Below are 115,343 nucleotides of genomic sequence, written 5' to 3'. Positions count from 1 at the left end.
AGAATTATTTTACCGGAAGTTTCTACTGCTTTAAAAAAGGAAGTTAAGGTTGGTGCGGTTATGATGGCTATTAATAGACTTTCACCTGCAAGTGAATTACGTATTAGAAAGAATATAAAAAAATTAGCTTTAGATTTAGGAGATGTAATTGTACGATCTGATTTGTGTGATTTTACTTTTAAAAATACAACTTCATTATTAAAAGAGATTGCAAAAATTTTAATGAAATCATCAGAAAGTTCTGATTATTTTTTAACCGTTTCTCAAGGTATTTTTGAAACTAATATTGTTACTAGTAAAAATTTAGAGCCTTTTGTAAATGAGATTTTTGAAAAAGAAGCCCTTATTTCTAGTGTATTAGATTTGGCTTCTATTACTATTAAACTTCCAAAAGAAAACCAAGAACAATCTGGTATTTATTATTTTATTTTAAAACAATTGGCTTGGGCAGATATACCGCTACAAGAAATTATTTCTACTACAAATGAAATGACGATTGTTGTAAAAGAAGAAGATATTAATCAAACTTTTGCCATTTTAATGGATATGAAATTGAGTTAAATAGAACCTTAGTTACTTATTTTAAATTAACAGATCATCCTACAAGGCTTCTAAAACCTTGTAGGTATATTATAAAAACAACCAACTATCTATTTTTTATAATGACAAAGCAAGATCCTTATGCAGCATTAAAAATTAAGGAATTCAATATTTTTTTATTTGTTAGATTCTTGCTCGTTTTTGGTTGGTCTATGCAATTTATTGTCATAGAATGGCAAGTATATTCTATTACAAAAGATCCTTTATCTTTAGGCGTTATTGGTTTAATGGAAATTATTCCGGCGTTTACAATGGCTTTATTTGCGGGTCATATTGTAGATCAAAATGAAAAAAGAAACTTACTAGCTATTTGTACAGCAGCATTTTCATTGATTAGTTTGGGGCTGTTTTTATTAACATCAGATGTTGTTGTTGGTCATTGGTCTACTAATAAAATTCTATATTCAATTTACGCTTTGGTTTTCTTTGGCGGATTTTTACGTTCATTTTTCGGACCTACAATTTTCTCTTTAGTGGCATTATTAGTTCCTAAAAAGATATATCATAATGCGGCAACATGGAGTACAAGTACCTGGAAAACGGCTTCGGTTTCTGGAGCCTTATTTGGTGGTTTTTTAATCAGTTGGATTGGTGTTGATAAAACACTTTGTTTGGTTTTTATCTTGGTCATTCTATCCTTAATTTTTACTTTTTTAATAGAAAAGAAACCTATTTTAAATAAAAAAATTGGAGAACCAATGAAAGAAAGTTTAAAAGCTGGTGTAAGGTTCGTGTTTCATAATAAAGCTATTTTAGGTGTTTTAACATTAGATATGATTGCAGTTTTATTTGGTGGAACCGTAGCTATTTTATCTGTTTTTGCACAAGATGTTTTAAAAGTTGGGCCAGAAGGTTTCGGTATTTTAAATGCTTCTATTTCTATGGGAAGTATTGTTACCATGTTTTTAACAACATACATTCCTATCAACAGAAAAACAGGTAAAAAAATGTTGGTTTCTGTCTTTATTTTTGGGTTGAGCATTATCGCTTTTGGATTATCATCTATTTTTTGGGTAAGTGTTTTAGCATTGTTTATAAGTGGTGCTGCAGACGGAATTTCGATGGTAATTCGCCAAACAATTTTACAATTAAAAACACCCGATGATATGCGAGGTAGAGTTTCTTCTGTAAACTCTATGTTTGTTGGTTCTTCTAACGAGTTAGGTGCTTTTGAAAGTGGTTTAGCCGCAAAGTTTTTAGGAGCTTCTATGGCGGTTGTTTTTGGAGGAACGATGACGTTGCTTACTGTTGTAGGTATTGGTGCTTTAAACCCAACGTTAAGAGAATTAGATTTAACAGAAGAGATAGAAGCAAACCAGAAAGAAGCGTAATTTTAAGGCATAAAAAAACCGTTTATCAGTATTTGTGATAAACGGTTGTAGAATTATTATTTTTCTTCTTTTATGGCTGAAATAGATTTAACAGTTTGTGTCTCTCCAGTAAAATTACCTTCTTCATCAATCAGGTCTATTTCTTTATTTATCCAAGTAATATTGAATTTTTTATCAATCATTTCATCTTCATATAAAGAAAGTTCTATATTTTCATCTAAATCGTAGAATAAAATAGTTACATCTTTATCGTCTACAAATCTAAAATATTCCATTTCAGTTAATCCTTTAAAAGTAGCAACAATTTTGTTTTCTTTTTCTTGTGCAGAAATAGAATTTACAGAAAAAGTAAGGGTAATAAACAGCACTAATGCTGATGCATATAATGTTTTCATGATTTTTAAATTTTAAGGTTATTTTTTAATAAATATAGTAGCTGTTCTTTTTCTTAAAAGAACCTGCTTTTTGTTAGAAGTACTAGAAACTATATTTTCATAAGCCTTAAAAATTACTGATAGTATATATCAAATGTACATTTTTTTTTAATTGAAAATTAAATTTTTTGTTAATTTTTAAATTAACAAATAAATATTTTTAAGTGTTCTTTTTTAAAACTATAATAATGATATTCAGTATGTTAAATTATATGTGTTTTTTTTAAAAAACACATTACACAATTTTTAGCTGTGCTAAATAGGGTAAGAATACAATAAATATCACTTTCTAAAATTAAATTTAAAGTAATTTTATCATTCGAAAAGGCAAACTATATTTTAGTTAAAATAGGTCTATAAAAAAGGTAATAAATCAGTATTTACAGCGCATATAAAAACTAGTTGTAAAAATTTATAAATTGTTTTAATTACTATTTATTTAACTTAATAGATAATATAGTTTTTACAGTAATTTTTTCACCTGTTTGTTGCCCTACGGAATCATATTCATCTACAAGTTTATTTTTCCAGGTAAGTATAAATTTTTTATTTATTTTACTATCATCTTCTTTCTCAAAATCTATATTTTTTGATTTATCATAAAATAAATACTCTATATTATTATCATCTACAAATTTATAATCTTGATTTTCTGTAGGGCCAATATAAGTAGCAACTAATGTATGTACTGTTTCTTGAAATGTTATTTTTTTTGCAGAGAAAGAGCATGCAATAAACAAGATAACAATTGAGGTATATAACGTTTTCATAATTTTTAAATTTAAGGTTATTGTAAATATTATAAATACTTTGTGACAAAGAAGTTATTTAAATTAATAGGGTAAATTCATCAGCATTAAAATTAAGAATGACATACTCAAATATAATATTTTTTTTTATTGATAACGAGTATTAATCTCAATTTTTTAAAAGTACTATATTTTAATTAACTTGATTTTCAGTAGTTTGAATATTAATAATTGTATTTAAAAGGTAGCTTTAATATAAAACCTCACAGATTTTTACAATCTGTGAGGTTTTATATTTGTGTTTTACAACGAGATTTTAATTAAAAGTAGTAGCCAATTGTATTTTTTCTTCTAATTCTAGTTGATATTTTTCAGTTGCTTTTTCATCCCAAGAAAAATGAGTTTTAAATAAGTCTAAAACATATTCTTTATACAGAAACACGCTGTGTGTGTCAAAAAATAAACGTCCGGTTCTTCGCATAAAAAAGTCGGTAGGCGTGCAAGTCATTTCATAGTTTATGGTAAACCAAACTTCTGCAATGATCATTTTTTCTTGCATATTATCATGCATTAAATCATCAAATTTTTGCAAAATAATATCTGTTTGTTTTCCGTAATTATGTACTAAATATTCTGCATCTTTTCTATCGAAGTCTACTTCTGCAATTCTATTCTGAATAGCATCTGTATAAATTAATACTTCTTGATAGTTATCAAAAGTACCGCCAGAAAGTGCTATTTCCTTTGTTTTTATTTCTTCAAATTTTGTATCGAATCTGCGTTCATATTTCTTGGCAACTAAATCTACAATTCGTTCTGCCATTTTTCTATAACCGGTTAATTTACCACCAGCAATAGAAATCAATTCTGTATCAGAAACAAAAATTTCATCTTTTCTAGATAACTCAGAAGAAGACTTTCCTTCTTCATGAATTAAAGGTCGCAAACCTGCCCAAGAAGATTGAATGTCATCCAACGTAAGTTGTATATTTGGAAACATATTATTCACCGCAGAAATAAGATACGTAGCATCTACCAAATTGGTTTCTACATTATTTTTATCTAGTTGATAATTGGTATCTGTAGTACCAAAATAGGTAACTTTTCCACGCGGAATAGCAAACATCATACGTCCGTCTGGTACATCAAAGTAAACAGATTGTTTTACAGGTAATTTTTCATGAGCAACTACTAAATGAACTCCTTTTGTAAGGTGTAATCTTTTACCAGTTTTAGAGTGATTAATTTGCCGTAATTCATCTACCCAAGGTCCGCAAGCATTTACTACATATTTAGCTTTAACTTTATATTCTTCATCAGAAAAAGTATCTATTACTTTTGCGCCAACAACCCTATCATCTTCATAAATAAAGGCTTTAGCTGCGGTGTAGTTTATAATTTTTGCATCGTAATTTAAAGCTGTTTTTAAAACTTCAATAGTTAAACGAGCGTCATCTGTTCTATATTCTGCATAATACCCAGCACCATTTAAAATGTCTTTTGGTAACAAAGGTTCTTTTTCTAAAGCTTCGGCTTTGTCTAACATTTTTCGTTTGTCTTCTCCTTCTACAGAAGCTAAAATATCGTATACTTTTAGTCCGATGGATGTTAGCCAAGAACCATAGGTTCCTTCTTCTATTAAAGGCAAAATCATTTTTTCTGGAACCACTAAATGAGGGGCTAAATCATGCACAATAGCACGTTCTGTACCTACTTCTTTTACCAACCAAAAATCGAATTGTTTTAAGTAACGTAAACCCCCATGAATTAGTTTTGTAGATTTACTAGACGTACCAGAAGCAAAGTCATTCTTTTCTATCAAAGCAACCTTCATTCCTCTAGAAGCTGCGTCTAGAGCAATACCTGCGCCTGTAATTCCACCACCAATAATTAGTACATCAAATTCTGTTGCTTGCAATTCTTTGGTAATATTTTCTCTATTGAAATAAGAAAAGTGACTCATATTTTAAGTTGAATTTATAAACGAATATTTAAGTAAAAATAATCTTTAGCAAAGTACAAAAAAGCAAAACATTCAATTTGTCTTTTTAGAAAACTTTTCAGAAAGATGTTTTTTAACTTTTTTTTTAGACCATTTTCACTATTTTTATCAAAAAAACTAAAATGGCAATATCAGATTTATATACTAGTGGAAAACACAAACAAGAAATAGGGCATTTTGCAAATATTGTAAAAATTGCAAAAGCAGACGGAGAAATTTCTGAAGGTGAAAAAGAATTATTAATTAGAGCTGGCAAAAATTTACATATTTCGTTAGAAGAATCTATTCTTATATTAACAAACCCAGAAAAGTACCCAACAAATGCACCTGCAAATTATGAAGATAGAATAGAACGTTTGTATCGTTTGGCTAAAATGATTTTGGTGGACGGAGAAGCAAAATTAGTTGAAATTCAATTGATGAGAAAAATAGCAATTCGCTTACATTTTTCACATGATAATGTAGAAAAAATATGTGATGAAGCAATTCATTTAGTGATAAATAACAACGATTTAGAAGATTTTACTAAGGCAATAAAATTAGTGAACAAGGATTAATTTTTAATTGCAAACAATTCACAACCTAGAGCTGTGGTTGTCCTGGATGGACGATCTTGCAGAGCAAGATTATGTAATTATTGATGATTTTATAGACAACAACCTTTATAAAGAAATTAAAAACTTCCTTTTTAAAAAAATAGATGTTTTTGATAAAGCAGGTATTGGTTCTCTTAACCAACACACAATAAAAAAAACCATTCGTGGCGATAAAACCTACTGGTTAAATAAAGACAGAGATACGGTTCTTAGTGGTTTTTGGAACTTATTAGAAGAAACTAAAAGCATCTTAAATAGGTATTGTTATCTAAGTTTATCTGGCCAAGAATTTCATTTAGCTCATTATCCTTCTGGAGGTTATTATAAAAGACATTTAGATCAATTTGAAGGTAGAAATAATAGAATGATTTCTATGATTATTTACCTTAATGATAATTGGGAAACAGAAAATGGTGGACAATTAGAAATTTTAGATAAAAATAAAAAATTACAATTAGTAGCACCTATTGCAAAAAGATGTGTTTTATTTAAAAGTGATAAAGTACCACATGCTGTTTTAAAATCTTTTAAAGACAGGTATAGTTTAACGGGTTGGTTGCTTTACCAACCAACAAGTTTAGGCCCGTTATTAGGGTAATTATATTTTTCTTTTTTATAAGTTACCCAAAACATTATTCTAATATTTGGGTAGGTAAACCATCAATACTGGTTTGGTTTTTATCTTTCCAGTATTGTGTAATACCTTCTTTTCCTTGTTCTGCGGCCCAATCATTTAATTGATTTCTCTCGCTTTTAAACTCGAAAAAAGGAATTGACATTCCGCAAGAAGTTTGTGCAGATGCTATAGTAATATCAAATATCTGACGCGTTCCTGGTGTTTCTGGAAACAGTGTAATTAAAGCATTCCAAGAAGCATCTCCCTCTTTAATTTCTTTTCCTTTACCATATAACCTAAGAATGTTTGGTGCACCATCAAAAGCACAAAACATAATGGTAATTCTATCATTTTCTAACAAATGTGCCGCAGTTTCGTTTCCGCTTCCGGTAACGTTTAACCATAAAACTCGGTTTTCATTCATCACTCTAAAAGAATCCATTCCTTTAGGTGATAAATTAATTCGTCCAGAATTTGGCGCAGTAGCCACAAAAAATATTTTCTGAGCTTCAATAAATTTTTGAAGTCTTGAGGTAATTTTGGTGTAAAATTTAGACATGTTGTAAATGGTTATAAGGTTGCTAATTTACAAATTATCGTTTTAATTGTTTATTTTAGGCAAAAAAATACTTTTTTTATGGAATATGGATTTCTTTCAGTAATACCACCAATTGTTGCCATCATTTTAGCCTTAAAAACCAAACAAGTATACATTGCTTTGTTATTTGGTATTTGGTTTTCTTGGTTAATTATAGAAGGCTTTAATCCGCTTGCGGGAACTTTAGCAATGATAGAAGGAATGGTAAACGTTTTTCAATCTAAAGGAAATACAAGAACCATAATGTTTAGTGCGTTGGTGGGTGCGTTGTTAATTTTTATTCAATATTCTAGAGGAGTAGAAGGTTTTATCAATATTATCAACAGAAAATTAGTAAAATTAGAAAATAAAAAATCGGGTTACAGTAGAGTAGTGGTTCAAGTTTTGGCAACTTTTACCGGTTTATTATTGTTTGTAGAAACCAGTATTAGCTCACTAACAGTAGGTACTTTATACAGACCAATTTTCGATAAATTAGGCATTCCTAGAGAAAAACTAGCCTATATAGCCGATTCTAGTTCTGCGCCATCATCCATATTAATTCCCTTTAATGCTTGGGGAGCCTTTATAATGGGCCTTTTATTAACGCAAGGAATAGACAAACCTTTTCCTATGATGATGGCATCTATAAAATATAATTTCTACCCTTTATTAGCCATCGCAATTGTGTTTATTGTTATCCTTACAAAGAAAGATTTTGGCCCAATGAAAAAAGCCGAAAAGAGAACCAAAGAAACAGGCGAATTAATGGACAAAGGTTCTAAACCAATGGTTTCAGATGAAATTACGTCATTTCCCCCAAAAGAAGGCATTCAAGCAAAAGCCTATAATATGATTGTACCGCTTTTGGTAATGGTTTGTATGATGCCCATAAACTTAATTTATACAGGTTGGAGTGCCGTAGAAAAATCTACCTCATTTTTTAATCATGTCTCAGAAGCAATTGGTAAAGGTTCTGGATCTTCCTCTGTGTTATATGCTGTAATTACGGCATTATTGGTTGCCATGGCAATGTATTTTATACAAGGAATTATGAAGCCAAAAGAAGCCGTTAATTTAACATTAAAAGGAATTAGTGAACTTATGCCATTAGCCTTGTTAATGTTGCTAGCATTTGCTATTGGAGACGCTTGTAAAGAATTAGAAACCGGAATTTATGTTGCCAATGTTACCAAAGAATGGTTGTCGCCAGAATTGTTGCCAGCAGTAGTTTTTATAATCAGTTCTTTTATCGCTTTTTCTACCGGAACCTCTTGGGGAACGTTTGCAATAATGTTGGCAATTTCAATTCCAATGGCAAATATTCATGGAGCAGATGTAACTATTGTAGTTGCAGCAACTTTAGGTGGCGGAATTTTTGGAGACCATTGTTCGCCAATTTCCGATACTTCTATTATTTCTTCCATGGCATCCGCAAGTGACCATATAGACCATGTAAAAACACAATTACCATACGCCTTAGTGGGTGGTGCAATTACAGTAATTATGTATTTGTTTATCGGGTTTTTTGGGTAATATTATTAAGAATGAGTAACGAATAAAGTAATCTGTTTGTTATAACAATTTGGGCGTTACCACAAGGGTCGCGCTTTCCACTATATCTTTTTGTAAAAAACAAAAAGGATGCCGTTGCAATCGCTAACGCGGGCATATTTATAAACAAGTTGCAATTTCGTTTAGTCTGTCATTTCTAAATAAGTTTTTTTTAAGCGATTGAGAAACCTCGCTTTCAATTTGTCGTTTCGACCTTTTTGGAAAAATCACATTATGTTTGTTAATTTTTAGGATCACTGTTATGAGAGTTCTCTTAAGATTGAAGTGACAATTTTGGAGTTTATTTTGTTTTTTGGCGAACCTTTATAGAAAACATAATTCTATTAGAAAAGAACTAAAGGTTGAAAACCGCATCATTTAAGACAGAAATTTTTAAAATAACACTAACTATTTTTAATCAAAAAAATATAAATTTACAATATTATTTAATCAACCTAAATTAATAACGTTCTGAAACTCGACAATTATGAATAGAAAAAAATTTATACACTTATTGGGGTTAACTCCATTGATATTTCCTGTTTCAAAATTATTTACCAATAATGATAATGATAATGATAATGAAAAACAGTATGAGAAGTTTTATTTTAAAGATGATGGAGTAATACCTAATAATAAATTACCATTACTACTTATTAAAGATGCTTTACCAAAAAACGAAAGGAACCCTAGTAAATGGTTTATAAAAACTTTTGAATCTAATAACTGGACAAATTCTTGGACAAACGGTATCTATTCTTTTCACCACTACCATAGTACCTCACATGAAGTTTTAGGAATATATTCTGGTGAAGCGATCATTCATTTAGGTGGAGAACAAGGAGAAAAAGTTAAAGTTACCAAAGGAGATGTAATTATTATACCTGCTGGTGTTGGTCACAAAAAAATTGAAAGTTCAAATCTTGGTGTAGTAGGTGCATACCCTGATGGTCGTGACTGGGATTTAATGAGAGGCTCTAAAGGAGAGCGACCAACTGCAGATAATAATATATTGTCACTTCCCATACCTAATGAAGATCCGCTTTTGGGTAAACTTGGTGGATTACTCAATATTTGGGTTTAAAGCAAAGAGTTAAAAGTTAATTATAATTAAGGTTTTATATTATACAATTCTATTAATAGCAATTGAGAAACCTCACACCCAGTTTGTCATTTAGACTTTTTAGGAGAAATCACATAAGGCTTTTTCATTTTTGTGTTATACCAAATGAATTTAATCGGTCATTTTAATGTTTATTTGGTATTATCACTGTAATGCGACTTCTCATAACGTAGAAGTGACAATTTTGGAGCTTTTTGAATCCTGCATTAAAATAAAAAACCTCTTTAAGTTTTAAAACTTAAAGAGGTTGATAAACTATATATTAAATATTTTTTTATTCAGCTAAAATACCACGCTTTTTAATTTCATCAATCATACGTAAAGCACCTTCTTTAATAGTGTTTTCTTTAAAGATAAAGGTTTTTTCGTATAAAGTGTTTCCTTCAAAAAAAGTAACCTGAAAACGGTTGTTTAATTTGAATAACTCAGGTTGAATAAACTCAATCTTAGCAAAAGAATTTGCTGGAAGTTTGTCTAATTTTTTACGAAATAAAGAGGTTATTTTAGTTTCAGAAAAACCTTGCGTAACAACCACCATCATTTCTAAATCTACATTTTTATTATTGATAATGTAAACATTCCAATCGTTGGTGTTATAAATATCGTTAAATTCATAAACGATTGCCATTTCTACATCTGTAACTTCTGGTATATGTATGTCTTTTTTCATAGAGAATAATCAAGAAAATAATTTGTTTATGTCTTTGTAATTTGATGTAATTACCCCTTTTAAATTATTGATTATAAGGTGTTCAAAAACAGTATCAACACCGTATTTATCAAAAAGATTTATGGGCTCAAAAACTAAGTGAGTTAGTTTTGTAAAATACAAATCGCAAAACAAATTGATGTTTAATTTTTTGTAAATATACTCTTTTTCTATAGCCTCTTCTAACAAAGGTTTTAAGTTGTTTTTTATAAAATTATCTTTAAATTCTATAAAAGCGGCATCTGCATTGTGATAATATTTTTTAATTCCGTATAAAAAAGCAGGTTGAACGTAGTTTAAATATTGAAAACTATTTTTCTGAATTAAGATTATTTTTTCAATAGGATCTTTTGTGGTTTTCAGAATTTTATCTACTTCATGTAGGTGTTTTTCAATAATAAGACGAACCCCTTTAGAAATGAGTTCGTCTTTAGTTTTAAAGTGTTTGTAAATGGTTTTTTTAGAAATACCAAGTTCAGAAGCGAGCTCGTTCATAGAAAAACGCTTGCTTCCAAACTTGATAAAGTTTGTAATAGAACATTCTATAAGTTCTTGTTTACTAACCATTTTAAGTTATTATTTTAAACCTCCACCCAAAGCTTCGTATAAGTTAACAACAGATTGTAATTGTTGTAATCTACTACCAATTACTTTAATTTCTGAGCTTAATGCACTTTGTCTTGCTGTTAATAAGTCTAAATAAGTTGCATAACCATTCTTTAATAATTCTTCAGAATTTGTTTCTGCTTTACGTAAAGCTTCTACTTCATTCTTTAAGAATTCGTACTTTTTGTTTTCAGAATTAAAAGAATACAATGCATTAGAAACTTCGTTACCGGCAACTAATAAGGTCTTTTTAAACCTTAAAAGCGCTTGTTCTTGTTGTGCAATAGCAACTTCTTTTTGTGTTTTTAGCTTTCGCTGATTAAAAAGAGGTTGTGTTAAACCACCAACAATGTTAGCAAATATTGAGTTTGCATTAAATAATTTATCTAATTCTAAACTTTGCAATCCACCAGCAGCGGTTAATCTAAATGATGGGTATAAGCTACTTCTAGCAACATTTGTTAATTCGAAAGCACTAATTAAACCATATTCTGCAGCCATAACATCTGGTCTATTGCTTAATAATTGCGATGCAACACCTATTTTCATATCAGCATTTATAGTTTGATTCTCTAAACTACTTCTTTTAACTTCTTGCGGAGTTTTACCTAATAAAATACTTAGTGTATTTTCTGCTCTAAATAATGCCACTTCTAAATCTACTTCTAATGCTTTGGCATTGTTGTATTGTGCAATATTTTGATCTACTGCAATCTGGTTTGTTAAACCTGCCTCTTTTAAAGCTTTAATAGTTTCTACCCCTTTTTCTCTTGTTTTAATAGATGTTTTGGTAACTTCTAATTGTGCATCTAGAGCTAAAATATTATAATAAGTAGCAGCAATGCTAGAAATTAATTGAGTTTTTACAGCTTGATGACCGGCAACACTTTGTAAAAAAGCAGCTTGTGTTGCACGTTTATTGCTACGTATTTTTCCCCAAATATCAGCTTCCCAAGAAAGGTTTGCAGTAATATCCCATTGATCCGTAGAAGTGTTTGTTAAAAACGACCCAAATTGTGTGTTTTTAGACAATTCTTGATGTGTAAGATTTGTACCAACACTTAAAGTAGGTAAATAACCTGCTTTACCTTGTTTAACATATGCCTCGGCTGCAACTATTTGTTGAATTGCAATTCGAATGTCCATATTGTTTTGCAATCCTTCTTCTATATATTGCTGTAAATAAGTATCGGTAAACAACGTTTTCCAAGATACATCTGCCATAGATATACTATCTGATGGCAAATTATCTGTTCTGTACAAGTTTTCTGTTTCTTCTACTGTAGGTCTTGTGTACTCTTTAGCAACAAAACAACTTTGTAACGTAAAAGCCATTACAGCTACAACGACTCCTTTTTGAAGGTTTTTATTTTTTATAATTGATATCATCTTATGCTTCTTCATTTTGTTCAGAAATAACTGCTGGTTTACTAGAAACTTTTTCTTGTAACCATTGAAATAATATAAATAATATTGGAATTACAAAGACTCCTAATATCGTTCCTATCAACATTCCTCCAACGGCACCTGTACCAATAGAGTTGTTTCCTTCAGATCCAACTCCTTTTGCTAATACTAATGGCATTAAACCAAGTATAAAGGCAAATGAGGTCATTAAAATAGGACGTAAACGAGATTTTGCTCCATGTATAGCTGCATCAGAAATACTTTCTCCATTTTTTCGTCTTTGTAGCGCAAACTCCACAATTAAAATGGCGTTCTTGGCGAGCAGACCAATTAACATGATTAAAGCAATTTGGAAATAAATATTGTTTTCTAATCCGAAAAAATAGGTACTTATATAGGCTCCAAATACACCAAAAGGAAGTGATAATACTACTGCAAATGGTAATAAATAACTTTCGTATTGTGCACTTAATAAGAAGTATACAAAAAGAATACTTAAAGCAAAAATAAATATAGTTTGGTTACCCGCACTTACTTCTTCTCTTGTTAAACCAGAATAGGCAATAGTATAGTTACTTGGTAATTTTGCAACTTCTTCTTCTATAACTCTAATAGCATCTCCAGTACTAAAACCTTCGTTTGTAGCACCTGTTATGGTGGTAGAATTAAATAAATTGAAACGCGTTACCGATTGTGGCCCATATACACGTTCTAGTTTTACAAATTGTGTAATTGGTGTCATTTCACCAGAATTTGTTCTTACATACATGCTATTTAAATCATCTACCGTTGCTCTATCATCTGGTAATGCTTGAATATACACTCTAAATTGTTTTCCGAATTTAGAAAAATCGGATGCGTAAACTCCACCAATATAACCTTGTAATGTAGAGAAAATACTATTAATAGGCACTCCTTTTTCTTTTGCTAATGGTACATTAATATCCATTTCATATTGTGGATAACTAGTGTTAAAAGAAGATTGTGCATATTTTACTTCTGGGTGTTTCATTAAAGCCATTGCAAATTCTTTATTTGCTTTGTCTAAGTCTTTAAATTCTCCTCCAAATTTATCTAGTAAATTTACTTCAAAACCGGCAGAGTTACCAAAACCACGAATACTTGGTGGCGAGAAGAAAATTATATTTGCTTCTGGTATTCCTGCTACAACTCCAAATAATTTACCTGTAATTGCTTGTACAGAAGTAGATGGATCTTCACGATCACCCCAATCTGCTAATTTTATAATACCAAATCCGTAATTACTACCCGCTCCACTAATTAAACTTCTACCTTTAATAAAGTTGACGGCAACAATACCTTCAATACCATTTATTTTATTGTACAAATCTTTAGAAACTGCATTTGTTCTATCTAAAGAAGAACCTGCTGGTAACTCTATATTTGCAAAAATAATACCTCTATCTTCATTAGGTACAAAACCTGTTGGTGTTTGTTCTGATGCCCAAAAAATACCTACAATAGCTAACACTAATAATAAACCAGATATCCATTTTCTTTTGTATAAGAAATGTAACGATTTTCCATATCTTTCTACAGTAGCGTTAAAACCACGATTAAACAGTGTGTAAAAACGTTTTAAAGGGCTTTTACCTTTTAATTCTTTATCTTCTTTATGTGGTTTTAATAATAAAGCACATAATGCCGGACTTAAAGTTAAGGCGTTTACTGCAGAAATAAGGATTGCAATAATTAAGGTAACTCCAAATTGCTCATAAAAAACTCCTGTTGGACCAGAGATAAAAGTTACCGGAATAAATACAGCTGCCATTACTAAAGTAATAGATATAATAGCTCCAGAAATTTCGTTCATGGCAGTTAAGGTTGCTTTTTTAGCACTCTTTTCTCCTTCATCTAACTTGGCATGTACGGCTTCTACAACCACAATGGCATCATCTACCACAATACCAATAGCAAGTACTAATGCAAATAGCGTTAATAAGTTAATTGAATACCCAAAAACATTTAAGAAAAAGAAAGTACCAATAATAGAAACGGGTACAGCTATCGCTGGAATTAAGGTAGATCTAAAATCTTGTAAGAAGATAAATACCACTAAGAACACCAATAAAAAGGCTTCTAATAAGGTATGAATTACTTTTTCTATAGAGGCGTTTAAAAATAAACTAGTATCATAAGGAACAAATACATCTAAGCCTTCTGGTAAGTCTTTTTTAACAGCTTCTAAAGTTACTTTAATGTTTTCTATAATTTCTCTTGCATTAGATCCTTTAGTTTGAAAAATACCCATAAAAACGGCAGGATGTCCTTTACTCATAGCATTAGACGCATAAGATTGCGCATCTAATTCTATTTTAGCAACATCATTTAAACGCAAAAATTGTCCGTTACCTAATGCTTTTATAATAATATCTCCATATTGTTTTTCTTCTTTAAAACGACCACTATAGGTTAATGTATATGAAAATGATTCTCCACTATTTTGTCCCAAAGATCCAGCTGCTGCTTCTAAATTTTGTTCTTTTAAAGCTGCTGTTATATCCGAAGGGATTAAATTATAGGCTGCTAATTTTTCTGGCTTTAACCAAATTCTCATAGCATAATCTTGTTGAGAGAATACACTAACATCTCCAACACCACTAATACGCTGTATAGCAGGAATTACATTTATCTTTAAATAATTCTGAATAAAAGTAGCGTCGTAGTTGTCGCTTTCAGAATACATAGAAATAAACATTAATGCACTTGTTTCTTGCTTTTGCGTGGTTACACCTGTTTGTACAACCTCTGCAGGTAATAAAGGCGTTGCTCTAGCTACACGGTTTTGAACGTTTACTGCAGCAATATCTGCATCTATTTCTTGGTTAAAATAAACAGTGATTTCTGCGGTACCTGTATTAGATGCCGTAGAAGTAATGTACGTCATACCTTCTACACCATTAATTTGTTCTTCAATAGGTACAATTACACTTTCTAAAACAGTTTCTGCGTTGGCTCCGGCATAAGAGGCAATTACCTTTATGGTTGGTGGAGCAATATCTGGGTACTCTTCTATAGGTAAGCTTGTAATACTTATAACTCCAAGCAAAACAATGATAATAGAAATTACGGTTGAAAGAACGGGTCTTTCAATAAATGTTTTTAACATAACTAAATAAGTTTATGGTTTGCTAGTTTTTAAATAAAGTTTCAATAGGTTTAATTGCATCATCAAAAGAGATTTCTTGTGGTGTAATAGCGGCACCATTTCTTAATTTACCAACACCAGTTGTTACAATTTTATCTTTTAAATCTACACCAGATGCTACAACATATAAATTGTCTACTATTGCTTTCACTTTAATAATAGAAGTTTCTACGGTGTTACCTTCAGCTACTTTAAACAACATAATATTTCCTTGTTGTTCATAAGTTGCTTGTTGTGGAATAACAATTGCATCTTCATAAATTGTTGGAATTTGAATTTTACCACTATTTCCATTAGATAATAGTTGGTTAGGGTTGTTAAAAACAGCTCTTAAACTAACAGTACCTGTACTTTTATTTACTTGTCCTGTGCTTGTTTCTATTTTACCTTTTTCTGCATACGTGCTTCCGTTTGCTAATACTAGATTTATTGCAGCATAATTTGCTAATTTTTCTTCTAAGTTTTTGCCTTCAGCATTTTGTAAAAAGTCTAAATACTCACTTTCGTTTAAACTAAAAAAAGCATATACTTTACTAATATCACTAACGGTTGTTAATGGAGTTGGATCTGCAGGACTTACCAATGCACCTTCTCTATAATTAATAGCACCTACATAACCATCTACTTGACTTCTAATAGTTCCGTAAGCAATACTTGCAGAAACACTACTATAGTTTGCTTTAGCTTGTGCTAAATTTGCTTTTGCAGTTTCTAATTGAACCGAACTAATAATGTTTTTTTCTACTAACGGTATTAATTTATTTACTTCTACTTGTGCAACATTAATACGTGCTTTTGCTGCACCTGCATCTTGACTTAAAGACTGTGTTTCTAATCTAAATAATACTTGCCCTTTACGTACTTTCTGACCTTCGTCTACCATTACTTTTTGTATGTATCCAGAAACTTTTGCTCTTACAGCACTGTTTACAACTCCCTCTAAACTTGTTGGGTATTCTTTAAAACCTGTAACTGTTTTAGGCTGCATGGTAACTACAGGAAAAGAAGGTGCAGGACCTTGCGCTACAGCTGCTTTTGGTTGCTCTTTGCTTGTACAACTTGCAATTACTAAAAATACACTTAGTGATAGTAATGGTAATAATTTATAATGTTTCATTTTAATCTTGGTTTAAATATCGAATTTATTATTGGCTAGTTTTAATCTTAATTCTTCTACAGAAGCTGTCGCTCCGTCTATAAATTTTATGTAATCGTCATGAAAACTTAGATCGAATTTTTCACTTTCATTTTCAATTTTTTTAGTGTTAATAGTTTCTTTATAGTTCTTTAATTCTAAATGTATTTCTCTTTCTTCTCCCCATTTATTTATCATATTATCTATATGTTGTAAGACCATACCTTTATTAATGATAAAATATTTTTTTCGATCACCTGTTTTGGTGAAATACACAATCTTATTTAAGTCTTGTAAATGATTTAGATGTGTAGAAATGGTACTTTTGCTTGCACAAAGTATGGTTACCATGTCTTCAAAAGTGGTTCCTTTTTTACCTGTTAAGATGATGTAAGATAAAATACGAGCGGCAACAGGTGCTAAATGTTCTCTGTCTTCTAAATGGACACCTAGTTTTTCTACCAAGCCCATTTTTACTTTGCAAATTTTTTCTTTCATTTTCTTTGCTTTAACACTGTTTTTGAACATTAATTATCCATGTACAGTAAAATTCGGTGCAAATATATATTTTTAGTTCGGAACAAACCGAACTTATCGAAGTTATTTTTTTGTTCAAGAAAAAAGCCGATAGAAATATCGGCTTTAAGTTTTGTAATATGTAAGTCTAAAATGTGTTTATTAACCGCTAAAAGCGGATAAAGATCTAGATAATAAGCTTTTTAAAAATGTTTCTTTTGTAACTATAGAATTACCAAAGTTTATAAAACTCTTCTTTAGAGATAACGTCTCCGTCACATTCATCTATCGTTAAAGTTCCTTCACACAAACCACCAAACTCATCTTCTAGATGATCTTCGTTATATTTAGTCACTTTTTCGTTTTTATAAACAGTAATTTGTTTTAAAACTTCGTCTGCATCATTGGTTTCAAAATACCAAGTTGAGGTTCCCCAATCTGCATATTCATCATCTCTTTCTTCATCCCAAAATTGTGAAAAGTATTTCATTATATAAATTATTTTTTATTATTAAAATTTACAATACCTATTATACAAACATCTTAACTCTTTCCTTACTTAAAAGGTTAGAAATTTTATAAAACAGATTTAAATTGTTCTAAGAAACGTTTATCGTTTTCATAAAACATTCTAATATCTGGTATTTGGTATAACAACATGGCAATACGTTCTATTCCCATTCCAAAAGCATAACCAGAGTATTTTGTTGGATCTATATTTGCATTTTTTAATACATTAGGGTCTACCATTCCGCATCCCATAATCTCTAACCAACCGGTACCTTTTGTAATTTTATAATCTGTTTCTGTTTCTAATCCCCAATAAATATCTACTTCTGCACTTGGCTCTGTAAACGGAAAATAAGAAGGACGTAAACGTATTTTAGATTTACCAAACATCTCTTTAGTAAAGTATAAAAGTGTTTGTTTTAAATCGGCAAAAGAAACATCTGTATCAATATACAAACCTTCTACTTGATGAAAAATACAATGTGCTCTTGCAGAAATATCTTCATTTCTAAAAACTCTACCTGGAGAAATTGTTCTTATCGGTGGTTTATTTTCTTCCATATATCTTACTTGTACAGAAGATGTGTGTGTACGTAATAAAATATCTGGATCTTGTTCTATAAAAAACGTGTCTTGCATGTCTCTTGCCGGGTGATATTCTGGCAAGTTTAAGGCAGTAAAGTTATGCCAATCATCTTCTATCTCTGGACCTTCTGAAACCGTAAAACCAATTCTGTTAAAAACATCAATAATTTGGTTTTTTACCAATGAAATTGGATGACGAGAACCTAAGTTAATAGGCTCTGATGGGCGAGATAAGTCTCCATAAAAAGATTTATGACTTGTAGTACTGTCTAAAGACTCGCTTAACTCGGCAACTTTTCCTTCTGCAGATTTTTTTAAATTATTTAATGCTTGTCCAAAATCTTTACGCAACTCTGCGTCTACATTTTTAAATTCAGCAAATAAATCCTTAAGTAAGCCTTTGCTACCTAGGTATTTAATTCTAAAAGTTTCAACTTCTTCTTTTGTGCTTGCATTAAATGATTTTACATCACCAATCAGTTCTTTTACTTTATCTAACATTACATACTAAATTAGATGGCGAATTTACACATTTTTATTTTTGTTGAATCTAATTTTGAGCTGAATACTTACAAATTATTAATGTTCTAAACTAGAAAATTAATATATTGTAAGTTATATAAAACAGTATAATAATGAAAGAAAATATCTTATCTAATTTAAAAACGTATGCTTTTAAGGAGGTAACTTTTGATAAATTAATGCAAAATAGAATTAATAAGGTATTAATAGTTTGTTCTAACTACGATTTTTATATGCTTGAAGAAGATGGTAGAATTGAAGAACGAATTTTTAATGAATACACTTCTTTAAACCTAAGGCATCCACCAAACTTTATTCATGCAAATTCTGCTAAGAGAGCAATTAAAATGATGGAGACTCACCAAATAGACATTGTTATTACTTGGTTAGATATTGGTAATTACAATGCTTTTGAAACTTCAAAAAAAATTAAAGAAGCATACCCAAATGTTCCAATAGCAGCTTTAAGTCATCATTCTTCTCAATTAAGAAGTAAATTACAAAAAGAAAATACAGATAGTATAGATTTTGTTTTTCATTGGAATGGTAATGCAGATATATTTTTGGCAATTATTAAATTAACTGAAGATAGAATGAATGCTGAAGTTGATATTAATACGATTGGTGTTAAAGCCATTTTATTGGTAGAAGATTCACTGAAGTTTTATTCTAGATATATTCCGCTTATCTATAAAGTGATTCTTAAACAAACACAAGGATTAATGTCTGAAGGATTAAACGAGCATAGAAAAATGCTGTTAATGCGAGGGAGACCAAAAATTTTACTAGCCACTACTTTTGAAGAAGGTATTGAATTATTTGATACGTACAAAGAAAATTTACTAGGTGTAATTTCTGATGTTAATTACTTTAAAGACGGAGTTAGAAACAAAGAAGCAGGTTTTTTATTATTAGATTATGTAAGAAAATATAAACGTTATTTTCCTTTTTTAATGCAATCATCTAATGAAAATAATGAGAGGCGAACGTTAGAATTGAAAGGTAAATTTTTATATAAACACTCAGAAACTTTAGGAGTTGATATTAAAAATTACATTATAAAATACTTTGCTTTTGGAGATTTCGAGTTTTGGGATCCTACTCAAATGAAAGTTTTAGCAACAGCTAAAGATTTAGGAGAATTTCAAAGAGCTATAAAGAAAGTTACTGAAGATTGTTTGATGTATCACGCAAAAAGAAGTGAGTTTTCTAAATGGTTAAAATCTAGAGCGCTGTTTCCTTTAGCAGATTTATTGAGCGTTATAGAATATGATGAATTTGAAAACAATGGTCAAATAAGAGATTTCTTACTTAATTCTATTAAGTCATATTTAGTTTATAGATCTAGAGGTGTAATTGTAAAGTTTAACAAAGATAAATACGATGAGTTTGTTGGTTATGCACGAATTGGTGAAGGTGCTTTAGGAGGTAAAGCAAGAGGTTTAGCTTTTATAGATTCCTTTTTAAAACGCAATAATTTATATAACAAATATAAAAACGTAAGTATTACTATACCAAGAACTGTTGTAATAAGTACAGAAGTTTTTGATCAGTTTATAGAAACCCATAAACTAATAAAATTTGCAGCAAAATGTACAGATGATGATAAAATATTAAACGAATTTATTTCTAAAGATTTACCAGAATGGGCTTTAGAAGATATTAGAGCATTTTTAAAAACCACTACTTGTCCTATTGCAGTACGATCATCTAGTATGTTAGAAGACTCAAATTATCAGCCTTTTGCAGGTGTTTTTGCAACCTACATGATTCCAAATTCTGAAATAAACAAAAAAGTTGAAATGGTTTCTAATGCAATTAAATCTGTTATTGCATCTGCTTTTTTTGAAAACAGTAAAGCATATTTAAAAGCAATATCACATACTATAGAAGAAGATAAAATGGCTGTAATTTTACAAGAAGTTATCGGTAAGCCATATCAAGATGTATATTATCCAAACATTTCTGGGGTAGCACGTTCTATTAATTTTTATCCCATTGGAGATGAAAAGGCAAGTGAAGGAATTGCCAATATTGCTTTAGGTTTAGGGGAAATAATAGTGGGTGGCGGACAAACATTACGTTTTTCACCTTCTTATCCTAAAAAAATATTACAACTATCTTCTCCAGGTTCTACGCAAAGAGAAACGCAACAGTATTTTTATGGTTTAGATTTAAACCCAGATAGTTATAAGGTTTCAACTTGTGAAGCTATCAATAAAAAGAAGGTAACGATTAGAAAAGCAGAAAATCATGGGTCTTTAAAGTTTGTAGCATCTACCTATGATTTACAAAATAATATGATTAGACCTGGTGTAATGCATGATGGTATTCGTGTAATTACGTTCGATAATATTTTAAAATACAATACGTTTCCATTGCCAGAAATTTTACAAGAACTCTTACGTGTTGGGCAACGAGAAATGAGAAACCCAATAGAAATAGAATTTGCAGTAAAATTAGATGTTCCTACAGGTAAACCAAAAGAATTTAGCTTTTTGCAGATAAGACCCATCATAGAAAGTGTGGAAACCGTAAGTAAATTGCCTGAAAATTTAGATATTTCTGAAACCATCATTTATTCTGAATCCGCTTTAGGAAATGGTAAATATGAAAACATCTGTGATGTAGTTTATGTAAAACCAGAAACGTTTAATTCTGCAAATACAAGAGATATTGCAAGTGCAGTAGAAGAAATTAATAAAAAATTTGTGGCACTAGACAAACCCTATATTTTAGTGGGGCCCGGGCGTTGGGGATCTAGCGATTCTTGGTTAGGCATTCCGGTGCTTTGGTCTCAAATATCAGCAGCAAAAATAATTGTAGAATCTGGTTTAAATGATTTTAGAATAGACCCAAGTCAGGGAACCCATTTTTTTCAAAATTTAACCTCTTTTAAAGTGGGCTATTTAACTATAAACCCGTTTATAAAAGATGGCTTTTTTGATGTAGATTATTTAAATAATCAAGAAGCTGTTTTTGAAGATTCTTATTTAAGGCATATTTCTTTTAAAAAGGACCTTACTGTTATTATTGATGGTAAAAATAATAAAGCAGTTATTTTTAAAGAAGGTATTTCCTTGGAAAACAGTACTTCAAATAAAGAAGAATCATTTGAGGAATTACCTCCAGAAGGGTTTATGTAAAATGTATATATTATAAAAAAACACCTTAAATAAATGAATTAATATTCAGATTCTTAGAAAAAGGATAAAATATTGTTAATTGTCAAAAAACATGCTGACTATTTTATTTTAAAATCAATTTTAAAATGTATTTTTGAAGTACAAGTTATTCAATAAAAAATTACTAATTATACCATTATGAATGTAAAAGAAATTTTAACAAATTTGGAAACAAAACACCCTGGTGAAAAAGAATATTTACAGGCTGTTAAAGAGGTTTTAGAGTCTATTGAGACAATTTATAATGAAAATCCACAATACGAAGCGGCTAAAATTATTGAGCGTTTAGTAGAACCAGATAGAATTTTAACCTTTAGAATTTCTTGGATTGATGATGCAGGACAGGTTCAAGTAAATATTGGTCATAGAGTACAGTTTAATAATGCAATAGGACCATATAAAGGAGGTATTCGCTTACACCCAAGTGTAAACTTAAGTATCTTAAAATTTTTAGGATTCGAGCAAATATTTAAAAACGCCTTAACAACACTACCAATGGGAGGTGGAAAAGGTGGTTCTGACTTTAATCCAAAAGGAAAATCGGACACTGAGATTATGCGTTTTTGCCAAGCATTTATGTTAGAGTTATGGAGAATGATTGGACCTAGTACAGATGTACCAGCTGGAGATATTGGAACTGGTGGTAGAGAAATTGGGTTTATGTACGGTATGTACAAAAAATTACAACAAGAACATACAGGCGTTTTTACAGGAAAAGGTTTAAATTGGGGAGGAAGCTTAATAAGACCAGAAGCAACAGGTTTTGGTGGTGTTTACTTTACAAAAGAAATATTAGAAACTAAAAATGATAATTTTAAAGGTAAAATAGTAGCACTTTCTGGTTTTGGAAACGTAACGTGGGGTGTGGCTTTAAAAATTACAGAATTAGGCGGAAAAGTAGTTACAATTTCTGGTCCTGACGGATATATTTACGATGAAAAAGGTTTAGATGATGATAAAATTAGTTACTTATTACAGTTAAGAGCATCTAATAACGATATTGTTTCGCCGTATGTAGATGAATTTCCTGAAGCAAAATTTTATCCTAATGAAAAACCATGGAGTGTAAAATGTGATATTGCAATGCCTTGTGCTACTCAAAATGAATTAAATGGAGAAGATGCCTTAAAATTAATTGCAAATGGCGTACAGTATATTGCAGAAGTTTCTAATATGGGTTGTACTCCAGAAGCTGTTCATGCATTTCATGATGCTAAAATTTTATACGCACCTGGTAAAGCAGTAAATGCGGGTGGAGTTGGAGTTTCTGGTTTAGAAATGTCGCAAAATGCAATGAAACTAAACTGGACGAAAGAAGAAGTCGATGAAAAATTACATCAAATAATGCATTCAATTCATACAGCTTGTTTAGTATACGGAACAGAAGAAGATGGCTATGTAAATTATGTAAAGGGGGCAAATATTGCTGGTTTTATTAAAGTTGCAGATTCTATGTTAGACTTAGGAGTTATATAAAAAAATAAATTAAAGACTAAAACGCATCAATCCTTTTGATGCGTTTTTTTTTGATTTTTATATAAATATCTGGTAATCTCATTTATTTTATGAGTTATAACTGTATTTAAATAAATAAGTGCATGTTTTATAGACCTACTAAAAATCTTATATAAATGTTAGTTACCGTGATTAAAATAAAAATAGAACAGTAGTAAAATATAGTGATAATAAGAGCAGTTCTAAATAATAAAATTTAGTTTTTGCAAAGACTTATAGGTCTAATTTTAACGGATATGAATACATAATTTTGATTATTTTAAGATTACTAATATTGAAAATAACTTATATTTGTTTTCGTTAAATGTTTATAAAATTCAAAAAAAATGCTTACAAAAATAGAGACCCAAATAGAAGATTTTATGCAGTTGGTTGAAAAAAGAAACAGCCATGAACCTGAGTTTTTACAAGCAGTTAAAGAAGTTGCCGAAACTTTAATTCCTTTTATTATTGAAAATAAAAAGTATTACGGCAAAAATATTTTATTAAGAATGGTAGAACCTGAAAGATTAATTTCTTTTAGAGTTACATGGATAGATGATAAAGGAGAAATAAGAGTTAATAGAGGCTATAGAGTACAAATGAATTCTGCAATTGGCCCCTACAAAGGTGGTTTAAGATTTCATCCATCTGTAAATGCTAGTATTTTAAAGTTTTTGGCTTTTGAGCAAGTATTTAAAAACTCTTTAACAACATTACCAATGGGTGGTGGTAAAGGAGGTGCAGATTTTGATCCGAAAGGAAAATCTGATCGTGAGATTATGAGTTTTTGCCAAAACTTTATGAGTGAATTGCAAAAACATATTGGACCAAATACAGATGTGCCTGCCGGAGATATTGGCGTTGGAGGAAGAGAAATTGGCTATTTGTTTGGAATGTATAAAAAATTGAGAACAGAATTTACAGGCGTTTTAACAGGAAAAGGAATAGAATATGGTGGCTCATTAATAAGACCAGAAGCTACAGGTTACGGTACTGTATATTTTGCAGCATCTATGCTAAAACGTAAAAACGAATCTTTTAAAGGAAAAAATGTAGTGATTTCTGGATCAGGAAATGTTGCACAATATGCAGCTGAAAAAGCTATTGAATTTGGAGCAAAAGTATTAACGCTTTCAGATTCTGGAGGATATATTTACGATGAAGATGGTATTGATGCAGAAAAATTAAACCACATTATGTATCTTAAAAATGAAAAACGTGGCAGAATTAGCGAATATTTAGAAGAATACCCAAAAGCAAAATATTTTAAAGGAGAAAGACCTTGGTCTGTTAAATGTGATATTGCATTGCCATGTGCTACTCAAAACGAGTTAAATGGTGAAGAAGCAAAAACATTAATTAACAACGGTTGTATCTGTGTAACTGAAGGTGCAAATATGCCTTCTACACCAGAGGCTGTTCATGAATATCAAAAAGCAAAAATATTATTTGCTCCAGGTAAAGCATCTAATGCTGGTGGTGTTGCAACTTCTGGTTTAGAAATGAGTCAGAATTCATTAAGGTTAAACTGGTCTAGTGAAAAAGTAGATGAAAAGTTAAAAGAAATTATGCAAAAAATACATGATTCTTGTGTAGAATATGGTGAAAATGAAGATGGATCTATAGATTATATAAAAGGAGCAAATATTGCAGGTTTTGTAAAGATTGCAAATGCAATGTTAGCGCAAGGTGTAGTATAGTAAAAAATTCTTATAAGTTATTATATAAATGAAACGCGTCAATTTTTTGGCGCGTTTTTTTGTTTATTTGCCTATATAAAAAATAATTCATGAGCTTTCTAATTTTTATTTTCTTAGGTTTTACTGTTGCTGTTGTAGGTAGTATAACACCCAGTTTTTTAAATTTAACAGTCGTTAAATTCAGTTTAAGAAATGGCAAAAAAGCAGCATTTTATCTTATTGGTGGTTACGCTACCGTTTTATTTTTTCAAGCCAATATAGGTGCCTATTTATCGAGTATATTAATGGAAAACTCAGAGTACATAACCTTATTACAAAAGGTAGGTACAGGTATTCTCTTGTTATTATCTATTAATTTTTTTAGACTGTATTTTACATCAAAAGAAAAGAACGTAAAAGAAGAAATACCTAAATCTAAAGCTTACTTACATGGTATTGGTATGTCTCTTTTAAACACTATTGCAATTCCATTTTATTTTACAACTATTTCTGTTTTAATAGGATTAGAATATTTTGAATATTCTTACGTAAATGGATTTTATTTTTCAATTGGTTCTACAATTGGTTCTTTTACATTATATTCATTGTATGCAATTGTTGCCAAAAAAATTGAACATAAACTAACTTTTATTGCTTCTAAAATGGATTTAATTTTAGGGTGTTTAACAGGTGTCGTTGCTGTAGGAAACTTCGTTTTTCTACTCTATAAATAATTTATTTTGAATATCTTTTTACTTTTTTTCTTCGGATTTATTTTCTCTTTTGTAGGCTCTATAACACCAAGTATGTTAAATATGACGGCGTTAAAAATTAGCTTAGAAAAAGGAAAACAAGCTGCAAACAAATACGCATTCGGAGTTTCTTTAATTATCATTCCTCAAGTGATAATAGCCGTTATTTTAATCAAATACATTGCACAAAACCCAACCATCTTAGAAACCTTAGAAAAAGTAGGAATCGTTGTTTTTATAGCTTTATCTTATTATTTTTATAAAGAATCTAAAAAAGGAAAAATAAAGATTGATGCAGTAAAAACTAAAAATAGAAACCCATTGCTAACAGGTATTGCACTATCTATTTTAAACATGTTTGGCATTCCTTTTTTTAGTGGAACAATTATTACGTTAGATGTTTTTAAGCTCTTTAGTTTTGATGCTGTTTCTGTATTTTTTTTCACCTTAGGATCTGTGTTAGGAACATTCTATATTCTATTTTTATATGGGAAATTTGCAAAAATAATTCAACAGAAAACAGGGGAACTCACAAAAGACATCAATTTAATCTTGTCTATTCTAACAGGTTTGGTCGCTGTTTTTTCTCTTATAAAACAGTTGTTTTAATTATAATAGTAATTTTTAAACATTACTTTCGACTTAATTATTACTAAATAAAGTAACATGATTTCTCTTTTTTTCTTTGGTTTTGTTTTTTCCTTTTTAGGATATACGCTACCAAGTGTCTTAAATATGACTGCCTTAAAAATTAGTTTAGAAGCTAATAAAAGAGAGTTTACCAAGTTTATATTAGGTGTTTCTATGGTTGTTTTTATGCAAGTATATTTTTCTATTTATATTATAGAATACGTTTCTAAAAACCCAACATTTTTAGAAATATTAGAAAAAACAGGCGTTGTAGTTCTTGTTTTTTTATCTGTTTACTTTTTTAAACAAAACAATAAAGAAAAGAAACAACTAGAAATTAAACACAAGAATACTTTTTTTACAGGCGTTATCTTATCATTATTAAATATGTTTGCAATTCCTTTTTTCTGCGGGTCAACAGCTTTTTTAATTACATTTAATAGCTTTAGTTTTGATCTGGTTTCAATACTACTTTTTGTGTTTGGTTCTGTACTTGGTACGTATCTTATATTGTATTTATACGGACGTTTCGCAAAATTGATTCAACAAAAAACTGGAAATTTAACCAACAATATAAATTTACTACTTAGTTTTATTACAGGTGGTTTTGCATTGGTAACATTTCTTAAATTTGTAATATAATTGACATAAGATGAATAGAATTAAAAATATAGTTGTTCAAGGAAAACACAGCAAACCCATAGTAACAGATGTTTTTTACAAAGAGAATCATCAACCAAAAAAAGTAGTTATTTTTTGTCATGGTTACAAAGGTTTTAAAGATTGGGGCGCTTGGAATTTAATGGCAGACGCTTTTGCAGAAGCAGGTTTTTTCCTTATAAAATTCAACTTTTCTCATAACGGAGGTACCGCTGAAAACCCAATTGATTTTCCAGATTTAGAAGCGTTTGGGAATAATAATTATACCAAAGAATTAGACGATTTAGAAAGTGTTATCGATTGGATTTCATCTGAAGAAAAATTTAAAAATGAAGTAGCTGTTAATGATATTTCAATAATAGGACATAGTAGAGGTGGCGGAATTGTATTGCTAAAAGCAAATGAAGATGCAAGAGTGAAAAAAGTAATTTCCTTAGCTGCAGTGTGCGATTTTGGTTCTAGAAGCTCAACAATTGGCGATTTAGAAAACTGGAAGAAAACAGGTGTTAAATACGTTTTAAATGGAAGAACAAAACAAAATATGCCACATTTCTATCAGTTTTATTTAGATTTTAAAGAAAATGAAACACGTTTAAATATTCAGAAAGCGGTAGCAAAATTAAAAATTCCACAGTTAATAATTCACGGAGATAAAGATACTTCTGTCCCTATTGATGAAGGTAAAAATATACATTCTTGGAATGCTGAAAGTCAATTTGAAATCATTAAAAATGCAGATCATGTTTTTAATGTTTCTCATCCTTGGAAAAAGGAAAACATGTCTAAAGAATTAGAGGAGGTAACTGAGCTTTGTATCTATTTTTTAAAGAATTAGCCATTTCTCAATCGCTTGAAAAAAGCTCATTTCGGAATGACAAATAGCGTAAAACACTGAATACTGCTACTGTAAACTGAATACTAAAACCACTAACTATTTCTCACTTTCCAATTCTAAAACCTTCTGAATCATTTTATCATCCTGATGCATAATTCTGTAAAAACCAACATCACCAAAAAGCGTATTTGCAATAGCTGCTTTTAAATATTTTTTTAAATTTTGACTAGTATTAAAAGAAGGTTTAGGTCTATCTTTAATCTCAGATAAGTAGCTGTTAAAAACAGTTTCATCAGTATCAAAATCTGTAATATAATTAGCTATTGTCCATTTTTGTAGCTTTTTTCTATTGTTATCAACATAATCAAAAGCAAAATCATTAATAGTATTAAAATAGAAACCATTCATATAAGAAGTGGTGTCTATTGGCACAAAAACATCCGGAATAATACCTCCACCACCATAAACAACCTTTCCTTTTGGGGTTGTATATTTTAAAGAATCTACTACCTTTATACTGTCTTTACTTAACAGCTCTCCACTAGAAATTCTCTTTTGGTAATCGGTATAATAGTTCTTGTTTCCTTCGTGGTCATAAGGTTTTTGAATAGATCTCCCCGTTGGCGTATAATAACGAGCCGTTGTTAAACGCACTGCAGAACCATCGCCTAAATCCATTTCTATTTGTACCAAACCTTTTCCAAAAGAACGACGACCAATAATGGTTCCTTTGTCATTATCTTGTAAAGCACCAGCTAAAATTTCTGATGCAGAAGCAGAGTTTTCATCAATTAAAACATACAAACCACCTTTTTCAAAATCACCTTTAGCGGTTGCAAAAGATTCATCAATTTCGTTTTTATTGTTTTTAGTAAAAACAATTAGTTTATCATCTTCTAAAAATTCATCAATAATACTATTTGCAATGTCTATAAAACCGCCACCATTGCCTCTAATATCCAGAATTAAATCGGTCATTCCCTCATTAATTAAGGTGTTTAACGCAGGTTTAAATTCACTGTAGGTATTTCTTGCAAAACGATCTAGTTTAATATAACCAACAGAATCGTTAATCATATACGCTAAATCAACACTTTTAATATTTACATTTCCACGAGTCACAGAAACGGTAAAGGTAGAATCGATACTTTTTCTATAAATTTTAAGAGCAACTTTAGTGTCTGGTTTCCCTTTTAAATAACCAGGTACTTTATCTGTGTACATTTTTTTACCATACAAAGTATCTGCATTTGCCATTAAAATTCGGTCTCCTGCCTTAATTCCTGCTTTTATACTTGGGCCACCTTTTATAGGTTGAATAACGGTAATTGAATCTTCAATCATTCTAAACTGAACGCCAATTCCCACAAAATTACCTTGCATATTTTCTGTAACAGCTTGCAGTTTTTCTTTAGGAATATACACAGAATGCGGATCTAGTTTACCCAACATTTGCGTAATAGCTCCGTCTAAAAGACTTTCTGTATTTACAGTATCTACGTAGTCTTTTTCAATAAAATTAATAAGTTTTCTTATTTTTAGTTCTTGAGACGAATTTTTATTTAAAGACAACATATTGCTACCACTTCCGTTAAGCGAAAGTCCAATTAGTAAACCAATAATAACTGCTAAAGATAAATATATAGGGAGGTTGTTTCTATTCTTCATAAGGTAAATGCATAATTTCTACGCCTGCTTTTTCTAGAAAATTGATACCAGAAGTATCCTTGTATGATTCTGCATACACAACACGTTTTATTCCTGCTTGGTGAATTAATTTGCTGCACTGAGTACACGGAGATAAGGTAATATATAAGGTTGCACCCTCTGCAGATTGGGTAGAAGACGCCACTTTTAAGATCGCGTTTGCCTCTGCGTGTAAAACTTCCCACTTTGTAACTCCATTACAATCTTCGCAAGAATTATCAAAACCAGTTGGTGTTCCGTTAAAGCCATCAGAAATAATCATTCTGCCTTTTACAATTAACGCACCTACTTGTTTACGTTTGCAATGAGAGAGTTTCCCCCATTCGCGAGCCATTTTTAAATAAGCCCTATCGTATTTTAATTGTTTCTTTTCAGTCATACAGAACGAAAGTAAAAAGATTTAAATAAATATGACGTTAATAATTAGACAAAATTTATTTTCAGCTGTCAAGAATAACTTTTTGGGCGTTCCCTTACAGGTCGGGCTTTCCGCTACAATCTTTTTATTCATCCTTCATAAAAAGGATTTTCACTGCAATCCCTAACGCATCTAGTTTGTAAACAGTAGTTTAATGCTTCAAAATTATAGCTTTACCAAAACACTCTATCTAGCATCATTTGTATGGCAAAACCAATAACAATAGATGAGCAAACTAAAATCCAATCTCTTCTGGTAACTCTAATAAAATTCTGAAGTAATGCACCAATAATTAAAATACCTAAAACAATAATAATCTGAGCCGCTTCTATACCTAAAGCAAATTCTAAAAGTGGTAACAATTTACTTTCTTCTTTGCCAACCATCATTTTAAAGTAATTAGAAAAACCCAATCCATGAATAAAACCAAAAAGAACAGCAAACAATAAGTTGATGCTTTGTTTACCAGAAGATGCCTTTTTAGCTGTAAGCACATTTACCAGTCCGGTTATAAAAATAGTTACCGGAATCGCAAACTCAATAAGATCCATTTTTACTTTTAGAATTCCGTAAGCAGATAAAGCCAATGTAATAGAATGTCCGATAGTAAATAAAGTAACCAACCATAAAACTTTTTTCCATTGGTGAAAGCTAAAAACTACAGCCAAAACAATTAAAAATAAAATATGATCGTACGCAGCTAAGTCTAACACATGGTTTAAACCCATTTTAAAATACAGTAAAAAATCGTCCATTTAATAAAAATCGTTAGGTGATTGTCAAAGATATTAAAAACTGTAATCGTATTAAAGCTTAAATACACTATTAACAATTCTGATTGCTAAATTTTAAATAATATTAAATTTATAAGTATTCATTTCTTTAAATCAATAATAATTTGATTAATACGTAAATATTACAACTAAAAATACGTATAAATACGTAATAATACTTAGTTTTGTGATTCAAATACGTAATTATGAAAACAGTTATAGTTGTCGGAAACGGAATGGTTGGTTATAAATTTTGTGAAAAATTTGCAGCAACTCCAGAAAGTAAAAATTTTAAAGTTATTGTTTTTGGTGAAGAGCCAAGACCTGCTTATGATAGAGTCCATTTAAGTGAGTTTTTCGAAAACCAAGATGCAAAAGCCTTAGAAATGGCACCTGCAGAATGGTACAAAGAAAACGGAATAGATTTAGTTGTTAACGAAAGAGTTTCTGATATACAAAGAGAAACAAAAACAATTATTACTGCAAAAAATAGAGTGCTTAATTACGATTACTTAGTTTTAGCTACAGGTTCTTCTGCTTTTGTTCCGCCAATTAAAGGCGTAGAAAAAGAAGGTGTTTTTGTATACAGAACCATCGAAGATTTAGAAGGAATGCTAGCGTATGCAGCAAAACTGAAAGAAAAAAATCCGAATGCAAGAGCTGCCGTTTTAGGTGGAGGATTGTTAGGTTTAGAAGCTGGTAAAGCGGTTATGGATATGGGTTTAGAACCTCATATTGTAGAGTTTGCGCCTAAATTAATGCCAAGACAATTAGATGCAAGAAGTAGTAAAGTATTGCAATTAAAATTAGAATCTATAGGATTAAATATACATTTAAGTAAAGCAACCAATCAGATTTTAGGAGACGATGCTATTACAGGAATGGAGTTTGGCGAAGACGATGTTTTAGATGTAGAAATGTTAGTGGTTTCTGCCGGAATTAGACCAAGAGACGAGCTTGGTAAAACTTCTGGTTTAGAAATGGGTGTTCGTGGCGGAATTGTAGTCAACAACAAAATGCAAACTTCCGACGAAAATATTTTTGCAATTGGAGAGGTTGCTTTGTACAATCAAATGATTTATGGTTTAGTTGCTCCTGGTTACGATATGGCGGGTGTTGCGGTGAATCAAATTATTGGAAATACAGAAGAGTTAATGCCTGCAGAAATAGATATGTCTACCAAATTAAAATTAATTGGTGTAGATGTAGCAAGTTTTGGAGAGCCTTTTATGCCAGCATCAAAAGGACATTCTGTTATTTTCGAAAACAAAACACAACATTTATATAAAAGAATTAACGTTAGTTTAGATGGTAAATCTTTATTAGGAGGAATCTTAGTAGGTGATGCATCCGACTATAATATGTTACATCAAGTATTTTTAAACGGAATGGCAATTCCAGAAGATGCAGCACAATTAATATTACCAGCAACAGAAGGCGGAGCTTTTGGTAGCGCATTAGATTTGCCAGACACAGCGCAAATTTGTTCTTGTGAAAATGTAACGAAAGGTCAGATTTGTGGCGCCATAAAAGATGGTTCTTGTGAGGATTTAGCCGGAGTTATATCATCAACAAAAGCAAGTACAAGTTGTGGTGGTTGTAAACCAATGGTTACAGATTTAGTAAACGAAACCTTAAAATCGTTAGGAAAAACGGTTAAAAATGTAATTTGTGAACATTTTGAATATAGCAGACAAGAATTATACGGAATTATAAAAGCTAAAAAACTGACTTCCTTTAACGAAGCGTTAGATACTTGTGGAACCGGACATGGTTGTGAAACGTGTAAGCCTTTGGTTTCTTCAATTTTTGCAAGTTTATATAATGACACGCCAAATAAAGAAGACGTTACCCAAGATACCAACGATAAATTTTTAGCCAACATTCAGCGTAACGGAACGTATTCTGTAGTGCCAAGAATTGCTGGTGGAGAAATTACACCAGAAGGTTTAATTGTTTTAGGTACAATTGGTGCTAAATATAATTTATACACAAAAATTACTGGTGGAGCGCGTATTGATTTCTTTGGTGCAGAATTAAACGATTTACCTGCCATTTGGAAAGAGTTAATTGCTGCTGGTTTTGAAAGCGGACATGCATACGGAAAATCTTTAAGAACGGTAAAAAGTTGTGTGGGTTCTACGTGGTGTCGTTATGGTTTAGATGAAAGTATCACGTTTGCCATCGAATTAGAAAACAGATATAAAGGGTTGCGTTCTCCGCATAAAATTAAAGGTGGTGTTTCTGGTTGTATTAGAGAATGTGCAGAAGCAAGAGGTAAAGATTTTGGAATTATAGCTGTAGAAGGTGGTTGGAATCTTTATGTTGGTGGAAATGGTGGAGCAACACCAAGACACGCACAGTTATTAGCAGAAAAAATAGACAACGAAACAGTTATAAAATATTTAGACAGATACTTAATTTATTACATACAAACGGCTGCTCCGTTAATGAGAACTGCTGCTTGGTTAGATAAATTAGAAGGCGGAATAGAGCAATTGAAAAAAGTGGTTGTAGAAGACAGTTTAAATATTGTTGAAGATCTAGAAAAAGAAATGCAATTCTTAGTAGATGCTTACGAATGTGAGTGGAAACAAGCAATTGAAAACGAAGAAACAGAAAAACGTTTTCAGCATTTTGTAAATTCAGAAGATAGAGATGATAACTTGGTATTTGTGCCTCTACGTGATCAGAAAATGCCAGAACTTTGGAAAAATTAAAGATAAATTAAGAAATAAAAATAGCTCGATACAATTTTGCAAAAAAGCAAAATAACTCGATGTGACAACACTAAATTAGAACTATTAAAACGTACTGTCAGTTCGAGTGAAATTTCTTTTTAAGAAATTATGTATCGAGAACACATCAACAAAAACAACAATTATGGACACATTACTTTTAAAATACAAAACAGTAAAAGAAGCAGATGTAAAAGTTTGGTTTAAAGCAGCATCAGTTAGTGCATTTCCAAAAGATGGTGGCGCCTGTGTAAAGTATAAAGACTTACAAATTGCAGTTTTCAATTTTTCGAGATTAGGTAAATGGTATGCTTGTCAGAATTTATCACCAGAAAAGCAAGAAAACGTATTGTCTAGAGGTATGTTAGGCGATCATAAAGGGATTCCTAAAATTGCGTGTCCGTTGCATAAAAAAACGTTTTCATTAGAAACGGGCGAAAATTTAAATGCAGATTTAGCACCTATTGCTGTGTATCCTATTAAGATTGAAGCAGAAAATGTGTATATTGGCTTCTCAGAATAGAAAAATGAAAATGGTTTTTTCTATTTAGATTCCTGTTTTTACAGGAATGACAATTTTAACGGATACTACCAAGAAAATTGGTAGCACGTTTTTAAATAAACACAAAAGATGAAGCCAACAAGATTTGAAACTGCCATTGCATTAATAGATAAAAAAAATGCAGAAGACCCAAACACCTATCAAGTTTCTGGATTAGAGTATCCTAAAGAGTTATTGTACTCGCAAAGGATGACGAGAAAGTTGCTTCAGTTTGACTCTAATGCATCAAAGGCACTTCAGATTTCTGTAAGAGGTCATCATATTTGTCGTTGGAAAATTGGTAGAAAAGAATATCCAATGGATAGAGTTGGATATTTAAAATGGCGTGAAGAATTAAAAAAGATGCATGCAAGTACTACCGGAGAAATTCTAGAACAAGTTGGTTTTGATGAACAATTTGTAGACAGAGTAGAAAAAATTATCTTAAAAAAACTCATAAAGAAAAACGAAGAATCTCAAACTTTAGAAGACGTTATTTGTCTGGTTTTTCTAGATTATTATTTTGATGAATTTGCAGCAAAACATACCGATGAAAAAATTATCGATATTTTAAAGAAAACATGGGTAAAAATGTCTGACAATGGACATGCAGCTGCCTTAAAAATTCCATTTTCAGAAAAAAGTTTGGCCTTGGTAAAACAAGCTATTTCATAAACAAAATGTAATTTATTATGACTAAAAACGGCAATTCATTAGACCAAAGAACGTTTAATAAATTAAGCCGTTTATATATTGTGGCATTAAGTACTATTGCACTTTCTGTAATTATTAGTCAGGTTTTAGTTCGCAATCATTTAGAAACTCAAAAAAGTGATTCTACCGTAATTAATGTTGCTGGTAGACAAAGAATGCTGAGTCAGAAATTAACCAAAGAAATAGTTTCTCTTTTGGTTTCTTCGGATGAAAAAAATAGAATTCTCCTTAAAAATAAAATAACAGCCACACTTTATTTGTGGGAATTATCTCATACGTCACTTCAAAAAGGAAATGACAGTTTAGGGCTTCCTAAGCAGAATAGTGATAAAATTAAAAGCAAGTTTATAGCAATTAACCCTGTTTTTGAGACTATTCAAAAAGCATCAAAGGCAATTATAGAAAAGTTAGATAATGCTACTATTTCTGTAGAAGAATTAACTTCGGATATTAAAAAAGTAACTAATAATGAAGGTTCTTTTTTGTTGATAATGGATGAAATTGTAAATCAGTACGATTTAGAAGCCGATGAAAAAGTAGTTTGGTTAAGAAAATTAGAACTTTCTTTAATGGGTTTAACATTATTGATTCTTTTAGGAGAATTAGTATTTATTTTTTGGCCGGCAGCAAAATCGGTAAAAGCAACATTATCAGATTTATTATTTGCAGAAAAGAAGGCTAAAAAAATGGCTTTTGATGCAGATGAGTTAAGTCTTTCTAAAGAAAAATCAATAAAAGAATTACGCGCTTTAAGTCATGCTATGGATGAAACTTTGTTGTTTGCAAGAGTCTCTCCAAGTGGAAATTTAATTCATATGGGAAATAAGTTTTCTCGTTTGTTTAAGTTATCAAAATTTAAAAAAGAAGTATTGTTTTGGACTGTTTTATCGAGCAATGAAAACGAGCAATTACTAATTGAAGACTTAATTAATAGTCATAAAAAAACGGGTTGGCAAGGTGAAGTAAAAGCAACCATAAAAGGCGATATAGCAATTTGGTTAGAAATGTCTATAGTTCCGTATAGACCTACAGAAGAAAGATCTGAATTGTTAATTATTGCATCAGAAATTACAGATAGAAAAGTAGCTCAAATAGAAATAGAAAGACTTACAGAAGAAAGTTTTGAAGAGAAAATTAGTCAGCAAAAAATAATCTCTAGTAAGATTATTGAAAATCAAGAAAAAGAACAAAACAGAATTGCCAAAGACGTACATGACGGAATTGGGCAAATGCTAACTGGATTAAAGTACAATCTAGAAAGCATCAATATGAATGATATTGAGAAAACGACTTTAAAAATTGAACACCTAAAAGAATTAACTACCAATATTATAAAAGGCGTTAGAACCGCTACGTTTAACTTAACGCCGCCAGAATTATCAGATCACGGAATTGTGCCTGCAATTACCAAGTTAACGCATGAATTAGGAAGATTAACAGGAAAGGAAATCATCTTTTTTAATAAAACAGGTTTTAACGAACGGCTAGATTCTTTAGTAGAAATTAATATTTATAGAATTGTACAAGAGGCTATTAATAATGCTATTAAATACGCAGATTCTTCACATATTTTAGTGTCTCTTTCTCATAGCCAAAATATTTTAAGTATAAATATTGATGATGACGGACAAGGTTTTGAACCATCCAAAATAAAGAAAGTTAAAAATGGAGATGGTGGCATGGGAATGACGTTTATGAAAGAGCGTATTAAATATATTGATGGTCGTTTGTTTTTAAATTCTGAATTAGGAAAAGGAACTAGAGTTACATTGAATATTCCTATTTAATAGTCCATCTTAATCTTCCCATTTCGTCTGCGCTCAATGCAGGCTCCAGGAAGAAACACAATACCCACACCACTTTGGGTCTTAGCGATAGAAATCCTACAAAAGTGATAGCACAATATTTTTCTATATTCCTATGTGGTCAATTTTTATAAACTATAAAGTTTATATTGGTTTATAATTGTGTTGAAGATTGTTACGGTACTCGTTACAAACGAGCACTAGCGTGGGAATACAATACGCACACCACTTTGCGTCTTAGCGCCTTAGCGAGAAAAAAAATACAACAATGATACCGCTATGTTTTTCTATGTTCCTATGTGGTTAATTTTTATATATCATAAAGTATATTGATTTATAATTGTTACGGTACTCGTTACAAATGAGCACTAGCGTGGATTTCTCCTATCGTCGAAAAGACAAACTGCACGTAAAAATAACCACTCAATTTGTCACTTCGAAGTATTGAGAATTCTCATAACAGTAATACCACAACAACACAAACCAAGCCTTATGTGATTTCTCCTATCGTCGAAATGACAAACTGGATGTAGAAAGCACCACTCAATTTGTCACTTCGAAGTATTGAGAAGTCTCATAACAGTGATAACACAAAACTCCACATTATATAAATACGTAGTTTTACTTAAAAACCTTATTTTTGTACGTATAAAATAGTTACAATTATGATAAATGTAGTTTTAGCAGACGACCATGTTTTGGTACGAGACGGAATAAAAGCACTTTTAGAAGATCAAACAGGAATTACTGTGATTGATGAAGCTTCTAACGGAAAAGAAGCGCTAGAAGTTATTGCTAAAAACAAACCGCACGTTCTTATTGTAGATATTCGTATGCCGGAAATGAACGGAATTGAAGTAGTTGCAGAAATTACTAAAAACAAGATTGATGTAAAAACTCTTGTACTTTCTATGCACGATTCTGAAGAATACGTAGTAAAATCGATTCAAGCAGGAGCCGATGGTTATTTATTAAAAGGAGCAAGTAAAGAAGAGTTTTTAAAAGCTGTAAATAATGTAGCTGCAGGAGATAAGTATTTTACGGGTGATGTTTCTACCATTATCATGAACAATTTTGTAAACGGAAATACTGCTAGAAAAGAAGAGGCGAAAACAGTTATAAAAGAACTTCCTTTTAAATTGACAAAGAGAGAAAGACAAGTACTGACTTTAGTTTTAGAGTTAAAGAATAATAAAGATATTGCTGATGAACTAGCAATTAGTAAACGTACTGCAGAAGTACATCGTTTTAACTTAATGAAGAAACTAGAAGCTAAAAACCTACAAGAATTAACCAATAAAGCGAAAGAATATCAGTTAATATAGAATAAACCGCAAAGCTCAGCTCGCAAAGAAAAGAATCTCTGTGCATCTCTGAGTTTCTTAGCGCATCTCTGTGTAACAACTAATACTTACTTTTTCGTTTGATTTTTTTTTAATTTATCAATTACAAATACACTGTATATCATAATTAGTAAGCCAAGAATCATAGCGCTATATTGTAAATTTCTATAATCAGCTAAAAATGTCATTCCGATTGTTGAAAGTGCCATTCCAAGTACAAATAGGTTTATTCCTTTATTATTTTTCATTTTTGTTCTGTTTATTTTCAATTGATTAGTAGTATAATTGAACTATTTGTTACAATTTATCTCTTGATTTTTAATTGAATAGCATCATTTTATATAATACACCTTTTTCATACCAATTATTTTTAAACCCCAATTTTATCAAATTCATAAATTCGATACTACGTAATTATTAATCTAGTAAATTTTAAATAATACGTATTTTTTAGATAGTTAATTAAGTATTTATACTTAGTTTTGTGTATCTAAAAATATGTATTATGATAAATCTAGCTCAAGAAAAGTCAACAAAATTAAGTCTATTCGATTTTAAGAATGTAGCAACTCGTACATTCTGGATTACCTCAATATCATTCTTTTTATGCTTTTTTGCATGGTTTGGTATTGTACCATTTATGCCAGATGTTGTAAAAGATTTAGGTTTAACACCAGATCAAAAATGGAACTCAATTATTTTAGCCGTTTCTGGTACTGTTTTTGCCCGTTTACTAATTGGTAAATTATGTGACAAGTACGGACCAAGAATATGTTATACTTGGTTGTTAATGTTAGGTGCAATTCCTGTAATTTTATGTGGATTGGTACAAACACCCACTCAATTTTTAGTTTGTAGACTATTTATTGGTTTTATTGGAGCATCCTTTGTAATAACACAAGTACACACTTCTTTAATGTTTGCGCCTAATATTGTAGGTACTGCAAATGCAACTTCTGCAGGTTGGGGAAATTTAGGTGGTGGAGCCAATAGATTAGGAATGCCTTTAATTGCAGCAGCAGTTGTTGCTTTTGGTGTTGCAGATGGTGAGGCTTGGAGATATTCTATGGTAATTGCTGGTATTGTTTGTTTTGCAATGGGAATTGTATATTACTTCTTTACAACAGATACGCCAAAAGGAAATTTTAGCGAGTTAAAAGAAGCTGGAGAAATGGTGGTTACTAAAAAAGACCAAGTTGGTTTTTTAGAAGTATTAAAAGATTATAGGGTTTGGATTCTTTTTGTAGTCTATGCAGCAAGTTTCGGAATTGAATTAACCGTTTATGGAACTATGGATGATTATCTTCAAAATACGTTTCAATTACAAAGAGTAACTGCTGGTAACATTGTTTTATCATTTGCATTGATGAATATTTTTGCAAGAACTTTAGGTGGTTTCTTTGGTGATAAATTCGGTAAATTAAAAGGATTAAGAGGTCGTGTTTTATTCTTATCTTTCATTTTAACATTACAAGGAGTAATGTTGATATTTTTCTCTGGAGCAACCAGTTTAGTTTTAGGAGTTGTATTATTAATTTTATTTAGTTTAAGTGTTCAAATGGCAGAAGGAGCAACGTTTTCTGTAGTGCCATTTATCAATAAGAAAGCAATTGGTTCTGTTTCTGGAATTGTTGGAGCAGGAGGTAATGTAGGTGCTTTTTTAGCAGCAATGTTGTTAAAATCTAAATCTGCATTGGCAGAAAAATCAGCAATTTTATCTAGTGAAGGTTTAAGTGCAGAGGTTGTTAAGGCAGCACAGTCTGCGGCATCTTCAAGCGCGGTGTCTAGCGGATATTTACTAATTGGTTTTGTCGTTGTAGTTACAGGTATTGTGGCATTAACTATTAAATTCTCAACAGAAGAGGAAGAAGAGCAAGCTCCAAGAGGTGTAGAAGAGTTAATACCTATAAAAATAAAAGCTTAAAAGAGAGTTCTTAAGCGTCCAATCTAATCAATAAAAAAATAACAAAATTCATTGTTAATCTTGTGTTTTTTTATTGATTTAAAAATTCGATACCACTTTTTTAGTGTATTCAGAATAATAAAATCAAACTTTGGTTGGTAAAATTTTAATGTCGTATTTAGTATAAAATATTGGTCTAAATGATTAAAAATGAAATTAAAACAACGTGTTCTTACTGTGGAGTAGGTTGTGGAATTATCGTAAAAAAAGACATTAACAACAAGATTTTTGTTGAAGGTGATAAAGACCATCCTGTTAATAAAGGAATGTTATGTTCTAAGGGGATGAATCTGCATTACGTTGCCAATGATACTTCAGACAGAATTTTGTACCCAGAAATGCGATGGTCTCGTTCGCATCCGCGTGAGCGTGTTTCTTGGGATACAGCTTTAGATAGAGCAGCGAATATTTTTAAATCCATCATAAAAAAACATGGTCCAGATTCAGTAGCTTTTTACGTTTCCGGACAAAGTTTAACCGAAGAATATTACATAGCAAATAAGCTAACAAAAGGGTTTTTAGGAACCAATAATATAGATACCAACTCACGTTTATGTATGAGTTCTGCGGTGGTTGGTTACAAGAAAACATTCGGAGAAGATAGTGTGCCAATTTCGTACGATGATATAGAATTAGCAGATTGTTTTTTAATAACAGGTGCAAATCCTGCTTGGTGTCATCCAATTTTATTTAGACGAATAGAAAAACACAAAGAAGAAAATCCGAAGGTAAAAGTTATAGTAATTGATCCACGTAAAACAGATTCAGCAAAATTTGCAGATTTACATTTGCAATTAACACCAGGAACCGATGTTGTTTTGCACAATGCCATTGGTAGGTGTTTGTATAAAAGTGGTTTAATTGACGAAGATTTTATCAAAAAACATACGCAAGGTTTTGATGGTTATAAAGAAGTGATTTTTGGAACATCTTTAAAGCAAGCTTCTAAAATTTGTGGAGTTCCAGCAAAAGATATTCAAAAAGCTGCAGAAATGATTGGTCTTGCAAAAGGATTTATCAGCATGTGGGCAATGGGTTTAAACCAAAGTGTAATTGGTACAGATAAAAACACCTCACTTATAAACTTATCTTTAATAACGGGGCAAGTTGGTAAACCAGGTGCTGGTCCATTTTCGTTAACAGGGCAGCCAAACGCAATGGGCGGACGAGAAGTTGGTGGAATGGCAAACTTATTAGCGGTTCATAAAGATTTAGGAAACGAAGAACATAGAAGAGAAGTTGCACAGTTTTGGGGCGTAGATAAAATATCTGCAAAACCAGGTTTAACGGCAACAGAATTGTTTGATGCTTTAGAAAGCGGAAAAGTAAAAGCTGTTTGGATTGCGAGTACAAATCCGTTGGTGAGTATGCCAAATTCTCATCAGATAGAAAAAGCCATGGCAAAATCTAAATTTGTGGTGGTGCAAGAAATTTCTCACAAAGCAGATACTTTAGCTTTTGCAGACTTGGTTTTACCAGCTGCAGCTTGGTTAGAGAAAGAAGGTACCATGACAAATTCTGAACGTAGAATTTCTTATTTACCAAAAGAAATAGAAGTACCAGGAGAAGCAAGACCAGATGTAGAAATTTTCTGTGATTTTGCACAAAGAATGGGCTTTAGAGGTTTCGATTTTAACGGAGCAGAAGAAATTTACGACGAATACGCGTCTATGACCAAAGGAACAAATATTGATGTTTCTTTCTTAAATTATGATCGTTTAAAAAACGAAGGTACTTTTCAGTGGCCCGTAAATGAATATAGAAGTAAAGGAACACCGCGTCTTTTTGAGGATAGAAAGTTTTATACACCCTCTCAGAAAGCAATTTTTAATACACCATCTACCATAGAAAATACATCCGTAAAAACAAATGAGGAATTTCCGTTGATTTTAACCACAGGTCGTATTAGAGATCAATGGCATACGATGACGAAGACGGGCAAGGTAGCAAGGTTAAAAACACATTACCCAAAACCAGTTTTAGAAATTAATCCGGTAGACGCTTTTTTAAACAAAATTAAAGAGGGTGATATTACCGAAATAAAAAGTGCAAATGGAGTTGTAAGAGTGCGTGCAAAAATTACAGACGATATTAAAGAAGGTGTTGTTTTCTTGCCAATGCATTGGGGTAAAGTGTTAAAAAGTAATTTAAATAGAGCAAATAATTTAACAAACACACATGTAGATCCGGTTTCTAAAGAACCCGATTTTAAGTTTACATCTGTTTCTGTTTCAAAATATAAAAAACCGAAGGACAAAATTATTATTGCTGGTGCAGGGGCCGCAGCTTTTCGATTTTTACAAAATTATAGAGATTATAATGAGGTTGATGAAATTCATGTTTTTTCTATGGAAAAGAACCTGTTTTACAACCGTGTTTTATTACCAGAATATATTACAGAAGAACTTTCTTGGGAGCAATTACTGAAAATAAAAAATGCTGAATTAAAGAATTTAAATATTAAAATTCACCCAGAAACAATTATAGAAAAGATTGATAAAGATGCTAAAATAGTTACAGATTCTAACGGAGAAAAGCATTCTTTTGACAAGCTAATTTTAGCAACTGGTAGTAGACCTTTCATCCCGAAAGATGTACAGATAGATTTACCAGGTCGTTTTACCATGCGAAATAAAAGTGATGCAGACAGCTTTAAAAATTACCTAGACAGTACAGGTTTACCGCCAGAAGAACAACATGTTGTAATTGTTGGTGGAGGTTTGTTAGGTTTAGAGTTGGCTGCCGCGATGAAGCATAAGAATGTAAAGATTACAATTATTCAACGTGCATCTCGATTAATGGAACGTCAGTTAGATAAAATTTCTAGTAAATTATTATCTCTAAATGTACAAGAAAGAGGTATTCAAATTTATTTTGATAATGAGGTAAGTACTGTTTTTGATGATGAAGATACAGGCGAATTAACCATCAACCTAAAATCTGGAAAATATATTACGGCAAACGCAATTGTGTATGCGATTGGTACCAGACCAAATATAGAAATTGCTAAAAATAACGGTGTTCTTTGCGGACGAGGTGTAAAAGTAAATCAGCATTTACAATCTTCTCATCCAGATATTTTTGCCATTGGAGAGATTGCAGAGTTTGAAAACAAGTTATTCGGAATTACTTCTGCAGCAGAAGAGCAAGCAGGTATTTTAGCCAACTTTATTGCTGGAGATATCAGTGAAGCTTACAAAGGTTCTGTGTTGATGAATATTTTAAAATTCAGCGATTTAAACTTGTGTAGCATTGGTGAAATTAAAGTGCCAGAAAACGATCCGAGTTACGAGGAAATTATTTTCACAGATATTTCTAAAGGATATTATAAGAAGTGTATTGTAAAAGACGATTTATTAATTGGAGCTGTTTTAGTAGGTGATAAAAATGAGTTTGCAGAGTTTAAGACTTTGATAGAAAGTAAGATAGAAATGTCTGACAAGCGAGATACATTGTTAAGAGGCGCATCTAATGATACCCCAATGTTGGGAGAATTAGTTTGTTCTTGTAGCCAAGTAGGATCGGGTAATATAGAAGAAGCAATTGCTGGTGGTTGTACAGATTTTACAGCATTATGTAATAAAACGGGTGCCGGTTTAGGGTGTGGAAGTTGTAAAACGGAAGTAAGAGATATTTTGAATAATGCAAAAGTAACGGTATGAGCAAGCAATTAAATAGATTAATAGTTAGAGGTGGCGTTTTATCTCCAGGAGAACTAAAATATATCTGCGAATCCGTAGAAAGTTTAGGTCAGAAAACAATTTCTTTTGGGTCTCGACAAGATATTTTATTACCAAAAAAAATAAATCAAGAAGAGCTGGCTCAATTTGATAAATTAGAATTAGTAGAAGCCGATGAAACTGGTGTAGAAAACATTGTATCGTCTTATGTTTGTGCAGATATTTTTCCGAGTACTTCTTGGTTAACAGGAGATCGATACTTGTATTTATTAGAACAGTTTCGATCAAAATCGAAATTGAAAATCAATTTAACGGATCCAAAACAACGTTTAGTTCCTTTGTTTACAGGGAATATTAATTTTATTGCTTCAGAGCATGAAGATTATTGGTATTTGTATGTGAGGCTTCCAGATTGGAAAAAAACACAAATGTATCCTGCTTTAATTTATAGTTGGGATTTAGATAAGATTGAAACTGCCATAGAAAATATCTTACAAGAAGAACCAGAAACCATAGAAATGATTTTTGATTTGGTAAGTGATGCCATTGACACCAATAATAGAACAGTTGATAAACCTTTAGAAGTGCCTTTTTATCCTTTTCCTTATTTTGAAGGAATGAACAAAATTGGTATGGATAAATATTGGTTGGGCTTGTATTGGAGAAACAATAAATACGATATTTCTTTCTTAAAGGAAATGTGCGAATTGTGCTCTGAAAATAAAATTGGTAAAATTTCTATTACACCTTGGAAATCTTTTGTAGTGAAAGGGATTCCGAAAGAATCTAAACTGGTTTGGGAGAAGTTTTTAGGGAAGCGAGGAATCAATGTTCGCCATTCTATGTTAGAGTTAAATTGGCACATTCCGGTAGCAAATAAAGATGCCTTAAATTTAAAGAAATACTTGGTTTCTAACTTCGATCAGAATGATATTAGTACCTATGGTTTAACCTTCGGAATTACAGATTATAGCAAAGCCGCTTATTATTTTACATCCATCGTAGTTGAAAAAAATAAGCAACCAGAAATGATTGGTAATTTTCAGACAAGAGATACGTATAACCTGTTATATGCTAAAAATTTCGATCCAAATACTAGGCAATATATTATGCACGTACAAGACGTGGATAAAGTAGAGTTACCTGGTTTGTTGATGGAATTAAGTCAGTTGTATTTTGATCAATTAGGTAGTGAAAAAGAAGTAGAGAAAGAGGCTGAAGCTAAAAAGGAAACAACCGAATTAGAAGTATATCAATGTAAAGATTGTTTAACAATTTATGATGAAGCTTTTGGAGATATTACACAAGATATTGCACCTAAAACTTATTTTAAAGACCTACCAGAAAGTTATGAATGTTCTCTTTGTGAAGCATCAAAAACCAGTTTTCAGAAAATAGTACTCGTTAAATAATATCAATTTATACAACAGACAAAAGTTTAAAATAAAGATATTTTTCAACAGGATAATATGAGTTTTATCATAAAAAAGATGTTTTTGTCTTTTTATATTGCATGCTCAAATAAAAATTAAATTAGAACTTAAAATAGAATTAAAAATGAAAAAACAATACATAGTTTTAGCGTTATTGTTAGTGAGTTTCCAATTTGTAAACGCACAACTTACTTTAGACGGAGAGTTTAGACCACGTACAGAATACAGAAACGGATTTGGAAGTTTAATTCCGGATGCAGCAGATGCAGGGTTTGGAATTTCTACAAGAGTACGGTTAAATACTAGCTATATGACCGATAATTATTGGGTATATGTTAGTTTACAAGATGTAATGGTTTGGGGAGAAAACAGACAGATTTTACCTAATGATCAAAACAACTCATTTGCTATTTTTCAGGCTTGGGCAGAAATTAAATTAGGAGAGAATACATCTGCAAGAGTTGGTCGTCAAGTGTTATCTTATGATGATCAAAGAATTTTAGGAGGCTTAGATTGGGCACAACAAGGTAGAAACCATGATGCCGCTTTAATTAAGTATAAAAAAGATAATTTTATGTTAGACTTTGCACTGGCATTTAACCAAGATTATTCAAATCCAACCGGTTTTCAATCCGCAGGAACTGCGTATAATACAACCGGTTATTTCTCATATAAAACCATGCAAATGTTATATATGAAGCAAAAATGGAATAAATTATCTGGTAGTTTATTGTTATTAAATAATGGCTTTCAAGAATTTGATGCTACTACAAATGAAGCAGATGGAGTTAGTAATTTACAAACTTTAGGAACGCATTTAGAGTATAAAGATGGAAGTTTTGGGTTGTCTGCAAATGCATTTTTACAAACAGGTAAGCGTCAAGGTGGCGTTGATGTAAAAGGTGCTTATTTAGTAGGTTTAGATGCAACATATAAAGTAGCGCCAAAAGTAGGTTTAGGTCTAGGTATTGAGGCAATTAGTGGTAATGATGGAGCTGCAGGAGAAACCGGAGCATTCTTTCCTTTATATGGAACAAACCATAAATTTAATGGTTTTATGGATTATTTTTATGTGGGTAACCACGCAAACTCAATTGGTTTGGTAGATTATCATGTAAGTGCAAACTTTACTATAGATGATTCTTCTAGTTTAATGGTAAAAGCCCTTAATTTTAGAGGAGAGCAAGCCTTAGCAAGTGGAGAAAAATCTTTAGGAACAGAAGTAGATTTAGTGTACAAAAAGAAATTTAAAGGATATTCTTTAGTACTTGGGTATTCGCAAATGTTTGCCAATGATGGTATGTATGAATTAAAAGGTGTAACGGAAGCAGCTGCAGCTAATAATCAGAATTGGGCTTGGGCAATGTTAGTAATTAAGCCTAAGTTTTTAAATGGAAAATAAAAAATAGCAAAGTAAATTATTAGTATTATAGTTCCTTTTTAGTGTTAAGAATTATGATTTCTAATATTTTAAATCCCTCTTTTAGAGGGATTTTTCTTTTGTGTAAAGTCAATAGTAGTCTACTAAAAATGGTTTTAACACACAGTTTGTCTTTTCGACCGTAGGGAGAAATCACATAAAGATTGTAAATTGTTGTAGCATCACTGTTATGAGGCTTTTCGTAGACTCGAAGTGACGTTGGGTGTTTATACTCACAGTTTGTCATTCCGAAATGAGCTTTTTTCAAGCGATTGAGGAATCACATAAAGTTTGTAAATATTGCTGTGGTATCACTGTTATGAGACTTCTCCTAAACTCGAAGTGACAAACTGTGGTGGTTTTGTTGTGTGCATATTTGAGTTGGGTGGAATGCATTTAGCATAAAAAAAGCCACTAATTCACGAATTTTTTATGTTTTGAGGTTAAAACAAAAGAATAAGACTATTTTTTTTATGGACAATTCTGCTTGTTTAGTATGTCTTTTTTTTTGTCATTTAGATTAGCGGTCTTACGTCTTTTTAATATATACTAATGATGATATATTATTTGAAAAATATAGAAAAGTCTAGTGCGTTTTCGTCCTAGAATCATGATATTATTAGTAATTTTATCAAAAAAAAATGAAGTATAAAGCTGTTATATTCGATTTAGATGGAACGCTCGTAAACTCAATTAAAGATATTGCAGATGCGATGAATATTGTGCTTAAAAAACGCGAATATCCTACCTATAATTATGAAACATATAAAACTTTTGTGGGCAGTGGTGTTAAAAGTTTAGTGATTAAAGCGTTACCAGATGCAAAACCTAAAACGGAAGAAGTAGAAGAATGTCTTATAGATATGATGCAGGTGTACAGTGAGGTTTGCACAAATAAAACAAAACCTTATGAAGGTATATTAGAGTTATTAGAAGCGTTAAAAACAAAAAATATTAAAGTAAGTGTACTTTCTAATAAAGAAGATACGTTAACTAAAAAAATATCGGCCTTTTTGTTGCCAGATTATTTAAGTCCTGTTTTAGGATTGAAGGTTGAGGTTGATAAAAAACCAAACCCGAAAGTAGCTTTAGAAATCTGCGAGGAGATACAAGTAAAACCAGAGGAAACCATTTTTGTTGGTGATACAGACGTAGATATTTTGGTAGCTAAAAATGCAAATATGCTTCCTGTTGGCGTGTCTTGGGGTTTTAGGGATAAAAAAGGATTGATAGAAGGTGGAGCGACACATATTTTAGAACATCCTTTAGATTTGTTGAAAATTATAGAACTAGATTAGTAACAAAAAAAACGTTTCTTTTTTTAAAGGACTCGTCACAATAAGATCATTTATATTGATTTTTATAATAAAATTCATTTAAATAGATAGAATTTCATCAAAAGTTTTAACTGATTAAGTTAGTATCATTTTTAGCTATTTAATTAAAAAACCTCAACTTTTACAGTTGAGGTTTTTTTTTGTTTCTTTTATACTTTGATATTAAAGTAATCTACTTTTTAATAATGCCATCTTACAAATGCTTCCATAGCTGCGTAATGAGACAAGCCTAATTGGTCATATAATTCTGCGGTTTCTCTATTTCGGTCTTCTGCACGTTGCCAAAATTCTCTACTGTCTGCACCTTGAAAAACAACACCATCTTTCTGAGATTGATGCTTAAAAATTCCTTTTCTTTTCTCTAGAACTTGGTCTGGTCCCATTGGTACGGCCATTTCTATTTCATCAATGCCCCATTCTTGCCATGCACCTCTGTACAACCAAACCCAACAGTCTTTCATAAACTTTTTAGGTTTTAGGGCTCTAACAGCTGCAAAAATTGCATCTAGACACACTTTATGAGTTCCGTGTGGATCTGCTAAATCTCCAGCTGCATAAATTTGATGCGGCTTAATTTTTTCGATTAATTCTTTGGTTATCTCTACATCTCCAACTCCAATTGGGTTCTTTTTTATCGCTCCGGTTTCATAGAAAGGCAATTCCATAAAGTGGATTTGAGTATCTGGTAACCCTATAAAATGACTGGCTGCTCTTGCTTCTCCTTTTCTAATTAATCCTTTAATGTATCTAACCTCTGCAGTATCTATTTCGCTCGCTTTTTTGTTCTTTAAAAAGTCTGCTGCTTTCTTGTAGATTGCATTTGCTTCAGAATTATCAATTCCAAATTTATCATTATAATCACACACAAAACTTGCAAAACGCAATGCTTCATCATCTGCAACTGCAATATTACCAGAGGTTTGGTATCCAATATGTACTTCATGGCCTTGCTCATGTAATCGTTTAAAAGTACCGCCCATACTAATAACGTCATCATCTGGATGCGGACTAAAAATTAAGACACGTTTTTTAGCGGGTTCAGCTCTTTCTGGTCGTTTACTATCGTCTGCATTTGGTTTTCCACCTGGCCAACCGGTAATAGTATTTTGTAATTTGTTAAATATTTTTATGTTGATGTCATACGCAGGCCCCGAATCTGCCAACAAATCGCTCATTCCATTTTCTATGTAATCGGCATCTGTTAACATTAAAATTGGTTTCTTCAAATAAAGTGCTAAACTTAAAACTGCTTTTCTAGTAAGCGTGTCTGTCCAAACTATTTTTTCTACCAACCAAGGCGTATTGATTCTTGTTAATTTAGAAGCTGCTGCTTGGTCTAAAATAAAAGTTGCATTTCTATGTTCTTGCAAATAAGAAGCAGGTACTAAACTTGTAACCTCATCTTCTACAGAGGCTTTTATAATATTAGATTTGCTTTCTCCCCAAGCCATTAAAATGACTCTTTTAGCTTCCATTATTTTTTTAACACCTAAAGTAATTGCTGTTCTTGGTGTGTTTTCTAAACCAGAAAAATCTCCACTAGCTGCAACTCTTGTAATATGGTCTAAAGCAACCAATCTTGTTTTAGAATTTTGAAGAGATCCAGATTCGTTAAACCCAATATGACCATTTCCTCCAATTCCTAAAATTTGCAAATCGATACCACCTAAAGCTTCAATTTTTGCTTCATATTGATCACAATAATCTCTAATAGCTGCTTTTGATAACGTTCCGTCTGGTACATGACAGTTTTCTGGTAAAATATCTATGTGATTAAACAGTTGTTCTTGCATAAAACGCACATAACTGTTTATAGAATCTGGTTCCATTGGGTAGTATTCATCTAAATTAAAAGACACTACGTTTTTAAAACTTAAACCTTCTTCTTTATGTAATCTTACCAATTCTGCATATAGTCCTTTTGGTGAAGAACCTGTTGCTAAACCTAAAATACAAGGTTGTTTTTGAGACTGCTTTACCTTAATAAGGCTCGCAATTTCTTGTGCAATTGATTTTGCTGCTGATGTAGAATCTTCATATACGATAGTTCCAATATTTTCGAATCTTTTTTCGAAACCTGTTGCTTTGTCTATAGTGCTTTTTAACATAATTTGTTATTTGTTTCTTTGAAAAGTTACTTTATTTATTTGCTCCAGTTTTTAATTTTATGTCCCCATATTGCAAAAAATAGTACAATGGCATAACAAGGAATTAGAATCCAATAACTACTGGTAGAAGCTGTTGCTATTGCTTCTGCTTCTTCTAATCCGCTTGTCATTAATTGATGTTTTCCTGCATCTACTAATTTTCCGTATAATGGTAAAATAACAGCTCCTCCTGCAATTGCCATAATTAATAAAGCAGATGCAGTTTTAGTGAATTTACCTAGCCCATTTAATGTTAGAGGCCATATTGCAGGCCAAACTAAGGCGTTTGCAATACCTAAGGATGCAACAAATAGAACAGAGGTAAAACCTGTAGTTGATAGTATACAAAAACTAAAAATAATACCAAGAATGGCACTTATTTTTAGGGCTGTATCTTGTTTTAGGTATTTTGGAATAAGGAATACTCCTAGTGCATACGTTACTACCATTGCAGATAACGTAAACAATGTAAAGAATTTAGCATCTGCAGCTGGTATTCCTAGAGATAAACCATAAGCTATAATAGAATCTCCGGCTATTACTTCTGCACCAACATATACAAACAATGTAAGTACTCCTAACCAAAGATGTGGGAATTGAAAGATACTTGTTTTTGTAGTTTCCTCATTTTTAACGTCATCTTCAACTTCTTCCTCTGTTGCTTCAACTTCTGGTAAGGGAGCTTTTCTTATTAAAATAGCAAAAATGAATAGTACAACTGCCATTACTATATAAGGTGTAATCACACTATCTGCCATGGTTGCTAATAATTGTTCTTTTTCTAAAGCAGAAACGGTTCCTATTTTTTCTTTAACTTCATCAATTCCAGATAATAAAAGAGCTCCAAAAACTAAAGAACCTAAAGCACCTGCACTTTTGTTTGCAATACCCATTAGCGCCATACGTTTTGCTCCACTTTCAATAGGTCCTATAATTGTAATGTATGGATTAGCAGCTGTTTGACATAAAGTCATTCCGGTTCCTTGAATAAATATTGCTGTTAAAAACAACCAATATGTTTGAGATTCAGCTGCTGGAATAAATACTAATGCACCAATAGCCATGATTGATAAACCCAAAGACATCCCTTTTTTATACCCTACTTTTCCTATGATATAAGATGATGGTAGTGCCATTACAACAAATGATATATAGGATGCAGAAGCTACCATGTAGGATTGCGCCTCCGTTAACTCATTTAAAGTTTTCATAAACGGAATTAAGGCACCGTTAATCCAAGTTACAAAACCGAAAATAGAAAATAACCCTGCTATTATTGCAATTGGAATTGTATAATTTGTTTTTGATAAAGTTTGTTGATTAGACATATATAAGAGATTTTAATAGGTGATTTAGTTGGTATAATTATTTATAGACTTATTTTTTTAGAAAAACTTTTTATCAATTTAAATTGATTTTTTGCTCTGTCTAAATTATGCTCTTGGTAACTGGTTTTGTAATAAACATCATTATTTAAGTAGTCTGTTAAAAAACGCAGTGCCATTATAAAAATCATTGTTTTTGCTGCTAATGGCAAATGTTTTAACTCTATCTCTGTTAATGAATCTTTGGTTTTTTCTAAAAATCCTTTTTCGTATGCTTTGTAATAGTCTAAATTGAATTCTACTTTAGATAAATCTATTTCATCTTCTGCGGCTGTGTTACAAATTGTTCTAATAGCATCGCCAAAATCATAATGAATAATACCGGGCATTACGGTGTCTGTATCTATCATACAAACTCCTTTATTGTCTTCTGTAAATAACGAATTAGATATTTTTGTATCGTTATGTGTAACTCTTATAGGAATTTCACCTGCATCTTTTAAATTTTGAAGAATGTGCATTTCTTCCTTTAAATCTGCCACTATTTGTATGTAATCTGCAGCTTTGGTTAAGCGATTTTTAGAGGCACTTTGTATAGAAGAAGCATACTGCTTAAAACGAAAAGCCATGTTATGAAAATTAGGAATCACCTCTATTAATTGGCTGCTGTCAAAATCTGAAGTTAAGTTTAAAAAGTCTCCTAAAAGTTTTCCGCCTTCGTAGGCTATTTCTTCATCTTTTACAATTTCATGGGTCACACTATCATCAATAAAAATCATCACATTCCAGAAATTTACACCTTCTTTGTGATAATAAGAATTACTATTCTTTTCTTTTATAAAACTTAAAACTGTCTTATTTAATGCTTCGTTTGATGCGTTTGAATATTTGCTTCTAATATGATTGCTTGTTAATACTTTGTTGTTTACCAACCCCGGAACATCTTTAAAAACAATCTGATTGATTCTTTGGAGTATGTAATTCGTATCACCATCTGTTTTTATTAAAAAAGTATCATTTATATGCCCAGAATTTAATTCTGAATGACTTTTATAATTAAATTGATGATCGAATTCGTTAAAAATAGAGATAATCGTTTCTGCTTTCATATTAGTTCCATAATTTAGTTGGATACACTCCGTTTTCTTTTAGTTTATTAATCTCTAATTGTGCTTTTTCTTTATCATCACTATAGGTAACTCCAAACCATTTAGAGTCTGATTCTATTACTTTTACAGATGCTTTTTTAGACGCCAACATGGTATTTACAATGGTTGGTAAATAAAACTCTGCTTTTAAGTTTTCTTTATTTTTTTCTAAAAAGTCTAAAAATAAGGTGTCTCCAAACTCAAAACATTTAGGAGTAAAACCCCAAAAATTCATAGAAACAGTGGTGTTTTCATCAATAGGAACCATTTCTCCGTTATCATCTTCACTTTTTAGGATTCCGTCTATTTTTTCAATTCTTACTCTTTCTGTAACATCTGTTAAAAAACCGTCTTTATCAACAGTGCATTCTCCTCTAGAAACATAACCGTTTTCTGAAATTGTATTTTTTAAAGAATAAGCTACCATGCTAAAATTATAACTATTTTTATCTGTATTTCTTAGCTTTTCTGCAATGGCAACAAAAGCTTGTCTGCTATAAAAATCGTCTGCGTTTATAATGGCAAAATTTTCTTTTACCACATCTTTTGTCATTAATAAAGCATGCCCTGTTCCCCAAGGTTTTACTCTTTCTGGATTTCTGTACTTTTTAGGTACGTTTTCTAATTCTTGAAAGACATATTCTATAGTTATCTTACCTGCTAATTTTGAATTATAAATAGTTTTAAATTCTTTCTCAAAAGTTTTACGAATAATAAATACTACTTTACCAAAACCAGCGTGAACGGCATCATAAAGAGAAAAATCTATAATAGTATCTCCTTCTTTAGTAAAACTGTCCATTTGTTTTAAGCCTCCGTAACGACTTCCCATTCCTGCTGCTAAAATAACTAGTGTAGGTTTCTTGTTTTCATTCATAATTAGTTGATATTTAGTCAGTATTAATGTTTTTGTTAAGTTTCAATGGTTTCTGATTGAAACAAAAATATATATATTATTTTGTGTTACCAAGAGAATAGTAATAAAATGTGCTCGAACACATTTATTAAGACGAAAAGATATATATTTGCTTTGATGAAGAAATATACTATTAAAAACATAGCAGAATTAGCAGGAGTATCTAAAGGAACGGTAGATAGAGTTATTCATAAAAGAGGTAAAGTATCTGCAATAGCTTTAGAAAAGGTTACTGCTATTTTAAATGAAATAGATTACAAGCCTAATTTACTAGCTAGAAGTTTAAAGAACACCAAAGATTACCATATTTGTGTTGTTTTGCCAGATTATAATAAAGATGCTTTTTGGCTTCCATGTTACCAGGGTATTGTAGAGGCAGTAAATGAATTTGCGTCTTTTGGTATTTTTATAGAGTCCTTCTTTTTTCATCCTAATGATGTGTATTCTTTTGTAGAGGTTAATAATAAAGTATTAGAATTATCTCCGGATGCTGTTTTATTAGCTCCTTTATTCTATAAGGAAACGGTAGCTATTATTAATAAATATGCACTTAAAAATATTATTGTTAGTAAGTTTAATAATCAATTAGAAATAGAAAATACAAAGAATTTTGTTGGTCAAGATTTATTTAAAAGTGGTAGAATAGCGGCAGAATTGTTGCAAATGATTGTTAAAAAAAATGCTTCGATTGCTATTATTCATGTCGATGAAGATTTTAATAATTCCATTCACATGCAAGAAAAGGAAAAAGGCTTTAGAGCGTATTTTGATGAAATAAAAAATGCTAATTATAAAATTGTAACGCATAACTCTAAACAATCTGACCTTGCAAATAATCTAGAGGCTATATTTTCTGAGTCTTTTACTTCGGATGCCATATTTGTAACCACTTCTAAAATTTTTGAGGTTGCAGAATTCATCCAAAGTAAAAATTTAAATCACGTAAAATTGATTGGTTACGATTTATTGGAAGAAAATATTCAGTATTTAAAAGACAATATCATTCATTTTTTAATTCATCAGAACCCTAAAAAACAGGTGTATTTAGGTATAAATTATTTAGTTGATTTCTTTCTTTTTAATAAAGAAATACCAACAAAAAGCTTGTTGCCAATAGATATTATTACAGCAGAAAACTTAGAAACTTATTTAGAAAATTGAAAACATACTCCGTAAAATATAGTGAAGAAAATGATATTGTAATTTCTGGAGACGGAAATAACAATATATGGAATAAGGCCGATTCTTTAATTGACTTTACATCACCTTGGAATGGAAATGTGATAAAAAAAACAACATTTAAGGCTGTCTATAATTCAGAAAAAATATTTTTTCAATTTATAGTGAACGATTCTTTAAGACATCTTCATTTATCTGAAAATAAGAATGACAGTATTAATGTTTCCGATAGGGTAGAGTTGTTTTTTAGAAGTGATGCTTTTATAAATCCGTATTACTGTTTAGAGATTGATACTGCAGGAAGAATTATGGATTTTAAAGCAAAGCCGAACAAAAATTTCGATTTTAATTGGAGTTGGCCAAGTGAGGATATCTTTGTAAAATCGTCTATCAATAAAACGAATTTTATTGTAGAAATTGCCATCTCACTTCAATCTTTAGAAGCATTAAATTTGTTAAAAAATGGAATTATAGAAACAGGTATTTACAGAGCAAAGTACCACAAACAAAAAGAAGGTACATTTTTACCAACTTGGATTACTTGGGTAAACCCAAATACAGAAACTCCTAATTTTCATACTCCAACTTCTTTTGGAATTTTAAAATTAGAGAGGTTCTAAATTTCTTTTAAAATTTAATATTAAAATCTAACCGAACTCGGTTTCCATTTTCTTTTTCTATACCCAAAGGAACAATTTGATTTACAAAAAAAGCTCTCAATTTTAAGTTCATACTTTGGTTGATGGCATAACCACCCATAACCTCTAATCCTTTAAAATTTGTAAGTCTTCCGTCATTAGAACCTTGTGAAGAATAATCCCATCTTGCCCAATCGTTTTGTGCAAAAAAATCTACCGCTGCAAATTTTTCTAAAAAAGAGTAGGTGAAGTTCAGTTTCCAATCTCCAGATTTTTTAAGGTTTCCAAAACTTAGACTCGTGATCATTCCTTGTTTTTGATTCGAAATTTCTTTTGAAATAGTAGGGTTGTTATCATAATTTTTTACGTTTTGATAAAAATCGAAACCAGCTGTAATTTGTTTTTCTGGCACAATTATAAATTTTGCACCTATATGTAAAATGGCGTAATCCATTACAAAAGTTTCATTACCATCAGGAATATTTGGAATATTATTAAAATAGTAAAACGAAGGAAAAAGCTTTAACCTTTTTTGTAAATGGGTTGTAACCACCTGAATTCCTTGAAACGAAGCATCTTTGTCTAAAGAAGATCCATTAGAAGCCACAATAAAATGGCCTGTATTTACTTGCAAAGCGTTTATAAAATTACCTTCTAAATTAAAGGAACCACTTAAAGATATTCCTTCTGGAAACACATTATCACTCCAAAATAATTCATTTTGTTTTTCGAAAGGAAAGGCATTTTTTCCAAGCCAAGAAGAAAACCATTTATGGTTAAATTTTACATATATTTTTTCAAAAGAAATAGGTAAAGTTCCAAATTCTTTAAAACTATCACCTAGTGTTAATTGAGGGTCTTGCTGCTTTTTTGGATCTCCAGTACGCAATCTAGCCCCAAAAGAAAGCCAATCTTTGTATTGATACTCTACACCAAAACGTGCCCTATATCTTAACCTTGTTCTATCGTTTCTATAAGTTCCGTCGCTTTTACGAGAACTCCAATCTTGTTCTACTCTAAACCTAAAATCACCCTGAAAAGAAAGTTTAGATTTTGTGCTATCTATTTGTCCAAATAGTAACGTTGGAAATATTAAAAGTAGCAGTAAGTTACCGATTTGTTTCAAAATGATAAATTTAATTTGAGTGTGTTTTATTTAATTACATTTAATCTTTTACCTACTTTAATAAATGCAGCTACCGCTTTATCTATATGTTCTTTTGTATGCGCTGCAGATAATTGTACTCTAATTCTTGCTTTGTCTTTTGGTACTACCGGAAAGAAAAAACCAATTACATAAATACCTTCTTCTAATAATTGATTTGCCATAATTTGAGACAATTTTGCATCATACAGCATAACGGGTACAATTGCAGCATCTGCCCCCACTAAATCGAAACCTGCTGCTTCCATTTTAGATCTAAAACGATTGGTGTTTTCCTCTAATTTATCTCGTAAAGAAGTATCATTTTCTATCATTTCAAAAACTTTTAAAGAGGCACCAACAATTGCAGGAGCCAAAGAATTTGAAAATAAATAAGGTCTAGAACGCTGACGTAACATTTCTATAATTTCTTTTTTACCAGTAGTAAAACCACCCATTGCACCACCCAAAGCTTTTCCTAAAGTTCCGGTAACAATATCTACTCTGCCAAGTACATTTTTTAGTTCAATAGTACCACGACCAGTTTTACCTATAAAACCAGATGCATGGCATTCATCTACCATTACCAAAGCATCATATTTATCTGCCAAATCGCAAATTTTATCTAACTCGGCAACAACACCATCCATAGAAAATACACCGTCTGTAACAATTATTTTAAAACGATGGTTTTGTTTGTTGGCTTCAATTAACTGTTCTTCTAAAGAAACCATATCGTTATTGTTATAACGGTAACGAGCTGCTTTACACAAACGAACTCCGTCTATAATAGAAGCGTGGTTTAGGGAGTCGGAAATGATTGCATCTTCTTTAGATAATAAAGGTTCAAAAACTCCTCCATTAGCATCAAAAGCGGCAGCGTACAAAATGGTGTCTTCACAATGAAAAAATTGGGCAATTTTAGCTTCTAATTCTTTATGAATATCTTGGGTTCCGCAAATAAAACGAACTGAAGACATACCAAAACCATGAGAATCTAACGTGTCTTTGGCTGCCTGAATTACTTCTTTGTTATTAGACAAGCCTAAGTAGTTATTGGCACAAAAATTAATTACTTCTTCTCCTGTAGAAACTTTTATAACGGCATCTTGAGAGGTTGTAATAATGCGTTCTTCTTTAAATAAACCATTGTCTTTAATGGCTTGTAATTCTTTTTGTAAATTCTCTTTTATGCTTCCGTACATCGTGTATCTTTTATTTTACAGTATTTAAACTGTATTTTTCTTTCATTATTTTAGAAGTGCTATCTAAATTCTATTCTGGTTTTCTTTTTTAATCTTGTCTTGCAGCAGCATCATTTATACTTTCTGGCAACGAACTTACAATTTCTAATTACATTTTACTTGCATCTTTTTTGTAAGTACAGTAACTATTTGTTTTACTGCTTCTAAAATTAAAAAAAGGAATAAAACCTTAAATGTACTTAAGATTTTATTCCAAACATAATTCAAAAAAAAAAAAAACTAATATGTATATCCTTTAATTTCTGCTAATGCACCAAATCGGTCATTATCATGAGCAGAATTCATGGAGATTTTAATGTATCTTGTAGTTTGTAAATTTTCAAAATCTATATTCTGATTGTCAGTAGAATTTGCTAAATTAAAATCTCCTAATGCAATCCAATTAGTATTATCTACACTCACACTTACAGAAATAGTGCTCACTGTTCTAGAAAGATTATCTCTTTGATTAAATTGTAAACCGGCAATTTCTGTACTTGTTCCCATATCAATTGTAATATGATGCGGATAAGCAGCAGTACCGCAATCTCCGTTCCAACAAGAATGCCAATAAGTTGCTAAATCTCCATCTAATACATCTGAAGCTAAGCCATTATTTGTCCCATCTTCTCCTACAGCTTCTTCTGTACTAAAATCTTTAATAGACCAATTACTTCTGTCAATTAAAGATACCGTTACTGTTGTAGGTGGTGTTGGTATTGGTAAAGTAGAAAAATTGATGTTTGGCGCTGTTCCGCTTACGGTTCTCGTAAAAGTTGTACCCGGAGTAACAGTATCATTAAAGAAACCACAATTCTTTAAAAAGAATTTATTTCCGTTAGCTCCACCAGAAAAGTCTACTCTATCTCCTGCGGCTGCAGTAGCATCTGCAGTAAATTTGGCGGTAGTAACTTCTGTCCAAATTTTATCAGTAGAATACGCCCATTGATTTCCGTATTCTCCTTGTCTTGTTTTGTAACCAGTACTTGGGTTAAAGTTTTCTAAGAAAGAATGAGGTCTTTTTATATAGGTACTTGTTTTTGGTCTTCTTAAAGAAGCTATTAACTCCCATTTAGCTGTATCAGGATTAAAGAAGTATCCTGTATAATCTGTAGAACCAGACACTTCTGTAGAAGGTTCTGCTTTTAATAATAATTTATAGGTAACTCCTGCTTTCCAATTTACATTTTTAAAACTCTGTATTCCAGAACCTTCATTTCCAAAATCTTGAACCGTTACGCCAGCACCATGTCCTAAACTAGTTACTTTATAATCATCCGGAATTTGGTTTGGATCGTCTGTACTAAAAGCACTCCAAATAGAAAATAATACACGTCTTTCGGTATCAGAATTTACTTGTAAACCAAAATACCCTTCTGCATGCCCATTTACCATAAAGAAAGAACCTAACTTATCTTGTCCTACAGGAACTGTAACTTCATTATAAAAATATTGAATTTCTTTGTTCTCTGGCAGATTGTAGTTTAAATGAACAGAAGGACCTCTTCTACCAAAATGCTGATTGGTTGTTGGGTTAAAGTTAAGTGTAGAACTTATTGCAGAACCACCTAAAAGTAAGCTGTTAATATCGCCAATATAAGTACCAGATTTAGAGATTCCTTTAATTTCTATATAATTATATCCTGCTGGCACTGTAAAAGAGCCAACATCTATTGTTGTATATTCTGTAGAGGTAAGTGTAATTTCTTTTGTTATAGTACCTACTGTAACTTTTATTTTTGATGTTCCATCTTCAGATTTTGCACTGAAACCAACATCTAAAGTTCCGGCTCCTGTATTTACGTACGTACGAATTACATCATCTGTTGATGACCAGTTATGAATTCCGTCTGCAGAAATAATTGCTAGATCTTGCGCTAAATTATCAATAACCCAACTATTAGAACCAATTGGTATTGTTTTAGTAAAGGATAAACTGGTTACAGCATCTTTAGGGTCTACAGGTTCTGGCGTGGCACTTTCTGCAGCAGAGCATGAGCAATATAAAAATACAGATAATGTAACAACTGTAAATAATAGTAAGGTTTTATTAATTCTAAATTGATTATTTAATATATTCATTGCTAAATTTATTTGGTTGTATTATACTTTTGGTGGTTGCTATTATTGTTGATTACAATTACAGATGTACCGGCATTTGTTTTTATTTTTTTTAGTGCTCTAACATCTTTATCAGCAAAAAAACCAGTTTTTGTATTTACAAAAAATTCAAACTCACCTTGTTTTTTTCCTTTTAAGAAAACACCAATTCCACTATCTGCACGCGTAGTTTCTATTTCTGATAAATGGTTATTTCCTGCCATTAAAAGATCTTTAATTTCATCGCCATCAAAATCATCAAAAAGAATGCTGTTTATAGGAGCTCTTTGTGCTTCTAAAGGAAATGGCTTAAAATTAAAATTACCAGCACCTTCATTTATAAATATTCCAGATTGAAATTCGTTTACTTCGTAGTGTAACGATTCAGAAAAATTAGCACCTAATATGCCTCCAATGTCTTTGCTTGCAAACTCGTTGTAGGTTTTTATTCTATCTTTTAAATAAGGCATTTGTTGTGCAGTACAGCCTTTTCCTCTAACGGGTACTTGTTTGTTATTGTAGTATTTAGCCAACATAATGTCTTCTGTACCATTGTTGTCAAAATCATGTGTGTATACATGAAAAGATTTTTCTTTAGAAGCATGGAATTTATAATTCAGTCCTAAATTACCAGCAACAATATCTTTATCTCCATCACCATCAATATCTTCAATTACAATGGTATTCCACCAGCCTTTGGCTGATGATAAACTAGCATAAGAATTATTTTCAGATAGTTTTCCGTCTTCATTTACAAAGACTTCAATCCCCATCCATTCTCCGGTAACAATTAAATCGATATCATTGTCATTATCAATATCTGCCCATTGCGCATCTGTAACCATACCAATAGTTACTAATTCTGGAGAAATAGTAGCCGTTTTATTTTTAAATACACCTTTTTCATTTATCAAAAGATAAGAAGTAGGAGCGTAGGGATATTTATCAGGAACAACTCTACTTCCTACAAATAGATCGATGTCTCCATCATTATCATAATCGGCAGCTCTTACAACAGCACCTGCTGTTTTTATAGATGGAATTTTAGTAGTATTTCTTCTGAATTTAAAATTTCCATTATTGATGTACAATCTATCTTCTAAAAGGTCCGATCCTTCTGTAAATTCATAACTTCCGCTAACCACATATACATCTAAATCTCCATCATTATCAGCATCAAAAAAGCAAGCAGAAACATCTTCATATTTGCTATCCTTTTTAAAATCAGCAATTGCAATTGATGTATAACCTCCACTTTTTTGAGCAATTAATAATTGTGCTTCTTGTAGGTGGGCACCTCCTATAAAAAGATCGTCTAAACCATCATTATTTAAGTCTGCTTTTGCTATTGTTGGTCCGGTTTGAGATAACTTATGAGGTAACAATACTTGTTTATCAAAATCATTATACGGAATCTCTTTGTGAGAAAAATTAAAAGCTTCTTCTGTAAATATTTTTGTAATTACTGGTTTTTCTACTTTTGAAATTTCAGAGCTTTCAGCATAATTGATGGTTAAAGTCTGATTGACTTTTACGTTCTCTAAAACCTGTTTTTTACCATTATACCATGTAACTTCTAACTTTGGAATTGTGGTGTTTTCTCCAATACCAAAATTTAAAATGTTAGACATAGAAGAAAGATATCCTCTAGCATTTATTAATTGTCTTGTAATTATTTCGTCGTTATTTAGAAATAATTGAACCTTTGTACCTACACCAAATTTGTTTTTATCAGAACCTTTAAACTTAATGTTTAAGTAGTTTTTATTACTGGTTTCTCTGGTGTTATTTCTTAGAATAGTAGCGTCTTCATCTAAATTATTGGTAACAATATCTAAATCGCCATCGTTGTCTAAATCTACATAAACTGCTCCGTTAGAAAAAGTTGGTGCTTCACTTGCCCAATCTTCTGTAGTGTTGCTAAACTGTCCTTTTTGGTTGTTTTTAAAAAAGTAGTTGGTTAATTTTTGTTGTGGTAATTTCTGAGTGAATTTGTAGAAATCTTCTTCACTTAGTTTTGCTTTATTTTCTTTAATATATGCATCAATTTCTTTGTTGGTGTCTCTATCTACCACATCTCTGTACACACCATTTGTAACGTAAATATCATTATAACCATCTAAATCGAAATCTGCAAACAGCGTAGACCAACTCCAGTCTGTACTTGCTATACCAGAGATGTTAGCGACTTCGCTATAGGTATTATTTCCGTTATTTATTTGCAATACATTGTGCATGTATTGGTGGTGATAATCTGCATCTACCATTTCTTGAAAACGGTCTATAGACATCATAGACATGGTGGTTTTAGAACGTACATAGTCTTCGGGACTCATATCTAACACCATTAAATCTGTGAGTCCGTCATTATTAATATCTGCAATATCGCTACCCATACTATAGTAAGAAATGTGCTTAAATAAGTCATTTCTAGCTTCAGTAAAAGTACCATTGCCATTATTTAGATAGGCAAAATCTGGCGTAATAAAATCGTTAGAAACATAAATGTCATCCCAACCATCATTGTTTAAATCGCCAACTTGTGCATTTAATCCAAAGCCAATGTCTAGTTTAATTCCGGCTTCTTTAGAAACATCAGTAAAATGACCATTTCCATCATTTTGATACAATCTATCGCTACCTCTTAAGCTTTTCGTTTGTTCGCTTCCTTCAATTTTATCTAAGTCTATAATTTTTCCTGTTAAACCAAAATCTGAAGGAGCATTTGCAATATACACGTCTAAATCTCCATCTTTATCATAATCGAAAAAAGTAGAATTTATAGATTTATTAGTATCTGCTAAACCATATTTTTGAGCTTGCTCTGTAAAAGTAAGATCGCCATTATTTATGTATAACATATTGGCTAATTTTTCATCTCCTTGGTACCAACCTGCTCGGTTGATATAAATATCTAAGAAACCATCATTATTAACATCGGCTACAGAAACACCTACATCAAAACCTGGTCTTTTTACAATACCAGCTTTTAAGGTGATGTCTTCAAATTTAAAATTGCCTTTGTTGATAAATAATTGATTGTGATATACGTTGGATGTGAAAAATAAATCTTCTAAGCCATCATTATTAAAATCGGCAGCAGCAACGCCACCACCAATATAAATGTATTGATATTTATAGTAATGCAGTCTTTCTGATTCTAATATTTTATTTTGAAAAGTTACTCCAGAAATATCCGAAGGTACTTTTGTAAACATTTTTTCTGAACCTAAACTATCTACAGATTTAGAACATGAAAAAACACTAAATACTATAACAAGTGCGCTTAAATATTTTAGGGCTATGGTTCTCAAAATTGTTTACGTTTATTAAATTAGTTAAAAAAGGTATTTAAAAGCCAAGACAAAAGATGTAGCCTTGGCTTTAAAAAAAAGGGGGAACTATATTTTAAAAGTAAGGTGCAAACTCAGCTAAAGCAGCGTTGTTAGAACCGTCATAAACTGTTATTACATTCAGTCTAATGTAACGAGCAGCAACTACTTCTTCTAATTCTTTTTGTTGTCCTACTTTTACTTTTTCTAAAGAAAATTCGCCTAAAGAAGTCCAGGTAGTATTGTCATCACTAATTTCTATAGAACAAGTTTCAATGTTTCTAGAAAGAGATTGTCTTTGTGTAAAAATAATACCACTAATCTCTTTTACAGATAACATATCTATAACAAAAGAATGAGGAGGTACTGCGGTACAACCATTCCAGCAAGTATGCCAAAAGGTATCTGGGTTACCATCAAACGTATTAAAAACTCTTCCGTTTCCTTCTCCTTCTCCGTCTTGATCTTCTTGACTAGTGTAATTTGTAACTACCCAACCTGTTGTATCTAAAGGTACAGGAGGTAGTTTAAGACTCGTGTCTATAAGTACTGCATCTGGTGTGCAAGAATATGTAATTGCTAATATGGCAATTGAAAATAATGCAACCACAGAGAGTGTTATCTTTCTTTGTATGATTTTTGTTTTCATAAATTTCATTTATTTTAAGTGTTCCAAATCTTCATTATCGTTTTCAAAATACCTTGTGAGGTTTTTTTACTAATCATTCTGAATTAAAGTTGGTTGTATTAATATTTGCTGTTCCGGAATAAATTCTATAATAACATTGTTATTAGCCTCTATTTCATAAAATGGATTTGAATTATTTAAGTGCGTACCAGGATACTTTCTATTCATTGTTTTTCCATTTCTATATACATCAAATTTTCTATGACCTTCATAAGCTAATTCTAATCTACGTTCTTCTAAAACAACATCTAATATTGATTTTCCTACAGGAATAGTACTCGTTGTGTATGTAGGAACTGTAGCTCTTGTACGTAAAACATTTACTTCATCTAGGGCAGCTTGTGTAGCTCCTTGTTTGGCCAACGCTTCGGCTTTGTTTAAGTACATTTCTGCTAAACGAGATACTGTTGGAGACCAAAGGTGTAAATCGTTTTCTTGTTGAGATGCTTTAAGGATAAAGAATTTTGGATACCCATTTCGTTTGTCCATATCAAAATCAAAAGTTACATCTTGTCGTCCGGTAGCTCCTACAAAGTAATGTTGTGTTTTACCAGCTACTGTTTCAGATAGTAAAGGGTATGTAATTTCATCATCTTGTAAAGTAATTACACCACCTGTATTTGTAGTACGTCTAAATTGGTATGTATAGGTATCATCTACCCAATATACCGCCGGAATTTTTTGACCATTAGCATCTAATAAATATTGTGGTTCTATAAAACTTTTTCTTAAATCACTTGCATTTTTATTTACCAATTCTAGATAGGTTTGAGAAGCATACATTTCTCCCCAACCAACACCGTCTATCGTTGCGTAAAAAGAGCCAATTGTATACCAATCTTCAGTTCCAGGAATATCAATATCTTTGGTTAAAGTAATAGAAAAAATTGCCTCTTCGTTTTCTGCCGGAGCTAATGTATTCATTACAGCAAAACGGCTAGAAGGTAAAAGTGAATAACGCCCGGAGTTGATTACTTTATCGGCATATTCTATGGCTTTTGTATTATCTTCCATATATAAATATACACGAGATAATAATGCTTGTGCCGCTTCTTTAGTAGCAAAAGAAGCACTTTTGTTTTCATTCATTAAAGCTTCTGCTTTTAATAAATCTGCAATTACTTGGTCATACACTTCACCAACCGTATTTCTGTCTGGTAAATCTGTAATATCCGAAGTTAATTTTAAAGGAATTGATAGGTTTGAAACACCTTGGTTATAAGGTTTTCCAAAAACATTACCCATTTGGAAAAATACGAGTGCTCTAATGTAATAGTTTTCTCCAATTACTTGATCTGCTTCTGCAGAGCTACCTTCTGTTAAGCTCTCTATAACTCTATTTGTACCAACAATAGCTTTAAAAGAATTACTCCAAAATCTATTATTTCTTGAGTTGTTTTGAGTTCTTTGGTAGTTGTAAAAGAAAAATAGGGCATCTGTTGTTCCACCACTTATCATTACATTATCTCCAGAATATTCAGACATTCTATGTAAATCGTCTGACCAACCATCATATCCTTTATCACCCTTTAAAAACAAATAATTACCAAGAGTAGCAGATTGGGCGGCTCCAGGATCTTTAAATAAATCATCTGCGGATATTTCTGTGAAGGGACTTCTATCTAATTCACAAGATGTAAAAACAGCTGTGATTGCTAGTAGTGATATATATATTATTTTCTTCATGTTTAAATTTTTATTTAATTAAAACGTAATATTAAGTCCTAATGCATAACGCTTTGGAATAGGGTAGCCTAAATCTGTAAAACCACCAGCTCCTCCAATAGTAGGATCTACACCTGTAAACTTCGTAAAAGTAGCTAGGTTATCTCCTGTTAAATAGATGTTTGCTCCAGTTACACCAATTTTACTTAGTACATTTTCTGGTATGTCAAAAGAAACTCTAACATTATTTAATCTTAAATAACTTCCGTCTTCTAAATAACGAGAAGAAGTTTGGTTACTTCCTGGATAACCACCAATTCTAGGTTTTGGATGCGTAACAATATCTCCTGGATTTTCCCATCTACTAGAACCTTCTGGCAATACCATTTGATTAAATTGTAAATAATACCCGTCTGAATCAAATAAATTACGAGAAGAATTGTATAATTCTGCTCCGTAAGCAAAACTCCAGTTAGAACTTAAAGTGAAATTTTTATATCTAATATTGGTATTAAAACCACCTGTAAAGTCTGGGTTAGAACTTCCTACAATTTGTACAGTAGCATCATTATAATCTGCTGTAGTACTTACAGTACCATCTTCTTCGATTTTTTCATAAACAGGAGCTCCATTACCTGGGTTTACACCTAACCATTTTCTCATGTAGAAAGTACCTAATTCTTCACCTTCTCTAAGAATGGTAGATCCGCTAATGATATCTGTACCATCTGCAAGCTTTTTTATGTTATTTTGATTAAAACTAGCATTAAAGCCAACATTAATTCCAAAATCATCTTTATTTACGATGTCTGCACCTAAAGAAAATTCAACACCTTTGTTAGTAATAGATCCAATATTTTCAAACCTACCACTAAAACCTGTTTGGTCTGATAATGCTCTGTAGTAAAGTAATCCAGAATTTTCTTTGTTATAAAAATCTACTGCTAAATCTACTTTATTAAAAAATCTAGACTCTAAACCAATATTTGTTTCAATGGCTTTTTCCCAAGTTAAATTTTCGGTACCTAACCTAAGCGGTTTTGCTGCAATAATACCAGCATATTGAAATTTAACATCATACGTACTTAAATACCCAAAACCACCTGGTTGATTACCAACTGCACCATGACTGGCTCTTAGTTTTAAGATATTTATATCATCGATATTAAAAAAATCTTCTTTGTGAATATTCCAACCTGCAGCTATAGAATAAAACGTACCATAACGGTAGTCTTTTGCAAATGCAGATGCACCATCTACTCTTACAGATCCTTTAGCAAAATATAAACCTTTGTAATCATAATCTCCAGAGAATAGGAAAGATTGCTGAGCAAATTCACTTGCGTCACCATTGGCAACAGAAGCTTTTAAACCAACACTTTGTACTTCTCCGTTTACAACCACATTTTCAGACCCAGTAGTAATGTTTTTAGAACTACCATCATTATACTCATAACCTGCTAAAAGGTTTATAGTATGATCATCATTAAAAGTGTTAGAATATTTTAACATTTGATTTGTAAATCTTGTTAAGTTTCTATAGGTATAATCGCTTATAGAACCGTTGGTAGATTTACCTCCGTTAGATCTTGGATCTGTATAGCTAAAAGATTCATACGTTCCATATCTAAAGTTATTAGTAGATATAAAAGTTAAGTTTGGAGCTAGTTTGTATTCAAAATCGAAACTTGCAAACAAGTCAAAAGATTGTGAGTCTGAATAATTCCATTGACGGTCATAGAAAAAGTTTCTTTTATCTCTACCCAACCAATCATCTCCTTGAGAAGTATTTGCATTTATTACAGAGCCATCTTCTGCAAAAGGATTGTCCCAAGGCATATTTGTATAAGCTTCGTATAAATTAGCTTCTCTTGTATCATCTCTACCATCAAAAACAAAATTGATTTTAGGTTTAATCGTTAATTTATCGGTTATTTTATAATCTAAATTTGTACGGAAAGTATATCTGTCAAGCTCATTTCCTATAACGGTACCTTGTTCATTATAATACCCCATAGACATAAATAAATTATGAGTTTCTGTAGCAGATGTAAAAGTTATAGAAGCATCTTTTACAAAAGCATCTTGTGTTGCTCCATCTACCCAATCGTAATCTCTATTTAATAAATCTTCTGTAAACCAAGGATTCGGATTCCCTATTTCTGTATGAAGATCATATAGTTCTTGAGAATTCATTAATCTAAAGTTTCCAGGATTAAATACATTTACACCACTTTTTAAAGAAACCTTAACTTGTGGTTTAGCGCCTATTTTACCTCTTTTAGAAGTAACTATAATTACACCATTTGCACCTCTGTTACCGTATAAAGCAGTTGCAGATGCATCCTTTAAAACAGAAATACTAGCAACATCATTAGGGTTTAATTTAGGATCACTATTACCAATAATAACACCGTCTACTACCCACAATGGTGAATTTGTAGAGTTGATTGAAGATCTACCTCTAATTAAAATACTTGGAGAAGCTCCAGGTGATCCACCACCAGGTAAAACTTGTACTCCAGTAACTTTACCTTGTAACATAGATGCTACTTCTGGAGTGGTTACATCGGCTAATTTTTCTGCGTCTATTTGCACAACAGAAGAAGTTACAGTCTCTCTTTTTTGAGTACCATAAGCAACAATTACCACTTCGTCTAATTGACTTAAACTCTCACTTATAGAAATTTTTAAATTTTGTTCATTTGCAACTGTTACTTCTTTGGTTGTATACCCAAGAGAAGAAACGACAATAATATCTCCAGAACTTAATTTAATGGTTACAACACCATCAAAATCTGTAGACCCTCCTTTGGTTGTTCCTTTAAGAACAACACTTACACCTGGTATTGGCACTTGGTCACTATCTACCACGGTAACAACAACAGACTTTTCTTGGGCAAATAGTACCGCCGAAAAGAATAGCATTGTTATAAAAAATAAGGTACTTTTTTTCATATAAGATTGGTTTTAGTTGATTTTTGATTAATAGTTTTCTTTAATCCAGTTATAAGGTTTTCTTTTTATCCAAGTTCCTCTTGTAAAGTCTGGGAAATCTTGAGGTTCACCATTGTTTTCTATAGATAATTCAGATAATGGAGTAATTGCACTCCAAGCTGCGGCATCATAAGCATCCATTGGTGGTGCAATATTTTCTTTAGCAGATTCTACAAAGGCATTTAATACAAAAAAGTCAATTCCTCCATGGCCAGCTTCGGTTGCAGAATCTCCATATTTTTTCCATAATGGGTGATCGTATTTTTCAAACCAAGCATCCATACCTTCCCAACCATGTCCTTTGGTTGTTCCTTCTACATGGATTCTTTGTGTGTGGTAATCAAAATCTGTTAAGCCTTGTACCCCCTGTACTTTAAAGCCTAATGAATATGGATGTGGTGTATTTACGTTGTGTGTTACTATAATGGTTTCTCCATTAGAAGTTTCTATAGTAGAGGTAATAATATCACCTTGTTTCCACTTTAATTTTGCATTCGGGTGGTCTTTTCCGCCATTATCAACAATATATTTATTTAATCCAATAGCTTTGGTAGCGTGAGATGTTAAAGAGACCATTCTATTACCTCTATTTATATCTGCCATAACTGCTACAGGACCTAAACCATGTGTAGGATACACATCTGCATTTCTTAATAAAGAATGTTGTGTTCTCCAAGCAGATTCAGAAATACCTTTCTCACCAAATTCTACACCTTTTCCATAAGCAGATTTTCCATCGTTTAATTTTACCCCTCTTAAATCGTGTTGATAGCCACATGTAAAATGTAATAATTCACCAAAAACATTTTGTTTTACCATATTTAAAACGGCAAGTACATCTCTTCTATAGTTAACATTTTCTAAAATCATTAAATGAGATCCTGTTTCCTCATGTGTGTTTACCAGGTCCCAACATTCTTCTAATGTATTTGCTGCAGATACTTCTAAGCCTGTATATTTACCAGCCTTCATAGAATCTACTGCCATTTTTGTATGCCATAACCAAGGTGTAGCTATAATTACAGCATCAATTTCTTTTAAAGCTAGAAGGTTTTTATAGTCGTAATCATCTTTACCAAATACTTCTGGAGCTTTTTTACCTGCTTTTTTAATTAACTCTAAAGACATGTCTATTCTCTTTTGGTCTAAATCACAAATAGCCACAATTTCAATATCTTTTCTTTGTAGTGCATTGTTTAAGTGATTTGTTCCTCTTAAGCCTACACCTATAAAAGCAATTTTTAATTTATCTTTTTTTAAATTAAAATCTGCACCAAATGATACACCTGGTAATATTGATAATCCTGCTGTTGCTATTGCTGCTTTTTTTATAAAAGATCTTCTTGAATTTGATTCCATGTTTACACAATGTTAAAGTTATACTGTACAAATATGGTTTTTTTAAGAGTATCTTAACTATATTTTTTCAGCCAAATAAGGCGTTATTTACAGTCAAAATTCAATTTTTGACTGATAAGTATACTTTTATGAATAATCTTAATACCTATATAATCTTAATCTAAGAAAAGACTTTTATAAAATAAAGAATATCTTTATGGAATATTATCCCCCATAATAAAAAAAATATGAGTTATAAGAAGCGATTTTTTTTCCTTCTAGTTTTGTTAATAATTGGCGCTGTTGTTCGTGTAAATGGGCAAAGTAATTTGAATATAAAACACATAAGTCCTTTTTATAAAAATAAAAAAATTGATATCGGTGAAATTGCACACGACTCTATAGGTAATATTTGGATGTCTAGTGGTTCTGGAATCTTAAGATACAATGGCTATTCTTATAATTTTATTGATAAAAAAGAAATTTTTTCAGAAATAGAAAAAAACGATAGAATACATCAAATTTGTACGGATTACTATAATAATATTTGGATAAAAACTAGCAATGGTCTTTTAGCTAAATACAACTCTAGAAAAGGTATTTTTACTACTTTAGATTATTTAATAGAGGAATCTATAGAAATTATAAAACCAATAAAAAAAGGACTTTTAATAGCCACAACTTCAGGAAAAATATACACTATTTATAAGAACCAAGCAGTATATATTTGTACAATTCTAAATACCAATAAATCTGAAAAACGAATTTCAAATATAGATTTTGATGGAGAAACAGAGTTTTTTATAAGTACTTATAATGGAAAAGTTTTTAACTATTCTCTAAAAACGAAACGTTTAGAAGAAATTATTGGAGATTATACCGGATATCCAGGGAAAATTATTTTAGAGGCAGATTACAAAGGTAAACTTTGGATGGGTACGGAGGCGCATGGTTTATTTGTGTACGATGTAAAGCGAAAAATATTTATACAAGACAGTTTTTTAAATGGAAAAACAAAAGGAATTGCAAAGGAATTCTTTATTAGTATTTTTTATGATTCAAATGGTTTTATTTGGTGTGGTACAGACGGTGGTGGTTTGTATAAAATTAATAGCAAAACAGGTAAAATTGTAGTTTATAAGAATAAGTTTCCTAATCATTTTTCTATTAGTAGTAATACTATAATGAATATTAGCGAAGATTTGCAACAAAATATTTGGTTGGTAACCAATCATGGTCACGCAAATGTAATTCCAAAAGAAAATAAAAACGTTAATTACCATAAAGGTTCTATTTCTAGCACTCCTATTAGAGTTTTAAGTATTTATAAGAGTAAAAAAGAAACCTTATGGATTGGTACAGATGGTAATGGATTAACTAGACTTGAAGCAAATAAAAAGGCAAAAGAATATTTTAATAATATTGATAACAATTTTTATATTCAATCTATTACAGAAGATGAAAATGCAAACCTTTGGTTAGGAACTTATAGAAATGGACTTTGGAAATTTGATGCTAAAACAGCCTTATTTTCAAAAATACCTGTAATAAACAAGCTTAACCAAAAGGGAAAAGATGTTAGAATTGTATTTAAAGACTCTAAGGGGCGTATTTGGGCAGGTTCTACTGTATCTTTAAATATATATTCTAAAAATGAAAAATTATTAGCAAGTTTTAATAATAAGCAAGATGCTTTAAATGGGGTTGTTGTAGAAAGTATTATAGAAGATCACGATAATAATATTTGGTTGGGTCAACAAAATGGAGGTCTTTATAAGTTTAATGAAAATAGTAAAGATTTAGTACAATCTACATTTACGCATTATGTTGATAAAGATGAGAATACGCTGCCTAGAATTATAGATATGAGTTTAGGTAAAGAGGGAGAAATTTGGTTTATCAACCAGAACTTTGAGCTTAAATTATTCAATTCAAAAACAGCTACTTTTTATGAGTTTAAGAATTTGTTTCCAAATAAAACACATACTTTTTCGGCGATAGAAGCAGATGATTCAACCAATTTATGGTTGAGTTCTTTTCAGGGTGTTCATCATTTTAATACAGAGAAAAAAGAGGTAACATCTTATTATTCATCCGAAGGCTTTCAAGAAGAACCTTATATATTAAGAAGTGGTTTTAAAGATAAAGAGGGACAAATTTATTTTGGAGGAGCAAAAGGAATTAATTTTTTTAATCCTAAAAAATTAGAAAGATCATCAGTCAAAAAAACTATAGAGCCACATTTATTTATTACTAGTATTGATATTTTAAACAAACCTGCAAAACAAATTATTCCCGAACAAATAACTTCGGAAATTTTTAATGTTGATCATTTAGATTTAAAATACAATCAATCTTCTTTTACCATTCAATTTGCAGCTATTGGTAATATTATTAACCCAAATTATAACTATTCTTATCGGTTAAAAGATTTTGATAAAGAATGGAAATCTACCTACTCAGAAGTTTCTGCAACCTATACAAATATACCTTCTGGTAACTACATTTTTGAAATTAAGGCCAATGAAATTAACCAGCCATTACAAGAGTTACATAAGCAAATTACAATTACTATATCACCACCATTTTGGCAAAACTCTTATGCTTATCTCTTTTATTTATTAATTTTATTTGTAATCATATTTATAGTGTCTAAATGGGTTTTAATAAGACGAAAATTATTGATAAATAAAATTAGCAGACGACAAGAAAAGGAGTTTAATAAAGCAAAAATGAATTTCTTTACCAAAATGTCTCATGAAATTCAAACGCCAATAACTTTAATTCTTGGGCCAATAGATAATATGTTAGAAAGGGCAGCACAAAATGGAGATCTTCTACTTAAAGAACGCCTAAAGATTATTGCAAATAATGCGAGTAGGTTATCTAGAATTGCCAGAGATTTAACTTTGGTTAGAAATAAAGATTTAAACAGGTTAAAACTTTCGGTTACTCAAAATAATTTAAAAGAAAACATAGATCAGGTTTCTTTATCCTTTAAAGAATTAGCAAGAATTAAAAACATCGATTTTACAATAAATTGCCCTAATAATATAGGAGATACTTGGTACGATAAAGATAAGATGGAGCATATTTTATATAACATTTTAGGAAACTCTTTTAAATACACCCCTAAAGAAGGGAATATTTTATTAACGGTAAAACCAATAAATAAAAAGGAAGTATTAAAAATCTCTATATCAGATTCTGGTATTGGAATTCCAAAAGATGAGCTAGAAGATATTTTTAAATTATTTTATAGATCTAGTAATAAAAATGAAGCAAAAGGTACCGGAATAGGTTTAGCACTTACCAAAGAATTGGTGACTTTACATAAAGGAAGAATTAAAGTAGATAGTTCTAAAGACGAAGGCACCACTTTTACATTTAAGATACCTGTTTCTGAAGATTCTTATTCAGATGATGAAAAAATTACGTCAAGTAAAAAAGAAGTTCATAAACCTATTGCTATAGAAACAAATTTGGTAAAAGAACCTGTTGTAAAAAGTACTATTAATAAAACCAAAAAGACAATTTTAGTTGTTGAAGATAATTTTGAGTTGCAAAATTTTCTACAAGATTTATTATTAGAAGAATACAATGTTATACTGGCAGAAAATGGTAGAGAAGGCTGTTATTTAGCCAAAAATAACTTACCAGATTTAATAATTAGTGATGTAATGATGCCAGAAATGGATGGTATAGAAATGTGCGAAGTGCTGTCTAAAGATAATTTAACAAAACACATTCCTGTAATTTTATTAACAGCAAAAAACTCTACCCAAGCAAAAATTACGGGTTTAAAAACGGGTGCAATAGAGTATATAAATAAGCCTTTTAACTCAAATGAGTTGTTGTTAAAAATTAATAATATTATTGCTTCAAAAGACTCTATTATTTCTAAATATAGAAAAGAACTAATTAATAGTCCTAAAATAAAAATAGAAAAATCGCAAGATGAACTCTTTTTAGAAAGTTTTAATGAAATAGTAAATGAACGCTTAAATGATCCTAATTTTAAGGTAGATGAATTAGCAGATAAATTAAATATGAGTCATTCTAGCTTGTATAGAAAATGTTCTTCGTTAACCGGTTTAAGTCTTATAGATTACATTAGGCAGGCGCGTTTAAATAAAGCTGTGGTCTTGTTGGTTAAATGTGGCTACAATATTTCTGAAGTTGCTTATATGGTTGGTTTTAACAACCCTAAGTATTTTTCAAAAAGTTTTAAAGCTCAATTTAAATTAACCCCAAAGGTGTTTAAAAATAAGGCAAATGCATCTAAAGATATGGAAGCGTATTTAAAAGAATACAACATAGATATATTAGACTTCGAATAATATTTAAACATAATTTTATGAAACTTCAAAGGTTTTAAAGCCTTTGAAGTTTTATTCTTATAATAAAATCACTCTTCTATATACATTTTGCTTTTTTCTATCAAAGCATCTTCATCACTATTTTTAAAAGGAATTAAATAAAAACTATAGTTATGTTTTTTATCGCCCTTAATTAAATATTTTTCTTGTGGTTTAGAGTACCAACTATCATCTCCAGCAACACCACGTTGTGCTAAATCTATATTTAATTGTACTAAATCTTGTTCTTTAATATCTATGGTATGTTTAGAAGCATTTATTTTTGGAATTCCATCTATTTGATACTCTTTATTAATTTTAGTGTTTCCTCCATAAGATAATCCTGCAGTAGTATCAAAATCTTCATTTGGCATGTGTAAAGCACTAATACCTAATCCTTTTTTAATGTTATTTGCAACAACTAATAAACCCGTATTATTCGTGTTTGCTAAGGCAACCCAACGGACATCTGTTTTGTAGCCGTTCTCTTGAGGTCTAATATAAGGTACGTATTGATTTTTTACCTTAGAGTGGTAAATAGCTACAAATGCTGCATTATTTCTGTCTTGGTAATTTTCCCAAGGCCCTCTACCTAAAAAAGTCATATTTTCATATTCTTTTAAAAGTTGCATGCTCATACCAATTCTTGGTAAATCTGCTCCATATTCTGTAGTATTTAGGGTATTATCTATTTTTACAACACCGTCTCCGTAAATTGTATACTTAGAAACAAATGTAGTTTCTACGCCTGGTAATTTATAAACTACATTTAAAAACACACTACCGTTGTCTAAGGTAGACACCTCTAATTTTACTACTTTAGAAAATAAGGAAGCTTTTTTCCATTCTATATTTTTAATATGCATTTGGCTTCCAAAATCATTATCTGTAACGGCTCTCCAGAAATTAGGTTTTGGCCCTTTTCCTTCTTTTAACAACTCTTTTCCTTTGTATTTATAAGTTGTTATTCTTCCTTTATCTTTACTAAAATAAACGTCTATATTATTATTAGAAACCTTAATTCCGTTTGCTTGTTTATAGATGTTTAATGTTGTTGAATTTTTAATTTCAGAAACACTTTTTTGATACTTTTTGGTTAGGTTAAATTGCTCGTGTGCAACTTCAAATCCTTTTGGTAAAATTCCCCATGTATCTTTTGTTAAGGCACTTATCTCAAGAAAATATTCTGTGTTTTCTGTGTATTTTACATCGCTTAAATCTACTCTTACCAATTTACCAATATGTGGTACTACATCTATATAATTAATTTTTATTGTTTTTAAAACTTTTCCATCAGCTTTAATTTTTGCAATAAAATCAAATGCGTTTAAATTTGTAAAATCGTATAAGTTTTCTATAAAAATTCTTAATTGATCTTTTTTGGTATAGCCACTATTTTTAAAGTTGATAAACTCATGCGCTTTTTTAACTTCATATAAAGCAGGTTGAGGTGTTCTGTCTGGAAACACAATTCCGTTGTTTAAAAAAGAATTATCTGTTGGCATATTTTCGCCATAATCACCACCAAAGGCATAATATTTTTCACCTTTACTATTTGTTTTCCAAATAGATTGATCTACCCAATCCCAGATAAAACCTCCTTGTAAATTATCATATTGTTCAATAATATCCCAATAATCCTGAAAATTACCAGTACTATTTCCCATTGCATGGGCATATTCACTGGGTATAAAAGGTCTGTCTGTTTTATGTTTTCCGATGTACTCAAAGGTTGCTGGAGACGGATATTGAGGAACAATAATATCTGTATTCCAATCCATATCTAAAATGTTACCATCTTCTTCTTTATATGGTCGCTCATATTGTACAGGTCTTTTTGTAGCATCTTGTGCTTTTATAGCTTTATAACCAGCATAGAAATTAATACCGTTACCAGCTTCATTTCCCATAGACCAAATAATAACCGATGCATGGTTTTTATCACGCTGTACCATTCTAACCATTCTGTCTACATGGGCATTTTCCCAAGTTGCTTTTTTAGCCAAAGAATGCTCTCCATAATACATACCATGAGACTCAATATTTGCTTCATCAACAACATAAATTCCGTATTCATCACACAACTCATAAAATCTTCTTTGTTGCGGATAATGGCTTAAACGAACTGCGTTAATGTTATTTTCTTTCCAAAGTTGAATGTCTCTTAAAATTTGAGATTCTGGCACTACATGTCCCGTTTCTGGGTTATGTTCTTGTGTATTTACCCCTTTCAATGTAATTCGTTGCCCGTTTACCAAAAGCAATCCATTTTTAATTTCTACAGATCTAAAACCTATTTTTTGTGGAATTACTTCCAACGTTTTACCTTTTTTATCTTTTAATTCAACAAGTAATGTATACAGGTTTGGGTGTTCTGCACTCCATTGTTTTACATTATTAATTAATCCATTAAAATTAACAACACCTTTTTTACTGTTTAAAACATCTGTTTTTAGTTCATTAGAAAGAACTACTTTATTTTTATCATTTAAAACTTTATAATGAATACTAACTTTTTGTTTTTTTGAAGTGTGATTTTCTAAAGATACCGTTGCTTCAAAGACACCCGTTTGGTAAGCATTATCTAAAACCGATTTCACTTCAATATCTTGAATACGTGTTTTAGGTTGTGCATAAATATAAACACTACGTTCAATTCCGCTAATTCTCCAGAAATCCTGACATTCTAAATATGAACCATCCGTCCATCTAAAAATTTGTATTGCAATGGTATTTTTTCCTGGTTTTATTGCTTCGGTAATATTAAATTCTGCTGGTAATTTACTCCCTTGAGAATACCCAATATATTTGCCATTTATCCAGACAAATCCACCAGATTTCATTGCACCTATCTGTAAGAACATTTCTTTATTGCCCCAGCTAGATGCCACATTAAATGTTCTTCTGTAAGAACCAACCGGATTGTAATTATCTGGTACATTACCTGGGTTTTTCGGGTATACTCCATTTATAAGTTCCATATCTTCTGCTATGGGAGCTTTATAATCTGCAAATTCATATTGATGATTTACATAAATAGGCACTCCAAAACCTTCTACTTCCCAGTTAGAAGGTACTTTTATCGTTTCCCAATCTGTAACATCTTCATCAGGATTCATAAAAGTTACCGATCTGTCTTTAGGATTTTTTACCCATTTAAAATTCCAATCACCATCTAAACTCTGTGTATATGTTTCTGTATTTGACAACGCCTTTTTTTCTGAAGTAAAAGAGGTAAACGAACTATGTGTATCTAATTTGTTTTCAGAAATAACTTTTTCATTTTCTATGTAGCTCTTATAATCGGTAATAGGGTTTAGTTTTTGAGACCAAAAAGAATTGGTTAATAATAACATCGCAATAAAAAAAGTGCCTTTAAAATTTAAATAATTTAATTTTTTAGAACTCATAATGGGAATTTTTTTAAACATAGTTTTCATTTTCTAAATTGGAGAAGATTATTGCCTTTATTGCTTGGGTAGCAATTCTAAAGAAAAAAAATGTAATATCAACTAAAAAACGAATTAGGCTACTTTTCTGACGGAATTTTACCCTCTATCACTTCTTATATTTGGCTTTTAATTTTAATCAACTTTAGAAAACACACGTTTTTGGTAAATTAATTTCCTGTAAGTTGAGATTAAGAAAGCATATTCAACAGATAAAAAAATATGAAGAACAACAAAAATACTTTTGATGCCATTGTAATAGGAACCGGAATTTCTGGTGGATGGGCCGCAAAAGAACTTTGTGAGGCAGGCTTAAAAACTTTGGTATTAGAAAGAGGTAGAGATATAACGCATATTACAGATTACAAAACAGCCAATAAAGAAGCTTGGGAATTAGATTTTAGAGATCAGACTTCTAACGAAGATTTAAAAAAACAAGGCAAGCAGGCTAGAACAGGCTTTGTAACTAAGCAAGCCTACAAACATTGGTTTGTAAATGATTTAAAACATCCTTATAACGAAACCAAAAGATTCGACTGGATTAGAGGCTACCATGTTGGCGGTCGTTCTTTAACTTGGGGCAGACAAGCGTTGCGGTTAAGTGATTTAGATTTTACAGCAAACAAAAAGGAAAATATAGCTGTAGATTGGCCTATTAGATATAAAGATATTGCCCCTTGGTATACCTATGTAGAAAAATTTATTGGCGTAAGTGGAGAAGCTTTAAACTTGCCGCAATTGCCAGATAGCCATTTTACACCCGCTTTTCCGTTAAATTGTGTAGAGCAAGAATTTAAAAACCAGATTGGTAAAAATTATAAGAATCGGTTTTTAACCATGGGTAGGTTTGCTAATATTACTGGAGATACTGTTTATGAAAACAGGCATACTTGTGCACATAGAAATAGGTGTATGCGAGGTTGTCCGTTAGGAGGTTATTTTAGTAGTAATGCATCAACATTACCAGCAGCTAATAAAACTGGTAATATGACGTTAAGACCCAATGCCATTGTCTATGAAATTATCTATGATGCAGATAAAAAGAAAGCAACCGGAGTTAAAGTTATAGATGCACTAACCAAAGAAGTACACGTTTTTTATGCAGAAATTATTTTTTGTTGTGCTTCTACAATTGCATCGACCAGTATTTTAATGCAATCTAAATCGGCACGTTTTCCTAACGGGTTAGGAAACGATTCTGGCGAGTTAGGTCATAATTTAATGGACCATCATTTTAGAGTGGGAGCCACCGCAATTTATAATGGGTTTAAAGATGTTGGTTATAAAAACACTAGACCCACCAGTTTTCATATAGTCCGTTTTCAAAATTTAGGAGATAAAGCATCAAAAAAAGAATATCTAAGAGGTTATTCTTTTCAAGGAGCAGCAAGCAGAAGAGATTGGAGACACCATATTAAAGAATTAAGTTTTGGTTTAGATTTAAAAGAAAATCTAAAAAAGCAAGGACCTTGGCGAATTGGAATTATTGGTTTTGGAGAATGTTTGCCGTATCACGAAAATAAAATGGTTTTAGATTATCACAAAAAAGACGAATGGGGTTTGCCTACAATTACATTTGATTGCGAGTTTAAAGAGAACGAAAAATTAATGAGAGTAGATATGAAAAAGGAAGCGATAGAAATGCTTACAAAAGCTGGTTTTGCTAATGTAAAAGGGTTTGAAGATGCTTTTGTGCCAGGACACGCCATTCATGAAATGGGTACAGCAAGAATGGGGAATGATCCAAAAACGTCCGTTTTAAATAAGAATAATCAAGTTCATAATGTGCCAAACGTTTATGTAACAGATGGTTCTTGCATGACTTCTACTGGCAACCAAAACCCGTCTTTAACCTATATGGCGTTAACAGCAAGAGCGGCACACCATGCAATACAACTATTTAAAAAACAAAATGCTTAATTATGGATAGAAGAAAAGCGTTAAAAAGCATGTCTTTGGCTATTGGTGGTTTTGTAATTACGCCATCTATACTTAGTATTTTTGCATCTTGTACTTCAGATAAAGTTGATGTTAATTATCTGTTTTTATCAAAAGAACAATCTTTAGTGATGAATCATTTGGTGGCTGTTGTTTTACCAATTTCTAATGTTAATATTCACTATACTTCGTTTATCGATAAAATGCTATATCATACAGTTTCTAAAGAAAATAAGCAGCTTTTTATAGCTGGATATTTAGAATTTGAAAAAAACTATCAGCGTTTATTTAATCAAGAAATATTAAAAGTGAATACAAGTAATATTCAAAAAATAGTAGAGAAATACTTTTCAATATCGAAGCAAAAAGAGGAAGCTGTTTTTACTTTGTTAGAAAAAGATTTTTCTTTGGTTGATGAAAATCAGAAATCTAAATATCTAAATTATTATTTTCTTACAAACGTTCGGTATTATTGCTTACTTGGGTATTGTACTTCAGAATATTATGAGAAACCGGTTTAGATATTGCCTTTGTAAAAATTATAAAAAGAACTTTCTCTACTACTAATTTTTTTAAATATGATTTTACTTTTTTATATTTTTTAGTTTTAACCTTATTATTAACAGAGTATATTATTTAATATTTTATTTTCTTCTAACGCATTCTCTATCATAAGGTCTTCAATAAATTCGTCAATCTGTTTTTTGGTAACATTGGGCATACAAATTAAATGACTAACATCTTCTGTTGCTAACTGCCACTTTTCTTTAATAGCTTGGGATACTTTAGGGAATACAACTGTAATTGCTTTTTCATTTCTCCATGCCTTTATACCTAATGATGTTAATCTGTCTACGCAATAACTGGCTGTTTCTTCGCAATGCTGGTAACGCTTTTCTAGTCCTTCTATGCCTAGTTTTTTTATAGCATACCATAAAAAAAGCGGACTATGGCCATTTCTAGAGCCTGTAATAGTAGTATCATAAGAACCGATATAAGAAATCCCTTTAGAAATACGATCCTTTAAAGTCCGTTTGGTTATAATTACACCTGATGGAAAAGGAGATCCAATAAATTTATGACCACTTATAGATATACTGTCTGCTCCGTCTTGAAAATCAAAAGGAATGCGAGGTTCTATAAATGGACCATAACAACCAGACAAAGCAGCATCGCAATGTATATAATGATCTTGAATGGCTAATTTTTTTAAAATACCTTTTACCTTAGATACATCATCTTTGGCCTCCATCATCGTTGTGCCAAATGTTGTAAGAATAATAGCAGGTATATGACGATTAAGTTGAAGCGTGCTTTCTAGATCTTGATAATCTATTTCACCATTTTCTTGTGATCTAATGGTAATACTAGAAATATTTAATAGATGAATATTTTTCTTTACACTATAATGTGTAGATTCTGAATAATACACCATTGCTTTTGGGTATAATTCTCTTGCAATATATAAGCCATACAGATTGCTTTCTGAGCCTCCATTAGTTACATAACCCCAATAATCTTTTGGGTTGGCTCTAAAAAAGGACGCAAAAAAGTTAATTACTTCTTTTTCCATTTCGTGTGTATGCACTTTATAGGTACTATCTTCAAATGGGTCGCCTAAATTATTTATAGGGTATTTTAAGAATTCATTTAATTCAGAAAAGTCAAAATCTTTAGAAACAGGGTAACCGAGAAAAGTATCTCTTGCTTGTTTTACTTTTTTTAGAAGATCTTGTATTTGTTCGTCTTGCACAGTATTAATTTCCATACTATAAGGTTTTTTTTAAGCTTTTTAACACTGTAAATGTATAGTATGTAGTGTTTTTATTCTGATATATAATTGAATTAAGAAAATTAATCTATATTACATAAAATATCAGTTTTTTATTACTGTACTTCTTCTGATATAATGAAAATTTGGAAAAATAATCTAGAATGGATAAAATAGATAAAGAGATCTTGATGCATCTTCAAAGAGATGCGAAGCTAAATACAAAAGAAATATCGAGTTTAATAGGATTAAGTGTAACGCCAACTTACGAGAGAATTAAAAAATTAGAACAAAGTAAAATAATAAAATTATATGTTGCCTTACTTGATAAAACTAAAATTGACAGAAAGGTAATTGCATATTGTCAAATTACGTTGGCTAAACATCAAAAAGAATTGATAAATAATTTTAAAGATGAGGTGCTTTTGTTATCTGAAATTATGGAATGTCATCATGTTTCTGGAAATTTCGATTTCTTATTGAAGGTATCTGCTAGAGATATTGATGAATTTTATGAATTTATTAATGAAAAATTATCTTTAGTGGGGGGTATTTTAACCATACAAAGTTCTTTTGTAATGGATTCTGTTAAAGATAGCACCGCTTATGAATTAGATTCGTTTATAAAGAAAAAATAACGATGTATGTGTTGTGTTGGTAATCAGGTCTTTGCGGCTGTTCGGGTTTGAGTATGCTGTTTTAAAATATGATTGTAAATAATAAAAACCTGTTAATCGTTTGATTAACAGGTTTTTTTAGTACTCAAGGTGGGAATCGAACCCACACAACCGAAGTTACTGGATTTTGAATCCAGCGCGTCTACCAATTCCGCCACTTGAGCAAGTATTAATAAGATTGCAAATGTATAAAATTATTTTATTTTAAAGTCTATAAATATATTTCAAAGTCAATAAATAAATTCTACTTTTGTGAGGATACAACAACACAACAAAAAATAACAACTAAATGCCTACAAATCAGTTAGCCCCAAAACTTTTTGCTTGCAGACAAAGCACCGTTTTGGCAGAAAAAATTGCAAAAGAATACAATACAACCTTAGGAAAAGTTAAAACAACTTACTTTAGTGACGGAGAATTTCAGCCAGCATTTGAAGAATCTGTTCGTGGAAGACGTGTTTTTATTATTGGTTCTACATTTCCGAATGCAGACAATTTAATGGAAATGTTGTTAATGTGTGATGCAGCAAAAAGAGCATCAGCAAGACACATAACAGCAGTTATGCCATATTTTGGTTGGGCTAGACAAGATAGAAAAGATCAACCTAGAGTTGCTATTGGAGCAAAATTAGTTGCAAAACTTTTAGAATCTGCTGGAGCAACTAGAATTATGACGATGGATTTACATGCAGACCAAATTCAAGGGTTTTTTGAAAAACCTGTAGATCATTTATATGCATCAACTATTTTTATGCCTTACATTAATAGCTTAAATTTAGACAACTTAACAATTGCATCTCCAGATATGGGAGGTTCTAAAAGAGCCTATGCATACTCTAAGCACCTGCAATGTGATGTTGTTATTTGTTATAAACAACGTATTAAGGCCAATCAAATTGGGCACATGGAGTTAATTGGAGACGTTAAAGGAAAGAATGTAATTTTAGTAGATGACATGATTGATACTGGAGGTACATTAGCACACGCAGCCAATTTAATGATGGAAAGAGGAGCTTTAAGCGTAAGAGCAATTTGTACACACCCAATACTTTCTGGTGGGGCTTATGAAAAAATAGAAAACTCAGGATTAACAGAATTGATTGTTTCAGACACTATTCCGTTAAAAAAGGAGACATCTAAAATAAAAGTGGTATCTTGCGCGCCATTATTTGCGGATGTTATGCACAAAGTGCAAGACAATACTTCAATTAGTGGACAATTTTTAATGTAAATAAATAATACAAAAAAGTAATGAAATCAATTTCAATTAAAGGATCAAAAAGAGAAAGCGTAGGTAAAGTAGCAACTAAAGCCTTACGTAATGCTGGTATGGTTCCTTGCGTTATATACGGAGGAGAAAACCCAATACATTTTTCAGCAGAAGAAAAAGCGTTTAAAAAGTTGGTATTCACTCCAAATGTGTATACAGCAAGTTTAGATGTTGATGGAGTTAAAATACCAGCAGTTTTACAAGACATTCAGTTTCACCCGGTAACAGACAAAATTATTCACGTAGATTTTTATCAATTATTTGATGATAAAGAAATTACAATGAAGATTCCTGTACAATTAACTGGTACTTCTCCAGGGGTATTAAATGGTGGTTCTTTACGTTTTACAAACCGTAAATTAAGAGTAAAAGCATTACCTGCTAACTTACCAGATTTTGTAACTGCAGATATTTCTAAATTAAAAATTGGAAATAAATTAACAGTAACATCATTAGCAACAGATGGGTATACATTTATGCACCCAGACAATACGGTTGTTGTTCAAGTAAGAACTTCTCGTAACGCAACTGTTTCTGAAGATGATGAAGAAGAAGAAGCAGAAGCAACAGAAGCTGCAGCAGAATAATTTTTGCAACATAAATTATAAAAAGCGTTACAAATTTGTAACGCTTTTTTTTTGCCATAAATTTAATTTTAAACCTTATAATTATAATTAGGCAATCTAAATTTATTTAATTCTTCTTATTTTTGAAGAATGAATTTTACAAACTTTTTTTCTGAAATATTTGGTATTAAAGTTGAAGCTAAAGAAAAGTTGATGAAGAAATTTTTAATTATAGGATTAGGTAATATTGGTGAACAGTATACAAATACACGTCATAATATTGGGTTTAAAATTGTAGATGAGGTTGCGGAAGAACACAACGCAACTTTTGAAACTGAAAAGCTTGGAGATGTAGCTACTTTCCGTTTTAAAGGAAGAACATTTGTTTTACTTAAACCAAGTACATTTATGAATTTAAGTGGAAAGGCAGTAAAGTATTGGATGGATAAAGAAAATATATCTGTAGAAAATATTTTAGTGGTTACAGATGATGTAAATATAGATTTTGGTGTAATCCGGGTAAAAGCAAAAGGATCTGCAGGCGGACATAACGGTTTAAAAGATATTCAAGAAAAATTAAATACGCAGCAATATGCTCGTTTTAGATTTGGTGTTGGTGGTAATTACGGTAGAGGTAGGCAAGTAGATTATGTGCTTGGTGAATGGAATAAAGAAGAAACTAGCGAATTAATAGAGCGTTTGCCAACATCGGCTAAAGTAATTGCTTCTTTTGGTACTGCGGGTTTAAATAATACTATGAATACGTTTAACGGGAAATAATTCTTAAAACTGGCTTTTTGTCAACCTGAATTTATTTTAGGTTCTTATGGTTTTAATTATTATTGTATTAAAACTCTAAAATATGTTTAGTGTTAAAATAGTGGAAAACAAAAAAGGTATCTATTGCTAGATACCTTTTTTTATTAAAGTGATTTACTTTTTAGTTTCTTGTTAAAGAAATTTCTGTAACTGTTACAATTTTATTAGTTCCAGCAGCAGCAGCAATAGTATTAGTTTGTTTTAATTCTAATTCATTTTCATTTAAATCTTCAATTACATATTCACCAGTAATAAAACCTGATCCATCTGCATCTGCTATTATAGCTTCTGTAAATGTAATAGTTCTTGAAGTGATATTTAAAACATAAGTACCAGAAGTTTCTAAGGTTATTATTGTTTCAATTTCGTTGTTTTGGTCTCCATCAATTTCAGATGTTTGTAAAAAAGTTCCATCTATAGTGTAAGTACCATCAGTGTTTAATGTTATAACTGTATTATAAACACTTCCTTCGTTTTCAGTTTCAGAAAGAATAGATTCTTTACCTGTAGAAGATGTTGCGCTTTCTGTTACATCAGATTCATAATCTGTAAGTGCATAAACACCAACAAAACTTTGAGCTGTTAATTCAATAGAGTTATCGTCATCACTGCTACTACAGCTAGTAATTGAAATTGCGATAAATAAGATTAAAAATGATTTTAATAATTTCATAATATTTTGATTTTTTGGGCAAATATAAGTCATAATTTAAAAATGGACTATTAAAAAACACCACTTTTTAACTATAAAATGTTAATTTTCACTAGCATACCATTCTGCAAAACTAGAGTCTGTTTCTTGCAGTTTTATAGCATGAAGTTTGATGTTTTTAGGGAGCCTATTTTTAATTTTTTCGGCAAAATCTATTACCATCATTTCACTTGTTGGTTGGTAATCTACCAATAATACATGGTGGCCTCTGTCTATTAGTTCTTTAGCCAAATCTACATGCGGTGTGTTTTTATTAAATACGGTTGCATGGTCAAAAATATCTACAATTTCTTCGTTTACAATCTTTTTTAAATCTCCAAAGTCAATCACCATACCAAATTTCACATTGTTATTGTCTTTAATTGGTTTTCCAGAAACGGTTACAGAAAGTTTGTAAGAGTGTCCGTGAACGTTTTTACATTTACCATCATAACCATATAAGGCATGGCCAGTTTCAAAGCTAAATTGTTTTGTAATTCTAATTGTACTCATTTGTGTTTTTTATTAGTTTGCTATTTCGAAAATAAGGAACGATAGAGAAATCTAATTAATCTCAGGTTTCTTGTCGTTCTTTGTTCGAAAAGATAAAGTATTCTAATTATCTTCTGTTTCTAAATTTGTTGTAAAAGTAAACAATAACTAAAGCTACTGCCAATCCTAAAAATAAAAAATTTCCTCCCATTTTGTTTGTGTTTATTACTCTTTAATTAAAAAATTATTTAAAACATCTGCAATTTTTCTGTTGTCAGATAATTGCGGAATCTTGTTCTGTCCTCCAAATTTACCAATAGATTTCATATATTCATGAAAACCACCTTTTTTTACTTTTCTAACTATTAAAGGACGTAAAACTTTTCCTTCAATTAAATCTATATAATAAATATTTTGAGCCTGCATAGAGATGTCTATTTTGGTAGCAAACTCTTCTATATTTTCTGGTTCATTTTCAAATTCTATAAACCATTCATGATAGGGCAATCCGCTTTCTGGACTTACTTGTGGTGCTACCGTAAACTCACTAATATTTATGTTTGTGCCGGTTATTGCATCGTTTAAAGCTTTTTCTACTTCTTTACCAATAACATGTTCGCCAAAGGCGGATATAAAATGTTTTATTCTACCGGTAACTTTTATTCTATAAGGTTTTGTTGATGTAAACTCTACCGTATCACCAATATTATAACCCCAAAGACCTGCTGTTGTGTTTAAAATGATGGCGTAATTAACGCCCATTTTTACATCTTTTAAAGAGATTCTTGTTGGGTTTTCATTAAAAAATTCATCCGCAGTAATAAACTCATAGAAAATACCAGAATCTAATTGTAACAACATTCCTTTTTCTGTCTGAGAATCTTGATAGGCAATAAACCCTTCTGATGCTGGATACAATTCTATATAATCGATTTTTTTACCAATTAAACTTTCAAACTTATTTTTATAAGGTTCAAAATTAACGCCTCCGTAAATAAAGAAATTAAAATTAGGAAACAGTTCTGAAACTGATTTACCTGTTTTTTCAATTAATTTCTCAAAATACATTTGCACCCAAGAAGGAATTCCGCTAATAACAGACATGTCTTCATTAATGGTTTCTTCTACAATAGCATTTACTTTGGTATCCCAATCTTCTATGCAGTTAGTTTCCCAACTTGGTAATCTGTTTTTTAATAAATATTGAGGTACATAATGTGCTACAATACCGCTTAGTCTACCTAGTTTTACGCCGTTTTTATCACTTAAAACAGGGCTTCCTTGTAAGAAAATCATTTTTCCATCTACAAAACTGGCGTCGTTTTTTTCTTTGATATAAAATAACAAAGCATTTCTTGCAGCCTTAATATGTGTGGGCATAGAATCTTTGGTAATAGGAATAAATTTTGCGCCAGAAGTTGTGCCTGAAGTTTTTGCGAAGTATAGAGGTTTTCCTGTCCAAAGAACATCCGATTCTCCTGCTACAATTCTATCTACGTAAGGTCTTAAACCTTCGTAATCTGTAACTTTAACTTGTTTTTTAAAATCATCATAATTAGAAATAGTATCAAAATTATGATCTTTTCCAAAAGCTGTTTTACTGCCTTTAGAAATTAAGTTTTTAAAAACTTTTTCTTGTGTTTTATGTGGGTTATTGGCCCATTTATAAACTTTTTTTGTTGCAATTTTAGCAAACGGAATCGCAAAAAATGATTTAATGCTCATTATTTAAAATCTATAAAATTTGTTGGGTTTACGGTATAACCACCGTTCCAAAGTTCAAAATGTAAATGAGGTCCTGTACTTAATTCTCCAGTAGAACCTACAGTGGCAATTACTTCACCAGATTTTACAAAGTCTCCTTGTTCTTTTAATAAATTTCCGTTGTGTTTATAAACAGAAATATAATCTTTAGCATGTTTTAAAATGATAACGTAGCCTGTTTCTGTAGTCCAACCAGAAAAAATAACAGTACCATCTGCGGTTGCTTTAATGGGGGTTCCGGTTTTTGCGGTAATATCTACAGCAAAGTGTTTAGAGGTAGCGTCAAAAGATTGAGATACGGTACCATTTAAAGGAGCAAAAAAGACAATTTTAATATTGCTTTTTGCATTTTGTTCAATAGAAAACAGTGTTTCACTCTCTATTTTTTCTCTAAATAAAGAATCTTCTTTTGTGGCAGCCAACTCACTTTCATCTATAAAACGATGTCTTGCTTCCGCTTGCACAGAATCTATACTTTCTGGTTGAATTTCTCCTGTTAAAACAGGTCTTAATGCTTTTGTGTAATTTTCTAAAATGGCTAATTTAATTTTTAAAGAATCTGCTTCAAAAGTTAAATTGGCAGCTTTTCTTTTTAAAGTAGTAGATGAGTAGCCCGGTATGTATTCTTTTAAAGGCGTAAAAGCAATTAATAAAATGGTGCCAGCTACTAATAGTATAGAAAAAAAACCACCCAAAACAAATACATTTAATCTTGATAATTTTAATGAAAAACGTTCTTCAAAAGTGTCTTCATTTAAAACAACCAACCTGTATTTATCAGTTAGTTTTTGTTTTAGTTTTCCCTTTCTTTTATCCTTTTTAGCCACAAATATTTATTTGATGTTTAGTAAATATACAACGAAACCCTCATAGAGCGTATTGTGTCTATGAACGATATAAATGTAATTTAATTATTTATTGTAGAAGTTCATTTCATCTATATATTCCCAAACTTCTTTAGGTAACAGAGGTTGTATGTTCTTTTTTTCTTTTCTAGCCTTTCTTATCATGGTAGAAGATATTTGTACAATAGGAGCCTCTACTTTATGAATTTTAGGATGATTTTTAAATTGATCATCCATAACGCCTTCTGCAATTCTAGGGTACACATAAATATGATGATGTTCTAAAATGGTTTCATAATTTTTCCATTTATGTAAACTTTTTAGATTGTCTTCTCCCATAATTAAACAGAATTCTTTGTTTGGGTACATATCAGAAACATGTGCTAACGTATGAACTGTGTAGTTAGGTTGTGGTAAATTAAACTCTATATCTGATGGTTTTATTTTCTGGTAATTAGCGGTTGCTCTATAGATCATTTCAAAACGTTCATGATTATCTAGTAAAGAGCTTTTTTTCTTAAACGGATTGTGAGGCGTAACAACCATCCAGATTTCATCTAAATCAGAATTTTCTACCATGTGATTGGCAATAATTAAATGCCCAATATGCATTGGGTTAAACGTACCAAAATATAAACCTATTTTCATCTTTATGCTTTTAGCTGTTCGCCTTTTGCCTTTAGTTCAATTCTAAAAAATTACTCATTAACTCTTCTGCTTCTTGCAAAGCATCTTCTAAAATGTAATTTTTTATAATTTTATCAAATTGTGGTGCAGTTGCTAATTCTACAGAAGCTTTTGCAATACGCATGTTTATTTTGTCTTCACTTTCTGTAGAACGTTTTTTTAAACGAATTTTTAACTCGTCTACACTTGGTGGCTTTACAAAAACAGATAACGTTTCTTCTGGATATTTCTTTTTAATACGCAATCCGCCAACTACATCAATATCAAAAATAACGTGTTTTTTTAAGGCCCAAATGCGCTCTACCTCACTTTTTAAAGTTCCGTAGAAGTTGTCTCTGTAAACTTCTTCCCACTCTAAAAATTCATCACTTTTAATTTTATCCTTAAACGCTCTTAAGTTGATAAAGTAATAGTCTTTACCGTCTATTTCTTCTCCTCTAGGTTCTCTAGAAGTAGCAGAAATAGAAAATTCTAGATTAAACCTTTCTTGTTTTAATAAATGGCGTACAATAGTTGTTTTACCTGAACCTGAGGGGGCAGAAAAGACGAATAATTTCCCTTTAAAATCTGACATATATTTTATTATTTGTCATGCTGAACTTGTTTCAGCATCTTGTAATTAGTATCTTGTAATAGTTACATGGTTTTTTTAACCTTGTAGAAAATATTACAATACATTTAAAATTTGTTCTTTAATTTGTTCTAGCTCGTTTTTCATTTGAATAACGGCTTTTTGCATAGGTGCAAAATTGGCTTTAGAACCAGTAGTGTTTATTTCTCTACCCATTTCTTGAACAATAAATCCTAATTTTTTACCATTAGAATCTTTAGATTCCATTGTTTGTAAGAAATAATCTAAGTGATTCGCTAAACGAACTTTTTCTTCATTAATATCTAATTTCTCTAGATAATAAATTAATTCTTGTTCAAAACGATTTTCATCTGTATCTACCTTTAAATCGTCGATAGCCTTTTTTAAACGTGTTTTTACGTTTTCTACTCTATCTCCATCTAAAGCTTTTACTTCCTCTAAATAGGTTTTAATATTAGCAATTCTTTCTTTAAAATCTATTTCTAAAGAAGAAGCTTCATCAATTCTATATTGTACAATATCTTTAATAGCAATATCTACACTTTCGTTGATTAGGTTCCATTCGTTTTCATCTAATTCTTCACGTTCTGTCTTTAAAGCGTCTGGCATTCTTACGGCCATTTTCAATAATTCAACATCATTAGTAGTTCCGGTTTGTACAACATTTCTTAGTTGTTGCATATATTCCTTTACAACCCCGTGATTAATAGTTGTAGAAGTTTCATCTGCAGTCATTTCTACAAAAATTGAAAAATCTACTTTACCACGTACCAAAGCACTTGCTAGTTTTTTACGTACTGCCAATTCTTTCTCTTTATAATAAGAAGGAATACGAACGTTTAAATCGAGGTTTTTACTGTTTAAAGATTTAATTTCTATGGTTACTTTTTTAGTAGGTAATTGTAATACAGACTTGCCATAACCAGTCATAGATTGAATCATAAAATCAACATTTTAGATGAGGGGCAAATATAGTTTTTATTTCACAGAATTTTTAAGGGAATGCATTTGTAAATCATTGAAAATGATAAAGACAGATATTTTAAAAATTCGCACTAATTTTAAGGATGATGAATTTTACTAATTTAAACGAGCAAAGTTGATTTATAAGTTTTAATTGTGGCTATTCTTTTACTTGCTTGGTTACTAAATATACACCACAAAAGATAAGTATTGTTGCACCAACTTTTATAAGGTTTAAAGAATCGCTACCAATAATTAAAGCATAAATTGTTCCTATAACTGGCTGTAAGTATATAAAAACACTAACAGTTGTTGGTTTTAATTTTGATAAACCATATAAATTAAATAGGTAGGTAACACAAGAAGTAAACACAATAACAAAGCCAATATTCCAGTAAATATTTATAGGCATTTCTTGCCAACTTATTTCTGTAAAATCTCTGTAACCAAAAGGAAGTACAAATATAAGCCCTATTAAATAGAGCCATTTAACAAGTGTAATTGGGTGGTATTTGTGAATTAAGCTTTTAGAGATTACTAAATACAAACCATAAGAGGTGGCATTTACAAAAATTAAAAAATTGCCCCAATTGCTATTTGTACCACTATTGTTTGATGAATTACCGTACGTAATAAGTAAAACTGTACCTATTAAACCAATGATTATACCTAAAACACGAAGTTTACCAATGGCTTTTCTAATTAAAAGACTAGAGAAAATGAGTACCATAATTGGTGAGGTAACCATAATAACAGAAGCACTAATTGGCGTGGTTAAAATTAACCCTTTAAAGAAAGAAAGCATATTTAGACTAATACCAAAAATGGCTGCTAAGAGTAGTTTTTTATAATCAGATTTTTCTATTTTTTGAGATTTAATAAACAAACCAAGAACCCAAAAAATTGTAGTTGCACCAATAACTCTTATTAAAATAAAACCAAATGGTTTTACATAGGTAGGCATTACTTCTTTAGCAATAGAGTAATTAAGGCCATAAATTATGGTAGCTATAGTAACTGCAATTAAGGCTATTGTTCTTTGATTTATTTTCAAAAATAGAATTCTAAAATGAGCTTGTAAAGTTGAGAATAATTTTTAGTTGTACAATACATTAAAAGAGTTTCAAATTATATATAGAAACTCTTTTAATGTAGTTGTTTTTAGTAGTCTATTGAAAGTGGTATTCTTAATTTTTTTAGTTTTTGTAAATGTTTTAATCTTTTGTGTTGTTGTAAGATACCATTTTACACAATTGTTTTACATTTGTCATTCTAAAATTATTTATAATGATTATTCATCACTTACAAGAAAAAAACTCTATTCTTAATAAATTCATTGCAGAAATTAGAGATGTAAAAATTCAAAAAGATTCACTTCGTTTTAGAAGAAATATTGAAAGAATTGGTGAAATTTTAGGTTATGAATTAAGTAAAAATCTTTCTTATAAGAATGTTTCTGTTGAAACTCCATTAGGTAAAAATACAGAACAACTATCTGATAACGAGGTTGTCTTGTGTTCAATTTTAAGAGCTGGTTTACCTTTGCATCAAGGGGTATTAAACTATTTCGATGATGCAGAAAATGCTTTTATTTCTGCGTACCGTCATCACCCAAATAAAGATGCCGAATCTGAAATTGTAGTAGAGTATTTTGCAGCCCCATCAATTAAAAATAAAACTTTATTATTGTTAGATCCTATGTTGGCAACAGGGCAATCTTTGGTGTCTGTTTATGAGGCGATAAAAAAACAAGGAATTCCTGAAGAAATTCATATTTTAGTAGTTATTGCTTCTAAAGAAGGAATTGAGTTTATTAGAGATAAATTTCCAGAAAACACACATTTATGGATTGCAGCTATAGATGATCAATTAAATAGTAAAGGATATATAGTACCAGGTTTAGGAGATGCTGGCGATTTAGCTTTTGGAACTAAATTATAACAAGAAATAGGTAAGTATTGTACCTATTAAAAGTAATGCTGATATACTGTTTTTAACAATCATTTTTTCTATTACTTCAAATCCGTTTGCTATAATTATAGATGCAGGTATCAATAAATAAACAATTTCCGAACCATTCTTTTCAGTAATTATTAAAGCAAAAACAACTGCAATAATTGAGTTAATAATTAAAATAATCCAACTTTTTTTAAAAGAATTATTTACAGATAATACCTTAGGCGATTTTAAGAATACAGAAATTATGGTTAATAAAAGTACGGCTCCAAAAATCCAAAGAGTGGTGTCCTTTCTGTAGATAAATACATTATTTATATTATTAAAAGCAAAAAGTTGCTTAAACTCTTCGTTATAATCATACCAAAACAGGTACGAAAAATAGATGATTAAGGGAGAAATAAACCCAATAATTGGCGTTAATATAGTGTGAAAAGAAACTTTTTTTCTCAATAAAATAGATGCGTAAATTAGTATGAAAAAAACCAAGGTAAAGGGTTCTAGAATAATAAGAACACCTAACCAAAAGCCACTATCAAATAATTTCTGAATCATCTTTTTAGGAGAACGTAGACTGTATATTTTTCTTAAAAAAAGAAGGTAAATTATTAGTGTTATCAAGGTTTTAAACTCGAGTAGCTTGGGTATAAAAAGAATGCTTGTTAATATAAAAACAAAGAAAGAATAAGAGTGGTCAAACGTTAATTTATTTTTAGAAACAATAAAACTGTAGAAGAAAAATATAATTAAAAAGAGGCCTAAAAAAGAGACGTTTTCCATGGCTTTTAGCCAAGTAAAACTATCTGTTAGTAAGTTAGAAAAAACAGTAATTATAAAGAAGCAAAAAAAGAGTCCAAAATAGACTATAAAATTGATTGGTTTAGATTTCTCTAAAAAATTGGCTAGCATCGTTTCTTTTGTTATTTTTGCAGCGTAAAGATAATTAAGTTATGATAGCAAGCAATATTTTTAGATGGATTGGTAGTTTATTTACCGATTTATTATTTACGCCATTCCATTGGTTACGTTTAACTGTAGCAAATGCAGATTTTGGTTGGTGGATTTCTAATGCAGTAAACTGGGGGTTTCTAGTAGTTTTATTATGTTTATTCGCATACTGGATGGGACAAACTCTTAAGTTTAAGAGAGAAGGAACAGAAGATAAAGCTTAAAATAATAATTTGGGAAGCAAAAACAAACTGAAACGTTTCAAAGAAAATGAAACGTTTAAAAATGTCATTCAACCAACTAGAGAAGAAGTTGTAACAGATTTTTCTCATAAAGGTAAATGGCATTCTTTTTTTGGTAACAATAATCCTATTGTTGTAGAGTTAGGGTGTGGTAAAGGAGAATATACCATTGCTTTGGCTAGAAAAAATCCGAATAAAAATTTTATTGGTATCGATATAAAAGGTGCCCGCTTTTGGAGAGGAGCAAAAACTGCAATAGAAGAAAATCTAGATAATGTAGCTTTTGTAAGAACTCAAATTGAGTTGGTTGATTTTATTTTTGCCGAAAATGAAGTTTCAGAAATTTGGATCACTTTCCCAGATCCTCAAATAAAATTTCAGCGTACAAAACATAGAATGACAAATTCTAGTTTTATGAAAAAATACCATCATATTCTTAATGAAGAAGGAATCATGAATCTTAAAACAGATTCAGAATTTATGCATGGTTATACTTTAGGTTTGTTGCATGGTGAAGGTCATGAAATTTTATATGCAAACCATACTGTGTATAAAAATGAAGGCGCACCAAAAGAAGTAACAGAAACTCAAACTTTTTACGAAAAACAGTATTTAGAAGTAGATAAACCTATTACTTATATTAAATTTAGATTGAAGTATTAACGTGTCATTTAGGGGAATTAAACTATCTATTACTTAATTAACTCCCCACTTGTCATTCCGAAATGAGCCTTTTTTAGGCGATTGAGGAATCTCATAACATCACAACTGTTAATTCTTATTTTCGATTATTCCAATTAAACTTTCTGCTGTCACACTGAGCCTGTCGAAGTGCTTTTCCATGAATTCCTATTTTCTCAGCGAAGCTCTGTGGAATAATTTTTCACTATAGTCATCAGTGATAATCCGTGAAATTTGTGTCATTTTATTCTTTTCTTTTTTCCATCGATGAAAAACGAAACAAAAAAATCTAGACTTATTTTAATTTTCTAAAATTCTACATTTTACTCCATTACCGTATCCAGACCACTGCGTTCTTTGGACACTAGCCATTCCATAAAACTAGAATTATTACGAAAATTAAAAGTAGGTCGTTTTTAGACGCTGAATTCTATTCCATTTATAGTTTTTACTCTCTACTGTCATTCCGAAAGGGGCCTTTTTTAGGCGATTGAGGAATCTCATAACATCACAATTGTTAATTCTTATTTTCGATTATTCCAATTAAATTTTCTGCTGTCACACTGAGCCTGTCGAAGTGCTTTTCCATGAATTCCTATTTTCGACTACGAACTTCGTGTAATAACTATCTATTCTTTTCTTTTTTCCATCGATGAAAAACGAAACAAAAAAATCTAGACTTATTTTAATTTTCTAAAATTCTACATTTTACTCCATTACCGTATCCAGACCACTGCGTTCTTTGGACACTTGCCATTCCATAAAACTTGAATTATTACGAAAATTAAAAGTAGGTCGTTTTTAGACGCTGAATTCTATTTCATTTATAGTTTTTACTCTCTACTGTCATTCCGAAATGAGCCTTTTTAGGCGATTGAGGAATCTCATAACATCACAACTGTTAATTCTTATTTTCGATTATTCCAATTAAACTTTCTGCTGTCACACTGAGCCTGTCGAAGTGCTTTTTCATGAATTCCTATTTTCTCAGCGAAGCTCTGTGGAATAATTTTTCACTATAATCATCAGTGCTAATCCGTGAAATTTGTGTCATTTTATTCTTTTCTTTTTTCCATCGATGAAAAACGAAACAAAAAAATCTAGACTTATTTTAATTTTCTAAAATTCTACATTTTACTCCATTACCGTATCCAGACCACTGCGTTCTTTGGACACTTGCCATTCCATAAAACTTGAATTATTACGAAAATTAAAAGTAGGTCGTTTTTAGACGCTGAATTCTATTCCATTTATAGTTTTTAATTCTCTACTGTCATTCCGAAATGAGCCTTTTTTAGGCGATTGAGGAATCTCATAACAATTATTAATACTTTTTTTAAACTCCGTGAGTCTCTGCTTTTTCTCTGTAAATCTCAGTGTAATAACTTTACACCATAGTCATCAGTGACAATCCGTGAAATCTGTGTCACTTTTTTTTGAAAACCTCTGTGACATAACTTTCCTAGAATATCATTACCTTCACAAGGTGAAAGAATCCGATAATTTTTTTGATAAAGTATATCAAGTCGCTCGTCTAATTCCTTATGGTAGGGTTACAAGTTACGGTGCTATTGCAACCTATTTAGGAGCAGCAAGATCTGCAAGAATGGTAGGTTGGGCAATGAATAAAGCACATAATTTAGAAGATGTTCCGGCACATAGAGTTGTAAATAGAAAAGGGTTACTAACAGGCAAACATCATTTCGATGGCACTAACCTTATGCAGCAATTACTAGAAAGTGAAGGAATTATAGTTGTCGAAAATCAAATTCAAGACTTAGAAAAAGTACTTTGGATTCCTATGGAAGAGTTGTCTTAGCTTTTTTAAGTTTACAAAGAATTACAAAACTATTCGTGAAATTTGTATCTATAATTTCAACTTATCAATTCATAAATAATCACAATCTACAAACTTTCTTTTCTAAGCAGTAAGACGTATCTTTGCAATTGAGATGTAAAACTACATTTGTCCTATCGAGCGCAGTCGAGAGGTTATGTCAGATTAAAATACTTTAGGTCTCGACTGCGCTCGACCTGACAAAAAAGATGAGTTTTAAAAAACAAGATATATACAAGGCATTAGAAACGATTACCGCTCCCGGAGAAGGTAAAAGTTTAATAGAAAACAATAATGTGACTAATGTAGTTACTTTTGGAGATGAAGTAGAAGTAGATGTTACTATTAGCAATCCAACTTTACAAGCAAAAAAGAAGATTGAAACGGAAATTACCAAGGCAATTCAAACCAATGTTGGGGCCCAAATTACCGTAAAAGTAAATGTAAAAGTAGAAAAGCCTGCAGAAAAAGTAAACCCAAATCAAATTAAAGGAAAAGCAATTCCTAATATAAAAAACATTATTGCAATTGCATCTGGTAAAGGTGGAGTAGGTAAATCTACTATAACGGCTAATACTGCAATTTCTTTAGCAAAAATGGGCTTTAAAGTAGGTGTTTTAGATGCCGATGTTTACGGGCCATCACAACACATCATGTTCGATGTAGAAAAAGCAAGACCACTTTCTGTAAATGTAGATGGTAGATCTAAAATGGAACCTGTAGAAAACTACGGAGTTAAACTATTATCATTAGGCTTTTTTACAGACCCAAACCAAGCCGTAATTTGGCGTGGACCAATGGCATCAAAAGCATTAAATCAATTAATATTTGATGGTAATTGGGGTGAGTTAGACTTTCTTTTAATCGATTTACCTCCAGGAACAGGAGATATCCATTTATCTATTGTACAAGCCTTACCAATTAACGGAGCAGTAGTGGTAAGTACACCACAAAATATTGCCTTGGCAGATGCTAAAAAAGGAGTTGCAATGTTTCAACAAGAAAACATTAATGTGCCTGTTTTAGGAATCATAGAAAACATGGCGTATTTTACACCAGAAGAATTACCAGACAATAAGTATTATATTTTTGGTAAAGACGGTGCAAAAAACTTAGCAGAAGATATTAAAACTAGATTTTTAGGAGAAATTCCTTTAGTACAAAGTATTAGAGAAGCGGGAGATGTTGGGCATCCGGTAGCTTTACAAGAAGGCACTGTTTTAGAAAAAGCTTTTAATGATATTACTAAAGAAATGGTTTCAGAATTATTAAAAAGAAATGCAGATTTACCGCCAACCGAAGTTGTTAGAATTACAACAATGAGTGGTTGTAGTTCAGTAAAAAAATAAGATTATGACAGCAGAAGAAACATTAAACAATGTAGAAAAAGCATTAGATGAAATTCGTCCTTTTTTAATGAGTGATGGAGGAAACATCAAACTACTTTCTATAGAAGAATCTATTGTAAAGGTACAATTAGAAGGTGCTTGTATAGGATGTTCTGTAAATCATATGACCTTAAAAAATGGTGTAGAAGCAACTATTAAAAAGTATGCGCCACAAATAATAGAGGTTATAAACATTGAGTAAGCTGATAAAAATCAGTTTTTAAATATTTAGAAAAATATATTTTTGGGCGTTCCAAGCAAAAAAGCTTGGTCGGGCTTTTCGCACTCGCTTTTTTTACTTCCAAAAAAGTAAAAAAGAGCTCAAACAAATGCTACAATCCCTAACGCGCTCATCAACATAAAAAAAGACCTCACAAGATTTTATTCTTGTGAGGTCTTTAAAAATAATAAAAAATGATTACTACAGATATTTTAATTATAGGTGCAGGACCCACAGGTTTATTTACTGTTTTCGAAGCAGGTTTATTAAAATTACGCTGTCATTTAATAGATGCGTTGCCACAAGCAGGTGGTCAATGTTCTGAGATTTACCCTAAGAAACCTATTTATGATATCCCAGCATATCCAGAAATTTTAGCGGGAGATTTAACCCATAAATTAATGGAGCAAATTAAACAATTTGAACCAGGTTTTACCCTTGGTGAACGCGCAGAAACAATAGACAAGCAAGAAGATAGTACTTTTATAGTAACAACTAACAAAGGCACAAAACATCATGCAAAAATAGTAGCAATTGCAGGTGGTTTAGGTTCTTTTGAGCCAAGAAAACCGCCAATTCCTAATATTGCAGATTTCGAAGATAAAGGAGTAGAGTATATTATTCGTGATCCAGAATTTTATAGAAATAAAAAAGTAGTCATTTCTGGTGGAGGAGATTCTGCATTAGATTGGTCTATATTTTTAACAGACATCGCTTCATCTGTGACATTAATTCACCGAAGAAACGAGTTTAGAGGTGCTTTAGATTCTGTAGATAAAGTACAAGAATTAAAAGATGCCGGTAAAATTACCATGATAACACCTGCAGAAGTAAAAGGAATTGTAGGTACAGATAAAGTAACCGGAGTTTCGGTGGTTCAAAAAGGAGAAGAACCATTTATAGTTAACACAGATCATTTTATTCCGTTATTTGGGTTATCTCCAAAATTAGGTCCTATTGCAAATTGGGGATTAGAAATAGAAAAAAATGCTATTAAAGTAAACAACGCTTTAGATTACCAAACCAATATTCCAGGAATCTACGCAATTGGAGATGTAAATATCTATCCGGGTAAATTAAAGTTAATTCTCTGCGGATTTCACGAAGCTACTTTAATGTGTCAGAGTGCATATCAACGTATATTTCCAGATAAAAAATATGTAATGAAATACACAACAGTTGGTGGTGTAGAAGGTTTTGACGGATCTAAAAAAGAAGCGCCAAAAGCCGTTGTTAAAAAGATTGAGTAATTAATTTGTAATTCGTAGCTAGTTTTATAATCTTATTATATAAGCCCCTTCAGGTTTCAAAAACCTGAAGGGGCTTTTTCTTTTTTTTGCTTATCTTATATAAAATTAGAAACTATGAATAGTCTTAATTTATTACCTTTTTTTCCTTTTTACGATAGAGTTTTAACTGCATATGATTTATTAATGTTTAGTTTTGGTTCATTTGTAGTAATTTCATTTTTACTCTTTTATTATCAGAAGATTTCAAAAAATAATTTCGCAAAAAGCAAATTAGACCATCCATTATATCAATCAAATGATATTTTACTACAATCTAATAGTACAAATGTTGGTTTTAAAATAGTCGAAAGAAAAATGTCTTCTTCGGTTACTATATTAGCGTGTATCTTAATTCTTTTAATAGCATTTACTCCTTTTTAGGATTTTTTAAGACTATAGTTTTTTAATTCTGAAAATCAATCTTCTAACAATATTTTCCTATATTTGTAGAACAACGAAATCGATTGAGATGTTTTCAGGTTTACTTGCATATCTAAAATTCTTCATAAAACGCAATCCAGAGTGATTACAGTATACTGTCATTCTGAACTTGTTTCAGAATCTCTCAATTAAAATCTAAATCTTTATTCAAAGAACTATTTAGGTTTTATTTATCCATTCATTTTTTTAATCATCTAATACATTAAAATTATGCCTTTTTATCATAAACTAGGGACAATTCCACCTAAAAGACACACGCAATTTCGTAAAAAAGATGGCAGTTTGTATTATGAGCAATTGTTTGGCACTATTGGTTTCGACGGTATGTCTACCAACTCATACCACGAGTACAGACCAACAATGGTCAAAGAAATTAGAAAGCAATATTCTGTAAAACCCAAAATAGCCAAAGCAAATAACATTCAATCTTACCGGTTTAGAGGATTTCAAGTTCCGCCAGAAAACGATTATTTAGAAAGTAGAAAAATTGTTTTAACAAATACAGATTGTAATATTATTTTATCAGCACCAAAAAAATCAACAGAAGATTATTTCTATAAAAATACAGATGCAGATGAGGTTATTTTTATCCATAAAGGAACCGGAAAATTAAGAACACATCTTGGTAACATCAAATTTAAATACGGAGACTATTTAATAATTCCACGAGGCGTTATTTATAAACTAGATTTCGATGATGAAAACAACAGACTTTTTATTGTAGAATCTTATTCGCCTGTTTACACACCAAAAAGATACAGAAATTACTTTGGTCAATTATTAGAACACTCACCGTTTTGTGAACGAGATTTAAGAAGACCAGAAGAATTAGAAACCCATAACGAATTAGGCGATTTCCTAATAAAAGTAAAAAAACAAGGTGAAATTATAGAAATGATTTACGCTTCACATCCTTTTGATGTGGTAGGTTACGACGGTTATAATTTTCCGTATGCATTTTCAATTCACGATTTCGAACCAATTACGGGACGTATTCATCAACCGCCACCAGTGCATCAAACTTTCGAGACAAATGCCTTTGTAATTTGCAGTTTTGTACCACGTTTGTATGACTATCATCCAAACTCAATTCCTGCACCATATAACCACAGTAATATAGATTCCGACGAGGTTTTATACTATGTAGATGGCGATTTTATGAGTAGAAACGACATCGATCAAGGTCATATTTCCTTACATCCATCCGGAATTCCTCATGGTCCGCACCCAGGCGCAACAGAACGCAGTATTGGGCACACAAAAACCGAAGAGTTAGCCGTTATGGTAGACACTTTTAAACCTTTAATGGTTACGGAAGAAGCCATGAAAATTGCCGATGAAGAGTATTATAAATCGTGGTTAGAGTAGCATAATTATTAGAAGCTATTTCCTGCTTTTCGCACTCGCTTTTTTTGAGAAAAACAAAAAAGAGCTCAAACAAATGCTACAATCAGGGCTAAGATTTTGTGCTAGCAAATAGCTTTTTTTAAGAGTAATACATATTAATAGGCTTTTAATATCCCTGAAAGGGTTTCAAACCCTTTCAGGGTTGCGTGTAATTAAAATAATAAAAAATAAGACCTCACAGGTTTTTAAAACCAGTGAGGTCTATAAAATATAAAGATGGCAAAAGAAATAAAATCAGTAAACTACGGTTTAGAAAAAATATTTGAAGGAGCACAAGATTTCCTTCCATTGTTAGGTACAGATTATGTAGAATTTTATGTGGGTAACGCAAAACAAGCAGCACACTTTTATAAAACAGCATTCGGCTTTCAATCGCACGCATATCGCGGATTAGAAACGGGTTCAAAAGATTCAGTGAGTTATGTGTTAACACAAGACAAAATAAAGTTAATGCTCACAACGCCGTTAAGCAGCAAATCTCCCATAAATGATCATATTGTAAAACATGGCGACGGCGTAAAAATTATTGCACTTTGGGTAGAAGATGCTAGAAAAGCGTATGCAGAAACAACTTCCCGCGGAGCGAAATCTTTTATGGAACCAACCGTAGAAAAAGACGAACATGGTGAGGTTGTTAGGGCAGGAATTTATACGTACGGAGAAACCGTACATATGTTTGTTGAGCGTAAAAACTACAACGGCGCATTTTTACCAGGTTTTCAAAAATGGGAATCAGACTACAATCCGCCAGCAGCAGGTTTAAAATACATAGACCACATGGTTGGTAATGTGGGTTGGAATCAAATGAATACTTGGGTGAAGTTTTATGAAGATGTTATGGGCTTTGTTAACTTTTTATCTTTTGATGACAAGCAAATTCATACAGAATATTCTGCGTTAATGAGTAAAGTAATGTCTAACGGAAATGGAAGAATCAAATTCCCGATAAATGAACCTGCAGAAGGAAAAAAACGTTCCCAAATTGAAGAATATTTAGATTTTTACGAAGGTGCTGGTGTGCAACATATTGCCGTTGCCACAGATGATATTATAAAAACGGTTGGTCAATTAAAAGCGAACGGGGTAGAATTTTTATCAACACCACCAGAAGCATATTACAGAGCGGTTCCTGGAAGATTGGAAGAACATAGTCACGAGTTAAAAGAAGATATCGAAAAACTAAAAGGCTTAGGTATTATGATTGATGCAGATGAAGAAGGCTATTTACTACAAATTTTTACAAAACCAGTAGAAGATAGACCTACCTTATTTTTTGAAATCATTCAAAGAATGGGCGCTAAAGGTTTTGGAGCAGGAAACTTTAAAGCGTTGTTCGAATCTATAGAAAGAGAACAGGCCAAGAGAGGAACGCTTTAAAAAAAGAATCAAGATTTTTAGAACCATGAATTAAGACTAAATTTAGTAAACAGTTATAAATTCATTATCCTGCAAATATTCAAAAACCTTGTGGGTATTATCTGTAATTAAGATAAACTGTGAATATTTAATGCTCTATTAATATCAATTTTTATATTAAATTGCCATTAAAGTCCAAGAATCAAAGTTTATCTTGTCTCTTGGTCCTATAAATCTTGATTTTTTAAAAACATGAACAGAGAAGAAATACTAAAAGCAATAGAAGAAAAATACGATAAATTAGGTGTTCCTGTAGATTCTATGCTTGAGGGTTTGCTTTGGAGTACACCGATTACGTATTGGGATTATATACAGACAGACGCGCTTTTAGGTTTGCAAACTCCAAGAACCACACAACCAGATGAAATGGTTTTTATCATGTATCATCAAGTAAACGAGTTGTTGTTTAAAATGATTTTGTGGGAAATTGATCAGGTTGCAAAAACAATAGAAGTTACTGCAGATAAATTTTCTTTGCATTTAGGTAGAATCAGTCGCTATTTTGATATGCTTTGCAGTTCTTTTAATGTGATGGCAGACGGAATGGAGAAAGAACAGTATCTAAAATTTAGAAACACATTAACGCCTGCAAGTGGTTTTCAATCCGCGCAATACCGTAAAATAGAATTTGCTTCTACAGAATTAATTAATTTAATTGATGTCCGTTTTAGAGATGAAATTGATAGAAGTTCGTCTTTTAAAAATGCCTACAATCACTTGTATTGGCAAGCTGCAGGTAAAAATTATACAACTGGTCAAAAATCTACTTTGTTAAATCTTTTTGAACAAAAATATATGGGAGATTTTATCGATTTTATGGAAGATTACAATGATATTAATTTGTCTTTAAAATTTAAACAACTACCCAAAGAGGTTCAAGAAAATAAAGAATTAATTAAAGCCATGCGTCATTATGATTATACAGTAAATGTAAAATGGGTAATGGCACATTACAACGCAGCTGCAAAATATATTGGCGGAAAAGAAAAAGATTTAGAAGCCACAGGAGGTAGTAACTGGCGTAAATATATGCATCCCAAATATCAACGAAGAATTTTTTTTCCATATTTATGGAGTGAAGATGAATTGAAAAATTGGGGAACATTTTAAGTCCATTTATTACTTAGAGAGACGCCCTTAAATAGTTAACAAGTTGCTTTTTATCGTTTTGGAACGGTAATTGTCATTACTTTTTTATAAGTTTGATTTTTATGAAAAAATACACCCTATTATTTTTTGCCCTACTTTTTTTGACAACTACTAATAGTCAAGAACGTTTAAACGCTTTTAAAAGTGGAGAGTTGTTGCGTTATAAAATGAGTTATAGTGGTTTTTTAAGAGCTGGAACTGCGGTTTTAGAAGTTAATGAAAAACAGCTTAATGGTAAATCGGTTTTTTATACAAAAGGAACTGGTTGGACTTCTGGCATGATAAAGTGGTTTTTTGAAGTAGATGATGTGTATGAATCTTATTTTGATAAAGATTCTGTAAAACCTTATCTTTTTAAAAGAAAGATTGATGAAGGTGGTTATAAAAAACATAGAATTACATCTTTTAATTATAACTCTAATAAAGCTTATGTTCAGGATTTTACTCGTCAAAAAGATACCTCAGTAGCTTTTTCTAATGTACAAGATATACTTTCTTCTTTTTATTATTTAAGGAATAAAGATGTTACAGGTATGAAAGTAGGAGAAGAAATTGCTATTGATATGTTTTTAGATACTCAAATATATCCTTTTAAACTACGTTTTTTAGGAACAGAAACTTTAAAAACAAAATTCGGTAAAATAAATACATTAATTTTTAGACCCTTGGTGCAATCTGGTAGAGTTTTTAAAGCGCAAGAAAGTGTTACGCTTTGGATAACTGCTGATGCAAATAAAATTCCAATAAAGATAAAAGCAGACTTAGCTGTTGGGTCTTTAAGGGCTGAATTAGAGTCTTATAAAGGCTTAGCAAACCCCTTCGTTAAAAATTAAGAAATTTTTAACGAAACCGCTATCGGAAGTTCATAAAGATAGCACCCTTAGAAATATTTTTTATTTGTACTTTTGAAATTACATTCAATAGCATCTATTCTTGAGAAAAATAATCTTCCTTTTAGTCTTAATTACCTCAATATCATCTTGTAAGAAAGAGGTTGAGAAAACCGTTACACCTCCAAAAAAAGTGAAGCCTAAACCCATTTTTAAATATGGGTATAATATGGATGATTATAAATTAATTCAAGACACTATTAGAAGTGGTGAGAGTTTTGGTGAAATTTTAGATAGACACCATGTTGGCTACCCTAAAATTAGTGAAATATCTAATTCAATAAGAGAAGAGTTTGATGTTAGAAGGTTAAGAACAGGGAAACCTTACTTAATTTTATCTAGTAAAGATTCCTTGTCTAAAGCTAAAGTTTTTATTTATAAAAATAGTGTAATAAATGCGACAGTTATTGATTTTAAAGATTCAATAATTAAAGCACATGTATATGAACAACCTATAAAAACTGTTGAAAGAATTGTAGAAGGAGTAATCTATTCTAACCTTTCTAATACTATGGATAGTTTGCATTTATCAGCAAATTTAACATATGCTGTAGCAGATATTTATGCTTGGACTTTAGATTTTTACAAGCTTCAAAAAGGAGATTCTTTTAAAATTACTTTTGAAGAAAAATTTATAAAAGATTCTCTTTTTGCAGGTTATGGAGAAATTAAATCGGCAGTATTTAATCATAACGGAACTAACTTATTTGCCTTTAAATATGTTTCAGATTCTATAAAAGGAATTTCTGAGTATTACGATGAAAATGGAAACATGTTGCGTAGTCAATTCTTAAAAGCACCTATAAAATTTCAATACAGAATTTCTTCAAGGTATAATTTAAGAAGAAGAATTGCGTATTATGGTAATAAAATTAGGCCTCATAAAGGCACCGATTTTGCGGCAAAAATAGGAACACCAATTTTAGCAACAGCAAGCGGAACAGTTGTAGAATCTACAAGAAGAGGCGGTAACGGTAAATTTGTAAAAATTAAACACAACAGCACCTATTCTACACAATATTTACATATGAAAAATCAAAATGTAAAGAAAGGACAATATGTAAAACAAGGAGCTGTAATTGGTTGGGTAGGTATGACAGGTAATTCTGGAGGTCCACACGTGTGTTATCGTTTTTGGAAACATGGCAAACAAGTAGATCCGTTTAAAGAGAAATTACCTTCTGCAGAACCTTTAAAGAAAACTTTATTACCCGATTATTTAAAGTTTATTAAACCGCTTAAATATCAATTAGAAAATAAAATTCTTCCGGTTAAAGAACCAGAGGTTATAGAAAAAATAGCACAAAATTAAACTAAAATGGCTTTAAAAAATATCAATCCAACTACAACAAATGCTTGGAAAGCATTAACAAATCATTTTAATGATATTAAAAATATCAGCATAAAAGATTTAGATAAAGAAATAAATAGAAAAGAAGATTTTTCTTTAAAGTTTGATGATTTATTAGTAGATTTTTCTAAGAATAGAGTTAATAAAGAAACGATTAATTTATTAGTAGAATTAGCTAAAGAGGTAGATTTAAAAGATGCCATTGATAAGCAATTTGCAGGTGAAGTAATTAATGTAACAGAAGGTAGAGAAGTTTTACATACTGCATTAAGAAGTACTTCTGATGAACCTATTTTAGTAGAAGGAAAAAATATTAAACCACAAATACAAGCTGCTTTAAGAAAAATTAAAAGTTTTTCTAACAAAGTTATTTCGGGTAAATGGAAAGGATATACAGGTAAATCTATTACAGATATTGTAAATATTGGTATTGGAGGGTCTGATTTAGGACCAGATATGGTGGTAGAATCTTTAAAGTTTTATAAAAATCAATTAACAACACATTTTGTTTCTAATGTAGATGGAGATCATGTTTCTGAAGTGATGAAAACTTTAAACCCAGAAACTACTTTATTTGTTATTGTTTCTAAAACATTTACAACGCAAGAAACAATTACAAATGCAGAAACACTTAAAAACTGGTTTTTAAAATCGGCAACTATTTTTGATATCCCAAAACACTTTGTAGCAGTTTCTACAAACTTAGAAGCAGTAGATAATTTTGGAATAGATAAAGCAAATGTTTTTCCTATGTGGAATTGGGTTGGTGGTCGTTTTTCTCTTTGGTCTGGAGTTGGTCTGTCTATTAGTTTATCTGTAGGATATGATAATTATAAAGAACTTTTAGAAGGAGCAGAAGAAATGGATCTTCATTATAAAAATGAAGATTTCGAGCATAATATTCCTGTAATTTTAGCATTGTTAAGTGTTTGGTATAACAATTTTTACGGAGCAGAAACAGAGGCTGTTTTACCTTATTCTCAATATTTAGCAAAACTACCTGCTTATTTACAACAAGCTATTATGGAAAGTAATGGTAAAGGTGTAGATAGAAATGGTGAGAAAGTAAATTACCAAACAGGTACAATAGTTTGGGGAAGTACAGGTACAAATATGCAGCATGCTTTTATGCAGTTGGTACACCAAGGAACAAAGTTAATTCCTGCAGATTTTATTGGTTACAAAGAATCTTTATATGGTTTAACAGATCATCATAAAAAATTAATGTCTAATTACTATGGGCAAATGGATGCGCTAGCTTTTGGTAAAACAAAAGAAGAGGTGCATTTAGAATTAAAGTTTTCTGGTGATGAAGATAAAATTTCTAAACTGTTACCTTTTAAAGTATTTGAAGGAAACAGACCAAGTAACGCTATTCTTTTCGATAAATTAACACCACGTTCTTTAGGGAAATTAATAGCAATGTATGAGCATAAGATTTTTACACAAGGTATTTTATGGAACATTTATAGTTATGACCAGTTTGGTGTAGAGCTAGGAAAAGAAATGGCTAAGAAATTATTGAATAAATCTTAAAACATAATTTTAAAGAATTTCTATTTTACAATAACCCGCCATTTGGCGGGTTATTGCGTATGTATAATATTGGTTTTCATATTTTTTGTTGTTTATTAAAAATGTTAAATATTTAGTAACTTTAAATAAAGGGCCTATTTTGTTGTAATAATATAGTTTTCAGTTAAGAAAGTGTAGTTTTAGTACTTTAGGTGTCTTAATTTTTTGTTAAAGCTTAACATTAGCTTAACATTAAACGTCTGTAAAAAGAGGAATTTTGCAGAACATTTAATAACATAAAATTAAAAAATGAGAAATTTTAAAAACTTATTATTTGTAGCTCTACTATTAGTAACAGCTACTGTTTTAGGACAAACTAAAATTACTGGTATGGTTGTAGATAATACAAACCAACCTTTACCAGGCGCAAGTGTTGTTGTAAAAGGCACAACAAACGGTACATCAACAGATTTTGATGGAAAATTTACGCTAACAGCAGATACTAATTCTGGTACTGTTAAAGTTTCATTTATTGGTTTTGAATCAAAAAATGTAACTTTTTCTTCTTCGAAAGCAAATCTAGGGTCAATTCAATTAGATGAAGACGCAAATTCTTTAGATGAAGTTGTTGTTGTTGGTAAAGGTGTAATTGATTTAGCTGGAGGAAGAAAAACCCCTGTTGCAGTTTCAACAATTAAAGCTGCAGAAATTCAAAAGAAAATTGGTACACAAGATGTAACAATGGCTTTAGTTAATACTCCTTCTGTTTATGTTGCTGGACAATCTGGTGGTTTTGGAGATTCTAGAATTTCAGTTCGTGGTTTTGATCAAACTAATACTGCTTTTTTATTAAACGGACAGCCAATTAATGGTATGGAAGATGGTAAAATGTATTGGTCTAACTGGTCTGGAGTAAATGATATTGCAAGCGCAATACAAATTCAGAGAGGATTAGGTGCTTCTAAATTAGCTATTTCTTCTGTTGGAGGTACAATGAACTTTGTGACAAAAACTACAGATAAAAAAGAAGGTGGTTCTTTTTATGCAGGAACTGCAAATGATAGCTATTATAAAACATCAGTTTCTTATAATACAGGTGTTAATGAGAAAGGTTTTGGAGCAAGTATTATGTTATCTCATTGGCAAGGAGATGGATATAATGATGGGAGTAAAGGTCAAGGTCAAACATATTTTATATCTTTTGGGTATAAACCAAATGATAATCATAACTTTAACTTCTTAATTACGGGTGCTCCACAATATCATGATCAAAATTTTTCAAAAAGTATAGCTACTTTTTTAGATAAAGGATTAAAATACAATGATAATTGGGGTACTTATAAGGGTGAGTATATGTCAGAACGAAGAAACTTCTATCATAAACCTGTCTTAAACTTAAACTGGGATTATACAATCTCTGATGCTTCTAGTTTATCAACAGTAGCTTATGCTTCATTTGGTGTTGGTGGTGGAACAGGAAATAGAGGTAGTAGAGTAAGAACTGCTGATGGTCTTATTGATTATGATGCTATTTATGCAAACAATGCTACCGCAGTAGATGGTAACTTTGGAAACAGTGCATATATTACAAGATCTTCTATGAATAACCACAAATGGTTTGGTGTGGTTTCTAATTTTGAGCATAAAATTAACGAAGCTCTTACTTGGAATGTTGGTGCAGATTTAAGAACCTATTATGGTACCCACTTTAGACAAGTTGAAAATTTACACGGATTAAATTCTTGGACAGAAGATAGAAAATTAAAAGGAACAGATAATATTGCTGATGGAACAGTGGTAGCTGTTACTGCAACAGAAAGTTTTGATGCTAATCCTTGGGGTACTATGTTTAATTCAGCAGATGAGAACCAAAGAATTGATTATGACAATAGTGAAAGAATATCTTACGCAGGTATATTTACTCAATTAGAGTATTCTAAAGATGGTTTATCTGGGTTTTTTCAAGGAGCTTTATCTAGTCAACATCACCAAAGGTTTGATAGATATGATTATGAAGCAGAGCACCAAGACTCAGAAAAAGTTAATAATGTAGGTTACAATATTAAACTTGGTGGAGCATATAAGTTTGATGATAATAGTTCTTTTTATACGAATACTGGTTATTATTCTCGTCAACCATACCATGATAATATCTTTAACAGTTACAACAATGCTATTAACCCTTCTTCTCAAAATGAAAAAATCTTTGGATTAGAATTTGGTTATAGTTATTCTTCTGAAAACTTTAAAGCTAATGTAAACTTATATAGCACAAGTTGGAAAGATAGAGTAGATGCGAGTTCAAGAATTTCAGGAGGTGTTCTTACTACAAAAGAAACAACTGGTCAAAGTCAATATCATAAAGGAGTTGAGGTAGATTTTATTGCGAAGGTTACTTCAAGTATTAAATTAAAAGGTTTCTTATCTGTTGGTGATTGGGAGTATGTTGGTAATGTAACTTCTAGAACTTTAGATGAAGATAGAAATATTATTGCTGCACCAACTTTAGTCGATGTAGATGGAGGTAAAGTAGGTGATGCAGCTCAATTTTCTACTGGTTTAGGTTTTGATTATAATATTTTTAAAGGATTAAGTATAGATTCTGATTATAGATTTTATGACAAGTTATATTCAAATGTAAGTGCTGTTAAGGAAAATTTAGAATTACCATCTTACGGATTATTAGATTTTGGAGTATCTTATAAATTTAATTTAGGAACTGAAGGAAATAAATCATTAAGCTTAAGAGCAAACATGAATAACGTTTTAGATAAAGAATATTTATCTGAATTAAGAACTAATATTACAAGTGGGTCTAGCGATGCTAATGGTACATTGTACAAGGGTATAGATACTGCAAATGAAGGTTATTTTGGATTCGGTAGAACTTGGAATGTAAGTCTTAGATATAATTTCTAATTATTAAATTTAAAATTATTTTAAAAAACCACCTCAATCGAGGTGGTTTTTTTATTATTAAAATTAGTAACTTTACACCTTTAAAAATTTATTAAAAAATATAATGAAAGACGTACATTCATATTGGGCTTATTTAGTTTTAGCCATTTTAATCTTTACAGTATTTAATGCTGTTACAGGTGTTATTAAAAAAAGAGCTTTTACAGACAAAGATTTAAGATTAGGGTTGTTTACCTTAATTCTATCTCATATTCAATTATTAATTGGGTTAGGATGGTATTTTATGTCGCCTTGGTATAAAGCATTAAAAGCAAACGGAAGCGAAGTTATGGGAGATAAAGCAGCTAGATTATTAGCAGTAGAACACCCATTAATGATGGTTATTGCCATTGTATTTATTACAATAGGTTGGTCTAAACATAAAAAGCAAACAGAAGATGTAGCAAAATTTAAAACATTTGCCATCTTTTATGGTATTGCTTTATTATTAATTCTTTCTAGAATACCTTGGAGTAACTGGTTTTAATAACTAACATTTCTGTATTTACAGAAACATTTATTAGAGTTCAATGAAAATTTTAAGTTATATAGTATCTCCAATTTTTATATTGGTGTTTTTTTTAAGTCTAGTTATATTTCATCCATTACAATGGTTGGGTTTAAAAATATTTGGATATAAAGGACACCAGTTAGTGGTAGATTATATGAACTGGTTTTTATCCAAAACACTTTTAATTTTAGGAGTAGTAGTAAAGATAGATAATAAGCAAAAATTACCAGAAAATTGTACGCTCGTATTTGTCTCTAATCACCAGAGTATGTTTGATATTTCGCCAATTAGTTGGGCGTTTAGAAAACATCAACCAAAATTTGTATCAAAAAAAGAATTAGGTAAAGGCATACCAAGTATCTCATTTAACCTAAGACATGGCGGTGCAGCACTAATAGATAGAAAAGATCCAAAACAAGCAATTTCCGCTTTAATAGCCTTTTCTAAAAAAATAAAAGAGAATAAATGGAGTGCCGTTATTTTTCCAGAAGGAACAAGAAGTAGAGACGGTAAACCTAAACAGTTTGCAATAAACGGACTAAAAGTCATCGCAAAAGTCAATAAAGAGGGCTATATTGTGCCGATTACCATAAATAATTCTTGGAAAATTTTTAAATACGGAAAATTTCCATTAGGTTTAGGTAGCCCAATTACATTTACAGTACATCAACCCGTAAAAATAAACTCTTTACCTTTTGATGAATTATTAGAAAAAACAGAATCAGTTATTAAAGAATACATAAAATAAAAATATGTCTATACATAATGTAAGAAAAGAAGTGATGCTAACTTTAGAAAAAAGTATGGATCGTTTCATGGAAAAATATTTAATCCCTGCAGAAAAAATCTGGCAGCCAACAGATTTTTTACCCAATTCTCAAAAAGACTCTTTTATTTCAGAAGTAGAAGAAATTAGAGAATTATCTAAAGAATTACATGACGATTTTTGGGTTGTATTAGTAGGAGATACCATTACAGAAGAAGCATTGCCAACCTACGAATCTTGGTTACTAGATTTAGATGGAGTATGCCAAGACCCAGACAATAGTTGGGCAAAATGGGTAAGAACTTGGACAGCAGAAGAAAACAGACACGGAGACGTTTTAAACAAATACTTGTATTTATCCGGTCGAGTAAATATGCGTGAAGTAGAAATTTCTACACAACACTTAATTGCAGACGGTTTTGATATTGGTACTTCAACAGACCCATATAAAAACTTCGTGTACACAAGTTTTCAAGAATTAGCAACCTATATTTCACACAACAATGTAGCTAAAATTGCACGTAAAAAAGGACACAAAGCATTAGCTAAAATGTCTAGAATTATTGCAGGAGACGAAATGCGCCACCACCATGCATATACAGAATTCGTAAAAGAAATATTTAAAATAGACCCTAGTGAAATGATGTTGGCTTTTCAACACATGATGAAATATAAAATTGTAATGCCTGCAATGCACTTAAGAGAATCTTTTGAAGAAAAAGGAACTCTGTTCGATGATTTTTCAATTGTTGCACAAAGAGTTGGTGTTTATACAGGTTTCGATTACGTAGACATTATAAGAAAGTTAAACGAAGCTTGGGAAATTGATAAAATTACAAATCTTACGCCAGAAGCAGAAAAAGCTAGAGATTATCTAATGAAGTTACCAGACAGAATGTACAGAATTACAGAAAGAATTGTAGTTCCTCAAACAGACTTTAAATTCAAATGGATGATAAATCCTAGTTAGTATTAGAAGCTGTTTCCTGCTTTCCGTTATATCTTTTTGTAAAAAACAAAAAGGATGTCACTTCAATCAGGGCTAAACCAGTTTGCTAACTTGTATCATAATTAAACAATTTTTTTTGTTTAATGTAGCAATCTCTTATAAGAAATATCAGCCCCTTCAAGTTTTAAAAACCAGAAGGGGCTTTTTTATAAAACCCAAAGTTTACGTTTTCTATTACATTATGAGGTCATTTTTTTTGTTGTTTATTTAAAAGTGTTCGTCTGTTAAGAATTCCTAGTAAAGGAAATAGAATAAAACCTTTTATAACAACTTCAAAATTTGTCACATACAAATATTGAGAAGTCCCACGACAGTGATAATACAAAGCCCTACGCAAAACCTATGCAGTAAAAAAGGTGCAGCGAATTAATTAGTAGTTCTAGATAGTTTCAGAACCTAATTCCGAGAACAATAAATTTAGCCTCTTCAGGTTTCAAAAACTAAAAAGGATTTGTTTCCTATAAATATCCATCATTCGTATGAAAGCCTGTTTTAAGAAGGAAACAATTTTACTTTCCATTTATATCTAATAAATACTCAATAGACAAATGTTTTATTTAGTAAGAGGATCTATGTTCTTATTTTTTTAGTAAAATCTATATTAAAGGGATCATTTCAATATTCCATGAGTAGACTTCTTATATAATTTCCCCAAAAAATAAATTAAGAACAAACATCGCGCCAAAAATGGAGTTATCATTAACTAGTAAAACAGACTTCAAGTACAATATATTTAAAAATAATATCTATTTCAACAAGCTTCAAAGTAGAAAAAAAATAATTCACATTAAAATAGGCTACTCAACTCTTCTATGTTTTCTATGCTACTATGTGTTAAAACCATCCCTTGAACTCCAAAATAAATTGTAAATCCAAGTTCTTCAAAATAAAATAAAAAAAAGATGATTTATAACTCTTTTAAAATAAGTGTTTTATAACTTAATGTAAAATTAAATTAAAATAAAGGTTAAAAGATAGCTGTTAGATTAAAAAGGAGTTGTAAGTTTGCACCCGCTAACAGCAATATTAGTTTGTTAGTTTCGTTCATTTATAGTTTGCTTTTAAATCTCAAAAAACATTCATCAGAAGGTGATTAAGATTTAATTTTAGCGTTGAAATTAAAATAAAAAAAAGTTTAATTTTTTATTGTCAGATTAGAAATAGTTTGTATATTTGCAGCCGCTAAGAAATACAGCAAAAACGATCAAAGAAAATTTGGAATGACTATTAAAAAAGTCAGTTAGTTCGATTCTAGCATTTCTACAAAGTTTTAACCAATAAATAACTTTAAGTTGTTTATTAAGATTAAAACAAAGTTCATTGAAAATATTGAAATTGACAGCGTAATTAAAGAGTAGAATAACCATGTTTAGATTTATTTAAACAAATTCTTTTGAAACTTATTCATTAAAATATTTAAAATATACAATGAAGAGTTTGATCCTGGCTCAGGATGAACGCTAGCGGCAGGCTTAACACATGCAAGTCGAGGGGTAACATTGTGCTTGCACAGATGACGACCGGCGCACGGGTGCGTAACGCGTATAGAACCTACCTTTTACTGAGGAATAGCCTTTAGAAATGAAGATTAATGCCTCATAGTATTGAGACTCGGCATCGAGTTTTAATTAAAGATTTATTGGTAAAAGATGGCTATGCGTCCTATTAGTTAGATGGTAAGGTAACGGCTTACCATGACTTTGATAGGTAGGGGTCCTGAGAGGGAGATCCCCCACACTGGTACTGAGACACGGACCAGACTCCTACGGGAGGCAGCAGTGAGGAATATTGGGCAATGGAGGCAACTCTGACCCAGCCATGCCGCGTGAAGGATGACTGCCCTATGGGTTGTAAACTTCTTTTATACAGGAAGAAACACTGGTATGTATACCAGCTTGACGGTACTGTAAGAATAAGGACCGGCTAACTCCGTGCCAGCAGCCGCGGTAATACGGAGGGTCCGAGCGTTATCCGGAATCATTGGGTTTAAAGGGTCCGCAGGCGGTCAATTAAGTCAGAGGTGAAATCCCATAGCTCAACTATGGAACTGCCTTTGATACTGGTTGACTTGAGTCATATGGAAGTAGATAGAATGTGTAGTGTAGCGGTGAAATGCATAGATATTACACAGAATACCGATTGCGAAGGCAGTCTACTACGTATGTACTGACGCTGAGGGACGAAAGCGTGGGGAGCGAACAGGATTAGATACCCTGGTAGTCCACGCCGTAAACGATGGATACTAGTTGTTGGGTGTATGCTCAGTGACTAAGCGAAAGTGATAAGTATCCCACCTGGGGAGTACGGTCGCAAGACTGAAACTCAAAGGAATTGACGGGGGCCCGCACAAGCGGTGGAGCATGTGGTTTAATTCGATGATACGCGAGGAACCTTACCAGGGCTTAAATGTAGTCTGACAGCTTTAGAGATAGAGTTTTCTTCGGACAGATTACAAGGTGCTGCATGGTTGTCGTCAGCTCGTGCCGTGAGGTGTCAGGTTAAGTCCTATAACGAGCGCAACCCCTGTCGTTAGTTGCCAGCATGTTATGATGGGGACTCTAACGAGACTGCCTACGCAAGTAGTGAGGAAGGTGGGGATGACGTCAAATCATCACGGCCCTTACGTCCTGGGCCACACACGTGCTACAATGGTATGGACAATGAGCAGCCATCTGGCAACAGAGAGCGAATCTATAAACCATATCACAGTTCGGATCGGAGTCTGCAACTCGACTCCGTGAAGCTGGAATCGCTAGTAATCGGATATCAGCCATG

At 31.2% G+C, this 115,343-nt stretch carries 89 protein-coding genes, 1 tRNA gene and 1 rRNA gene (2 of these 91 cut by a window edge); 51 read left to right on the top strand and 40 right to left on the bottom strand.

Going from position 1 to position 115,343, the window contains the following annotated elements:
• Both KV700_RS10605 and KV700_RS10600 read left to right on the top strand, forming a co-directional pair.
• Window positions 1-561: the 3' portion of a hypothetical protein gene (locus KV700_RS10605; protein ID WP_166386046.1), read on the top strand. It extends 99 nt beyond the left edge of the window; only the last 561 of its 660 coding nucleotides appear in the window; its start codon lies off the left edge, out of view; the stop codon is at window positions 559-561.
• 101 nt (window positions 562-662) lie between these two features.
• Window positions 663-1,931: an MFS transporter gene (locus KV700_RS10600; protein ID WP_218597873.1), complete on the top strand. Its 1,269-nt coding sequence runs from the start codon at window positions 663-665 to the stop codon at window positions 1,929-1,931.
• Window positions 1,932-1,987: 56 nt separating this feature from the next.
• On the opposite strand, the gene KV700_RS10595 is transcribed toward KV700_RS10600, so the two are convergent.
• From KV700_RS10595 to KV700_RS10585, 3 genes are all read right to left on the bottom strand, one after another.
• Window positions 1,988-2,326, bottom strand: coding sequence for a hypothetical protein (locus KV700_RS10595; protein WP_166386042.1), 339 nt, complete (start codon window positions 2,324-2,326; stop codon window positions 1,988-1,990).
• A 470-nt stretch (window positions 2,327-2,796) separates the two neighbouring features.
• Window positions 2,797-3,135 (bottom strand): hypothetical protein, encoded by a 339-nt coding sequence (locus tag KV700_RS10590; protein ID WP_218597872.1) that lies wholly within the window; start codon window positions 3,133-3,135, stop codon window positions 2,797-2,799.
• A gap of 295 nt (window positions 3,136-3,430) precedes the next feature.
• Window positions 3,431-5,077, bottom strand: a complete 1,647-nt coding sequence (locus tag KV700_RS10585) for a glycerol-3-phosphate dehydrogenase/oxidase (protein ID WP_218597871.1) — start codon at window positions 5,075-5,077, stop codon at window positions 3,431-3,433.
• Window positions 5,078-5,238: 161 nt separating this feature from the next.
• Here KV700_RS10585 and KV700_RS10580 point away from each other — a divergent pair, with 161 nt between their 5' ends.
• Together KV700_RS10580 and KV700_RS10575 are read left to right on the top strand one after the other, a co-directional pair.
• A complete protein-coding gene (locus KV700_RS10580; RefSeq protein ID WP_218597870.1) occupies window positions 5,239-5,673 on the top strand; it encodes a TerB family tellurite resistance protein in 435 nt (144 codons plus the stop codon).
• A 46-nt stretch (window positions 5,674-5,719) separates the two neighbouring features.
• A complete protein-coding gene (locus tag KV700_RS10575; RefSeq protein ID WP_166386033.1) occupies window positions 5,720-6,310 on the top strand; it encodes a 2OG-Fe(II) oxygenase in 591 nt (196 codons plus the stop codon).
• 34 nt (window positions 6,311-6,344) lie between these two features.
• Here the strand turns inward: KV700_RS10575 and KV700_RS10570 are convergent, their stop codons facing one another.
• Window positions 6,345-6,887: a pyridoxamine 5'-phosphate oxidase family protein gene (locus KV700_RS10570; RefSeq protein ID WP_218597869.1), complete on the bottom strand. Its 543-nt coding sequence runs from the start codon at window positions 6,885-6,887 to the stop codon at window positions 6,345-6,347.
• 78 nt (window positions 6,888-6,965) lie between these two features.
• On the opposite strand from KV700_RS10570, the gene KV700_RS10565 reads away from it, so the two are divergent.
• Window positions 6,966-8,441, top strand: a complete 1,476-nt coding sequence (locus KV700_RS10565; RefSeq protein WP_218597868.1) for a Na+/H+ antiporter NhaC family protein — start codon at window positions 6,966-6,968, stop codon at window positions 8,439-8,441.
• Window positions 8,442-8,946: 505 nt separating this feature from the next.
• Window positions 8,947-9,543 (top strand): cupin domain-containing protein, encoded by a 597-nt coding sequence (locus tag KV700_RS10560; protein WP_218597867.1) that lies wholly within the window; start codon window positions 8,947-8,949, stop codon window positions 9,541-9,543.
• A 313-nt stretch (window positions 9,544-9,856) separates the two neighbouring features.
• Here KV700_RS10560 and KV700_RS10555 read toward each other — a convergent pair whose 3' ends face one another.
• The 8 genes from KV700_RS10555 to pheS all read right to left on the bottom strand — a co-directional run bounded on the left by KV700_RS10555 (window position 9,857) and on the right by pheS (window position 18,720).
• On the bottom strand, window positions 9,857-10,252 hold the full coding sequence (locus tag KV700_RS10555; RefSeq protein ID WP_166386025.1) for a hypothetical protein: 396 nt from the start codon (window positions 10,250-10,252) through the stop codon (window positions 9,857-9,859).
• Window positions 10,253-10,261: 9 nt separating this feature from the next.
• Window positions 10,262-10,858 carry a TetR/AcrR family transcriptional regulator gene (locus KV700_RS10550; protein WP_218597866.1) on the bottom strand — a complete coding sequence of 199 codons (597 nt, stop codon included), beginning with the start codon at window positions 10,856-10,858 and terminating at the stop codon, window positions 10,262-10,264.
• Between the two features lie 9 nt (window positions 10,859-10,867).
• Entirely contained in the window at window positions 10,868-12,286 is a 1,419-nt protein-coding gene (locus tag KV700_RS10545) for an efflux transporter outer membrane subunit (RefSeq protein ID WP_218597865.1), read from the bottom strand.
• 1 nt (window position 12,287) lies between these two features.
• Complete coding sequence (locus KV700_RS10540; protein ID WP_218597864.1) at window positions 12,288-15,434, bottom strand: efflux RND transporter permease subunit; 3,147 nt, start codon at window positions 15,432-15,434, stop codon at window positions 12,288-12,290.
• Between the two features lie 22 nt (window positions 15,435-15,456).
• Window positions 15,457-16,590, bottom strand: coding sequence for an efflux RND transporter periplasmic adaptor subunit (locus KV700_RS10535; RefSeq protein WP_218597863.1), 1,134 nt, complete (start codon window positions 16,588-16,590; stop codon window positions 15,457-15,459).
• Between the two features lie 12 nt (window positions 16,591-16,602).
• A complete protein-coding gene (locus KV700_RS10530; RefSeq protein ID WP_218597862.1) occupies window positions 16,603-17,106 on the bottom strand; it encodes a GbsR/MarR family transcriptional regulator in 504 nt (167 codons plus the stop codon).
• Between the two features lie 250 nt (window positions 17,107-17,356).
• Window positions 17,357-17,614, bottom strand: a complete 258-nt coding sequence (locus tag KV700_RS10525) for a hypothetical protein (RefSeq protein ID WP_166386015.1) — start codon at window positions 17,612-17,614, stop codon at window positions 17,357-17,359.
• 86 nt (window positions 17,615-17,700) lie between these two features.
• Window positions 17,701-18,720: a phenylalanine--tRNA ligase subunit alpha gene (gene pheS / locus KV700_RS10520; protein ID WP_166386013.1), complete on the bottom strand. Its 1,020-nt coding sequence runs from the start codon at window positions 18,718-18,720 to the stop codon at window positions 17,701-17,703.
• 134 nt (window positions 18,721-18,854) lie between these two features.
• Between pheS and KV700_RS10515 the strand changes: the two genes are divergently transcribed.
• The 7 genes from KV700_RS10515 (at window position 18,855) to KV700_RS10485 (ending at window position 27,979) form a co-directional block, all read left to right on the top strand.
• Window positions 18,855-21,887, top strand: a complete 3,033-nt coding sequence (locus tag KV700_RS10515) for a PEP/pyruvate-binding domain-containing protein (RefSeq protein WP_218597861.1) — start codon at window positions 18,855-18,857, stop codon at window positions 21,885-21,887.
• A 177-nt stretch (window positions 21,888-22,064) separates the two neighbouring features.
• Window positions 22,065-23,402: an NADP-specific glutamate dehydrogenase gene (gdhA, locus tag KV700_RS10510; protein ID WP_218597860.1), complete on the top strand. Its 1,338-nt coding sequence runs from the start codon at window positions 22,065-22,067 to the stop codon at window positions 23,400-23,402.
• Window positions 23,403-23,779: 377 nt separating this feature from the next.
• Window positions 23,780-25,123 carry an NADP-specific glutamate dehydrogenase gene (gene gdhA, locus KV700_RS10505; RefSeq protein ID WP_166386223.1) on the top strand — a complete coding sequence of 448 codons (1,344 nt, stop codon included), beginning with the start codon at window positions 23,780-23,782 and terminating at the stop codon, window positions 25,121-25,123.
• Between the two features lie 89 nt (window positions 25,124-25,212).
• The gene (locus KV700_RS10500; RefSeq protein WP_166386007.1) at window positions 25,213-25,836 is read left to right on the top strand and encodes a LysE family translocator; all 624 of its coding nucleotides are present in this window, start codon (window positions 25,213-25,215) and stop codon (window positions 25,834-25,836) included.
• 6 nt (window positions 25,837-25,842) lie between these two features.
• Entirely contained in the window at window positions 25,843-26,463 is a 621-nt protein-coding gene (locus KV700_RS10495; protein WP_254712903.1) for a LysE family transporter, read from the top strand.
• Between the two features lie 57 nt (window positions 26,464-26,520).
• Window positions 26,521-27,126, top strand: coding sequence for a LysE family transporter (locus KV700_RS10490; RefSeq protein WP_166386005.1), 606 nt, complete (start codon window positions 26,521-26,523; stop codon window positions 27,124-27,126).
• Window positions 27,127-27,136: 10 nt separating this feature from the next.
• Window positions 27,137-27,979: a S9 family peptidase gene (locus KV700_RS10485; protein WP_218597859.1), complete on the top strand. Its 843-nt coding sequence runs from the start codon at window positions 27,137-27,139 to the stop codon at window positions 27,977-27,979.
• Window positions 27,980-28,075: 96 nt separating this feature from the next.
• On the opposite strand, the gene KV700_RS10480 is transcribed toward KV700_RS10485, so the two are convergent.
• The 3 genes from KV700_RS10480 to KV700_RS10470 form a co-directional block, all read right to left on the bottom strand.
• Window positions 28,076-29,647 carry a S41 family peptidase gene (locus KV700_RS10480; RefSeq protein WP_218597858.1) on the bottom strand — a complete coding sequence of 524 codons (1,572 nt, stop codon included), beginning with the start codon at window positions 29,645-29,647 and terminating at the stop codon, window positions 28,076-28,078.
• Window positions 29,637-30,065, bottom strand: a complete 429-nt coding sequence (locus KV700_RS10475; protein ID WP_165731347.1) for a dCMP deaminase family protein — start codon at window positions 30,063-30,065, stop codon at window positions 29,637-29,639. Before KV700_RS10475 ends, KV700_RS10480 begins: the two co-directional genes overlap by 11 nt.
• A 212-nt stretch (window positions 30,066-30,277) precedes the next feature.
• Window positions 30,278-30,859 (bottom strand): HupE/UreJ family protein, encoded by a 582-nt coding sequence (locus KV700_RS10470; RefSeq protein WP_166385999.1) that lies wholly within the window; start codon window positions 30,857-30,859, stop codon window positions 30,278-30,280.
• A 224-nt stretch (window positions 30,860-31,083) separates the two neighbouring features.
• On the opposite strand from KV700_RS10470, the gene nirB reads away from it, so the two are divergent.
• The 5 genes from nirB (at window position 31,084) to KV700_RS10445 (ending at window position 38,000) form a co-directional block, all read left to right on the top strand.
• Entirely contained in the window at window positions 31,084-33,597 is a 2,514-nt protein-coding gene (nirB, locus tag KV700_RS10465) for a nitrite reductase large subunit NirB (protein WP_218597857.1), read from the top strand.
• Between the two features lie 163 nt (window positions 33,598-33,760).
• On the top strand, window positions 33,761-34,138 hold the full coding sequence (gene nirD, locus KV700_RS10460; protein WP_166385995.1) for a nitrite reductase small subunit NirD: 378 nt from the start codon (window positions 33,761-33,763) through the stop codon (window positions 34,136-34,138).
• A gap of 108 nt (window positions 34,139-34,246) precedes the next feature.
• The gene (locus KV700_RS10455) at window positions 34,247-34,831 is read left to right on the top strand and encodes a DUF4202 domain-containing protein (RefSeq protein WP_218597856.1); all 585 of its coding nucleotides are present in this window, start codon (window positions 34,247-34,249) and stop codon (window positions 34,829-34,831) included.
• A gap of 17 nt (window positions 34,832-34,848) precedes the next feature.
• A complete protein-coding gene (locus tag KV700_RS10450; RefSeq protein WP_218597855.1) occupies window positions 34,849-36,657 on the top strand; it encodes an ATP-binding protein in 1,809 nt (602 codons plus the stop codon).
• A gap of 683 nt (window positions 36,658-37,340) precedes the next feature.
• Entirely contained in the window at window positions 37,341-38,000 is a 660-nt protein-coding gene (locus tag KV700_RS10445) for a response regulator transcription factor (RefSeq protein WP_218597854.1), read from the top strand.
• Window positions 38,001-38,086: 86 nt separating this feature from the next.
• Here KV700_RS10445 and KV700_RS10440 read toward each other — a convergent pair whose 3' ends face one another.
• Window positions 38,087-38,266, bottom strand: coding sequence for a hypothetical protein (locus KV700_RS10440; RefSeq protein WP_166385987.1), 180 nt, complete (start codon window positions 38,264-38,266; stop codon window positions 38,087-38,089).
• A 257-nt stretch (window positions 38,267-38,523) separates the two neighbouring features.
• Between KV700_RS10440 and KV700_RS10435 the strand changes: the two genes are divergently transcribed.
• From KV700_RS10435 to KV700_RS10415, 5 genes are all read left to right on the top strand, one after another.
• Window positions 38,524-39,942 carry an MFS transporter gene (locus KV700_RS10435; RefSeq protein WP_166385985.1) on the top strand — a complete coding sequence of 473 codons (1,419 nt, stop codon included), beginning with the start codon at window positions 38,524-38,526 and terminating at the stop codon, window positions 39,940-39,942.
• A gap of 179 nt (window positions 39,943-40,121) precedes the next feature.
• Window positions 40,122-43,643, top strand: a complete 3,522-nt coding sequence (locus KV700_RS10430; RefSeq protein ID WP_218597853.1) for a nitrate reductase — start codon at window positions 40,122-40,124, stop codon at window positions 43,641-43,643.
• Window positions 43,640-45,073, top strand: coding sequence for a rubredoxin (locus KV700_RS10425; protein ID WP_218597852.1), 1,434 nt, complete (start codon window positions 43,640-43,642; stop codon window positions 45,071-45,073). Before KV700_RS10430 ends, KV700_RS10425 begins: the two co-directional genes overlap by 4 nt.
• Before the next feature lie 145 nt (window positions 45,074-45,218).
• Window positions 45,219-46,496, top strand: coding sequence for an alginate export family protein (locus tag KV700_RS10420; RefSeq protein ID WP_218597851.1), 1,278 nt, complete (start codon window positions 45,219-45,221; stop codon window positions 46,494-46,496).
• A 659-nt stretch (window positions 46,497-47,155) separates the two neighbouring features.
• The gene (locus tag KV700_RS10415; RefSeq protein WP_218597850.1) at window positions 47,156-47,812 is read left to right on the top strand and encodes an HAD family hydrolase; all 657 of its coding nucleotides are present in this window, start codon (window positions 47,156-47,158) and stop codon (window positions 47,810-47,812) included.
• 218 nt (window positions 47,813-48,030) lie between these two features.
• Here the strand turns inward: KV700_RS10415 and nagB are convergent, their stop codons facing one another.
• From nagB to KV700_RS10395, 4 genes are read right to left on the bottom strand one after another with little or no spacing between them, the layout of a single operon-like run.
• Window positions 48,031-49,959 carry a glucosamine-6-phosphate deaminase gene (gene nagB / locus KV700_RS10410; protein ID WP_166385975.1) on the bottom strand — a complete coding sequence of 643 codons (1,929 nt, stop codon included), beginning with the start codon at window positions 49,957-49,959 and terminating at the stop codon, window positions 48,031-48,033.
• 35 nt (window positions 49,960-49,994) lie between these two features.
• Window positions 49,995-51,326 (bottom strand): sugar MFS transporter, encoded by a 1,332-nt coding sequence (locus KV700_RS10405; protein WP_166385973.1) that lies wholly within the window; start codon window positions 51,324-51,326, stop codon window positions 49,995-49,997.
• A gap of 41 nt (window positions 51,327-51,367) precedes the next feature.
• Window positions 51,368-52,432 carry a phosphotransferase enzyme family protein gene (locus tag KV700_RS10400; RefSeq protein WP_218597849.1) on the bottom strand — a complete coding sequence of 355 codons (1,065 nt, stop codon included), beginning with the start codon at window positions 52,430-52,432 and terminating at the stop codon, window positions 51,368-51,370.
• A gap of 1 nt (window position 52,433) precedes the next feature.
• Window positions 52,434-53,348, bottom strand: coding sequence for a sugar phosphate nucleotidyltransferase (locus KV700_RS10395; protein ID WP_218597848.1), 915 nt, complete (start codon window positions 53,346-53,348; stop codon window positions 52,434-52,436).
• Window positions 53,349-53,504: 156 nt separating this feature from the next.
• Between KV700_RS10395 and KV700_RS10390 the strand changes: the two genes are divergently transcribed.
• Both KV700_RS10390 and KV700_RS10385 read left to right on the top strand, forming a co-directional pair.
• Window positions 53,505-54,548 (top strand): LacI family DNA-binding transcriptional regulator, encoded by a 1,044-nt coding sequence (locus tag KV700_RS10390; protein ID WP_218597847.1) that lies wholly within the window; start codon window positions 53,505-53,507, stop codon window positions 54,546-54,548.
• Window positions 54,545-55,186 carry a carbohydrate-binding family 9-like protein gene (locus tag KV700_RS10385; protein ID WP_218597846.1) on the top strand — a complete coding sequence of 214 codons (642 nt, stop codon included), beginning with the start codon at window positions 54,545-54,547 and terminating at the stop codon, window positions 55,184-55,186. Before KV700_RS10390 ends, KV700_RS10385 begins: the two co-directional genes overlap by 4 nt.
• 7 nt (window positions 55,187-55,193) lie before the next feature.
• Here KV700_RS10385 and KV700_RS10380 read toward each other — a convergent pair whose 3' ends face one another.
• The 8 genes from KV700_RS10380 to KV700_RS10345 all read right to left on the bottom strand — a co-directional run bounded on the left by KV700_RS10380 (window position 55,194) and on the right by KV700_RS10345 (window position 69,733).
• Entirely contained in the window at window positions 55,194-56,330 is a 1,137-nt protein-coding gene (locus KV700_RS10380) for a putative porin (RefSeq protein WP_218597845.1), read from the bottom strand.
• Window positions 56,331-56,356: 26 nt separating this feature from the next.
• Window positions 56,357-57,553, bottom strand: a complete 1,197-nt coding sequence (kbl, locus tag KV700_RS10375) for a glycine C-acetyltransferase (RefSeq protein ID WP_218597844.1) — start codon at window positions 57,551-57,553, stop codon at window positions 56,357-56,359.
• A gap of 279 nt (window positions 57,554-57,832) precedes the next feature.
• Window positions 57,833-59,674 (bottom strand): DUF3472 domain-containing protein, encoded by a 1,842-nt coding sequence (locus KV700_RS10370; RefSeq protein WP_218597843.1) that lies wholly within the window; start codon window positions 59,672-59,674, stop codon window positions 57,833-57,835.
• Window positions 59,675-59,682: 8 nt separating this feature from the next.
• Window positions 59,683-63,006: a VCBS repeat-containing protein gene (locus KV700_RS10365; RefSeq protein ID WP_218597842.1), complete on the bottom strand. Its 3,324-nt coding sequence runs from the start codon at window positions 63,004-63,006 to the stop codon at window positions 59,683-59,685.
• 94 nt (window positions 63,007-63,100) lie between these two features.
• A complete protein-coding gene (locus tag KV700_RS10360) occupies window positions 63,101-63,673 on the bottom strand; it encodes a discoidin domain-containing protein (protein ID WP_218597841.1) in 573 nt (190 codons plus the stop codon).
• A gap of 69 nt (window positions 63,674-63,742) precedes the next feature.
• Window positions 63,743-65,398: a RagB/SusD family nutrient uptake outer membrane protein gene (locus KV700_RS10355; protein ID WP_218597840.1), complete on the bottom strand. Its 1,656-nt coding sequence runs from the start codon at window positions 65,396-65,398 to the stop codon at window positions 63,743-63,745.
• 18 nt (window positions 65,399-65,416) lie between these two features.
• Window positions 65,417-68,335, bottom strand: a complete 2,919-nt coding sequence (locus KV700_RS10350; RefSeq protein WP_218597839.1) for a SusC/RagA family TonB-linked outer membrane protein — start codon at window positions 68,333-68,335, stop codon at window positions 65,417-65,419.
• Window positions 68,336-68,362: 27 nt separating this feature from the next.
• A complete protein-coding gene (locus KV700_RS10345) occupies window positions 68,363-69,733 on the bottom strand; it encodes a Gfo/Idh/MocA family protein (RefSeq protein WP_166385949.1) in 1,371 nt (456 codons plus the stop codon).
• A gap of 227 nt (window positions 69,734-69,960) precedes the next feature.
• Between KV700_RS10345 and KV700_RS10340 the strand changes: the two genes are divergently transcribed.
• Window positions 69,961-74,052, top strand: coding sequence for an ATP-binding protein (locus tag KV700_RS10340; protein ID WP_166385947.1), 4,092 nt, complete (start codon window positions 69,961-69,963; stop codon window positions 74,050-74,052).
• 68 nt (window positions 74,053-74,120) lie between these two features.
• Here the strand turns inward: KV700_RS10340 and KV700_RS10335 are convergent, their stop codons facing one another.
• Entirely contained in the window at window positions 74,121-77,480 is a 3,360-nt protein-coding gene (locus KV700_RS10335; protein ID WP_218597838.1) for a glycoside hydrolase family 2 TIM barrel-domain containing protein, read from the bottom strand.
• A 261-nt stretch (window positions 77,481-77,741) separates the two neighbouring features.
• Between KV700_RS10335 and KV700_RS10330 the strand changes: the two genes are divergently transcribed.
• Both KV700_RS10330 and KV700_RS10325 read left to right on the top strand, forming a co-directional pair.
• Window positions 77,742-79,439 (top strand): GMC oxidoreductase, encoded by a 1,698-nt coding sequence (locus KV700_RS10330; protein WP_218597837.1) that lies wholly within the window; start codon window positions 77,742-77,744, stop codon window positions 79,437-79,439.
• A 2-nt stretch (window positions 79,440-79,441) separates the two neighbouring features.
• Window positions 79,442-79,978: a gluconate 2-dehydrogenase subunit 3 family protein gene (locus KV700_RS10325; protein WP_166385941.1), complete on the top strand. Its 537-nt coding sequence runs from the start codon at window positions 79,442-79,444 to the stop codon at window positions 79,976-79,978.
• Between the two features lie 98 nt (window positions 79,979-80,076).
• On the opposite strand, the gene KV700_RS10320 is transcribed toward KV700_RS10325, so the two are convergent.
• Window positions 80,077-81,225 carry a histidine decarboxylase gene (locus KV700_RS10320; RefSeq protein ID WP_218597836.1) on the bottom strand — a complete coding sequence of 383 codons (1,149 nt, stop codon included), beginning with the start codon at window positions 81,223-81,225 and terminating at the stop codon, window positions 80,077-80,079.
• A gap of 167 nt (window positions 81,226-81,392) precedes the next feature.
• On the opposite strand from KV700_RS10320, the gene KV700_RS10315 reads away from it, so the two are divergent.
• The gene (locus KV700_RS10315) at window positions 81,393-81,866 is read left to right on the top strand and encodes an Lrp/AsnC family transcriptional regulator (RefSeq protein WP_166385925.1); all 474 of its coding nucleotides are present in this window, start codon (window positions 81,393-81,395) and stop codon (window positions 81,864-81,866) included.
• Window positions 81,867-81,987: 121 nt separating this feature from the next.
• Here the strand turns inward: KV700_RS10315 and KV700_RS10310 are convergent.
• Window positions 81,988-82,069: transfer RNA gene (locus KV700_RS10310), tRNA-Leu, on the bottom strand.
• A 125-nt stretch (window positions 82,070-82,194) separates the two neighbouring features.
• Here KV700_RS10310 and KV700_RS10305 point away from each other — a divergent pair.
• From KV700_RS10305 to pth, 3 genes are all read left to right on the top strand, one after another.
• On the top strand, window positions 82,195-83,136 hold the full coding sequence (locus KV700_RS10305; protein ID WP_166385923.1) for a ribose-phosphate pyrophosphokinase: 942 nt from the start codon (window positions 82,195-82,197) through the stop codon (window positions 83,134-83,136).
• A 20-nt stretch (window positions 83,137-83,156) separates the two neighbouring features.
• Window positions 83,157-83,762 carry a 50S ribosomal protein L25/general stress protein Ctc gene (locus KV700_RS10300; protein ID WP_218597835.1) on the top strand — a complete coding sequence of 202 codons (606 nt, stop codon included), beginning with the start codon at window positions 83,157-83,159 and terminating at the stop codon, window positions 83,760-83,762.
• 192 nt (window positions 83,763-83,954) lie between these two features.
• Window positions 83,955-84,521 carry an aminoacyl-tRNA hydrolase gene (gene pth, locus KV700_RS10295; protein ID WP_205860426.1) on the top strand — a complete coding sequence of 189 codons (567 nt, stop codon included), beginning with the start codon at window positions 83,955-83,957 and terminating at the stop codon, window positions 84,519-84,521.
• A 160-nt stretch (window positions 84,522-84,681) separates the two neighbouring features.
• On the opposite strand, the gene KV700_RS10290 is transcribed toward pth, so the two are convergent.
• From KV700_RS10290 to KV700_RS10255, 8 genes are all read right to left on the bottom strand, one after another.
• Window positions 84,682-85,233, bottom strand: coding sequence for a hypothetical protein (locus tag KV700_RS10290; RefSeq protein ID WP_218597834.1), 552 nt, complete (start codon window positions 85,231-85,233; stop codon window positions 84,682-84,684).
• 81 nt (window positions 85,234-85,314) lie between these two features.
• Window positions 85,315-85,764 carry a 6-carboxytetrahydropterin synthase gene (locus KV700_RS10285; protein WP_166385915.1) on the bottom strand — a complete coding sequence of 150 codons (450 nt, stop codon included), beginning with the start codon at window positions 85,762-85,764 and terminating at the stop codon, window positions 85,315-85,317.
• A 204-nt stretch (window positions 85,765-85,968) separates the two neighbouring features.
• Window positions 85,969-87,468, bottom strand: coding sequence for a GH3 auxin-responsive promoter family protein (locus tag KV700_RS10280; protein ID WP_218597833.1), 1,500 nt, complete (start codon window positions 87,466-87,468; stop codon window positions 85,969-85,971).
• The gene (locus KV700_RS10275) at window positions 87,468-88,334 is read right to left on the bottom strand and encodes a M23 family metallopeptidase (protein WP_218597832.1); all 867 of its coding nucleotides are present in this window, start codon (window positions 88,332-88,334) and stop codon (window positions 87,468-87,470) included. The genes KV700_RS10280 and KV700_RS10275 overlap by 1 nt, the downstream gene beginning before the upstream one ends.
• Window positions 88,335-88,418: 84 nt before the next feature.
• Complete coding sequence (nadD, locus tag KV700_RS10270; protein WP_166385910.1) at window positions 88,419-89,000, bottom strand: nicotinate (nicotinamide) nucleotide adenylyltransferase; 582 nt, start codon at window positions 88,998-89,000, stop codon at window positions 88,419-88,421.
• A 31-nt stretch (window positions 89,001-89,031) separates the two neighbouring features.
• Window positions 89,032-89,613: a guanylate kinase gene (gmk, locus tag KV700_RS10265; RefSeq protein ID WP_166385908.1), complete on the bottom strand. Its 582-nt coding sequence runs from the start codon at window positions 89,611-89,613 to the stop codon at window positions 89,032-89,034.
• Between the two features lie 93 nt (window positions 89,614-89,706).
• Window positions 89,707-90,561 (bottom strand): YicC family protein, encoded by an 855-nt coding sequence (locus KV700_RS10260; RefSeq protein WP_166386219.1) that lies wholly within the window; start codon window positions 90,559-90,561, stop codon window positions 89,707-89,709.
• 193 nt (window positions 90,562-90,754) lie between these two features.
• Window positions 90,755-91,648 carry a DMT family transporter gene (locus KV700_RS10255; protein WP_368384755.1) on the bottom strand — a complete coding sequence of 298 codons (894 nt, stop codon included), beginning with the start codon at window positions 91,646-91,648 and terminating at the stop codon, window positions 90,755-90,757.
• 233 nt (window positions 91,649-91,881) lie between these two features.
• On the opposite strand from KV700_RS10255, the gene upp reads away from it, so the two are divergent.
• Complete coding sequence (gene upp / locus KV700_RS10250; RefSeq protein ID WP_166385906.1) at window positions 91,882-92,535, top strand: uracil phosphoribosyltransferase; 654 nt, start codon at window positions 91,882-91,884, stop codon at window positions 92,533-92,535.
• Here upp and KV700_RS17290 read toward each other — a convergent pair.
• Window positions 92,530-93,459 carry a DUF6427 family protein gene (locus tag KV700_RS17290; protein WP_254712902.1) on the bottom strand — a complete coding sequence of 310 codons (930 nt, stop codon included), beginning with the start codon at window positions 93,457-93,459 and terminating at the stop codon, window positions 92,530-92,532. The genes upp and KV700_RS17290 overlap by 6 nt on opposite strands.
• A gap of 41 nt (window positions 93,460-93,500) precedes the next feature.
• Here KV700_RS17290 and KV700_RS10240 point away from each other — a divergent pair, with 41 nt between their 5' ends.
• From KV700_RS10240 to KV700_RS10155, 18 genes are all read left to right on the top strand, one after another.
• On the top strand, window positions 93,501-93,722 hold the full coding sequence (locus tag KV700_RS10240; RefSeq protein ID WP_166385902.1) for a hypothetical protein: 222 nt from the start codon (window positions 93,501-93,503) through the stop codon (window positions 93,720-93,722).
• A 9-nt stretch (window positions 93,723-93,731) separates the two neighbouring features.
• Entirely contained in the window at window positions 93,732-94,403 is a 672-nt protein-coding gene (gene trmB / locus KV700_RS10235; RefSeq protein WP_166385900.1) for a tRNA (guanosine(46)-N7)-methyltransferase TrmB, read from the top strand.
• 1,504 nt (window positions 94,404-95,907) lie between these two features.
• A complete protein-coding gene (locus KV700_RS10230) occupies window positions 95,908-96,240 on the top strand; it encodes an MGMT family protein (protein WP_166387903.1) in 333 nt (110 codons plus the stop codon).
• Between the two features lie 227 nt (window positions 96,241-96,467).
• Window positions 96,468-97,607 (top strand): Mrp/NBP35 family ATP-binding protein, encoded by a 1,140-nt coding sequence (locus KV700_RS10225; RefSeq protein ID WP_166387905.1) that lies wholly within the window; start codon window positions 96,468-96,470, stop codon window positions 97,605-97,607.
• 4 nt (window positions 97,608-97,611) lie between these two features.
• Window positions 97,612-97,848: a NifU family protein gene (locus KV700_RS10220; protein WP_166387908.1), complete on the top strand. Its 237-nt coding sequence runs from the start codon at window positions 97,612-97,614 to the stop codon at window positions 97,846-97,848.
• A gap of 212 nt (window positions 97,849-98,060) precedes the next feature.
• Window positions 98,061-99,116: an NAD(P)/FAD-dependent oxidoreductase gene (locus tag KV700_RS10215; protein WP_218597830.1), complete on the top strand. Its 1,056-nt coding sequence runs from the start codon at window positions 98,061-98,063 to the stop codon at window positions 99,114-99,116.
• Window positions 99,117-99,230: 114 nt separating this feature from the next.
• Window positions 99,231-99,536: a hypothetical protein gene (locus KV700_RS10210; protein WP_218597829.1), complete on the top strand. Its 306-nt coding sequence runs from the start codon at window positions 99,231-99,233 to the stop codon at window positions 99,534-99,536.
• 270 nt (window positions 99,537-99,806) lie between these two features.
• The gene (locus KV700_RS10205; RefSeq protein ID WP_218597828.1) at window positions 99,807-100,964 is read left to right on the top strand and encodes a homogentisate 1,2-dioxygenase; all 1,158 of its coding nucleotides are present in this window, start codon (window positions 99,807-99,809) and stop codon (window positions 100,962-100,964) included.
• Between the two features lie 255 nt (window positions 100,965-101,219).
• A complete protein-coding gene (hppD, locus tag KV700_RS10200; RefSeq protein ID WP_218597827.1) occupies window positions 101,220-102,380 on the top strand; it encodes a 4-hydroxyphenylpyruvate dioxygenase in 1,161 nt (386 codons plus the stop codon).
• 231 nt (window positions 102,381-102,611) lie between these two features.
• Entirely contained in the window at window positions 102,612-103,529 is a 918-nt protein-coding gene (locus tag KV700_RS10195; protein WP_218597826.1) for a tryptophan 2,3-dioxygenase family protein, read from the top strand.
• Window positions 103,530-103,630: 101 nt separating this feature from the next.
• Entirely contained in the window at window positions 103,631-104,401 is a 771-nt protein-coding gene (locus KV700_RS10190; protein WP_166387920.1) for a DUF3108 domain-containing protein, read from the top strand.
• 100 nt (window positions 104,402-104,501) lie between these two features.
• Window positions 104,502-105,770, top strand: a complete 1,269-nt coding sequence (locus tag KV700_RS10185; RefSeq protein ID WP_166387922.1) for a peptidoglycan DD-metalloendopeptidase family protein — start codon at window positions 104,502-104,504, stop codon at window positions 105,768-105,770.
• Between the two features lie 6 nt (window positions 105,771-105,776).
• Window positions 105,777-107,345, top strand: a complete 1,569-nt coding sequence (gene pgi / locus KV700_RS10180; RefSeq protein ID WP_166387924.1) for a glucose-6-phosphate isomerase — start codon at window positions 105,777-105,779, stop codon at window positions 107,343-107,345.
• A 288-nt stretch (window positions 107,346-107,633) separates the two neighbouring features.
• Window positions 107,634-110,243, top strand: a complete 2,610-nt coding sequence (locus KV700_RS10175; protein WP_218597825.1) for a carboxypeptidase-like regulatory domain-containing protein — start codon at window positions 107,634-107,636, stop codon at window positions 110,241-110,243.
• Window positions 110,244-110,346: 103 nt separating this feature from the next.
• Window positions 110,347-110,769 (top strand): hypothetical protein, encoded by a 423-nt coding sequence (locus KV700_RS10170; RefSeq protein ID WP_166387928.1) that lies wholly within the window; start codon window positions 110,347-110,349, stop codon window positions 110,767-110,769.
• A gap of 43 nt (window positions 110,770-110,812) precedes the next feature.
• On the top strand, window positions 110,813-111,541 hold the full coding sequence (locus KV700_RS10165) for a 1-acyl-sn-glycerol-3-phosphate acyltransferase (protein WP_166387930.1): 729 nt from the start codon (window positions 110,813-110,815) through the stop codon (window positions 111,539-111,541).
• A 4-nt stretch (window positions 111,542-111,545) separates the two neighbouring features.
• Complete coding sequence (locus KV700_RS10160; protein WP_166387932.1) at window positions 111,546-112,529, top strand: acyl-ACP desaturase; 984 nt, start codon at window positions 111,546-111,548, stop codon at window positions 112,527-112,529.
• A 1,464-nt stretch (window positions 112,530-113,993) separates the two neighbouring features.
• Window positions 113,994-115,343, top strand: a 16S ribosomal RNA gene (locus KV700_RS10155); it runs 168 nt beyond the window's last position.

Source organism: Polaribacter sp. NJDZ03 (genome assembly GCF_019263805.1).
Classification (GTDB): domain Bacteria; phylum Bacteroidota; class Bacteroidia; order Flavobacteriales; family Flavobacteriaceae; genus Polaribacter.
The sequence above is the reverse complement of the archived record's forward strand: the minus strand, read 5'-3'. Positions and strand labels throughout refer to the sequence as shown.

Coding starts and splice junctions, on each gene's coding strand:
- KV700_RS10600 (WP_218597873.1), top strand. CDS start 663: ATGACAAAGCAAGATCCTTATGCAGCATTAAAAATTAAGGAATTCAAT.
- KV700_RS10595 (WP_166386042.1), bottom strand. CDS start 2,326: ATGAAAACATTATATGCATCAGCATTAGTGCTGTTTATTACCCTTACT.
- KV700_RS10590 (WP_218597872.1), bottom strand. CDS start 3,135: ATGAAAACGTTATATACCTCAATTGTTATCTTGTTTATTGCATGCTCT.
- KV700_RS10585 (WP_218597871.1), bottom strand. CDS start 5,077: ATGAGTCACTTTTCTTATTTCAATAGAGAAAATATTACCAAAGAATTG.
- KV700_RS10580 (WP_218597870.1), top strand. CDS start 5,239: ATGGCAATATCAGATTTATATACTAGTGGAAAACACAAACAAGAAATA.
- KV700_RS10575 (WP_166386033.1), top strand. CDS start 5,720: ATGGACGATCTTGCAGAGCAAGATTATGTAATTATTGATGATTTTATA.
- KV700_RS10570 (WP_218597869.1), bottom strand. CDS start 6,887: ATGTCTAAATTTTACACCAAAATTACCTCAAGACTTCAAAAATTTATT.
- KV700_RS10565 (WP_218597868.1), top strand. CDS start 6,966: ATGGAATATGGATTTCTTTCAGTAATACCACCAATTGTTGCCATCATT.
- KV700_RS10560 (WP_218597867.1), top strand. CDS start 8,947: ATGAATAGAAAAAAATTTATACACTTATTGGGGTTAACTCCATTGATA.
- KV700_RS10555 (WP_166386025.1), bottom strand. CDS start 10,252: ATGAAAAAAGACATACATATACCAGAAGTTACAGATGTAGAAATGGCA.
- KV700_RS10550 (WP_218597866.1), bottom strand. CDS start 10,858: ATGGTTAGTAAACAAGAACTTATAGAATGTTCTATTACAAACTTTATC.
- KV700_RS10545 (WP_218597865.1), bottom strand. CDS start 12,286: ATGATATCAATTATAAAAAATAAAAACCTTCAAAAAGGAGTCGTTGTA.
- KV700_RS10540 (WP_218597864.1), bottom strand. CDS start 15,434: ATGTTAAAAACATTTATTGAAAGACCCGTTCTTTCAACCGTAATTTCT.
- KV700_RS10535 (WP_218597863.1), bottom strand. CDS start 16,590: ATGAAACATTATAAATTATTACCATTACTATCACTAAGTGTATTTTTA.
- KV700_RS10530 (WP_218597862.1), bottom strand. CDS start 17,106: ATGAAAGAAAAAATTTGCAAAGTAAAAATGGGCTTGGTAGAAAAACTA.
- KV700_RS10525 (WP_166386015.1), bottom strand. CDS start 17,614: ATGAAATACTTTTCACAATTTTGGGATGAAGAAAGAGATGATGAATAT.
- pheS (WP_166386013.1), bottom strand. CDS start 18,720: ATGTTAGATAAAGTAAAAGAACTGATTGGTGATGTAAAATCATTTAAT.
- KV700_RS10515 (WP_218597861.1), top strand. CDS start 18,855: ATGAAAGAAAATATCTTATCTAATTTAAAAACGTATGCTTTTAAGGAG.
- gdhA (WP_218597860.1), top strand. CDS start 22,065: ATGAATGTAAAAGAAATTTTAACAAATTTGGAAACAAAACACCCTGGT.
- KV700_RS10500 (WP_166386007.1), top strand. CDS start 25,213: ATGAGCTTTCTAATTTTTATTTTCTTAGGTTTTACTGTTGCTGTTGTA.
- KV700_RS10490 (WP_166386005.1), top strand. CDS start 26,521: ATGATTTCTCTTTTTTTCTTTGGTTTTGTTTTTTCCTTTTTAGGATAT.
- KV700_RS10485 (WP_218597859.1), top strand. CDS start 27,137: ATGAATAGAATTAAAAATATAGTTGTTCAAGGAAAACACAGCAAACCC.
- KV700_RS10480 (WP_218597858.1), bottom strand. CDS start 29,647: ATGAAGAATAGAAACAACCTCCCTATATATTTATCTTTAGCAGTTATT.
- KV700_RS10475 (WP_165731347.1), bottom strand. CDS start 30,065: ATGACTGAAAAGAAACAATTAAAATACGATAGGGCTTATTTAAAAATG.
- KV700_RS10470 (WP_166385999.1), bottom strand. CDS start 30,859: ATGGACGATTTTTTACTGTATTTTAAAATGGGTTTAAACCATGTGTTA.
- nirB (WP_218597857.1), top strand. CDS start 31,084: ATGAAAACAGTTATAGTTGTCGGAAACGGAATGGTTGGTTATAAATTT.
- nirD (WP_166385995.1), top strand. CDS start 33,761: ATGGACACATTACTTTTAAAATACAAAACAGTAAAAGAAGCAGATGTA.
- KV700_RS10455 (WP_218597856.1), top strand. CDS start 34,247: ATGAAGCCAACAAGATTTGAAACTGCCATTGCATTAATAGATAAAAAA.
- KV700_RS10450 (WP_218597855.1), top strand. CDS start 34,849: ATGACTAAAAACGGCAATTCATTAGACCAAAGAACGTTTAATAAATTA.
- KV700_RS10445 (WP_218597854.1), top strand. CDS start 37,341: ATGATAAATGTAGTTTTAGCAGACGACCATGTTTTGGTACGAGACGGA.
- KV700_RS10440 (WP_166385987.1), bottom strand. CDS start 38,266: ATGAAAAATAATAAAGGAATAAACCTATTTGTACTTGGAATGGCACTT.
- KV700_RS10435 (WP_166385985.1), top strand. CDS start 38,524: ATGATAAATCTAGCTCAAGAAAAGTCAACAAAATTAAGTCTATTCGAT.
- KV700_RS10430 (WP_218597853.1), top strand. CDS start 40,122: ATGATTAAAAATGAAATTAAAACAACGTGTTCTTACTGTGGAGTAGGT.
- KV700_RS10425 (WP_218597852.1), top strand. CDS start 43,640: ATGAGCAAGCAATTAAATAGATTAATAGTTAGAGGTGGCGTTTTATCT.
- KV700_RS10420 (WP_218597851.1), top strand. CDS start 45,219: ATGAAAAAACAATACATAGTTTTAGCGTTATTGTTAGTGAGTTTCCAA.
- KV700_RS10415 (WP_218597850.1), top strand. CDS start 47,156: ATGAAGTATAAAGCTGTTATATTCGATTTAGATGGAACGCTCGTAAAC.
- nagB (WP_166385975.1), bottom strand. CDS start 49,959: ATGTTAAAAAGCACTATAGACAAAGCAACAGGTTTCGAAAAAAGATTC.
- KV700_RS10405 (WP_166385973.1), bottom strand. CDS start 51,326: ATGTCTAATCAACAAACTTTATCAAAAACAAATTATACAATTCCAATT.
- KV700_RS10400 (WP_218597849.1), bottom strand. CDS start 52,432: ATGAAAGCAGAAACGATTATCTCTATTTTTAACGAATTCGATCATCAA.
- KV700_RS10395 (WP_218597848.1), bottom strand. CDS start 53,348: ATGAATGAAAACAAGAAACCTACACTAGTTATTTTAGCAGCAGGAATG.
- KV700_RS10390 (WP_218597847.1), top strand. CDS start 53,505: ATGAAGAAATATACTATTAAAAACATAGCAGAATTAGCAGGAGTATCT.
- kbl (WP_218597844.1), bottom strand. CDS start 57,553: ATGTACGGAAGCATAAAAGAGAATTTACAAAAAGAATTACAAGCCATT.
- KV700_RS10370 (WP_218597843.1), bottom strand. CDS start 59,674: ATGAATATATTAAATAATCAATTTAGAATTAATAAAACCTTACTATTA.
- KV700_RS10360 (WP_218597841.1), bottom strand. CDS start 63,673: ATGAAAACAAAAATCATACAAAGAAAGATAACACTCTCTGTGGTTGCA.
- KV700_RS10355 (WP_218597840.1), bottom strand. CDS start 65,398: ATGAAGAAAATAATATATATATCACTACTAGCAATCACAGCTGTTTTT.
- KV700_RS10350 (WP_218597839.1), bottom strand. CDS start 68,335: ATGAAAAAAAGTACCTTATTTTTTATAACAATGCTATTCTTTTCGGCG.
- KV700_RS10345 (WP_166385949.1), bottom strand. CDS start 69,733: ATGGAATCAAATTCAAGAAGATCTTTTATAAAAAAAGCAGCAATAGCA.
- KV700_RS10340 (WP_166385947.1), top strand. CDS start 69,961: ATGAGTTATAAGAAGCGATTTTTTTTCCTTCTAGTTTTGTTAATAATT.
- KV700_RS10335 (WP_218597838.1), bottom strand. CDS start 77,480: ATGAGTTCTAAAAAATTAAATTATTTAAATTTTAAAGGCACTTTTTTT.
- KV700_RS10330 (WP_218597837.1), top strand. CDS start 77,742: ATGAAGAACAACAAAAATACTTTTGATGCCATTGTAATAGGAACCGGA.
- KV700_RS10325 (WP_166385941.1), top strand. CDS start 79,442: ATGGATAGAAGAAAAGCGTTAAAAAGCATGTCTTTGGCTATTGGTGGT.
- KV700_RS10320 (WP_218597836.1), bottom strand. CDS start 81,225: ATGGAAATTAATACTGTGCAAGACGAACAAATACAAGATCTTCTAAAA.
- KV700_RS10315 (WP_166385925.1), top strand. CDS start 81,393: ATGGATAAAATAGATAAAGAGATCTTGATGCATCTTCAAAGAGATGCG.
- KV700_RS10305 (WP_166385923.1), top strand. CDS start 82,195: ATGCCTACAAATCAGTTAGCCCCAAAACTTTTTGCTTGCAGACAAAGC.
- KV700_RS10300 (WP_218597835.1), top strand. CDS start 83,157: ATGAAATCAATTTCAATTAAAGGATCAAAAAGAGAAAGCGTAGGTAAA.
- pth (WP_205860426.1), top strand. CDS start 83,955: ATGAAGAAATTTTTAATTATAGGATTAGGTAATATTGGTGAACAGTAT.
- KV700_RS10290 (WP_218597834.1), bottom strand. CDS start 85,233: ATGAAATTATTAAAATCATTTTTAATCTTATTTATCGCAATTTCAATT.
- KV700_RS10285 (WP_166385915.1), bottom strand. CDS start 85,764: ATGAGTACAATTAGAATTACAAAACAATTTAGCTTTGAAACTGGCCAT.
- KV700_RS10280 (WP_218597833.1), bottom strand. CDS start 87,468: ATGAGCATTAAATCATTTTTTGCGATTCCGTTTGCTAAAATTGCAACA.
- nadD (WP_166385910.1), bottom strand. CDS start 89,000: ATGAAAATAGGTTTATATTTTGGTACGTTTAACCCAATGCATATTGGG.
- gmk (WP_166385908.1), bottom strand. CDS start 89,613: ATGTCAGATTTTAAAGGGAAATTATTCGTCTTTTCTGCCCCCTCAGGT.
- KV700_RS10260 (WP_166386219.1), bottom strand. CDS start 90,561: ATGACTGGTTATGGCAAGTCTGTATTACAATTACCTACTAAAAAAGTA.
- upp (WP_166385906.1), top strand. CDS start 91,882: ATGATTATTCATCACTTACAAGAAAAAAACTCTATTCTTAATAAATTC.
- KV700_RS17290 (WP_254712902.1), bottom strand. CDS start 93,459: ATGCTAGCCAATTTTTTAGAGAAATCTAAACCAATCAATTTTATAGTC.
- KV700_RS10240 (WP_166385902.1), top strand. CDS start 93,501: ATGATAGCAAGCAATATTTTTAGATGGATTGGTAGTTTATTTACCGAT.
- KV700_RS10225 (WP_166387905.1), top strand. CDS start 96,468: ATGAGTTTTAAAAAACAAGATATATACAAGGCATTAGAAACGATTACC.
- KV700_RS10220 (WP_166387908.1), top strand. CDS start 97,612: ATGACAGCAGAAGAAACATTAAACAATGTAGAAAAAGCATTAGATGAA.
- KV700_RS10215 (WP_218597830.1), top strand. CDS start 98,061: ATGATTACTACAGATATTTTAATTATAGGTGCAGGACCCACAGGTTTA.
- KV700_RS10210 (WP_218597829.1), top strand. CDS start 99,231: ATGAATAGTCTTAATTTATTACCTTTTTTTCCTTTTTACGATAGAGTT.
- KV700_RS10205 (WP_218597828.1), top strand. CDS start 99,807: ATGCCTTTTTATCATAAACTAGGGACAATTCCACCTAAAAGACACACG.
- hppD (WP_218597827.1), top strand. CDS start 101,220: ATGGCAAAAGAAATAAAATCAGTAAACTACGGTTTAGAAAAAATATTT.
- KV700_RS10195 (WP_218597826.1), top strand. CDS start 102,612: ATGAACAGAGAAGAAATACTAAAAGCAATAGAAGAAAAATACGATAAA.
- KV700_RS10190 (WP_166387920.1), top strand. CDS start 103,631: ATGAAAAAATACACCCTATTATTTTTTGCCCTACTTTTTTTGACAACT.
- pgi (WP_166387924.1), top strand. CDS start 105,777: ATGGCTTTAAAAAATATCAATCCAACTACAACAAATGCTTGGAAAGCA.
- KV700_RS10175 (WP_218597825.1), top strand. CDS start 107,634: ATGAGAAATTTTAAAAACTTATTATTTGTAGCTCTACTATTAGTAACA.
- KV700_RS10170 (WP_166387928.1), top strand. CDS start 110,347: ATGAAAGACGTACATTCATATTGGGCTTATTTAGTTTTAGCCATTTTA.
- KV700_RS10165 (WP_166387930.1), top strand. CDS start 110,813: ATGAAAATTTTAAGTTATATAGTATCTCCAATTTTTATATTGGTGTTT.
- KV700_RS10160 (WP_166387932.1), top strand. CDS start 111,546: ATGTCTATACATAATGTAAGAAAAGAAGTGATGCTAACTTTAGAAAAA.